We start from the raw sequence: 106,816 nt of genomic DNA, 5'->3' as shown, positions 1-106,816 counted from the left end.
GGAACTGTTACAATTCCTAATTTAGCAGTTACTTCTGGCGCTTCTTATACTTCTAATCTTAATCCGTCAGTTGATAATGCTTATGATTTAGGCACTACAACTGCGAGATGGAAAACACTTCATGTTGGTCCGGGTAGCGTAGTGGTTCACAATGATGCGACAAATACTCTTAAAGCTACTTTAGGCTTTTCTGGCACAACAGCTCAATTAGTTACTGATGCAACCACAGCTTTACAATTAACTACTGGCACTAATACTGGTTTAAATATTAGTACTACTGGCGCGGCAACTTTTGGTGGAGCATTAACTGTTACTGGCGCAACTACTTTGAATGATAATTTAACTATTGCCACAAACAAGAATTTAACAATGACCTCGGGCAGTGGAGTATTTTCTCAAACTTTTAATAATACCTCAGCAACTAGCCCTCATTCTTTAACTTACACTTATTCTGGAACTGGCGGATCTCCAGTTGGAATGCAGATTTCAGCAACCAATTCTCCAATAACTACAGCTGATTCTTTGAGTTTATTTAAAATTACAGCTACTGACACTGGAACTTTAGCTAATACAGTTAAAGGGTTAGATATTGACGTTACCACAGCCAACGCCAATGATACAACTTACGCTGCATTATTTAATGGTGGCAATGTAGGAATAGGTACAACAAGTCCTTCTCAAAAATTAGAAGTTGTATCTACAATTTATGGAGGTGAATCGATACCTATACAAATAACAAATATAAGCAGTAATCTAAATTCTGCTGCTACACTAGGGTTTAGAGTAATCAATGCTGATACTATTACCGGAAAAATTACTAATACTAGGGTTGCTCCCGGTGATTATTCTTTGTATATGGGACCATATGCTTCTTTTCAAGCAATGACAATAAGGACTAGTGGAAAAGTTGGAATAGGAACAACAACCCCTAACGAACAACTTGAAATAACAGGTAATTTTAGATTGCCTGCTACAACAGCAACAACAGGCATAATTAAACAAGGAGCTGATACATTATTACATACAAAAGGTGCTGGTAATGTTTTCCTAGGTATTAACTCTGGAAATCTAACAACAACATCATATAGTAGCACAGGAGTTGGGAAACTTTCTTTAAGTAGTCTTACTTCTGGTTTTGAAAATACTGCTATTGGATATGGTGTATTAGGGGATAATACTACTGGTTATGCTAATACTGGTGTAGGACACTATTCTTTAAAGTATAATGCCACTGGTTATAATAATACTGCTATAGGAAAAAATGCTTTTTATTCTAATACAACAGGAAGTTATAATACTGCTATTGGAGATAATTCTCTCTTTAATAATAAACCTATTAGTAAAGCAATCACAGCATTTGCTAATGCAACAGATGGTATAACAACAGTTACTTCTGAGGATCACACACAAACTAATGGAACAACTATCCAAATAACAGGAACAACAAATTATAATGGCTTTTATACAGTTGCTAATGCTACTGCTGATACTTTTGATATTGAAAAAGTTTTTGCAGGAACAGAAACAGGTTGGTGGAGTATTGCTACACAAGGGAGATATAATACAGCAATAGGACGGACTTCTGGTTATAATATAACAACAGGTTCTAGTAATACTTTTCTAGGTTATGGAGCAGGTTATACAGGACAACAATTAGCAACTGCTGATAATTCAATAGCAATCGGTGCTAGCACATACACAACAGCAAGCAATCAAGCAATGTATGGCAATTCATCAATGACACAACATATATTTCAAGCAGGAAATGTAGGAATAGGCACAACAAATCCAAGTGGATTACTTCATATAGCAAGAAATAATACAGGCAATGATATTCCACAAGGAGAAATAATTTTATCTAGATATTGGGCTAGTCCAACAAATACAAGAGCCAGCGCTATGTTTGATTATTTTAATTCAATAGCGGGAAAAGAAACATTAGCCTTTGGTGTAAGCACTTCCCTTGCTCCTAATCAGTTAAGTCAAATAAAAATGGTAATTCAAGATGATGGAAATGTTGGAATAGGCACAACAACTCCTTCTCAAAAGTTAGATGTTGTAGGAAATATTCAAACACAAACTTTAAAAATAAATTCTGGTAGTAATCAGATATTTACATTAGCAAAAAGTGGAACTAACGAATTAATAATTGCTAATGATAATACAACAGATTCTTATTTAGAAGTTGGTTCAAATAATTTAAACACAAGGGCTTTTAATAGTTATTTTAGATTATGGGGGGCAGAAACAGGCGGTTGGAATAATAAATTAGAATTAGGACAAATTAATAATTCATATGGAATTATACAAGCAACAGGAAATTTAGCATTACAATCAAGTGGTGGAAATGTTGGAATAGGAACGACGACGCCAAATAGTAATTTAGATGTTTATTCAACAGCAGGTGGAAAAATAAGACTTTCTGGTAGTAATGCATATTCATATGGTGAAATAAGATTTTCAAGTAGTAATGGGGGTTATTTGAATTATGGATCATCAATTGAAGGGACAGGAGAAGGGATGGGGATGGATATAGGAGATTTAAGATTTAAAACAGGATATGGAATATTACCACAAGAAAGAATGAGAATAACAGGTGGTGGAAATGTTGGGATAGGAGCAACAGCGCCGGGGGCGAAGTTGACAGTTCAACAAGACGGAACAAGTAACATTGTGGACTTTAAAGATGGAACAACTTCAGTGTTTACAATTGCTGATGGCGGAAATGTAGAAATTACAGGAGATATTATTTCAAAAGGAATAAAATGGACCAGTAGATCTACTGCTGGTATGAATAATGGTTGGAATTCAGTTGCCTATGGTAATGGTTTATTCGTCGCTGTTTCTGAAGATCTTACTAATCGAGTAATGACTTCTCCAGATGGAATTAATTGGACAAACATAGCTACTCCTGTGGCAAATAGTTGGGTTTCAGTTACCTATGGCAATGGTTTATTTGTCGCTGTTTCTTGGGATGGTAATTTTAATCAAATAATGACATCTTCAAATGGAATTAATTGGACAAGCAGGACTACTCCTGTTAATAATATTTGGAATTCTGTCACTTATGGTAATGGTTTATTCGTCGCTGTTTCTGAGGATGGTTCAAGTAATAGAGTAATGACATCCCCAGATGGAATTAATTGGACAATTGGATCTAGTATCCCTGAAAGAAGTTGGCGTTCAGTTACTTATGGCAATGGTAAATTTGTTGCTGTTTCTTTTAGTGGCACTTTAGATCGAGTAATGTATTCTTCAAATGGAATTAATTGGACAATTGGGGTTACTCCTGCTGGTGATTATAATTGGTATTCGGTTACTTATGGCAATGGTTTATTTGTCGCTGTTGCGCAGTCTAGTACAGGCAATCAAGTAATGTATTCTCAAAATGGAATTAATTGGACAAATGCGACTACTCCTGCTGGTATTTATAACTGGAATTCGGTTACTTATGGCAATGGTTTATTTGTCGCTGTTACGCAGTCTAGCTCAAGCAATCAAGTAATGACTTCTCCAAATGGGACTAATTGGACGTTAAGAGCAACCCCTGCTAATAATTTTTGGAGTTCAGTTACCTATGGCAATGGTTTATTTGTTGCTGTTTCTTATAGTGGTACTGATAATAGAGTAATGACTTCTGGAAAAGCAGATTTAAATATTATTGCTACAAACAATATTTATCAAGGAGGTATAGATGTGAGAGGGAGAATTGGGATGAATACTTGGACAGCTGATGGAGATGTCGCAGTTTACAAGGATGATGTTACTGGCAATCTTGGTCTTATTGCTTCTGATAAAAGACTTAAGAAAAATCTTATACCTTTACAAGATAGTCTTTCAAAAATTACTAAACTTCAAGGTTATCTTTATAATTCTATTGATGAGCCTGACGATGCAAAAAAACGGTTGGGTTTAATTGCCCAAGATGTAAAAGAAGTTTTACCTGAAGCTACTTTTAGTTTTAAAAATGAACAACAAGAAGAATATTTTAGTATTCATTATGAAAAATTAACCGCTCTTTTGGTCGAAGGTATTAAAGAACAAGAGAAAAAATTATCTAAATTTGAAATTGACGAAAATGGTAATTTGAAATTTAAAACAATAAAAGCAGATAAAATTATTACTAAAGAATTTGAAATGATCGATCAAGCGACAGGCGATGTTTATTGCACATGGATTGAAAATGGTGAATGGATAAAAAATCCAGGAGAATGTTCTCAGTAATTTAGAAATTTATAGATGAAATAAAAATAAACTAGGCGGGAGTTATCCCGTCTAATTTATTTGACAAGTTTTTTTATTCATATATAATAAATTTATATGAAAAAAAATTTAACAAACACAAAAACAGAATTAGTTAATATGACGACACAAGAGTTTAAAAAAATACTTCAAGAGAGTTTAAAGGGATTTGCCACTAAAGAAGACTTGGATGAAAAAATTTCTTCATTACAAAATGATTTGAATTTTTCAATAAAATATGAAATAAGAGAAATAAAAAAAGAAATAATTAGATTAGAGGATAGGATTGAGAAAATGTACAATTTATTAGATGGATTTATTAATAATGTTTTAAAATTAGATGAAGAATTTACCTTTATAAAAGTTCAGATGGATAGATTAGAAAAAGAAATGAATGATGTAAGGCAACAGATTCGGATGGTTACTTGTCCTGAATGGACAAAGAAAAATGGAAGTATATTTAAAAATTAAATTAATTTAATTTAGAGATCTGTTATGAAAATTTTAACCATTATTCAAGTTATTGTTTCTATTTTTTTAATAATTAGCATCTTACTTCAAAGTAAAGGTAGTGGATTGGGAGCGGTTTTTGGTGGTGGAGAAAATATTTATCAAGTTAAACGGGGAATAGAAAAATATTTATTTATTTTTACTATTGTTCTTTCTATTTTATTTTTGGGACTGGGAATAATAAATATTCTTTTAGCCCAATAAATTTTTATTTTCACCCATAGGGTGGTCAGTCTTTGACTGATATTTTTAATTAAAAAAATATATGGACAAATTAAATAAAAAAATAGTATTAATAGTGATTGCAATTATTGTTTTTGTATTGCTTTTAGCAGGCGCAACGGTCTTTTTATTAAAAGAAAAAAATAATAAACAAGAAATTGCCTCTTCTCAAAGAATAAAAGAAAAAGCGATTAATTATATTAATAAGAATATTTTAGCGGGAAAAGCAGTTGCTTCTATAACAAATATTTCTAAAGAGCATGATCTTTATAAAATAAAGCTTAAAATACAAAACAATGAGTTTGATTCTTATATTAGCAAAGACGGAGTACTTTTATTCCCACAGATTGTTGATTTAGATGTTCCAGTAAAACCTGAGGCAAATATTCCAACATCTCCAACTCCAACTCCAACTCCAACTTCGATTCCAAATAGTACTAAATAAATTATCTTTGTTTTGGAATATGATTTTTTAAACGAAAAATAATATATATTTTTATTTATTTTTTTCGCTTTAAATTTTTAATTTATATTTATTGTGTCTTCTTTTTTTAATAAAAATTTTAAAGAAAAATCTTCTTTCCAATTTTCCAAACAAAAATTTCAAGTTTGGAAATTAATAAAACAATTTCAATCTCATCAATTTCCTAATTTAAAGCAATCTAAATATTTGTTTCGTTTTTTAAATAAAAAAGAAAAATTAATTATTAAAGGATTATTTTTTTTAATTATTTTTTGTTTTCTATTTTTATTCATTAGATTATATTTTTCTCAAACAATTGAAGTTCCTAAAATAGGGGATCAATATATTGAAGGATTAGTAGGGAGTCCCCAATATATTAATCCTATTTTAGCTCCAATAAATGAAGTTGATTTGGATATTTCCCAATTGGTTTTTTCTGGTCTTTTAAAATATAATGAGAAACAAGAAATTGTTTCGGATCTGGCCGAAAAATATGAAATTAGTAAAGATCAAAAAAAATATACTTTTTTTCTTCGAAAAAATATATTATGGCACGATAAAGAAAAATTTAGTGCAGAAGATGTAGTTTTTACTATTAAAAGTATTCAAAACCCTGCTTTTAAAAGTCCTCTTTTAAATAATTTTAAAGGGGTAGAAGTTAAAAAAATAGACGATTATACTGTTCAATTTATATTAGAAAAGCCCTTAACTCCTTTTTTATCTAGTTTGGTTATAGGAATTATTCCTTTGCATCTTTGGAATAATATTTCTCCTAATCAAGCTAATTTAGCTATTTATAATTTAAAACCTATTGGCACTGGACCGTTTCAATTTCATTCTTTAACTAAAGATCAAAGAGGGTTAATTCAGTCATATATTTTAAAAAAGAATCCTTTTTATTATAATAAAAAAAGTTATTTAAATAGAATTGTTTTTAAATTTTATTCAGATTTTAAAGAAGCTTTTTTAGATTTAAAAACAAAAAAAATTAATGGTTTGAATTATTTACCCAAAGATTTTTTATCTAAAAAATTAGACGAAACGATTTCTCAAAAAGATTTTATTTTTCATTTTCTTTATTTGCCTCAATATATGGGTATTTTTTTGAATCAACAAAAAAACCCATTATTAAAAGAAAAATCTATACGTGAAGCATTGGTTTTGTCTTTGGATAGACAAAAAATTATAGACGAAGTATTAGATCAAGGCGGTGAAATTATTAATGCTCCAATTTTGAAAAATCAAATTGGTTATAATTCTAAAATTAAAAAATATAATTATGATCCTGAAAAAGCAAAACAACTTTTAGATAAAGCCGGATGGAAATTAAAAGAAGAAAATCAAGAATTAAAAATAATAAAAAAAATAGACACAAAAATTGAAGTAAAAAAAATTACTGAAAATATTAAAAAATCTTTTCTTTATAGAAAAAATAAAGAATTGAAAATTATTTTAAGTACTGTTGATCAGCCGGAAAATGTAAAAGTTGCGCAAATGGTTCAAAAATTTTGGCAAGATATTGGGATAAAAATTAATTTAAAGATTATTGATTTTAAAAATATTCAAGAAGAAGCAATAAAATCAAGAAATTATGAGGCCTTGTTTTATGGTAAAAATGTAGGATTTGATCCTGATCCATATCCTTTTTGGCATTCTTCTCAAATTAATCATCCTGGACTTAATTTAAGTCTTTATTCTAATAAACAAGCTGATCAGCTTTTAGAAGAAGCGCGAAAAATCAGCGATTTAAAACAACGTGAGGCAAAATATTTTAAATTTCAAGATATTTTAATAGAAGATTTACCAGCTATTTTTCTTTATAATCCTACTTATACTTATATTGTTGATAAAAAAATAAAAGGAATTAATGTCTCAAGGATTATTAATCCATCAGATCGCTTTATTGGTATTGAAAATTGGTATTTAAAAACAAAAAGAAAATTTAAATAATGGGCGAGTGATGGAATTGGTAGACATGCAACGTTCAGAGCGTTGTTCCGTTAAAGGAGTGAGAGTTCAAATCTCTTCTCGCCCATTTTAAGAAACCCTTCTGTTTTAAGCCCCCTTGATAAAGGGGGTTGGGGGATTTCAGAAATTAAGAAACCTCCTTAATCCCCCTTATCCCAATCCCATCCCCCTTATCAGGGGGACTTTATGGAAGAAGGATTTTCAAAATTATTTCTATTTTTTTAATTTTTATTACTCGTTACTGATTACTTGCTACGAGTTACTTACTTTTTTATGTTTGATTTACAAACAAAAAATTCAATTCCTATTCAACAAACAAATACTTCTCATCAAGCTTATTTTAAAAAAGAAATTGATCCTGCTCAACAAAAAGACGAAAAATTAAAAATTATAGCATTGGGAGGGTTGGAAGAAGTTGGGAGAAATATGACTGTTTTTGAATATGGCCAAGATATTATAATTTTGGATATGGGAATGCAATTTCCTGAAGAAAATATGCCGGGCATTGATTATATTATTCCTAATATTGAATATCTTCGAGGAAAAGAAAAAAATATTCGAGGCGTTATTTTTTCTCATGGTCATTTAGATCATATTGGTGCCGCGCCAATTCTTTTAAAAAAATTAGGTAATCCACCTATTATTGGTCGCGATTTAACAATTGCTATGGTTAAACATCGTCAAGAGGATTACGAAAAAAATTCGGCTAAAAATTTAAAAGTTATTATTATTAAAAATATTTATGATCAATTAAAATTAGGTTTGTTTGAAGTAAGTTTTTTTCCAATTGAACATTCTGTTATTGACGCAGTTGGTGTTATTATAAAAACACCTTTGACAACTATTATTCATCCCGGTGATTGGACCTTAGAAAAAAATATAGAAAATAAATCAACGATTGATTATTCTTTTCTTTCACGACTTCCAAAACCAACTATTTTAATGTTGGAAAGTTTGGGCGCTGTTGATGTTAGAGAAAGCGCTACCACTTATGAGATGGAAAAAAATTTAACCAAACTTATTACAGAAGCGCCAGGCCGTCTTATTATTGGTACTTTTTCTTCTCAAATTAAAAGAATTGGTTGGATTATTGAAACAGCGGATAAAATTGGTAAAAAAGTTGTTTTAGATGGCTATGGCATGAAAATAAATGTGGAAATTGCTAAAAAACTGGGTTATATTAAAGAATATAAAAATACTTTAATAAAAATTGAACAAGCTAAAAATTATCCAGATAATAAAATTATTGTTCTTTGCACTGGCGCGCAAGGTGAAGGAAATGCTGTTTTATCTCGCATTATTGAAAATCAACATCGTCATATCAAATTAAAAAAATCAGATACAATTGTTTTTTCTTCTTCCATTATTCCAGGCAATGAGCGAACTATTCAAAGACTTAAAGATAATCTTTATCGTCAATGTGATAATGTTATTCATGGCGATATTATGGATATTCATGTTTCTGGTCATGGTAATCGCGATGATATTATTTATATGCTTCAAACAATTAAACCAACTTATTTTATTCCTGTTTATGCCAATCATTATATGCTTAAAGAAGCGGCTAAATTAGCTAAAAAAGTAGGCATCAAAGAAGATAAAATTTTTGTTCCAGATAATGGGCAGATCGTTGAAGTTGACCATAAAAGCGTTTTATTAACCAATAAAAGAGTCCCAGCCAATTATGTATTTGTAGATGGTTTAGGTATTTCTGATGGTAATAATATTGTTTTGCGTGATAGAAAAATGATGGCGGAAGATGGAATGTTGGTTATAATTTCTACGATTGAGAGTAAAACAGGAAAATTGATTGGTAATCCCGACATAATTTCTCGAGGATTTGTTTATATGAAAGAGAATAAAGAATTAATTGAACAAATTCGTAGTAAGGCAAAAAAAATTCTTAAAGATAATGATCCTAGATCCAGAGCTTTTGATACATATTTAAGAGATAAAATTAGAAATGATTTAGGGCAATTTGTTTATACAAAAACTCAAAAAAGGCCAATGATTTTACCAGTATTAATTGAAGTGTAATTTGTAATTTTGGATTTGTAATTTGAAAAATTTTTTTTAAATTTTTTTGCTTATTTTATGCAGGATTTAATTAATAAAATTAAAGAATTAAAAAAGAAACTTTTCAAAACAGGGAGGTTTCTTTGACTTTACTGAAAAAAAAATAAAAATTAAAAATTTAGAAAATGAAATAAGTCAGCAAAATTTTTGGCAAGATTTAGAAAATGCAAAAAATAAAAGCAAACAACTAAGTGATTTAAAAGAAGAATTATTTAATTTTGAAAAATTAACTGAAGAAATAAATGATTTATTAGAAATTGCTTGTTTAGACAAAGAAGCAAAAGATGTTTCTCTGAGAAATGAAATAGAAACGAAATTATTTTCTTTAAATAAAAAATTCGAATATTTTGAATTTTTTATTTTGTTTGATAAAAAATATGATTCTTACAACGCTATTTTAAATATTCATGCTGGCGCTGGAGGAGTTGATGCGCAAGATTGGGCAGAAATGCTTTTGCGAATGTATTTAAAATTTTGCGAAAAAAGAAAATGGCAAGTAAAAATTATTGAGGAATCCAAAGGTATGGAAGCCGGAATAAAAAAGATTGCTTTAGAAATTCAAGGAAATTACGCTTACGGGTTTTTAAAATCAGAAGCTGGGGTTCATCGTTTGGTTCGCATTTCTCCATTTGATGCAGAAAAAATGCGACATACCTCATTTGCTTTAGTTGAAATTTTACCTGAATTAGAAGTATTGGAAGAAATAAAAATTGATCCAGAAAATTTAAGAATTGATACTTTTTTGGCTTCGGGTCATGGCGGACAAAATGTTCAAAAAAATGAAACTGCTGTGCGCATTACTCATCTGCCAACTAAAATTGCTGTTAGTTGTCAAAATGAACGCTCACAATTACAAAACAAAGAAATGGCAATGAAATATTTACAAACAAAATTATATCAACGATATTTAATTGAAAAACAAAAAGAAAAAAAAGAATTGAAAGGTGAATTTAAGCCGGTTGAATGGGGGAGTCAAATTCGTTCCTATGTTTTACATCCCTATCAAATGGTCAAGGATCATCGAACTAATTGTGAAACAAACGAAATTGAAAAAATATTAAATGGCGAAATAGACGAATTCATTGATGCGTATTTAAAATTAAAATAAAAACAAAAAACACAAAAACAAAAAAATACAAGAACACGAAAATAAAGAAATAATTAACAATTAACAAAATTTGTAGGGGCGATTCTATGTAATCGCCCAATAAATGTGTTTGTAGGTCGTACCCCAAAACATGGGTATGACATTTCTAAATTACTTTGACATGTGGAAAAAAATTTGACAAATTTTAAAAAATAAGTAATAAATAATTTTATTAATTGCTTATGGTTTCTTCTTTTCTCCTCTTTCTCCCTCAGTCATTTTTAAAAGTTTTTAACTTAGAGACCAATAGCTAATTTCTTACTTATTTTTTACTATTCCATTCTAAATCTAAATTCTATTTTTTATTTCATTTTAAATTTTTAAACCATCGCCTTTTAGGTGATTTTTTTATTTCTAATCTCAATGCTTGGATTTTTTATTTTTTGTAGAACATCCTAACCTGGGGTAGACGAGAGCCTCTGCTCTCATCTTTTGTTCTTTTTCTTTTGGTTGGAGCAGAGGCTCCAATCTACCCAAATCTTTTGGGAGAGTGTCAAAGTATTTTAATTTTACATTTTGTTTTTGTATTTTGTAGGGGTGAAACTGTGTTTTCGCCCTGTGGGTGATTACATGGAATCGGCCTACGGGATTTTTCATTGAATTTTTTTTACCATTTTGTAGGGGCGGGTTTTATGCCCGCTCTTTTTTTTGAGACCCTACATAAAATTGTGTCTGGTATAGTAAAAATTATTATTGACGCATCCGTAGGGGCGTACCCTTGCGTACGCCCAGAAATAAAAAACAAATAATTTAATTTAATGGGAAATTCCGTAGGGGCGTATTGCAATACGCCCCTACGGAATGCAAATTGTTATGCAATACAATTCCGAAATTTTTTTTTAGCTAATTTTAGCTAATAGTCCATAGACTGTTCTATGGACTAAGAAATTTCATTCCATTTTAAATTCTATTTTTTATTTTTTGTAGAACATCCCAACCTACCCAAATCTTTTGGGAGAGTGTCAAAGTATTTTAATTTTACATTGTTTATCAATATTTTTTTAATATTAAATTAAGGGTTAAAAAAGACAAAAAATTAAATTTATGTTAAAATAAAAACAATAAATTTTGTTTATTTTAACATTCATAATTTATAATTTCTGTCTTATGTTTTTGCAAAAATTAGAATTAAAAGGATTTAAATCTTTTGTTGATAAAACAATTTTAGAATTTAATTCTTTATCTAAAACAATAAATAAAAAAGGTATTGCTGCGATTGTTGGACCTAATGGTTCTGGGAAATCCAATATTGCCGATGCTGTTCGATGGGTTTTGGGTGAACAAAGCGCTAAATTATTACGCGTTAAAAAAACAGAGGATATTATTTTTGCCGGATCTCATAAAAAATCCCAATTAGGTTTTTGTCAGGTTGATTTATATTTAAACAACAAGGATCATTCTATTCCAATTGATTATTCGGAAGTAGTAATTACGCGTCGTATTTATCGAGATGGTGAAAGCGAATATTTAATCAATAAAAATAAAGTTAAACATCAAGATGTAATTATACTTTTAGCTAAAGCGCATTTTGGTCAAAAAAGTTATAGCGTTATTGGTCAAGGAATGATTGATTCTGTTTTAACGTCTTCTTTTCAAGAAAGAAAAGAATTTTTTGAAGAAGCAACTGGAATAAAACAATATCAAATTAAACGCGAGCAATCTTTGCGTAAATTTAAAAATTCAAAAGAAAATTTAAAACAAGGAACTCTTCTTTTGCAAGAAATTAAACCCAGACTTGAATCTTTAACCAGACAAATAAAAAAATTAGAGTTCAAAGAAACCTTAGAAAAAAAATTAAAAGCATTGCAAGTTCAACATTATTTTTATCATTGGCAAGAATTTGATAAAAAATGGAAAATAGAAAATAAAAAATGGAAAACAGAAAATGAAAAATATCAGGCAATAAAAAATGAATTAGAAAATATTCAAAAAAAATTAGAGCTGTTAGAAAAAGAAAGTTCAAGAGAAGAAATTTTTCAAAAACTGCAAGATGAATATAATTTCATTTTAGAAAAAAGAAATCTTTTATTAAAAGAGCAAGTAATATTGAATGGTAAAATTAATTTAGAATATAAAAAAAATAATCAACAAGATTTAATTTGGTTAAAAAATCAACAATTAAATCTAAATAAACAATTAGTGTCTATTGAAGAGGATTTATTAAAATTAGAAAAAAATATTCAGAATAAAAAAGATTTTTTAGAACAAAAATTAAATGAAGAAAAAAACATTATCTTTGAAATTAATGAAATTGAAAAAAAGATTTTTGAAAACAAAAGCAAATTAGAAGTAGAAATCAGTTTAAGTATTTCTGAAATTTCAAATGAATTGGAAAAAATTTATCAATTGCAACAAGATTTTGTTGATCAAATAAATAAAATTGAAACCGCGGAAGAAATTAAAGAAATAAAAAAACAAGCTCAAATAATAAATCAAAAATTGGCTGATTTTGCTAAAAAATTAAATCCAAAAAATAGCAAAGAAAAAAATGAATTTCAAAAAAAATTATTAGATTATCAAAAGAAATTTAATGAATTTTTAAACAATAAAACAAATTTAATTGATAAAATTAATAATTCTAAAATTGATTTAGAAATAGAAAAACAAAGAAAAAAATTAATAGAAAATAAAAAAAATGAAATAAAAGAAGCTTTAGAAAAAATTAAATTTGAAATTAAAGAAAAAGAAGCCAAGCCATTGGATAAAAAAGAAGCTTTGATTATTTTTGAAAAAGAAAATAAAAAAATAGAAGAAGAAATAGAAAAAATTGATCAAGAATTTAAAAAAATTAGAGAAGAAATAAACAATTTTAATCAAAAAGAACAAGAAAAAAAAGAAAATCTTTTTATTTTGCAAAGAAATTTTCAAGATAAACAAAGAGAATTTAATCAAATTTCTAATTTTATTAATGAAATAAAAATTGAATTAACAAAATATGAAACAAAAGAAGAAGATTTAAAAGAAGAAATTATTAAAGAATTAGGAGAAACAGAATTGGAAAATATTCAAAAAAATAAAATAGATTTAGAAATATTAAATGAAAAATTATCTTCTGATTTATCTAATGATATTTTTCGTCTTAAACATCAATTGGCATTAATTGGTGGAATTGACCCAGAAACAGCCAAGGAATATCAAGAAACAAAACAACGCCATGATTTTCTTTTAGAACAATCTGAAGATTTAGATAAAACAATAAAATCTTTGGAAGAAATAATTGTTGAATTGGATAAAATTATTGAGAAGCAATTTAAAAGTATTTTTGAAAAAATTAATGAAAAATTTGAAAAATATTTTAAAATTCTTTTTAATGGCGGGGAAGCAAAATTAGTTTTAATAAAAGAAAAAGAAGATTTAAAAAATGAATTAAATCAAGAAGAGACAGAAGAAGAAGCGCTGTTGCACTCAAATAAAGCTATTGAAGGAGTAGAAATTTGCGCTACTCCTCCAGGAAAACGTTTAAAAAATATCAATACGCTTTCTGGTGGAGAAAAAGCCTTGACTTCTATTGCTTTAATTTGCGCTATTATTGCTAATAATCCACCTCCTTTTATTATTTTAGATGAAGTGGATGCTGCTTTAGATGAAGCCAATTCAGAACGGTTTATTAAAATTTTAGATGATCTATCTCATAAAACTCAATTTATTGTTATCACTCATAATCGAGCGGTCATGGAAAAAGCTGAAATTATTTATGGTGTCACAATGAATAATGAAAGTGTTTCTAAAATTTTAAGTATTAAATTAAAAGAAAAAATATTTGGAAGTTTGTATTCTAAATATTGAAGATTTTTTTATGGAAATAAATATTGAACCATGGCAAGTTGTGTTAGGATTAATGGCAATTATAATAGTATTGCTAATATTTTTTAAATTTGTTAAAATAATAAAAAGTATTTTTCGCGGGAAAAAACTTTATGGAATAGATAAAAAAGAAATTAAAAAAAGATGGCAGGAAATTGAAGAATTATTAAATAAATCAAGTGAAATGAGTTATAAATTAGCGGTAATGGAAGCGGATAAGCTTTTGGATCATATTTTAAAATCAATGTTTTTTTCTGGTAGCACTTTAGGAGAACGATTAAAAGTTGCTTGCTATAAATATGAAAAATTACGCGCTGTTTGGTGGGCGCATAAAGTGAGAAATCAATTAGTTCACGAAACAAATTATCATCTTAATTATAGCGAAGCTAAAAAAGCTATCAATATTTTTAAAAAAGGATTTGAGGAATTGGGAGTGATGTAATAAAATTTTAAATTTAATTTTAATTAATGGGGTTTAATGGCTTTAATATTTACAAAATCATTTTATGAAAGGATAAAATTATGAAAATAACTCGTGAAAAAAGTCCATACGAACAATTTGAAAAAGAAACTGTATTTTTTTCTACTGGTGCTAAGTGGCATGAAGAATGGGAACAATGGAAAAAAAATGTTCTAAGAGCAATAGAAAATGGAACTATAGACAAAGATTTTGTTATTATTGTCCCTTCAGAAGAATTAAAATGTTTTGTTATAAAAGAATTAGAAGAGGCAAATATAATTGCAGAAGTTAAATTAGAAAAATAATTGGAATTAGAATCAAATAATAAAATATAATTTTTAAGTTAAAAACTTTATGGAAAATCAACAAACAGTTCAGCAACCAGTTCAACAAACTGTAGCGCCATTAGCTCAACCAATTGTAATGCCATTGCTTAGAGCTTCTGTAGTCTTGGGTCAAGCATGGCAAATTTATAAAAAAAGAATAGGTGTGTTTTTAGGTATTATGGGATTATCTATATTAGCAATGGTTGGTTTTGGTGTTTTAATAGGAGGTATAGGAGCGTTAGTGTTTTATTTTATTTATTTAAAATTTACAATAACAGGAATAGCTTTGCTGATTTTTTTAGCAATTTTACTTATTTTAATTATTTGCATAAGTCAGTCATGGCTTTTTACTGCTTTGCTTTATGCAATAAAAGATAAAGAAGACAAAATTGGAATTATAGAATCATATAAGAGGGGATGGAATAAAATACTTTCTTATTTATGGATTTCTTTTTTAGCAGGATTTATTATTCTTGGAGGATGTTATCTTTTTTGTATTCCAGGAATAATGTTTTCAGTTTTGTTTAGTTTAGCAGCTTTTGTTTTAATAGAAGAAAATTTAAAAGGAATGAATGCTTTGTTAAAAAGTTGGGAATATGTAAAAGGTAGATGGTGGAGCGTATTTTGGCGCTTCTTTTTTATTGGTATAGTATGTATGTTAATTATTTTTGGTGTTTTTTGTTTATTTGGAATTTTTGGTTTAATTTTAAATTTTTTAAAAGTTCCTTTCATTTTAGGAATTATTGATGTTGCTTTAAATTTATTTATGGTAGTTTTTGAATTTTTAGCAATTCCATTAATAATGGTTTATTTATTTTTAGTATATAAAAATTTAAAAGACGTAAAGGGTGAATTTGTTTTTACGCCAACTAAGGGTAAAAAAGCTATATTTATATCAATTGGTGTTTTTGGGATTTTAGTTATTTTTGCCATTGCTATTTTTGCTACATTAAATTTTAAATCAATAATGAAACCCTATATTTTAAAATCGCAACAAATAAATACTGGGCAAGATCAATTAAATAATATGGGACAAATTCGAACACAGTTAGATGTATTTTATATCAAAAATCTTAGATACCCGTCTTCGCTAAATGAATTATCATTAGATCCCTCACAAGCCAGTATCCTTATAAACCTATTGACAAATCAACCTTATGATTATAGACTTCAAGCGGAAGGTGAAGATTATTTACTTTGCGATAAAGATCCTGCTATAACATATTCACCTGAAGATCAACAACCAGTATGTGTTGCTTCAGAAACTGATTTTGATAATTTAGGAGACGAAGATTTAGATTATTCAGTGCCAAAGGAATAATAATTTAGGTTCTTTCTGTTATTTAGACTGTCTGATGACCATGATTTCGCTCTAAGAATCACGGATTTATCCCGAGTCATGTCATGGATAGGAATGAATTATGCGAAATTTGTTTTAATATTTATTTATTTTATTTTCCACTTAAAATGTGGACAATTCGTTAATTAGCGGATTGATAATTTATTTTTATTTTTATGTCTGAAGAAAAAAAACAGGTTGATGAAAACATTACCTTAAAAAATGTTTCTAAAGAAAAAGCTCTTTTTGAAAGCGCTTCACCTAAATTGACTTTTATTTTAGGTTTAGCTATTGGAATAGCTATTTGTAGTTTAGTTGGTTTTGTTTTTTTATTTTCTAATGGAATACAAAAATCTGAAAAAAATGTTGCAGAAAATAAAGAATTTGTTCCAAATATTCAACCGCCAACAACACCACCACCTTCTGATAAATCCGAAGAAATCAAAACAGCTACTTTTGAAATAAATAAAGATAATCATATTATGGGTGATTTTAATGCGCCAGTAACTTTAGTTGTTTTTACTGATTTTCAATGTCCATATTGTTCACGATTTAAAGCAACAATAGATGAAACTTTAAAAAATTATAAAGACAAAGTAAGAGTTATTTTTAAACATTATCCATTAGAATTTCATCAAAATGCGCAAAAAGCAGCTGAAGCTTCAGAATGCGCTAGTGAACAAGGAAAATTTTGGGAAATGCATGATAAATTATTTACAAATCAAGAGCAATTAGGAATTGATAATTTTAAAAAATGGGGAGCAGAGCTAAAATTAGATGGTAAAAAATTTGATGATTGTGTTAATTCTGGGAAATATACAGAAAAAGTTAAAAAAGATTTAGCCGAAGGTCTAAGCAAAGGAGTTGAAGGGACGCCAGCCACTTTTGTTAATGGAAAATTAGTTTCTGGTGCTTTGCCTTTTGAAAATTTTAAAGCAATAATTGATTCAGAATTATCAAATAAATAATTTTAAAATTAGACGAAAAATAAAAAAACGTTCCGATGGTCATTGGAACGTTTTTTTATTTTTTTTATTAATTATATTTATTCATTGCATTATTTATTCCTTCTTTCAAAGTCATTTTAATAGCTAGAGTAATTTTTTCTAAATTTTCAGAAATATTTTTCTCTTGTTCTTTAGTAAATTCCTGTAAAACAAATTCTTTTGTGTTGTATATATGAATTGGTTTTATTCCGATTCTAAATCTAATAAAAGCCTTTGTTTCTAAATAATCAATAATAGATTGAACACCCTTATGACCAGCGGAATTAATATTTTTACTAATTTTAATTTTTATTATAGGTAAATCAATATCATCGTTAATAATAAATAAATCTGAAGAATTTAATTTATAATAATTCATTAAAGCGCTGACTGATTTTCCAGAATTATTCATAAAAGTTTGAGGCATAGCTAAAACAATTTTTTCTTTATTAAAATCTCCTTGTGAAATTAAAGCGTCAAATTTTTTATTAAATTTAAAATTATCAAAATTTTCATTTAAGGTTTTTTGCAAATTATAAATTGCCATAAATCCACAATTATGACGAGTTTTTTCATATTCTTTTCCCGGATTTCCTAAACCAACAATTATTTTCATAATAATGGAATTTTAATTTTTTAAAAAATCATCCAAACTTTTATTTTTAGAAAGTTTTTCATAATCAGGGAGATTTTTAATATCATTAATTCCTAAATAACGCATAAAATCAAAAGTAATTATATATGAAATTTGATTTAATTTCGTATTTTCGCGAGTTTCAATTAATCCTTTAATTAATAAATTTCTTAAAATTAAACTGCAATTAATTCCTCTAATTTGTTCTAATTCTGGTTTAGTAATAGGTCCTCGATAAGCAATAATAGCTAATGTTTCTAATGATGGTTTAGTTAATTCTCCCATTGTTTCTTCTTTTAAAAAATTTTGAATTATTGTGGTATTTTGAGGATTGGTTGCCATTTGATATTCCGATTCTTTTTTAATAATAGTAATTCCTTTATCAGGATTATCATATTCTTTTATTAATTCTTGAATTTTTTCTTTAATCTTTTCTTCTTCTATTTTTAAAATTTGAGAGAGTTTTTTTATAGAAAAAGGTTTATTAGAAACAAAAAAAAGACTTTCAATAATAGATTTTAAAGACATAATATAAATTATAAATAATTAGAGAGTTAATAAATTTCCAATATATTTTGCCATTTCTACAAATCGGCAACTATATCCCCATTCATTGTCATACCAAGCAACAACTTTGATTAGATCGTCTTTAACCATTAACATTGGTAAATCCACAATAGCTGAATTAGAATTTTTTTTATAATCAACTGAAACCAAGGGTTCATCACAAACAGCAAGAATATTTTTCATTTTTTCTTTAGACGCTTTTTTAAATGCTTCTATCACTTCTGATGAATTTGTTTTTTTTGAGACATTACAAACAAAATCAACAATTGAAACGTTTGATGTTGGAACACGCATGGCAATGCCGTCAATTTTCCCATTTAATTCTGGAATTATTTTTGTTACTGTTTTAGCTGCTCCAGTGGTTGTGGGAATAATTGACATTGCTGCGGCTCGGCTACGTCGTAAATCTTCATGTGGTAAATCTAAAATTCGTTGATCATTGGTATAAGAATGAACAGTGGTCATAAATCCATTTTTGATTTCAAAATTATCATTTAAAACCTTAACAATTGGTGCTAAACAGTTTGTTGTACAGGAAGCATTAGAAATAATATGATCTGTTTCTGAATTATATTTTTCTTCATTTACTCCCAAAACAAAAGTTGGAATTTCTAAACTTTTTGAAGGAGCGCTAATAACTACTTTTTTTGCCCCGGCTTTTAAATGTTTTTCTGCGCCTTCTTTTTCTGTAAAAAATCCTGTGCATTCTAAAACAACGTCGATTTCTAATTGCTTCCATGGTAATTTTTCTGGATCTTTTTCAGCAAAAATAAGAATTTCTTTATTATCTATAATTAAACTGCCGACACTTTTTTCTTTGTCTAACTCTTGAAAACCAACATTTTTTTCATAAATTCCATAAATAGAATCATATTTCAAAAGATGAGCCAATGTTTTTACATCAGTTAAATCATTAATGGCGACAATTTCCAATTCTGGATGATCTAAAATAATTTTTAGACTGGGCCGACCAATCCGACCAAATCCATTTATTGCAATTCGTATTTTTTTCATAAAATAAATATAATAAAATTAAAATTTAATTATATTTTACACTATCAAACCTTTCTGTCAAGCAATTTTAATTGCTTTCCTGATTCAAATTTGACTGATTTAATTGATGATAAAAAGTGTCTATTTGTAATAAATTATTATTCATTGGAAATAATTTTAGAGCTGTTTGTAAAAATTCGCCAGCCATTTTTTGATCTTTCCCATAAAAAACTAACAGCTTTGCCAAATTTTCATAAGCCAAAAAATATTGACCATTATCAATTGCTTTTTGATAACAATCAGCCGCTTTTGAATAATTTTTTTCATCCTCAAAGCTGACTCCCAAATTATTCCAATTGGTCCACCAAAAAGGTGCAATTTCTGTTGATTTTTGAAAATGAATTTTTGCATCTTTGTAATTTTTGTTTCGATAAAGTTCCACTCCTAAATTATTTTCCAAATCAAAACTTCCTGTGACTATTTTTATATCTTTTGAATAAAGAGTCAAACCATTTTTCCAATCTAAAGTTCTAATAAAACTTCTGATTGAAAATAAAAGAAGAATAATAATTCCAACAATTAAAATTATTTTTTTATTTTTTTTAATTTTTGACAGCATCACTCCAATCATCCCTAATAATCCAATAATTGAAAAATAAAACCAACGATCAGCCACTGTCATATCCAAAGAAACTATTTGAGAATGCATTCCTAATCCGATTAGAAACCACAAAAAGAAAAAACTATAAATCATTGTCATTGGATCTTTTTTCTTTAATAAATAGACAAATCCCATTATTAGTAATAAAAAAAATCCGGCTATCATCAATAATGGTCTCCAGAAATTTTGAAAATCAAATGTTTGCACTGCCCAATGCTGGCTAATCCCTAAATAGACAGGATAGAAAAAAGTTTTAATATAAAAAAATATTATTTTTGGAATAGAAATTAATCGTTCAAAAAAATCCATTCTTGAAATGGGTGATAAATCATGTTTTTGAAATAAAACTTCCGCTAATTTAATCCGTAAAAATAAATAGATTGCCAAAGAAAATAAAAGATAAAATATTGTTTTATTATTAAAAGATTTCCATTTTTCACACATTATAAAATACAATGGAATTAAGAGAAAAAATCCAATTGCTGTTTCTTTTGAAAATAATGCCAATAAAAAAAAGATCCCGATTAAAATAGGCATCTTTTTTTTAAAAACAAAATAAAAACTCAATAATCCAAAAAATAAAAACATTACCTCTTGAAGACTAGAAATATAGACAACAGCCTCAACATTTATCGGATGAATTAAAAATATTAATGAACAAAAAAGAGCGATTGGGTTTGAAAAAAATCGAGAAAAAATTAAAAAAATAAGAATGGCGTTACTAATATGAAAAAGTAAAGACAGCAAATGAAAAAAGAATGGATTGGGTCCAAATAATGAATAAACTGCCGAAAAACCCGAGGTCATTAAGGGTTTATAATAAAGTCCATTTAAACCATTTGCACCACCGGCATTAAAAGTGCTACCTTGAAAAAATTTTGGAAAATTAGCAAAACTGTGAATCACTTGATTATTAACCACTTGTTCTTCATCGTCCCAAACAAAATTATTTGATAATGAAAAACCATAAACCAAAAAACCAAAAATAATAATGATTAAAATATTTCTCATAATATTTAATTATATCACTTTTAATTAAATAAAAAAATACGAAAATGTAATTTCGTATTTTTTTATTTTGAGTTTTGCGTTTTGAGTTTATAATTTGTATCTCACAAATTCTGCTATTTGAATATTTTCACCTAATTTAGAAATGGTTTGATTAATTAATTCCTCAACTGTTATTTTTTCTTCTTTAAAAAAAGATTGTTTTGTCAAACAAATTTCTTTATACATTTTTTGTAATTTTCCTTGCAAAATTTTTTCTATAATCGCTTCTGGCTTCCCTTCTTTTTTTAATTGTTCTTTATAAATTTCTTTTTCTTTTTCTTTTATTTCTTCAGATACATCTTCAGGTTTTAAATATTGAGGATCGTTGGCTGCTATTTGAATAGCAATATCATGAACCAAAGTTTTAAATTCTTCATTACGCGCGACAAAATCTGTCTCGCAATTTACTTTAACCAAAACGCCAATTCTTCCACCTGGATGAATGTAAGAATCAATTAAACCTTCTTTTGTTTCTCTTTCTGCTTTTTTGGCCGCTTTTATTGTTCCGGCTTTTCTTAAAAATTCAATGGCTTTTTCTATAGCTCCTTTACTTTCTTCAATGGCTTTTTTACAATCCATTATTCCCAGCCCAGTCCGCTCTCTTAATTGTTTAATTAAATTTAACATAAAAATAAATAAAAAATTTTAAATTAAAACCTATTTTACACTTTTTCATTGTTTGCTTTTAAATTTTCACTGCTATTTGTTGATTGTTCATTTTTAGTCACGCTTTTTCCCTCTTTAATCGCTTCAACGACTAAATTAACCATCATTTTAATTGATTTAATTCCATCGTCATTGGCTGGGATTGGATAAGCCACATTTTGAGGTTTAGTATTAGTGTCTATAATGGCAACAATAGGAACATTTTTCTTTTTAGCTTCTTTTTCCGCTGTTTCTTCTTCATTAATTCCAATAATAAAAATTGCTTCTGGCAATTTATTTAATTCTCTTAATCCATCAAATAATCTTTTTAATTTTTCAATTTCTTTTTCAAATTTTAATTGTTCTTTTTTTGTATATTTTTTAAATTCTCCTTTTTCTTTTTCTTCTTCCATTTTTTTCATTTTTTTTATATTTTTTATAATAGTATCTAAATTAGTAAAAGTTCCACCTAACCATCTTTCTGTTATATATGGCATATTAACTTCTAACGCTGCTTTTTTAACAATATCTTTAGCTTGTTTTTTGGTTCCTAAAAAAAGAATTGTTCCGTTTTTTGCAGAAATTTCTTTTATAAAATCTAAAGCTTCTTTTAATTTTTCAACAGTTTTTTCCAAATTAATAATATGTATTCCGCTACGGATTCCAAAAATATAAGGCTTTGTTTTAGGATATCTTTTAGAAGTTTGATGTCCAAAATGAACTCCTGCTTCTAATAATTCCAATAAAGTTGGTAATTTAAGCATAAAAAAATAAACAAATAAATTAAGTAAAATTATTATAACAATAATAAATATTTAAAGCAATTTTTTTTCCACATTTGATATTTAATTTTGACAAATTTTTTAAATTCTCTATAATAAAAATTATAGAAAATAAAATTAAATTAAGAAAAAAATAAATGGCGAAACTGGTTTATTTTAACAAAGGTCGACAGTTAGCGTAGCTGTTTATTGATTAAATGTAAAATTATCTAAACTTATTAAATAAGTTTAGATTTTTAAGGAAAAATATGACAACACAAGCAGACCAAGCATTTATAGAAATGATTGTTAAGTCTTTAGTAAATAAGCCGGAAGCGGTCACAGTAGAAAGAACAGTTGATGAAATGGGTGTTTTACTTACCTTAAAAGTTGATGTTGAAGATACCGGACAAATTATTGGACGCTCTGGTCAAACAATTCAAGCTATTCGTACTTTATTAAGAATTGTTGGAGCTAAAAATAATGCCCGTGTTAATTTAAAACTTTATCAACCAGAAGGTACAGAACGTCCTTTTAGAAGAGACACAAGAAGCGATGCAAAAGTAACTACTGCTGATGCAATAGATGATTTTAAAATATAAAAATCATTTATTATTCTATTGTTTATTTTGTTAAATATTTGCATTTAACATGGTTTACATAAAACAAAAGTCGCGATATAATTAATCGCGACTTTTGTTTTATGATTTTCCTAAAAGCTAACATCCGTCAGCTGTCGGATAAAAACTATTTTTTATGATTTTCAACATTCTTACAATTTTTCCTCAAATATTTAATTCTTATTTTAATGAAAGTATTATTAAACGCGCTCAAAAAGAAAAAATAATAGAAATTAATTTTTTAAATATTCGTGATTGCACTATTGATAAACACAAAACAGTTGATGACACTCCTTATGGCGGTGGAATAGGAATGTTGATGAAAATAGAACCGATTTATCAAACATTAAAAAATTTTAAATTAAAACATAAAACACCAAAACAAAAAATTATTTTATTAACTCCAAAAGGGAAAAAATTTAATCAAAGAATGGCTGAACGATTATCACAATTAAATCAAATAACTTTTATTTGTGGTCGATATGAAGGAATTGATGAAAGAGTAAATAAATTAATTGATGAAAAAATTTCTATTGGCGATTATATATTAACTGGTGGAGAAATTCCTGCAATGGCTATTGTTGATGCGATTACTCGTTTATTGCCGGGAGTTTTAGGGAAGGATGAATCAAGCAAAGTTGAAACTTTTTCAAAGGAAGGATTTTTGGAATATCCTCAATATACACGGCCAGAAATATTTGAAATAAATGGTAAAAAAGCGCGTGTTCCTAAAATTCTTTTATCTGGAAATCACAAGAAAATTCAGGAATGGCAAGAGAAAAAAACAATTAAAATTTAAATATTTATTTAAAATTTAAAATTATTAAAACTATGTTTATTTTTTTATATGGAGAAGATTCTTTTCGATCAAAGGAAAAATTAAAAGAATTGATAAAAAAATTTCAAAAAGAAATTGATTTTTCTAATTCAAATATTTTAATTTTTGAAGGAGAAAAAATAGATATAAATAAATTAGAGCAAGCCATTTTAACAGATGGGTTTTTGGCTAAAAAAAGAATGATTATTATAAAAAATTTATTTAGCCAATGTCAAAATGATAAATTTTTAGAAAAAATTTTAAATATATTAAATCAAGAAAATGAAAATATTTTAATTTTTTGGGAAAAAGAAAAAATAGATATAAAAAATAATATTAAGAAAAAAATATTTGAAAAATTAAAAAAAGAAAAATTCACATGGGAATTTTCTATATTAATTGGAATAAAATTAAAAGATTGGGTAAAAAAAAGAATAGAAAATCAAGGAGCTAAAATTGAAAATCAAGCCTTAGAAAATTTAATTATTATGGTAAGTAGCGATTTATGGCGAATGTCAAATGAAATTAATAAACTTTGTACTTATAAATTAGGGGAAGTTATTTATAAAGAAGATGTAGATTTATTGGTTGCAAAAAAAATAAATGAAAATATTTTTAATTTAGTTGATGCGCTAGGAAATAAAAATAAAATATTAGCTTTAAAATTGATTAATGATCAATTAAAAACAAATAATTCAGTGTATTATTTATTAGCGATGATTATTAGACAGTTTAGAATTTTATTACAGATTAAGGATTTATCTTTAAAAAATGAATCCGCCAACTGGCGGACGCAACTTAAATTACATCCTTTTGTTATTCAAAAAGCGTCTATTCAAGCGAATAAATATTCTTTTGATCAATTAAAAAATATTTATCAGCAATTATTAGAAATAGATATACAATTAAAAACGAGTCAAATCAATTCAAAAATTTTACTCAATTTGTTTATTCAAAATCTTTAATAATTATGGAAAATGTTAAATTGCTTTGTGAAAAATATGGGCTTCATCCGCAACGACAAGCTGGACAAAATTTTTTAATTGACAAGAATATTTTAAATAAAATTATTCAAGTGGCTGAATTAAAAAAAGACGATGTAATTTTGGAAATTGGCGCTGGTTTTGGAGTGCTTACTCGAGAATTAGCTGGACGAGTTAAAAAAGTCATTGCTGTGGAATTAGATAAAAGATTGGTTGTAGCTTTAAAAGAAGAATTAAAAAATTTTAAAAATATAGTCCTTATTAATAAAGACATTTTAAAAATTCAAAATTTAGAATTAAAAATTATAAATAATAAATATAAAATTGTGGCAAATGTTCCTTATAATATTACTTCTGCGATTTTGCGAAAATTTTTAAGCGAAGAATTAATAAGACCCAGTGAAATGATTTTATTAATTCAAAAAGAAGTAGCTGAAAGAATTATTGCTAAACCGGGACAAATGAGTTTATTGTCAATTTCTGTTCAATTTTACAGTCAGCCTAAAATCATTAGCGTTGTTTCTAAAAATAGTTTTTGGCCTGCGCCAAAGGTAAATTCGGCGATAATAAAATTAAATCTTAATAAACAATTTAATATAGAAATAGAAAAAGATTTTTTTGATTTAGTTCGAGCTGGATTTTCTAGTCGCAGAAAACAATTAAAAAATAATTTAAAAAAAATAAAAATTCGTAGCAAAAAAACAATGGAAAAAATTTTTGAAGAATTGAATTTTAATCCAATGATTCGTGCTCAAGAACTTTCAGTAAAGGATTGGGTTGAACTTTATAAAAAAATCCACTATACTTTAAAAGCTAAAAGTTAATTTTATGAGCGAAACGAATACAATAACTTTTAACTTTACACTTTTAACTTTTTAGGAGAGATGCCAGAGTGGTTGAATGGGACAGTCTTGAAAACTGTTAGGCCTTAACGGGTCTCTAGGGTTCGAATCCCTATCTCTCCGCCAGTTGGTAAAAGAAGAGTTTGGCTCGGCCTTTGCAAGGGTTCGCCAGCCGATTTTAATCGCAAATTGGAATTTTTTAGAATTTTGAAGCCCGGTGGTAAAATTGCTCTTTTTGAATACACTCTTGCACCTAACGAAAAATTTTCGAAATTGGAAATGAAAATGCTTGATCTTGTTATAGAAGGTTCGGCAATGATGGGGCTAAAAGATTTTCGGCATGACCAATTTACGGGACCGTTCATAAAAGTGTGTCTAGCTTTTTTTATCTTTTTGGGTTTAAGGTACGGTTGGGATGTTCTAAAATAATGGCATCATAAATTTTACATTATTTGTATATTTTTCAATTGTTTCTTGTATTTTGTTTAAATTATTTTTTAGAAAAATATTAATTACCAAATTTCTAATTAAAGAATAATTTGCAGGAGCATTTCCTTATGGTTAGGGAAATTAATTAGCCCCCTTGATAAAGGGGGTTGGGGGATTTCAGAAATTAAGAAACCCTCTAAATCTCCCTTATCAGGGAGACTTTATGAAAGAAGGATTTTCAAAATTATTTTTATTTTTTGTAGAACAGCCCAACCGTGGGGTTTAAGGTGCCCCGAAGCAAAGCAAGTTTGCTATGAGGTAAAAATTCCGCCCGCCTTACAAATTTTGGGCGAAATCTGTTCGAATTTTTTCGAACGCACATTGTTAGTTGTTTTGGGAAAAATAAAAAATTTTGCTATTATATAAATATAATCTTTAAATATAAAATTATGTCAAAAATTATAATTGATGAAAAAAAAATTGACGAAGTTTTAACCAAAGGCGTGGAGGAAGTTTTAATAAAGGATAGTTTGAAAAAAAAGTTAATGTCTGGTAAAAAATTAAGAATTAAGTTTGGCATTGATCCAACAGGTTCGGTTTTGCATTTAGGTCATGCTGTAATTTTGCGGAAATTAAGAGAATTTCAAAATTTGGGTCATCAAGTAATTTTTTTAATTGGCGATTTTACCGCTCGCATTGGAGATCCAACAGGTCGTTCCATAACCAGAAAAGCCTTAGCTAATAAAGAAATAGTTGTTAATATGAAAAGTTATGTTAAACAAGCCGGTTTGTTATTGGATATGTCTAAAGTAGAGGTAAAATATAATTCAAAATGGCTGTCTAAATTAAGTCTTGATGATTTAGTAGCGCTAATGTCAAAAGTCACCTATGCGCAGGTAGCGCAAAGGGCTGATTTTAAAGAAAGAATAAAAAATGATATTGATTTAAGTTTGCAGGAATTTATGTATCCTGTGTTGCAGAGTTATGATTCTGTTATTCTTAAAGCAGATGTAGAAATTGGCGGAACCGATCAAAAATTTAACCTGTTGATGGGTAGGCAGTTGCAAAAAAGATACAATCAAGAGTTGCAGGATATTATTACTTGTCCATTATTAGAAGGACTATCTGGTGGAGATAAAATGAGTAAAAGTCTTAATAATTATATTGCTCTTATGGAAAAAAGCGAAGAGATGTATGGCAAAATTATGTCTTTGACTGATAATTTAATTATAAAATATTTTACACTTTGTACTGATATATCATTAAATAAAATAGCCGAAATCAAGCAAGAAATTGATATTGATAAAATTAATCCGCGCGATTTAAAAATGCGTTTGGCTTTTGAAATTACAAAAATTTATCACAATGAAAATGAAGCAAAAAAGGCAGAAAAACATTTTATAAAAGTAATCCAACAAAAAGAAATACCTGATGAAATTACGAATTACGAATTACGTCCGTCAGCCGACGGAACGAATTGGAAAATAATAGATTTGTTAGTTAAGGTAAAAATGGCAGGCAGTAAAAATGAGGCAAAAAGATTAATTAAACAAAATGGGATTAAAGTGGACAACACCGTAATAAAAGATATAAATAAAATAATTGAGATTACTGAAAATGGCGTATTATTGCAAAAGGGCAAAAGGCAGTTTGTAAAAATAATTAAGAAATTATAAATTATAAATTATAAATTTAAATTAAAGGTTTTAGTGTTTAAAAGTTATTTTTATGATTCAAGAAAATAAAGGGAAAGCTTTGATTGTTTGGAGTTTCCCTGAATTTATAAAACACAAAAGAACTCAAGAATGGTATTTTTTAATGTTTGCAACAGTATTAGGATTATTACTTTTTTCAATTTTTACCAAAAATTTTCTTTTTGCTATTATCATTATTTTATTTAGTATAATTTTAATTTTATTTGATTTTAAAAAACCAATTCTAATAAAATTTCAGATTACTGAAAAAGGAATCCAAGCATCAGAAAATTTTTATTATTGGAGAGAATTGGAAAATTTTTGGATTATTTATCAACTTCCAGAAGTAAAAAATCTTTATTTTAGCTTTAAAAATTTTATTAAACCCAATTTTATAATTTCTTTGGAGGATCAAAATCCACTTAAAATTAGAGAAATTTTATTAAAATATTTAAAAGAAGATTTAGAACAAGAAGAAGAATCATTTTCTGATCAATTTGGGAGGATAATAAAAATTTAAGAAATTATAAATTTTAAATTCTAACCCAAAAAATCTAAAACCTAATTTTGTCTTCATAGCTCAACGGATAGAGCGTGAGCTTGCGGAGCTTAAGATGGAGGTTCGATTCCTCCTGAGGACATAAAAAAGAAATTTTAAATTTTAAATTAAAGGATCTAGTGCCTAACACCTAGCGCCTAAAAGGTATTTTTATGATTACTCAAAATTTTGAAGGAAAAGATATAATTATTAATTTAGTTAATGATTATCTTATTAAGGCTATTGAAATGGGAGCGAGCGATATTCATATTGAACCGGAAAAAGATTTTGTTCGTTTTCGTTTTAGAATTGACGGGATTTTAAAAGAAATTGCCAAAGAACCCACACATTTACTTTCTGCTTTAATTGCTCGAATAAAAATTTTATCTCAATTAGATATTACTGAAACGAGAATGCCTCAAGATGGACGTTTTCAAATTAGAATAAAAGATCAAGATTTGGATTTACGAGTTTCAATATTTCCCACTCTTTATGGAGAATGTTCGGTAATTAGAGTATTAAATGTTAATAAGATTTTTCTAAATTTAGAAGAATTGGGAATGAATTTTACTCAATTAAAACAAGTAGAGGCAATGATTAAAAAACCCAATGGATTAATTTTAGTCACAGGACCAACTGGTAGCGGGAAAACAACTACCTTATACTCAATCCTTAATGTTTTGAATACAGTAGAAAAAAATATTGTTACTTTAGAAGATCCGATTGAATATCATTTGCCTTTAATTAGACAAACTCAAATTACTGAAAATTTAACCTTTGTTAAAGGATTGAAATTTTTATTGCGTCAAGATCCGGATATTATTATGGTGGGAGAAATTCGTGATTTAGAAACAGCTGAAATGGCTGTGCATACCGCCATAACAGGACATTTGGTTTTAAGCACTATTCATACAAATGATACGGCAAGCGCCTTGGTTCGTTTAGTAGATATGAAGGTAGAGCCTTTTTTAATTTCTTCATCTGTTTTAATAATCATCGCTCAAGAATTAATTCGAAAAAATTGTTCGCATTGCACAGAAGAATATCAACCTTCCAAAGAAATTATTGAAACTCTTGAATTAGAAAATCAAAAAGAAATTAAATTTAAAAGAGGGAAAAAATGTGTTCATTGTAATTTTACTGGATATAAAGGGCAAATGGGAATTTTTGAAATTTTGGTTATTAATGATGATATTAGATCGCTTATTCTTTCTCGTACTTCAGCAATTGAAATTCAAAAAAAAGCCAGAGAAAAAGGAATGGTTTCTTTGAGGCAACATGGAATAGAAAAAATTATTGAAGGTGTTACCACTCCTGAAGAAGTTTTACGAGCGACAAGGAAATAAAATTTAAATTTTAAATTTTTCTTCTTTAAAAATTTTAAAAAGATTATGTTAGTCGCACTATATAAAGAGGAACAAGTAATCAGTAACGAGTAATTTATTATCCCGCATCTGCGGATTGTACTTGTTACTTGTTATGAGTTATTGGTTACTTATTCTCCATTGCTTTTTTAAATAATGCTACATATTTTTTTGCCGGCAATTCCCATGAATAAGATTGTCGCATTCCTTTTTCTATTAAATATTCCCATGTTTTTTGATGTTTATAATTTTCTAAAGCTCTAGTGATAGCAATCAATAAATCTTCTTTCCAGTGTCTTTTAAAAACAAAACCATTTCCTTCTTTGGTTTGAGGATTAAAATCTAAAACAGTATCTGAAAGGCCTCCTATTTTATGAACAATTGGAATAGAGCCATAGCGCAGGCTTTTTAATTGAGTCGTGCCACAGGGTTCAAATTTTGATGGCATTAAATGTACATCTGAACCAGCATGAATTTTACTTTCCATTTTTTCAGAAAATTTTGAATAATAAACAAATTTATGCGGATATTTTTTTGCAGTTTTTTCTAAAAATTTACGATAATTTTTATCTCCTTCTCCTAATATTATAAATTGCGCATTTAAATGAAGCAAATGAATTAAATTTTCTTTGATTAAATTAAATCCTTTTTGTTCAGTTACTCGACTAGCCATTCCAATTAACGGAATGGCTATATTTTTTTCTAAACCAGTTTCTTTTTGTAAAGCTAATTTATTTCGTTTTTTTCCTTCTTTAAAAGTTTTCCAGTCATAATTAAAATAAATATTTTTATCAACAGCTGGATTGAAAATTATAGAATCAATTCCATTAACAATGCCATATAAATCTTTTTTTCTTGAATTTAAAATTTTTTGCATTCCTTGTCCAAATTGAGGGGTTAAAATTTCTTCTGCATAACGCTCGCTAACCGTATTAATAATATTAGAATGTAAAATTCCTCTTTTAGCAAAATTAATATTTTCAAATTTAGGTTCATTGAAAAATGGCAAATTATTTTTGCCATTATCTTTTTCTTTTAAAGGAATTTCCCACCAATTTTGTCCCATTTGAAATGCAAGATTGTGAATTGTATAAACAGTATTTGTGTTTTTAAAAAATGGATCACTTTTAAATCTTAATTTTTTCTTTAAAAAATATGGAATTAATCCGGTTTGCCAATCATTGCATTGAACAATATCTGGTTTAAAATTAATTAATTTTAATAATTGAAGCGCTGCCAAATCAAAAAGTGCAAAACGAGCATTCTCGCGTTTTGAACCATAAAGCTGTTGAATTGATTTTTTTTCTTGATGTTTCCAATAAAAAAACTGTTTATTTCCTATAAAATAAACAGTCAATCCTTTCATTAATTCTCCTTTCCATAGATCAATATTTAAAGTATTTTGTTCGTCTATTTTTAAGGGAATATTTTTTTGAAAACATTTAAGTTTGAATTTTTTTTCATCTATTAATTTTTCATAAAAAGGCGTAATAATAATTACAGAATGACCTAAACGAAATAAAGCCTTTGAAAGAGAACGAGTCACATCAGCCATTCCTCCTGTTTTAGAAAAAGGATCTGTTTCTGAAGAAACCACGGCTATTTTAAGTAAGTTTTTCATAAATGATTTTTTAATTTTTTTCTCCTATTTACTCCATGAAATAAGAAATTGGCTAATAAATTCTTGTGGCGAATGATTTTCTTCAATAAAATGCGACAAAGTCCAAGCAATAGAAAGAAAAATATGATATGGTTCTAAATTTTCTTGTTTGGCTTTTTGATAAGCTGGATGATTAGTATTAATCCAAATAGTATTTTCAATCATTCGAGCTAAACTAATTTTTGAAGGATTTTCTTCAAAACCAATTGTTAATGTTGGCGCTTTTTTCTTTTTATCTTTATTTTCTTGTTTCAATGTTTTAGTGTTTTTTTGTTTTTTTGTTTCTGTATTTTTTGTTTCTTCTGTTTCTTTTTCAATAAAACCTACTAAAGGACCTTCTAATTTTAAATGGGTTCCTTTTTTATTTTTTTTAATTCCAACAAGAGGTGTTAATTCCGGAAAATTTTCTAAAACATCTTCCAACATTTTCTCAATTTCTTTTTCTAAAGGTTTTAGTTTTTTGAAATTTTTTTCAAAGGAAATTATTTCTTCTCCAAATTCAGAAAGAATTGGTAAAATTGCTTCTTGAATTGCTTTGCGATAACAATAATATTTTTTTAAACTTGTGGCATCTTTTAAAAAATCATTTTTGTTTGTTGTTAAAATTTCAGAAAGAGCTGGAATTTCTATTAATCCATAAATTTGAAAAGCAAGCCTTGGGAAAATTCCTAACCAATCCCAACCTTGTTTAATTACTTTGCCGTAAGTGGAAATACTGATTCCAAAATTTTTTAAAGAAAAATTTTCATTTGATTTAATTAAAAAACCAAAACCAGCTAATTTTTTTTCTTCTTTGCCAAGAGTAACTTTGAAAGTTTTTAAAGCTTCTTTTAAATTAGAGTTTTTTATTTCAATTTTTTCATTATTTATAAAAAATTCTATTTCTTTTTTATAAACATATTTCAAGATAGAATCAAAAAATACGGAATGCAATAAAGGATAAAAATGTTTTTTAATATTTTTATAAATAAAATCAGAATTTAAAAGAAAGGATTGAAAGTCAGAAAATTCAATAGTAATTGCAGTCCCTCGTGAAGTTTTTACTTTTCCTTGAGAAGGAATAAATTTCCAAGGAGCTCTATCAGCATTCATTAAATGCCATGTTGTAGCACAATGAGAACCATAACCGCCTTTAGTTTCAGTGATTACCGATTTAGCAATTAAGAGAGATAATTTAGCGCCAATGCCAGCAAAACCAATTCCTTTTCCACGAATTTTAGTTGTAGCTGCAATATTATGATAATTTTTTAAAGCTTGTCGTTTCATTCCGTTACCATTGTCGCAAATAGTAAAACTATTTTTTCTGGTTCTGTAAAAAGTTCAATTCTAGAAGCTTTTGAATCAAGACTATTAGCTATTAATTCAGTTAAAATAATTTCTTCAACTGTAAGAGAATAACCATCCCTAATATCTTCTAATAAATGTTTAAGATTAACCCTAGTTTCTTGCATAAAAAATTATAAAATTAAAAATTTTAATCTTAATTTTACACTTTAAACTTTCTTGGTGGGCGCACATGGACTCGAACCATGGACCTTTTCCTTATCAGAGAAATGCTCTACCAGCTGAGCTATGCGCCCGGAATAAAAAAACAAGAAACACAAAAATAAAAAAACAAGAAAATTAAAAAACAATCAGTTTTGATATTATAAAAAAAAAGAAAAAATAATGCAAATTTTTATAACATATAAAAAGAAGTAAGGGCAATAAAAAAAAGAGTTACCCTTTTGTGCACGGTTCCTTTATGAACGGTCCCGAACGGAACGGTCCCTTTTATGTAGGGTCTCGACTAAGAAATAAAAAATAGAAAAAAAATAAATTTACAAAAAATAAAAAACCCGTCCCAAGAAGGACAGGTTTTTTATTTTGAATGTTAAAACTTATTTTCTATGGTAAGAAAATAAAAGATAAGTGAGTAAAACTAGACCAAGTTTTTTTTATAATTCACTGATTATTTTTTATTTTTGAATTTTTATTACTCGTTACTGATTATATGTTACTTGTTACGTTTTTATTTTTGACATTTAAAAAGTGATAGGAATTTTTTGATTTTCTTTTTTATTTCTAATTAAAGAAATAATCGACTGTATCACTAATTAATAAATTAATTAGTGAAATTTTCTCCTTGAAAGGAGGTGATCCATCCACAGCTTCCGCTACGGATGCCTTGTTACGACTTCACCCTTATTATTGGCCTTACTCTCCCCCGACATAACATCGGGGTTCAAATATTGCCAACTCTCTTGGCGTGACGGGCGGTGTGTACAAGATCCGAGAACGTATTCAATGTTGTATGCTGACCAACATTTACTAGCGATTCCAACTTCATGAGGGCGAATTTCAGCCCTCAATCCGAACTGAGGCCAATTTTATAAGATTTGCTCCACCTTACGGTATTGCGACTTTTTGTATTGGCCATTGTAGCACGTGTGTGGCCCAAGGCGTAAGAGCCATGCTGATTTGACGTCATCCCCACCTTCCTCCCCCGCCTAAATTTTTGATAAAAATATATCAAAAACTTGGGCGGGGGCAGTTTAATGTGAAAATATAACACATTATAAGGGTTGCGCTCGTTACCGGACTTAACCGTACACCTCAAGGCACGAGCTGACGACAACCATGCAGCACCTGTCTCCTCGCTCTTTTGCAAGCACTCCCGAGTTTCTCCGGGATTCGAGGGATGTCAAACCTTGGTAAGGTTTTTCGCGTATCGTCGAATTAAACCACATGCTCCACCGCTTGTGCGGATCCCCGTCAATTCCTTTGAGTTTTAATCTTGCGATCGTACTCTCCAGGCGGGATACTTAAGGAGTTATCTTAAATATAGCGACACTGAAAGGGTCGATACTTCCAATGTCTAGTATCCATCGTTTACGGCGTGGACTACTGGGGTATCTAATCCCATTCGCTACCCACGCTTTAGTCCTTGAACGTCAGAATTGTTCTAGTAAGCTGCCTTCGCTATTGGTGTTCTAGCCGATATTAACGCATTTAACTACTACACCGGCTATTCCGCTTACCTCTCCCAACCTCTATTCTATTGGTTTTTTTGGCGGTTTTGATGTTAAGCATCAAGATTTAACCAAAAACCTAATAAAACGTCTGCGGACGCTTTACGCCCAATGATTCCGGATAACGCTTGTCACTCACGTATTACCGCTGCTGCTGGCACGTGATTAGCAGTGACTTATTCACAAAGTACCCTCAACCACCGCACCTCGCTACGTTCGGGCGGAATTTCCAATTTTTAATTTCCAATTTCCAATAAATTTCTAATTTCAAAATTTCTAAACATTTTTTTGTTTTGTTTAAAAATTAAGTCATTAAAAATTAATTTAAAATTTAAAATTTAAAATTTAAAATTCCGTACCAAACACAGTGAGGTACGGTAGCTTGTTCCTCTATAAAAGATCTTTACACCCCGAGGGGCTTCATCGATCACGCGGCGTCGCTTCGTCACCCTTTCGGGCATTGCGAAATATTCTTGACTGCAGCCTCCCGTAGGAGTCTGGGCAGTGTCTCAGTCCCAGTGAGACGGGTCATGCTCTCACACCCGTTACTCATCATAGCTTTGGTAAGCCATTACCTTACCAACAGGCTAATGAGCCATAGGCCACTCCAAAAGCAATTTAGATTGCTCTAAATCTTTAATGCGATAAAATTATTATCGCACCTTATAAGGAATTAGCCTCGATTTCTCGAAGTTATGCCTTTCTTTTGGGTATGTTACCAATGTGTTACTCACCCGTTTGCCACTAACCTTATATTTTGCGCGAGAAAATCTAAATAATTTTTTAAAATAAAAAAATTAAATCAATTGAATTGGTTTAATTTTATATTTTAAAATTTAAATTTCCTTGTGCAAAACATAAAGTTCGTTCGACTTGCATGCCTTAAACACGCCGCTAGCGTTCATCCTGAGCCAGGATCAAACTCTAAGTAAATTTCAATGTTTTTTCAAACATGAAACAAATAGTAAATTCCTATCACATTTCAAATGTCAAAGAACGTTATTATTTAACTAGTTTGTATAGTAAACAATTTTTTAAAATTTGTCAATTTTTTTCCACAGTTTGTAAAAAATAATAATTATTATTATATATATATTATATTAATTTAAGCAAATTTTTTTAAGCAAATTTTTTAAAAAAATTATTTAAAAGAATTAAAATTAATAAAAATGATTATAAATATTTTTAGCTAAAATAAGCTAAAATTTTAAAATTTGCTTAAATTTTAGAATATGTTAAAATAATTTTTATTAAATATATTAAAAAGTATTTATTAAAATAAAAAAATAATGTAATTTTATAAGTTGATTTTTTATGAAACAAATAAAAAAATTTAAAATACAAAAAATTCGGAAGCGGAATGGAAGAATGGTTGAATTTGATCAAGAAAAAATTACTCAAGCCATTTATAAGGCCATTGTTGCTATTGAAGGAAAAGATGGAAAAAAGTCAAAAAAATTATCTGATAAGGTATTAACCATTCTTGAATATCAATTTGATTCAAAAAATATTCCCACTGTTGAAGAAATCCAAGACATTGTTGAAAAGGTTTTAATTAAAGCTGGTTTGGTTGAAGTGGCAAAGGCTTATATTTTATATAGAAAACAGCAAGAAAAAGTGCGTGAAATGGGCGGAGTAATGATGGATATTGAAAAAATTATGGATGGTTATTTAAAACAAGAAGATTGGAGAGTAAAAGAAAATGCCAATATTGGTTATTCGTTTGGAGGATTGATGCTTCATATTTCTGGGTCCGTTATTGCTAATTATCTTTTAGAAAATGTTTATCCAGCAAAAATTGCTCAAGCTCATAAAGAGGGAGATATACATCTTCATGATTTATCAATGGGTTTAAATGCTTATTGTGCTGGTTGGAGTTTACGACAATTACTTTTGCAAGGATTGGGAGGTGTTGAAAATCGAATTGAATGCGCGCCACCCAAACATTTAGAAACAGTTTTGGGACAAATGGTAAATTTTTGGGGAATTTTACAAAATGAATGGGCTGGGGCTCAAGCCTTTAGTTCTTTTGATACTTATTTAGCTCCATTTGTGCGAGCGGATCATTTAACTTATAAAGAAGTAAAACAAAATATTCAAAAATTTATGTTTAATATTGCCGCACCTTCTAGATGGGGGACTCAATGTGTTAGTGAAGACACAGAAGCATTAACAGATAATGGATGGAAAAAATATTTAGAGATTAAAAAAGAAGATAAGATAGCAACTTTTAATTTAGAAAAAAAAATAATTGAATATTTAAAACCAGAAAGAGTTTGTTCTTATGATTATAATGGTTATTTATTTAATTTAAAAAATAGAACACAAGATCAATTAATAACACCTGGTCACAAAATTGTCAGAAAAATATTTAATAATGGCGAGTTTGAATTATTAGAAATTGAAAAAGCTTTAAAATTTAAAACGCCAATTTTAATACCCAATTCATCTATAACTGTTTCAAAAAAAGAAATAGACGAAAATTTATTAAAAATAATTGCTTGGTTTGTTTCTGAAGGAAGTTTTTCAGATGGTGATAGAGATCGAGTTTATATATTTCAATCAGAAAAAAATATAGCTAATTGTAATGAAATAAGAACCTGTTTAAAAAAATTGAATTTTAAATGGGATGAAATGAAAAAAAATGGTGGATTTTTAAATAGTGGAATAATTTTAAGATTTAGATTAAATCAAGAATCTTCAAAAAAAATTCGAAAAATAATAAATAAAAAAGAAATACCTTCTTTAATTAAAACACTTTCCGCTGATCAAATCCAACTTTTTATTCATACTTATATTAAAGGTGATGGTCATCGAGAGTTTAAAGGTAGGATAAGAATATTTACAAAAGATGAAAAAAATAAAAATGATTTACAAGAATTATGCGTTTTGTCTAATTATGGAACAACCATTAAACAAAGAGAAAATGGCGTTTACGTTATAAATATTATTAGAAATAATATAACTTCAATAACTCAAATTTCAAAGAAAAAATACAAAGGAAAAGTTTGGTGTCCAACTACTTTAAATGGCACTTTTATTGCAAGAAGAAATGGAAAAACTTTTATAACAGGGAATACGCCATTTACTAATTTAACCTTTGATTGGACTGTGCCGGAAGATTTAAAAAACGATCCAGTAATTATTGGTGGCAAATTACAAGAAACTACTTATGAGGATTATCAAAAAGAAATGGATATGATAAATAGGGCTTTTATAGAAGTAGCCACAGAAGGGGATAATAAAGGGAGGGTTTTTACATTTCCAATTCCTACATATAATATTACTAAAGATTTTAATTGGGATACTTCAAATACAAATTTACTTTTTGAAATGACAGCCAAATATGGAATACCATATTTCCAAAATTTTATAAATAGTGAATTAAAACCAACCGATGTTCGATCAATGTGTTGTAGATTACAAATGAATCTTAATCAATTAAGAGCAAAGACAGGTGGACTTTTTGGTTCTGGCGAATCAACTGGTTCGGTGGGAGTTGTGACTATTAATATGCCTCGCATTGGTTATTTAGCAAAAGATAAAAAAGATTTTTTTGATCGATTAGCCAAACAAATGGATTTAGCAAAAGAATCTTTAGAAATTAAAAGAAAAGTAGTTACTCATAATTTAAATAATGGATTATTTCCTTATACTAAAAGATATTTAGGAAATTTAGATCATCATTTTTCTACCATTGGACCTTTGGGAATTAATGAGGCTTGTTTAAATTTTTTAGGCAAAAATAAAGACATAGCCAGTAAAGAGGGGAGAGAATTTGCTTTAGAAATTTTAGATTTTATGCGAGAAAAATTGAAAGAAATTCAAAATGAAACAGGAAATATTTACAATTTAGAAGCAGTCCCTGCTGAAGGAACTTCTTATCGTTTGGCTAAAATTGACAAAAAAAAATATCCAAAAATAATTACTGCAGGAGAAAAAGCTTTTTATTATACCAATTCTAGCCATTTGCCAGTAAATTATACAGATGATATTTTTGAAGCTTTAGATTTTCAAGATGAATTACAATGTAAATATTCAGGAGGAACGGTTTTTCATGGATTTATTGGAGAAAAAATGCCATCAGTTGAAGCAACTAAGCAATTAGTTAAACGAATTGCTGAAAATTATCATTTGCCATATTTTACCATTACTCCAACTTTCAGTGTTTGTCCTGACCATGGTTATATTGCAGGAGAACATTTTAAGTGTCCGCAATGTAATAAAAATTGTGAAGTATATTCCCGAGTTACTGGTTATATTAGACCAATACAACAATGGCATGAAGGTAAACAAGAAGAATTTTATGATAGAAAAGAATATAAAATAAAATAATTTTAAGTTTTAATTTTTAATTTACTATAGGTCAATATAGTACTCATAGAAATTTATAAAATTTTATGGAAGAAAAAAATGATTTAATAAAAAAAGAAAGCAATTCAGCAAAATTTACTTTTTTTATATGTTGTCTTTAGTGGCTTTAGGTTTTACGGCTACATCAATCGGAATAATTATTTTTCAAATTATTAATAAAAATATTGTTGATATAACTGAAAGTTTTAATAGCGAATACGATATAGATGCTCTTAAACTTGCCATTTCAGCAATTATTGTCTGCGTGCCAATTTTTTTTATTATGACTTGGCAAATTAATAAAAATTTATTTTTAGGTTTGTTAGATAAAAATTCTGGCATTAGAAAATGGTTAACCTATTTTATTTTGTTTGCTTCTTCGGTGGTAATAATTGGTTATTTAATTTCATTGATTTTTAATTTTTTAAATGGTGAATTATCTATTAAATTTATTTTGAAAACCATAACAGCCATTATTATTTCAGGAATTGTTTTTTCTTATTATTTTTATGATATTAAACGGAAAATCGTTGAAAAAACGAAAAGTAAAATTTCTCAAATTTATTTTTATGGCGCATTGTTAATTATTATAGCAACGCTAATTAGTAGCATTTTTTTTGTTGAATCGCCACAAGAAACTAGAAATAAAAAACAAGATTATATGGTTGCAGAAAAAATTTTTAATATTAAAAGAGCGATAAATTCTTATTATTTTTCTAAAAAGAAATTGCCAGAAAATTTTGAAGAATTATTATTAGGTGGATTTATTCAAAGCGAGAATGAAATACGAAATCCAAAAACAAAAGAAAAAGTTGAATATAAAATAATTTCAGAAGATACATATGAATTATGCGCTAATTTTAAAACTTCAAATAAAAATAATCATGATGAACATTATAATTATCCAAATGATCAATGGTTTCATGATGCAGGTTATCAATGCATCAAAAAACCAGTGGAAAATAATGATGTTGTCGCACCAATATTATTAAATCATTAGAAAGAATAGATTAAAACTAGGTTAATAATTAGAATATGTTTAAAAAAACAATTTTAAAAAATGGTTTGAGAATTATTACTAGTGAAATGCCAGAAATGAAATCTGTCGCTTCTATTATTTTAATTGGCGCTGGATCAAGATATGAAAATAAAAATAATAATGGCATTTCACATTTTTTAGAGCATATGTTTTTTAAGGGAACAAAAAAAAGGCCAAATGCAAAACAAATTTCAGAAACAATTGAAAAAGTTGGTGGACAAATTAACGCTTTTACTTCTATTGATCACACGGGTTTTTGGACCAAAGTGCCAAAAAAGCATTTCAAATTAGGTATTGAATTTCTTTCAGATTTAGTTTTAAATTCTCTGATTAAATCAGAAGAAATTGAAAAAGAAAAAGGAGTAATTCTTGAGGAAATTAATATGTATTTAGATAATCCTCAGTCTTATATTTCCACTTTGATTCAACAATTAATGTGGAAAGAACAGAATTTAGGGTTTGATCCTTTAGGAGAAAAAAAGATTATAGAAAAAATTAAAAGAGAAGATTTTATAAATTATATAAAGGATTTATATCAACCTTCAAATATGGTAATTAGTGTGGCAGGGGATATAAAACATGAACAAGTAATTATAGAAGTAGAGAAAATATTTAATAAAATTAAAAATAAATCTATAAAAAAATTTAAAAAAGTAGAAGATCAACAAAAAAAACCGCAGATTTTATTATATAAAAAAGAAACTGATCAAGCGCATTTATGTTTAAGTTTAAAATCAGATTATCTTTCATATAATAATCCACAAAAGACAGTCTATCAAGTTTTAAGCGTTATTTTAGGTGGGACAATGAGTTCAAGGCTTTTTATGGAAATTAGAGAAAAAAGGGGATTGGCTTATTATATTTATTCTTCCATTGATTATTATAATGAAACAGGAGCTTTGGTTGTGAGTGCTGGATTAAATATTAATAAAATTAATCAAGCAATAAAAATAATTTTGCGTGAATTTAAGAAATTAAAAAATATTAAAGTGTCAAAAGTAGAATTAAATAAAATTAAAGAATACTTAAAAGGAAATTTACTTTTAGAAACAGATGATACGGATTTTATTTGTAAGGCAAAAGAAATTTTTCAAACCAATAAATTAAATTTAGCCATAATAAGCCCCTTTGAAAACACAAAACTCTTTTTGCCTTTATTAAAAATTTGATGTAATAATAAATATTATGCAAGAAAAAAATCAGCTTACAATTAATATTTCCTCTTTGACAATTATTAAAATAATATGCAAAAAATAAAAATAGAAATCGCGCTTATTCCTTTGTGTGAAGAGATATATGTTAGCCACGACATAGCAAATTTTATTATTAAACCGATTTTTAATAACTCGTCTGAAAGTCTGTGCGAAAACCTTGGCAGGTTCGAATCCCTCTTGTTTTAACGGTGCAGGTCGACTAATCATCGACCTGCACCGCCCCCTAACTTTTTTTTGATAACTTAAAATTAATATCAACTATTCGAATAATTTTATAAAAAGAAAATATATTTGTAAAATTTTTTTAGCCTTAAAACATTAAAAACTTCTACAATTTATATGATTAAATATATACAAATCGGTTTGGTGATTTTAAAGATTGATATTAAAAAAGAATCAAAAGTCATTAATAATATATTGAAGTCTTTTAAAATTGTGCCAGTTGAAAAAAGTGATGGAGTAATTATTTTTAAGAGGGCAAAAGAAAAGTCCATAATAATTAATGTAAAAAGTCGATCTGTTGTGGTGGCTGGACCAGCACTCGATAATTGTTCCGACCATCTTTTGCCTATTATGATAATGCAAATCATATTTAGATTTGCAGATTTCTTATCTGTTGATAAACCTCAACTTCTTTTGCATGCCTCAACGGCCATATGGTGTGAGAGTAAAGCTATATTATTTGGTGATGATGGAACAAATGTTGGCAAGACAACGGCCTCTATAGAACTGGGTTTAAAAAGTAATGAGTATGTAAGTGATGAGTTTAGTGTATATGATGTTGCCAGTAATGCCATACTTGATTTCTCGACTCTTTCGATACATATACGTGATGAATATTTAGTAGATCTTAACAACCGTGGGATTTTAATTAATAGTAATCCTAAATGTCGCGGACTTTATTCTTTGGGTGATTTTGGTATAAAATCAAGTTTAGAGGCACAACTTTCAATGATTGTTTATCCCAGATTCAGCCTAAAGGCAGAACCAAAAGTAGTTCGTTTATCAGAAAATAAGGCAAGAGCAAATCTTGATATTTTGGCCTTTTCACATATGGCAAAATTTCTTTATCCTAAATATGATCGTGCTAGTTGGATCAAAAGAACAGATAGTACGGAAATTTTTAATATAGAGAAGGATTGTAAGCGATTGGCTTTGAGCAGGAGAGCCTGTACAGACCAAATTTTGCAAAAGGTATCATCTTACTTCATTACATTTCAAACTCCCTCGCAAATAGTTGAGTTAGTTAAACATGCTGTTGCGGTGGAACAAAAGAGGGTTATTAACCATTTATCAGCTAGTGCTGTTGTTTATTTTAAAAATAAAGAGGGTGCAAAAATTCTTTTAATTAAAAAAACTAATGGACGTATTTTTTTACCCAAAGGTCATGTTAATTATGGAGAAAAATCTAGCGACGCTGCTTTGCGAGAAGTTAAAGAGGAAGCAGGACTTAAAAGTGGAATTGTAAAAGGAAAAATCGGTGAATATTCTTACACCTTTACTCCCGAATATGGTTTTGCAACTCACAACAAAACGGTTAGCACATATCTTATAGAAGGTAAGAAAATTAAACTTAAGGCGCTGATAGCCGAAGGCTTTATCGATGCTTTTCTTGTCTCTCCAAATGAAGCAATAAAACTGTGTTCATTTGAAGATGAGAAAAAAATGATTGCCAAAATTTTTAAGTAAATAAATTATGTTTGATGGAAATTTTGCGGAGCTATCTGCTCGCATTAAAAAAAATTAGGTGAAAATTTTGCGTATACTATAGGTGCTGGCAGTTATGGTGTCGGAAAAGATATTTCTATTGATAGTGATATAGACTTCGTGCTTGTTGTTTACAATATTAATTATGGCGAGAAACATAAAATAAACAGCTGTTTTAATGAGCTTATAAATAATTACGCCTTGAAGATTAGTGGCGTCGTTATTAGTAAAAATTTTTTGAATGCAGAAAATCCTAATTTATTAACCATTGATGGCAAAATTATTCAGTCAATTATAGAGGTAAATTTGGGATATCAGCAAATTTTTGGATGTGACGATCACAATAATCTCTTGCCAAAATTTTCAGAATCGCAAATCAAGGAATTTAGCCTTAAAGAGGTAGGAAATCTTTACAATATATATATGAGAATAATGACAAGAGAAAATTTAAACGCTGATGTTTTGGAAAGAGTTTTACATCTCGCAATTATTATTACAAAGCTAACTGTTCAAGCTCTCTATAAAACTTGTGTGACAGGTCAAGATATTTTGGATGAGATTAAAAATAGAATGCCTAATGATGTTGTGACTAGATTTAGCGATATAGTGCGTTTAAAAAATAATCGAGATGAATATAAAACAACAACTACAGATATATTAATTGTTTTTTTTAATTTAATAGATGATCATATAGAATATATATTAGGATTATACACCATAACATATCGTTAGTCACAATAAACATTAAAGTGTCAAAAGTAGAATTAAATAAAATTAAAGAATACTTAAAAGGAAATTTACTTTTAGAAACAGATGATACGGATTTTATTTGGCAAAAGAAATTTTTCAAACCAATAAATTAAATTTAGCCATAATAAGCCCCTTTGAAAACACAAAACTCTTTTTGCCTTTATTAAAAATTTGATGTAAAATAATCAATATAGAAGTTTTTAACTATAAAAAACAATCATATGAAAAACGAAAGAGATACAGAAAATATTGTTAGAGACCATTTTAAAAAATATTCGGATGATATTATTTTGGAAGAACAATCTTCTAAAAATTTGAAAATTCAAAAATTATTAAATACTGCCTCTAAAAGTGGAAACGGAAAAGGTTTTCCGGAATTTATTATTCAGTACAAAAATAATTCAGATCTTTTAATTGTTGTTGAATGTAAATTTGATATTTTAAAACATCAAAGTGAAACAAAAAAAGAAGCAAAAGATTATGCTGTTGATGGAGTTTTGTTATATTCATCTTATTTAGCAAAAGATTATGATGTGATTTCAATTGCGGTTAGTGGTGCTGATATTAAAGAATTAAAAGTCTCACATTTTTTACAAATGAAAGGAGAAAAAAATTCTGTTGAAATTTTTTCAAATAAATTATTATTAGCGAAAGATTATTTAGAAGGTTATATAAAAAGTCCTGAAAAGTTTCGGCAAGATTTTAATAATCTTTTAGATTTTTCAAAAAAACTTAATGATAATTTACATTTGCATAAAGTTAAAGAAAGCGATCGAGCATTATTACTTTCTTGTGTTTTAATTGCTCTGGAAAATAAATCTTTTGAAGATGGATATAAAACTTATACTAACCCAAAACAATTATCAGAATTTTTATTAACCACTGTTAGAAATGAATTTGAAAACGGAAAAATTGGAGAAAAAAAACTTGCTATTTTAGATCAAAAATTTTCTTTTATAAAAACAGATACAAGTCTTTCAAATAAGCACAATGTTTTGCTTGAAATAATTACAGACATAAATGAAAATATAAAAGATTTTATAAAAAATCATAAATATCTTGATGTGCTTGGGCAACTTTATGTAGAATTTTTACGATATGCAAATAGTGATAAAGGTTTAGGAATAGTTTTGACTCCACCGCATATCACAGAATTTATGACAGAAATTGTTGAAGTAAATAAAGATAGTATTGTTTATGATAATTGCACTGGAACTGGTGGTTTTCTTGTGTCATCTATGAATTTAATGATTAAAGATGCAAAAGGTGATAAAGAAAAAGAAAAAGAAATAAAAACAAAACAATTAATTGGTGTTGAATATCAAGCAGATATTTTTGCTCTTGCTTGTTCAAATATGTTTATACATCAAGATGGAAAAACAAATATTTTTCACGGAAGTTGTTTTGATGAAAAAATTATTAAACAAGTTAAAAATTCTAAACCAACAGTCGGCTTGCTCAATCCTCCTTATAAATCAGATAAAAAAAATGATATAGATGAATTTGAATTTATTTTAAATAATTTGGATTGTTTAGAACAAGGAGGAAAATGTGTTGCAATTGTTCCGATGCAAAGTGCATTAGCTCAAACAGGAAAAGTTTATGAATGGAAAGAAAAAGTTTTAGAGAAGCATACTCTGGAAGCAGTTTTTTCAATGCCAGATGAATTATTTTTTAATTCAAAAGTAAATGTTGTTTCTTGTATTATGGTTTTTACAGCAAAGAGACCTCATCCTGCAGAAAAGAAAACTTATTTTGGATATTATAAAAACGATGGTTTTGTAAAAAGAAAAAATAAAGGAAGAATTGATTTATTTGAAAATTTTAAAAATAAAATAAAAAAAGAATGGATAGTAAATTTTCAAAATCACGAAAATATTGCAGGGCTTAGTGTAAATAAAGTCGTAAAAGCAAACGACGAATGGTGTGCCGAAGCTTATATGGAGACGGATTATTCAAATATTTCAAAAGAGGATTTTGAGAAAGATGTTCGTAATTATTTAGCCTTTGAAATAGCAAATAATATTTTTATTAATAAAAATATTTTAAAATCTAGTATTTCAAAAAATGAAAATATTAAATTAAATATAAAAAATTGGAAAAATTTTAATTTAATAGATTTGTTTGAAATTACTGGAAGTAAAACAACTTCCATTTTAGATTTAGAAGAATATGGAAAAGGAGAATATCCTTTTATTACTACACAAGCAACTAATAATGGAGTGAGAGGTTTTTATGATTTTTTTACAGAAGAAGGGAACATTTTAACTATTGATAGTGCTGTTATAGGATATTGTTCATTTCAAGAAAAAAGATTTTCAGCAAGTGATCATGTAGAAAAATTAATACCAAAATTTGAGTTGAATAAATATATTGGTTTATTTTTAACAACAATTTTAAATATGGAACAATATCGATATAATTATGGAATAAAAGCTAGTCAAACAAGATTAAAAGAAAGGATTATAAAACTCCCATCAAAAAATGAAAAACCTGATTGGGAATTTATGGAAAATTATATAAAATCTTTATCTTATTCATCTAATTTATAATTTTTATTTATATTTATGCAAGAAAAAAATCAGCTTACAATTAATATTTCCTCTTTGACAATTATTAAGGTAATTGGAATTTTTTTAATTTTTGGATTTTTGTATTTAATTCGCGATGTAATACTTGTTGTCGTTGTTTCTATTATTTTGGCAGCAGCTCTTAATCCGTTAGTTAATTATTTTCAAAGAAAAAAAATTCCGCGAATTATATCAATTTCTGTTATTTATCTTGTAATATTTTGTGTTATATTTTTTATTATTGTTTTAATTGTTCCAGTAATATTTGATCAAATTAATCAAGCAGTAGAAAATTTTCCTCAATGGAAAGGGAAAGTAGCAGAAATGTTTGCTATTGTTCAACAATATTCTAATATAGATAACTTTACTTCAACTTCTAAAGAATTTTTATCTCAGGATTTAAATAAAAACATAGTTCAAATAGGACAAAATATATTTTTCAGAGTTATAGATATTTTTGGAGGTTTAGTTACTTTTATTTTTGTTTTAATTATGATTTTTTATTTATTGCTTGAAGTAAAAGCAATGAAAAAAATTATTCAATCCATTGTGCCTGACAAATTTCAATCTTATACTTTGCAGCTTTTTTCTCAAGTGCAAAATAAAATAAGTCTTTGGTCGCGCGGGCAATTAATTTTATGTTTATCAATAGGTCTTTTTAGCTATATTGGGCTTTTAATTTTGGGTGTTAAATATGCCTTATTATTAGCTTTAATTGCTGGAATTAGTGAATGTATCCCATATTTCGGTCCTATCATAGGAGCTATTCCTGCTATATTTTTAGCTTTTACTCAATCTCCTGTTACAGCTTTATTGGTAATTGCTTTGTATTTTATTATTCAACAATTAGAAAATCATATCCTGGTTCCTAAAATAATGGGTAAAATTGTGGGATTAAACCCAGTATTGGTTATTATTGTTGTTTTAATTGGCGGGAAATTATATGGTCCTATTGGAATGTTATTAGCCATTCCTATTGCTACCACTTTATTTATTTTGATAAAAGATTTTTTTGAATTAAAAAAAGAAGAGGATAAAAAACAGCAGATTATTAATTAAGAGTATAAAAATTCTATTTTATTTTATTAATTTTGGTATTTTTAAAAACCTGATCATTTTAAAGGTTTAAAGTTATAATTTAAAATTTATAATTTATATTGTGTTAACACAGTGGAGTGAAAGAGAGAATAAAGATGAGATAATAGGAAGAGAACAAGTATTTGTTTTTTAATAACATTCTGATTTCTTGTAATTACCAATAATGCTGTCGCGAATTGGAACTTCATCTTTTATAAATCCTTCTTCCCAAAAAATTACGCAATCTTTATTTTCATTATGACAGTTTCTACCTAAAAAAAGTTCGTTATTTTTCATATACACCCATCCACAATTATAATCTTTAGAAACTGCTTTTATTGTTTTTTCCCCTGTATATTTTTGAGGATTACTTATCTTAATCAGAGAAACTTCTTTTACACCAATTACTTTTTTGTCCTTAGCAATACAAATTTTTTCACTTAATTCTTCTGCTCTTATTGTTACTCCGGTACAATTTTTATAAGGTTCACCACATGCACAATAAATAGTTGCGAGAGGTCCTCCATAATTTCCACAATCTCTTCTACAAAAAGTAATATCTCCCCAATCAGGTACTTCCCTTTGTTGCATCTTCAACGGTTCCGTTCGGATCATTGCAATTCCTTTCATTTCATTTTTTACAAGAGCGGGGTTGATTGAATTAAGGATAAACCAAGAACCAAGAGCTAAAACTAAACCGATTAAAGAATTTGTAATCATTGTTTTTGCGGAATCTAATTGACCTTGATTACCCATGGCAGTCATCCATCTGACTCCGGCAATCATAATCATTATTACCGCCAATATCGTCGCTAAAATAATAATAAATTTATAAATTGCAGAAATATATTGTGAAATATTTGTTTGCCCTTTTTCATCATAACCGGGAATTTCTACTTGTAAAGTAGATCCTTTTGGAGTCATATAACATTTTCCATATGGAGACTGGCATGGTGATGAATTTTCTTTAAAAACATTAGGTGAAATACACTCACTTTTTTGCCAACAAATAGTAGGAATTTTAGCTAATTTTTTTGCTTCTGCTTTTATCATTGTTTCTTTTCTAATTTTTTCTTGTTCTATTCGAGCTTCTGATTGTGGGCTTGGTGTTACTGGTTGAGTATTTATTTTTTCCATCATTGAGATATTGAAACAATCAGGAACTCCTATACAAATTTTTCCTTTTTCAAAAGATTGATTTTCAATGTTTGGACACAAATTTAATGCATTAACTAATTCACATTGAAAACTTCCATTAGACAAGGTTTTTACACAACAACCATTTTCTGGATTTGTTGTCTTAAATGTTGGTAAAGGCGATGAAGAAACATTATCAGTCCATTGACATGATGTAATAGTAGCAGTACTACCTTTACCACTAAGACCTAATTTAGCTTTTATGTCTTCCGTAGCATTTTTTTGAATGTAGTCTTTAGTACAATTATTTTCAGTCTTTATCGTGGATATTGGAACATTTATTATTCCAAGACAATCATAATTTTGGAAATTTCCTTTGTAATTTTCACATAAATTTTCAAAATTTGTTTTTTGTTCTGTTGTAAAAAATAATCCCATAGTACCTTTCGCAAAAATAGTAGTAGTTATATTTCCATTACATTGACAATTACCTCCTTCTGCTTTAACAGATAAAACAGAAAAAGAAGAAAATAAAAAAACCATTACGAATATTTGGCAGAAAATTATTACCATAGGGGCGTATTGCAATACGCCTTTGCATAATTTTATTTTTTTATTTTGTTTTGTCATAAAAAGTTTTAATATAAAATGTTTTCTTTGATGAATTTTGTAATATTTTCTGCTGCTTCAAAAGCTTTTTTGGTGTTTTCTTTTTTTACTTCTATCCAATGAACTGGGTAACGACTTGGTATATAATATTTATTTATTTCTTTACATTCTAATTCAAATTCTTTAAATTTTAAATTAATTTTTTTACATTCTTCTATTAAAAAAGCTAAATCATGAGTTTTTTGAGGAATTTTTCCTTTAGCAATTAAGTAGCCTTTTAAATATTTCTCAATAGCTTGATGAAACAAAAAACATATTTGAGCATAATATTCATCCTTATCTTCAAAGCTGGATTTAGCAAACCCAAAATCATTATCAGCAATTTTAAACCATTCTTTTGCCTTAATTAAATTTTTATTATTCATAAATAATTTTTCCTTTTTGAATTATTTCTTTAAAAAAGAAATCTTCTAAAGCAAGGCGTTTTTTTATTTCTTTAGGAGTAAAAACAAGAATATCTATTGGCGTTTTATGATTAATTAATTTATTTACATCGTCAAGTCTGTCGAAAAAATTTTTTTTTGTTTTTTTGATAATAAATAAATCAATATCACTATTTTTTTTAAAATCACCTTTAGCACAAGAACCATAAAGAATTATTTTTTCTGATTTATATGGTTCGAGATCTTTGATAATTTGTTTTAAATTTTTTTGAAGTTTTTGTTTTGTCATAAATTGTATTTCGTATGGGCGTATTGTAATACGCCCCCTACATAATTTTATTTGTTTTTTATTTCTTGGGCGTACGCAAGGGTACGCCCCTACAAATCCCTAACCTCTAAAACCTAAAACCTAATTCATGGTACGCCCCTACGGAATTTAATTATAAATTTTTTGGATTATTTCTGTCAAATTCCCATTTCAAAAAATTGTTAAAAATATATTCGTGAATTTTATTTAATGATTTTTCATCACGAATAATATGTTCAAAATAATTCCGTTGCTATAATTTCCCCATATATTTATTTTTTGATTTATAAATATTTAAACACCTATTTGCAACTAATGATTTATAATTTTGAAAATCCTTCTTCCATAAAGTCTCCCTGATAAGGGAGATTTAGAGGGTTTCTTAATTTCTGAAATCCCCCAACCCCCTTTATCAAGGGGGCTTTTAAGAGGTTTGCTTCTCTCTTTGTCCCCTGATAAGGGGGATTTAGAGGGTTTCTTTCTTATGAAATCCCCCAACCCCCTTTATCAAGGGGGCTTAATTAATTTCCCTAACCGTGAGGAAATGCTTCTGCAAATTATTCTTTAATCAGAAATTTAGTAATTAATATTTTCAGAAAAAATAATTTAAACAAAATACAAGAAACAATTGAAAAATGTACAAATAATGTAAACTTTATGATGTCATTATTTTAGAACAGCCCAACCGTGGGGCTTGCCCCTGCCCTAATTACAGGGCGACCGCAAGGGTACGCCCCTACGGATGCGTCAATAATTATTATTCCGTGAATATGGTTGGGCATTACAATAAATTTGTCTAATATTATATTTGGAAAATGATTTGGGATTTCCAACCAATCTTTTTTTACAATTTTGCCGTATTCATTTAAAATCATTTTTTCATTTTCAATTTTTCCAAACAAACATTCATGATTTTGCGTACAAATTGTGATGAAATATACGCCATTTTGCGAATAATCATATTCTTTTAATCTAATTGATCGACGATGATGGATTTCGGAATTGTATTGCATAACAATTTGCGTTTCGTAGGGGCGAAACCACGTTTTCGCCCTGTGGGCGATTACATAGAATCGGCCTACGGGATTTCCCAAGGTTCGATTTCTGCATTTAAACAATCTTCCAAAATTTATAATTTAAAATTTCTTATGTTTTCGTGTTTTCGTGTTTATTTTGTTTTGTCATAATATTAATTTCCAAAAGATTTAATCCATTTTTTAATGCTAGAAACCATTTGTTTAATATTTAAAAGATTTGAAAAAGAAAATTTATTATGTTTTTGTTGGGCTTGGCTTCCCCATAAAACCAAACCCAAGGCAGTAGAAAATTCTGGATCATTAATTTTATCTACAGAAGTAAAAATATTTTCTTGTGAAGTATCTATAGATGCTGGTAAACGAAATTCTTTTTTTGCTAATTCAACTATTCCTGGTAATTTTGCTCCACCTCCAGTTAAAATAACTCCTGCTGGTAATTTTCCATCTCTATTAATTTTTTTAAATTCTGCATTAATCATTCTAAAAATTTCTTCTACTCTTGCTTCAATAATATTGGCAATATATTTTTTTGAAACTGCTTCTTTTTCATTATCATCAAATTCGTTTAAATTAATTTTTTCTTCTTTTTTAAATTGATCTGGCAAGGCAGTGCCATAAGTTAATTTAATTTTTTCCGCAAGATCAATTGATATTCTTAATCCAATAGCAATATCAGAGGTAATATGATCGCTACCTATTGGTAAAACTCCACAAGTAATTAAATCTCCTTCTTCAAAAATAATAAAACTAGTGGTTGCTCCGCCTAAATTTATTACAGCCACACCCAATTCTTTTTGTCTTTTATTTAATACGGCTTCGCTGGTAGCTAAAATAGAAAAAACCAAATCATTAACATTAATGCCAGTTCTATTTATGCATTTGGTTAAATTTTTAATTGGTGAACTAAGTCCTTCAATAATTTGCGCGTCAACTTCTAATCTTATACCACTCATTCCAATAGGATCTTTAATTCCAGTTTGGCGATCAATGGTAAAAGTTTGAGGGATAATATGTAAAATTTCATAATTCGGTGGAGTAATTACTGTTTGAGCAGCATTAATTACTCTTTCTATATCATTTTCCTCAACTTCTCCATTGGCTTTAGCAATTGCCACGACTCCATGACTAGGCTGAGAGATTATATGACTGCCAGAAATTCCTACAAAAGCATGTTCAATAGGCGTTCCTGTTATTCTTTCTGTTTTTTCTAAAACAGAAGAAATACTAGAAACAGCATCCTCAATGTTAGTGATTACCCCTCGGTTCATTCCATTATTTGGGCCTTCAATAGCGCAGATAATTTGAATTTGTTCATTAATATCAAATTGTCCAATAACTATGCGGATACTAGATGAGCCAATATCAATTCCTGTAATAATTTTTTGTTGCATAAATTTAATAGCTGTTAGCTTTAAAAATTAATTTTTAGATTTTGTAATTATTATACTCTTGTTTTAAAGAAACACAATATTTAAAATCTTTAATTTAAAATCTTTAATTTATAATTTATAATTTATAATTTCATAAAGTATGGTCCTAAAATAAGTAATCCAATAATTATGGCACAGATGGAAGCAATTAAAACTGTTGCAGCCATAATATCTTTGATGTCTTTTATATAATCATGAATACGCGGTTTTAAAATATCAGAAAGTCTTTCAAAAATAGTATTAATTAATTCTAAAATTAAAACAGCGGCTATAACTAAAATTAAAGCGACTTTTTCTAAATTTCTAGTTGGGAAATAAAACATTAAAAAAATAACAATAAAAGAAACACATAATTGAATTTTAAGATTTTGTTCCCAAATCAATGCATTTTTTAATCCTCTAAAAGAATGTTCAAAACTTTTTAAAAATTTTTTAAAATAAAAAACCATAAGATGAGTAATCAGTAATATGAAAAATATTTTTTTTGATTTTTACTTGTTACTGATTACGGATTACTTGTTACTATTAAAATTTTCTTTTCCATTTTTCTCATTTTTCCCCAGTCTTTTTCTGTTTCATGATCATATCCTAATAGATGTAATATACTATGAATTAAAATTATTTTCAATTCTTGAGAAATGCTATGTTTAAATATTTTTGCTTGTTTTTTTATTTTTTGATAATAAATAAAAATTTCTCCAAAATTAGTTTGTGTTTTTTCTAATTTCCAAAATCCAAAACTTAAAACATCTGTTGCTTTATTTATTTTTCGATATTGTTTATTTAATTGTTTAATTTTTTTTTCTCCAACAAAAATAATAGAGACTTCTATTTTTTCTTTAAACTTTATTTTTTGAACAATTTTTTGAACAATTTTTTCAATCGCTTTTTTATTTATTTTTTGTTTGGTTTGATTATAAATTTCTATCATAAATTAGCTTTCTAGCTTTTAGTTTCTTAGAATTTTCTAAAAGCTAAAAGTTAATTTTCTGGTGGGATTTGATAATAATTTAAAATAAATTCTGCTATTTTACTAAAAATAGGAGCCACAGAAACCGAAGCATCTACTGCATGTGGTTTGTCTAATTTAACTATAATAGCAAAACGAGGATTATCTACTGGCCCGAAGCCAATAAAAGTTTGAATTGTTTCATTAGAATAACCTTTTTTGTCTTTGGCTGAAACTTGAGCCGTGCCTGTTTTGCCAGCTAAATAATAATTTTTTACTCCAGCGTTTTTTCCGCATCCTTTTTTTACCACAGAAGTTAACATACCACTTAAAAGTATAGCTGTTTTTGGAGAAATAACTTGTTTTATTATTTGTGGATTTGTTTTAAATTCTTCATTGTCATTTTTTATAATTTTATCCACGAGATAAGGTTTCATTAATTGTCCTTGATTGGCAATAGCTGAAAAAGCGGTGACTAATTGGATAGGAGTAGTAGAAATTCCTTGTCCAAAAGAAGCCGTGGCAGTATAAAGTTTACCTTTTTTATTTAATGAATTAATATTTCCAGAATTTTCGCTGGGCAAAGTAATTCCAGTTAATTTTCCAAAACCAAAATCTTCAATATATTTTTTAAATATATTATTTTCTATTTTATGAGCAACAAAAATAGCTCCTGTATTAAGAGATTTTTCTAAAATTCCAGTCATTGTTTGTTTTCCATATGTTTTATCGTTATAATTTTTAATAGTGTACCCCCCAATTTTTACTTGTCCGGTATCTATATAAGTTGTTTCAGGTGTAATTTTATTTGTGTCTAATCCAATTGCCATAGTGATAGCTTTAAAAACAGAACCGGGTTCATATTGATCAAAAACAGCTAAATTATTAAAAGTATTAACATCTTTATTTTCATTATATTTATTAGAATCAAAATCCGGTAAATTACATAGAGCTAAAATTTTTCCTGTTTGTGGTTCCATAACAATGGCGGTTCCTTTTTCGGCTTTATATTTTTCAAAGCCATTTTTTAATTCTTGGCAAGTGGTAAATTGAATCGCTTCATCTAAAGTTAAAACAATTGATTCTCCGTCTTTTGGTTTTTGAGTTATTGATTCTGAGGTAGCAATAAGACTACCTTCAGCTCCTTTTTTTGCTTTTAAAAATCCCTTTTCTCCTTTTAATTGTTTTTCAAAATATTCTTCAATTCCATATTGTCCAATTTGTTCATTTTTTTTAAAACCCACAAATCCCAAAATATGGCTAAAAAGATTATTATGAGGATAAAAACGAACAGTTTCGGTGGTAAATTTAATGCCTTTTAAATTAAATTCTTTAATTTTTTTCATTTCTTCTTCACTTAAATAATGCTTAATGGGTTCATATAAATCGTTTTTTTTAGAAAGACGTAAAAGAATTTTTTCTTTTTCTTTTTTAATTTCAATTATTGAAGATAATTTTTCAAATGTTTCTTCTGGGTTTTCTATATTTTTAGGAATAGCGTAAATTAAATATAGGTCACGATTAGTTGCGATTGGATATAGTTCATTTGTTGTTTTTTTTTGAATTAATATTTCTCCTCTTTTTGGATAGGTTTCTTGATAAATTTGGTGAATATCTGCAGAGAGTTCTTTATAAAAATTATGTTGTAAAATTTGTAAAATAAATAAACGAATAATAATTAATCCAGCAAAAATAAAAAAAATTACCATTAAAAAGGTAATTCTATTGAATTTTTTTAAATTTTTCCTTTGTAAATTCATAACATAAAAAAAATAAGTTCGTTAGAATTTCCTAAAAGCTATTTTGCTACAGCTATTTCACCAGTTTCTTTTAAATATTTTGCATTATTAGTTTTTACCATTTTTAATTCTTCGCTGGCTTGTTCAATTTTTGAAACAGCTTGTAATTGCAAAAATTCTATTTCTAATTGTTTATTATCTTTTTTTAATTCTTCTATTTGTTTTTTAAAATCAGTAATTTTTAATCCGCTTATAGCTAAGCTATTAGTTTGTATTAAATAAAAAAATCCCATAAAAATAATTGAAACTAAAATAATTTTTCTTGTTATTTTAGATGTAGATTTTATTGTTTTTTGTTTTGTGGGTTTTAAAACAGACATAAAAGAAGTTTAAAATTTAAAGTGCAAAGTTTAAAGTTAATGTCTTAATTTTATTAATTTTGTTTTAAATTTTCTAAAAACTAAAAGTTAAAAAGCTAATTTTTCTGCTACTCTCATTTTTGCGCTACGGCTACGCGGATTTTTTTTTATTTCTTCAAAAGTTGGGACAATTATTTTCTTAGTGATAATTTTTAAAGTTGTTTTGTGATTACAAATACATTGAGGAAATTCAGAAGGACAAATACAATTTTTTGATTCTTGTTTAAAGAATTGTTTAACAATTCTGTCTTCTAAAGAATGAAATGAAATTACGCAAATTTTTCCTTTTGGTTCTAAAATTTTTATTGCTTGCGGTAAAACTTGTTTTAAATTTTCTAGTTCATTATTAACGATAATTCTTAATGCTTGAAAAACTTTTGTTGCTGGATGAATATAATGTTTAGCGTTAAATTTTGAATTTTTAGTTTTTAGTTTTGAAATTTTATAAATTAAATCTGCTAATTGTTTTGTTGTGTAGATTTTTTGTTTTTTTCTTTCTTGTATTATTATTTTAGCAATGTAACGAGAATATTTTTCTTCCCCATATTTCCAAAAAATATTTGCCAATTCTTTTTCTGGATAAGTATTAATAATTTTTTCTGCTGTTAAATCTGTATCTAATTTATTAAATCGCATATCAAGAAATTCATCTTTTTGAAAACTAAATCCACGTTCATCTTCTTCGAGTTGACGACTTGAAAATCCAAGATCTAAAAGAATTCCATGAAATTTTATTTGCCAGAAGGCGGATTGAAATTTAGCATCAGAACGTAATTGATCAATAATTTTTCCCAAATTAGCAAAATTATCATTGATTAAAATTAATCTTTCCTTGGCTTCGAATTTTTTTATATTTAAATCAATTCCGACAACTATTCCATTTGGTTTATTTTTTTTCAATATTGCCATTGTGTGTCCGCCATCACCAAAAGTGCAATCAATAAAATTTTGATTGGGTTGAATATTTAGATTTTCTATAACTTCATTTAAAAGAACAGGAATATGCATAAAGACAAAAGTAATAAGCAACACGTAATAAGTAATAAGTAAAAAGAATTATAAATTAATACGGGTAAATTCAAAATAATTTTTTGTCTGATTACTCGTTATGGAGTACTTGTTACTGGTTACTTTTTTTAAAGTTCTTCCATAGCTTCGGCAATGCTTTCGCTAGTTTTTTCTGTATTGGTTTTATATTTTTCCCATTTTTCTTCATCCCAAATTTCTAAACGATTGAATAATCCAGCTATAACCGCTTTCTTTTTAATTCCCGCATATTTTCTTAAATAATCAGGAAGGATTATTCTTCCTTGTTTATCTAGTTGAACATCCATTGCTCCAGCTAACATTAATCTTGAAAAAGCTCTAGTGTTTGCTTTAGAAATAGAAAGTTTAGAAAGTTTATGAGCCAAGCTTTTCCATTCTTCTAATGTATATAAAAATAAACAATCATCTAACCCTCGAGTAATTACAATACCTTCAGTTAGTTCAGAACGAAATTTAGTTGGAATAGCCATTCGTCCTTTTTCATCAATTGTATGAAAATATTCTCCAATGAACATAAAATAGAAATTAGTTTTTTAGGTTGCACTTTGCAGAATTTTTTACAAACTAATTAAAGTTATCCACTGTTTTTGGGGTTATCCCCACTTTTATCCACAATATTCCATTACACATACATTGTACTCCATTTTTTTCCATAGTTCAACATAATAAGCTGTGGAAAAAGTAAAAAGGAATAAAATTGGATTAAAAGAGATAATTAATTGGTTATTTTATTGCTTTTATGGGATAAAAAATTTGACATTTTATTTTTTTTATTTAATTATTGTTTTAATAGAGTCTATATATTAAGGAGTTTAGTTTTTTTATTTTTCGTTTATTATGCAATTTGTAAAAGTTTTAATAATTTTAATTATTGTTATTTTATTGATAATAGGCATTGGATTAGGAAATTATTATTATCAAATTTCCACATCAGTAGCTATAAAAGCGCTTCCAAAAGAATTTGTTATTAAAAAAGGAGAAGGAGTCAATGAAATTAGCCAAAATTTAAAAGATCAAAAATTAATTAGAAGTATGTGGGATTTTGAGGTTTATATTTGGCAAAAAAAATTAGGAAAAAAATTTCAAGCTGGAAATTATCTTTTGTCTTCTCAGATGAACATAAAAAAAATTGTTCAAATTTTAATTTCTGGACAAATTATTCCTAATCAAACAACAATCAAAATTATCGAGGGCTGGAATTATAAAGAAATTGCAAAATATTTAAAAAATATTTTTTCTACAGATAAAAATACAGATTCATTAATTTGGGAAGAATTTTTTTTTACAGAAATATATGATTCTTCATGGCTAAAAAAATATTCGTTTTTAGCTGATAATCCTTTTTTAAATGAAAATAATAGAAATTTTTCTAAATTAATCGAATTAAGAACGCTTAAAAATTATCCTTTTGCGGTTATTCCATTAGAAGGTTATCTTTTTCCTGACACGTATCAAATTTATAAAGACGCTTCTGAATATGATATTATAAAAAAAATGTTGGATAATTTTGATAAAAAATTATCTAGTCAAATGAGAGAAGATATTAAAAAACAAAATAAAACAATTTTTGAAATTATTACATTAGCCAGTATTATTGAGAAAGAAGTGCCCAATAACAATGACAGAAAAATTGTCGCAGGAATTTTTTATAAAAGACTAAAAGAAGGAATGCGTTTAGAATCTTGCGCCACAATAAATTATATTTTGGGCAATGATAAAAAACAATTGAGTTTTGAGGATACACGCGTGGAATCTCCATACAATACTTATCTTAATAAAGGTTTACCTTCAGGACCTATTAGCAATCCGGGACTATCAGCGATTAATGCGGCAATATATCCGCAAGAAACAGATTATTTATTTTTTCTATCAAAACCAACAGGCGAGACGGTTTTTAGTAAAACGCTTAAAGAGCACAATCAAAATAAAAGAAAATGGCTTAAGAAATTATAAATTTTGAATTATAAATTTTAAATTAATTAAGAAATTATAAATTTTGAATTATAAATTTTGAATTATGCAAAAAGAAATTTCAGAAAATAAAAATTGGAAATCTATTTTTATAGAATTTATTCAAATGGCCTTGATTGCTTTAGCCATTGTTATTCCTATTAGATATTTTTTGATTCAACCATTTTATGTTAAAGGCGCTTCAATGGAACCAAATTTTCACAATCACGAATATTTAATTGTGAATAAAATTATTTACCGATTGGGTAATCCGCAAAAAGGCGATGTAATTGTATTTAAATATCCAAAAAGTCTCAATGATTATTATATTAAAAGAGTTATTGGTTTACCCGAAGAAAGAGTAAAAATTATTAATAAAGAAATTACTATTTATAATAAAGAAAATCCTAATGGAAAAATTTTTGATGAAAATAAATTTCTTCCTGAAAAATATAAGGTTGAAAAAAGTATTGATATTACTTTAGGAAAAGATGAATATTTTGTTATGGGCGATAATCGAGGGCATAGTTTTGATTCTAGCGCCGAAGGTTTTGGCTCATTAGAACGAAAATTTATTGTAGGAAAAACATGGATTAGGGCTTGGCCGTTTAATAAATTTACAATTTTTGGAAATTAGTTTATAATATTTTTACTTTTTACTTTTTACTTTTTACTTTTTACTTTTGATTTATAATTTAAAATTTATAAATCAAAATTTCTTTTTTTGTGTCTATACGAAAAAAAACTTGGTTAACATTTTGCGGTATTTTAATTCTAACTGGTTTAGCTGGGGTTGTTGTTTGGCCAGGAGGACCAGATATTAAAATTGGAAAATATTTTAAAGAATTAAAATATCACCTTGGCTTAGATTTACAAGGCGGGGCTCATTTAGTTTATGAAACTGATGTTTCGAAAATTCCTTTACAAGAACGAGAAGCAGCGGTTTTGGCGGCTCGTGATGTAATTGAAAAAAGAATTAATGTGTTTGGAATTTCCGAACCAATTGTTCAGGTGACCAAAGTAAAAGAAAATAAAAGAATCATTGTTGAATTGCCGGGAATTAAAGATGTAAATCAGGCAATTGGAATGATTGGTCAAACTCCTATTTTAGAATTTAAAGAACAAGACAATACACCAGCGCCTGTATTAACTGAAGAGCAAAAAAAAGAAATAGAAGTATATAATGCGATTGCTCAAAAAAAAGCTGAAGATGTTTTGCAAAAAGTTTTAAAGCATGAGGATTTTTCAAATTTAGCGAAAGAATTTTCTGATTGTCCAAGCAAAGAAAAGGGAGGGGACTTGGGATGGTTTAGTAAAGGGATGATGGTGCCTGAATTTGAAGAAGCAGTTTTTGCTTTAAAAAAAGATGAGATAACCCAAAAATTAGTAAAAACAGATTTTGGTTATCATATTATCAAAAAGACTGACGAAAGAGAAACAATAAAAAATAAAGAAAAAATTCAAGAAATAAAAACTAGTCATATTTTAATTAAAACTAAATCAGAAAGAGATTATATTCCTTATAAAGATCCTTGGAAATATACAGGCTTGACTGGAAAACAATTAAAAAAATCATATTTAGAATTTAACAATAATACTAATGAACCTCAGGTGGGCATAGAATTTAATAATGAAGGGAAAAAATTATTTGGAGAAATTACAAAAAGAAATATTAAAAAACCAGTGGCAATATTTTTAGATGGAGTGCCTATTAGTACGCCGGTTGTTAATGAAGCAATTACTTCAGGACAAGCAATAATTTCAGGAAATTTTTCCTTACCAGAAGCGCAAGAATTAATTAAACGTCTCAATGCAGGCGCTTTGCCTGTACCCATTAAATTAATTAGTCAACAAACTATTGGTCCTAGTTTGGGAAAAATTTCTATTGATGAAAGTTGCAAAGCCGGAAAAATTGGATTAATTTTAGTTGCTTTGTATATGATTTTATTTTATCGTTCCAAAGGATTTTTGGCCGTTTTAGCATTAGGAATTTATACGATAATTGTTTTAGCGATATTTAAATTAATTCCAGTTACTTTAACTTTAGCTGGCATTGCTGGTTTTATTTTATCTATTGGAATGGCGGTGGATGCCAATATTTTAATTTTTTCAAGAATCAGAGAAGAATTAAAAGCGGGCAAACCGCGCGATTTAGCAATTGAAGAAGGATTTAAACGCGCCTGGCTTTCAATTCGCGATAGCAATGTTTCAACATTAATTACTTGTTTTATTCTTTTTTGGTTTGGAACAAGTATGATTCGAGGGTTTGGAATTACTTTAAGCATCGGTGTTTTAGTGAGTATGTTTTCAGCTATTACAATCACAAGAACATTATTAAAATTAACAACCCTAATAAAATTAAAACCGCAAAAAATAAAAACATAGAAACATTTGACAAACTAAAATAATTTTAAATTTTATTTATTATTATCCAATGTGCTAATGTCGGAAGTTCAACTCTTGACACTCAGTGCGCGATGACGTTTTTTTTAAAAAAATACACAGGTTGAACCCGTGTAATAGCTATAAACTAAAAATTTATTTTTATGAATATAATAAAACATCAAAAAATTTATTTTTTCATTTCAAGCGCGTTGGTAATTATTAGTATTGCTAGTTTAATTTTTTGGCAATTAAAGCCTAATATTGATTTTACTGGTGGAACTTTAATGGAAATAGAATTTAAAAATAGTAGACCGACCGTAGAACAAATTAAAGAAAAAATTAATACTTTAAATCTTGGAGAGGCAAGTGTTCAACTAACAAACACAAAAGGTGTAATTATTAAAACAAAAAGCATTGAGGAGGAAATGCATCAACAAATAATTACAAAGTTGCAAGAAATTTCGCCAGAAAATAAAATTGAAGAAAAAAAATTTGAATCAATTGGACCGACAATTGGTAAAGAAACAAAAGAAAAAGCGATACATGCCACAATAATAGCGCTTATTATTATTATTATTTATATTGCTTGGGCGTTTAGAAAAATTTCCAAACCAATTAGTTCGTGGAAATATGGTTTAATTGCCATTATTGTTTTGGTTCATGATATTATTATTACTTTGGGTGCTTTTTCATTAATGGGACATTTTTTAGGGATTGAAATAGGAGCTACTTTTATTATTGCGCTATTAACTATTTTAGGATATTCAAACCATGATACAATTATTATTTTTGATCGTTTAAGAGAAAATCTTTTAAAATCAAAAGGCAAGGATTTTGAAGACACAGTAAATATTAGCATAAATGAAACCATTGTTCGCTCTATAAATACTTCTTTAACTGTTTTATTATCATTATTTGCTGTTTTCTTTTTTGGTGGCGCTTCAGTTAGAGATTTTATTTTGGCTTTGATTATTGGAATTACTGCAGGGACTTATTCTTCTATTTTTGTCGCTTGTCCGACATTGGTTGTTTGGGAAAGGATTAGAATGAGTAATAAAATAAAATAGTTTATTTAAAATCAAAATTTTATGAGATTTTCTCGTTATTTTTTAAAAACTTCAAAAACCGTATCTAATGATGATAAAATTATCTCATCAAAATTACTCAAACAAGGCGGGTTTATTTCTGAATCCGTTGCTGGTCGTTATTATTTTTTACCAATTGGACATTTAGTTCAACAAAAAATAATGCAAATTATTAAAGAAGAAATGGATAATACTGATTATCAAGAAATGATCACACCTATTTTACATCCATTAGAATTATGGGAAGAAACTAATCGAACAAGCTCAGCTGGTTTTGAATTAATGAAAGTAAAAGATCGTCGAGGCGCAGAATTTGCGTTAGGCGGAACAGCAGAGGAAATGTTTGTGGACTTAATTCGTCAATTTAAATTAAGTTATCGTGATTTGCCAATTCGTCTTTACCAATTTTCTCCAAAATTTCGTGATGAATTGCGAGCTCGTGGAGGATTATTACGCGTTCGTGAATTTATAATGAAAGATGGATATTCTTTTCATCGCGATGAAGAGGATTTTAAGATTGAATATGAAAAAATGAAAAAAGTTTATTTTAGAATTTTTGAACATTTGGGATTAAAAACTGAAATTGTAGAATCTGATAATGGTTATATTGGTGGAGAATATTGTCATGAATTTGTTGTTGAATCAGAAATTGGCGAGGATAAATATTTTATTTCTGAAAATAAAAATTATGTTAGCCAAGAAGACACTGCTCTTTTTAAAAAAGAAGATAAGAATAGCAATGAAAAATTATTAGCGCTCATAGAAGTTAGAGCTGAACGAGGTTTAACAATGGAACATGGTGTTAAATTCCATAATTTACCGCTTTGGCAACAAATCAAAGATGTGGTTTTTGTGGATGAAAATGGCCAATTTATTTTAGCTATTATTAGAGGTGATTTTGATGTGAATGAAATTAAATTAAAAAAAATTTTAAAAATTGTAACTTTGCGTCATGCTACAGACGAGGAAATTAGAGAAAAATTATATTCAGAACCTGGTTTTATTTCGCCGGTTAAAATAAAAGATTTATTAGAAAAAAATGTAAAATTAATTATTATTGCTGATAATTCTTTGCGAACAATTACTAATGCTTATGGCGGAAGCAATAAAAAAAATAAAGATTTAATGAATATTAATATTGATCGCGATTATCAGCCAGACATTGAAGGCGATATTGCTTTGGTTAAAAATGGATATGAAAGTTTAAATGAAAATGGAAAATTAATTGAAAAACGTGGGATTGAAGTAGGAAATATTTTTCAATTGGGTTATCATTATACAAATTTAATGAAAGGCGCGGTTTATATGGATGTTGATGGTAAAGAAAAACCATTTTATATGGGTTGTTATGGCATTGGCATTGGACGAACAATGGCGACAATTGTGGAAAAATTTCACGATGAAAAAGGAATAATTTGGCCAGAAGCAGTTGCACCATTTCAAGTTTATTTAATTGCTTTAGTTGGCGCGGAAAAAGAAGCTGATAAATTATATGATGCGATGATTAAAAAGGGGATTGAGGTTCTTTATGATGATCGGGAAAATATGCGTGCTGGTGAAAAATTTGCTGATGCAGATTTAATTGGAATTCCTTTGCGTATTGTGATTAGTGAAAAAACTTTAAAAGAAAACTGTGTGGAATTAAAAAGACGAGGACAAGAAAAATTTGAGTTAATTAAAATAAAAGATTTATTGAAGACAGTCTTCAACAACTTCAACAAAGGAATTTGACAATAAAAAAGTTTTATGTATACTTAAAACTTATGAAATAATTTAAAAAATTTTAAGTATGATTAAAACATATATTAAACGTCCAATTTATCTTGATAGAGTTGAACCATTTATTGATAAGGATATTATTAAGGTTATTATTGGTCAACGTAGAGTTGGTAAGAGTTATTTACTTTTTCAAATAATGGATTTAATTAAGCAAAAACATAAAAAAGCAAATATTATTTATATTAATAAAGAATTAAATGAGTTTGATAATATAAAAAATTATCAAGATCTTTTAAATTACATTAAAGAAAAAACTAAAACAAAAAAAAATTATGTTTTTATTGATGAAATTCAGGACATTGAAAAATTTGAAAAAGCATTAAGAAGTTTAAAGGCTAAAAAAGGATATGATATATATTGCACTGGTAGTAACGCAAGATTATTGTCTGGCGAATTAGCTACTTTTTTAAGTGGTCGTTATATAGAAATTAAGGTTTTTGGATTATCTTATTTTGAATTTTTAACATTTCATAAATTAGAAGAAAATCAAGATTCTTTTTTAAAATTTATTAAGTATGGAGGTTTGCCATATTTAATAAATTTAAAATTAAACGATGAGATTGTTTTTGATTATTTAAAAAGTATTTATAATACTATTCTCTTAAAAGATGTTGTTGAAAGATATAAAATTCGTAATATTTATTTTTTAGAAAGTTTAATTAGTTATCTCGCAGATAATGTTGGCAGTTTGGTTTCATCTAAAAAAATTAGCGATTTTTTAAAATCACAAAAAATTAATATTTCGCCCAATATTGTTTTGGATTATTTATTATTTTTAATTAATGCCTTTTTTGTGTTTAAGGTTTTAAGAACAGATATTCAAGGTAAAAAAATTTTTGAAATCAATGATAAATATTATTTTGAAGATTTGGGATTAAGGCATTCTATTACTGGTTATAAACAAATAGATATAAATAAAATTATGGAAAATTTGGTATTTTTGCATTTACAGATATTGGGTTATAAAGTGACTATTGGGCAATTAAAAAACAAGGAAGTGGATTTTGTTTGTGAAAAACAAAATAAAAAAATTTATATTCAAGTGGCTTATTTAATTACAGATGAAAATAAAAAGAGAGAGTTCGGTAATTTATTAGCGATTCAAGATAATTATCCAAAAATTGTTATTTCATCTGATGAGATGATAGATAAAAGTGATTATAAAGGTATAAAACATATTAATATAAGAGATTTTTTAAATAAAAAAAATTTAATTTAAATCTATTATGAAAAAAATAATTCTTACTGGCGATAGACCAACAGGGCAACTTCATATTGGTCATTTTTGCGGATCATTAAAAAATCGAGTTGCTTTGCAAGATAAATATGACACATATATTATGATTGCGGACGTTCAAGCGTTAACTGACAATTTTAATAATCCTCAAAAAGTAAGACAAAATGTTTATGAAGTTGCGATGGATAATCTTGCTGTTGGCATTGATCCAAAAAAATCAACTATTTTTATTCAATCATTGATTCCCGAAATTGCGGAATTAACTATTTTTTATTCAAATCTTGTGACAGTCAATCGTCTTAAACGCAATCCAACCGTTAAGGAAGAAATTCAACAACGAAAAGATTTATTCAAAGATGATGTGACTTTTGGATTTTTAGGATATCCAATTAGTCAAGCGGCTGATATCACTGCGTTTCAAGCTGATTTAGTTCCGGTTGGCGAAGATCAACTTCCAGTAATAGAACAAGCGCGAGAAATTGTTAGAAAGTTTAATCGTATTTATGGAGAAACACTCAAGGAACCAAAAGCAAAATTAAGTAATTTCCCACGCGTTTTGGGGATGGATGGTCGAAAAATGAGTAAAAGCCTTGGAAATGTAATTATGCTTACTGATTCAGAAGGCGAAATTAAATCTAAAATTAAAAGCGCTTTGACTAATAAAATAGGCGGAAAAAATTTAATTAATTTATTAGAACAATTTTCAGATGATCAAGACGCGATTAAAAAATTTAATGAGCAATTTAAAAATGATTCAATTCAATATTCTGAATTAAAACCTTTGTTAGCAATGGCGATTATTAAAAAACTAAAACCAATTCAAGAACGAAGAGTAGAGTATGAACGAAATCCAAAACTTGTTGAAGAAATACTTTTTAATGGCGCAAAAAAAGCAAGAGCAGTGACAATGGAAACATTAAAGAAAGTTAAAGAAAAAATGTTTTTAAATTATTTTTAATTTATAATAAAACAGCAATATTAAACGCTGTTTTAATGAAAGGATAAATTATGACAGAAGAAACAAAAATTAATGGAATTCAATCAGAGATTCCAATAATTGAAGAGCCAGAAAAAATAGCAATACTTGAGCAACCAAAAGAAATAGCAATGATTGAAGAGCCAAAACTAAAAAAATGGAGCTTAATAGAAAAAGATAAAAAAATTAGTTTGAGAAAAGTTTTATTGGCTGGATTAGTAGTCGCCATTGTTAGTAGTGCTTGGGGAATGTTAACTTGCGGATGGTTATTTAATTGGGTATATTTATTAGAGCCAACACAAACTTGGAGAAATGTTAATTTTCAAGATCCAATATTTATGAGTATATATTATGTAGGAATTTTTATTTTGAATTTTTTATTTACTTGGGGTTTTGCCTTACTTTATCATGGTATTCCTGGAGAAAAAATAGAGAAGGGGATTTGGTATGGATTTTTAATCTGGTTGGTGGGAATATTGCCAGGATTATTTACTACCTATATGTTTATAAATATTGCGGAAATTGTTATAATGTATTGGATTGTTAATTTATTAATTGAACGTGTAATTGTTGGGATAATTATATCCTTAATCTATAAACCGCGTGAAATTAAGCAATAAATTTATTAGAAAAACAATAGTGTCTAAAATTAATTTTTAGAGCTAGTTTTGTATTTTGTTTATTTTATGTCTATTTTTATTGCCAATTGGAAAATGAATCCCGTAACTCTACAAGAAGCTAAACAGCTTTTTAATTTAATGGAAAAAAAAATAAAAAGTAAAAATACTGAAATAATAATTTGTCCACCATTTATTTATTTAGAACCATTATCAAAACTCCTACAAGTTACAAGTTACAAACCACAAGCCAAACTAGGGGCGCAAGATGTTTTTTGGGAAGAAAAAGGAGCTTTTACAGGTGAAATTTCAGTAACTATGTTGAAAGAAATAGGATGTCAGTATGTAATTATTGGACATTCTGAGCGTCGTCAATATTTAAAAGAAACAGACGAAATGGTAAATAAAAAAGTAAAAGCCACTTTGAAAAAAAACTTAATTCCAATTATTTGTATAGGTGAAAGCTTAAAACAAAAACAAAATAATAAAAGAGATTTTATTATTTTTAATCAAATAAACAAAGCATTAGAAGGTGTAAGTGTTAAAAAAAATCAAAAAATTATTATTGCTTATGAGCCCATTTGGGCTATTGGGACTGGACATTCAATTAATTCACAAGAAGCGGAAGATTCTATTAAAAAAATTAAGTATGCTATTATTAATTTATATTCTTTAAATTTAGTACAAAATAATTTTCAAATCATTTATGGTGGTAGCGTCGATTCTACTAATATTAAATCATTTATAGATCAGTCAACAATAGATGGGGTATTAGTTGGTGGAGCGAGTTTAAAAATAGATGAAGTTGTAAAGATGATCGAATAAATTAATGGATAATTTTCTATAAATTTTATTTTAATTTTATGTTTATAAATATTCTTTTTATTTTTATAATTTTAATTAGTTTTGGGATTATTTTAAAAATTATAATTCCAAAATTTCCCAGACTTTCTTTAATTGAAATAGAAAATTTACCTAAAGAACAGCAAGTAGAAACAAAAAAAGAAATTATTAAAAATAGATTAGAAAGAAAATTAGAAGAAAAATATAAAAAAATTTTACATTTTTTACGTTTTTTAAAACCATTTAATGAAAAAATAAAAAAGTTTTTTTCTAAACTTAGAGAGAAATTTTTAATTTTAGAACAAAAATATATTTTAAAATATAAACATTTAATAAAAAAAGAACCAGAATTAGTTCAAGATAAAATTAAAAATTTATTTATTCAAGGAAAGGAATTAATAGAAAAGAAAGAGTTTAAAAAAGCAGAAAGTTTTTTTATTGAAATCATTAGTTTTGATTCTAAAAATATTGAAGCATATAAGCAATTAGCTGAAATTTATTTTCAGCAAAATGATTATGATCATACAAAAGAAATTTTGTATTTTATCCAAAAATTAGACATTAACAATGAAACGGTTTCTGCTCAATTAGGGATTATTCATAAAACATTAGGAGAACATGAAAGTGCAATAAATAATTTTAAGAAAGCATTACTTTTAACACCTAATAATCCTAGAAACCTTGATTTATTAATTGAAGAATATATAATTATAAAAAATCAATTCTTAGCAGAAAAAGTTTTAAAAAAATTAAAAGAAGTTAATCCAGAAAATCAAAAAATAAAAGAATTTGAAGAAAGAATTAAAAAAATGTAAAAGAAATTTTAAATGGTTCGGCTTTACTTCGCCACAGCGTAGCAAGCTTTACACAAGTTTTGAATTTTGAGTTATAAATTAATTTTGAATTTTTAACTTTATACTTTGAACTTTAAACTTTTTTGCCGACGTAGCTCAGTGGTAGAGCAACTCCATGGTAAGGAGTAGGAATTAGAAATTAGAAATTAGAAATTAGAAATTAGAAATTTTATTTTTGTGCCGTCCTAGCTCAGCTGGTAGAGCAACAGTTTTGTAAACTGTAGGTCATCGGTTCGAATCCGATGGACGGCTCCAGAAAAATAAAATTTTTTTAAATAAAAGAAATGAATATTTTTGAAAAATTATATCAAGAATTAAGAAAAAAATATAAAGCACCCAATGAGCAATGGAATCTTTGGTTAAAAAGACCAAAAACTGAACAAGAGAAAGAAAAAGTAATGATAAGCGCAATTTTAACTCAAAGAACAAGTTGGAAAAATGTAGAATTAGCTTTAGAAAATTTAAAGAATAAAAAAATTATTTCTTTAAAAGATATTTATTGTTTAGGCTCAAAAAAAATAGCGTATTTAATTAAATCAGTTGGATTTTATGAAATAAAAGCGCAATATCTTTTTAATTTATCTAAATTTATAATTGAGAATTATGGAAATTTGGAAAAATTAGAAAAATATGACTTAAAAGAATTAAGAGAAAAATTATTAAAAGTAAAAGGCATAGGGCCAGAGACAGCAGATAGTATTTTGCTTTATGCTTTAGATAAACCAATTTTTGTTATTGATGAGTATACAAAAAGATTGGTTAAAAAACGTAATTTGTCAGATAAAATAGATTATCAATTTTTACAAAAATTATTTGAGGAAAATTTAAAAAAAGATTTTTGTTTATATCAAGATTTCCATGCCTTGATTGTAATTAATGGTAAAAATAAAAATTAGGAGAAAAATGTTTATTAAATTTCATTGTGTTAACACAGTGGAAGGAAAGAAAAAAATAAGAAAAATAAGAAAAGAAAAATTTGGCATATTTTTACTTAATTAATTATTTTTTACACCACTCATATGCATTTTGAAACATTTTTAACCAAGGCGAAGCTTTTAATTCTTTTTTCATTTTCTCTGACATCCATGGCCATTGTGATTTTAAAAATGCTCTTTCTGGATGAGGCATCATTGCTAAATGACGACCATTTTCAGAACAAAGAGAAGTAATGCCATTGATAGAACCGTTTGGATTGAATGGATATTTTTCTGTTGCTTCGCCTTTATCGTCAACAAAAAATATTGGCGCTAAATTTTTATTTATAATTTCTTGATAAATTAATTTATCTGGAAAATTAAAACATCCTTCGCCATGTGCGACCCAAACACCGAGAATTGAATTTTCCATTCCTTTCAACATTATTGAAGGACTTTTTTTTATTTTTATATTACTCCAACGTGATTCAAATCGTTTTGATTTATTTTTAATAAGCATTGGCTGATTTTCAACTTTAATATTTTTAAATGGAACCCAGCCAATTGAAGTCATTAATTGACAACCATTACAAACTCCTAAAGAAAAAGTATCTGGACGATTATAAAAATTAGAAAACATTTCACTTATTTTTGGATTAAATTTTATATTACTTGCCCAGCCTTTTGCTGAAGCAAAAACATCTGCGTAAGAAAATCCACCAACAAAAGCAATTCCTCTAAATTTATCTAATTTAATTTTTTCTGTGTGCAAATCAGACATTGTAACATCCCAAACTTCAAAACCAGCAGAATAAAATGCACTAGCCATTTCACGATCTCCATTGCTTCCTTCTTCGCGAATAATTGCAATTTTAGGTTTATTAATACTGTTTAATATTTTTTGTGTTGTTAATTGTGGTTTAAAAGAAATTTTATATTCTAATACTTGTTGATTAAAAATATTATTTTTTTCTTCTTGAGCGCATTTTGGATCAGTTTGAAGTAAATTAATTTGATGACTTGTTTCTTCCCAAATATCTCTTAATTTTTGCATTGAATTTTTTAAAATTAATTCATTATTATGGTTAATAATAATTTCTTTTTCAATAATAGTTTTTGCAATAGATTCTGTTAAATTATTTAAGTTATATTTATTTATAATTTTTAAAAATTCTTTTTTTAGATTATTTTTTACTTCAATTATATAACCTAATTCTTCATTAAAATAATAAGCAAATTTATCAGCATTATTTTCTGTTTTAATTTTTAAACCACAATTTCCAGCAAAAGCCATTTCAAGTAATGTTGTTATTAAACCGCCGTCTGAACGATCGTGTCCTGAAATAATTAAATCTTTTTCAATTAATTCTTGTATTGCTAAAAAAGATTGTTTTAATATTTCTGCATCATCAACATCTGGCGATTGATTTCCAATTTGTTTAACAGTTTGAGCTAAAGCTGATCCTCCTAAACGACATTTTGATTTTCCTAAATCAATAATCCAAAGCTCACTTTCTCCAGCATATTTAATATCTGGCGTAATTACTTTATTAATATCTGGCATTGAAGAATATGCTGAAATAACTAATTCTTCTGGTGATTTAATAATTTCATTTTTCATTTTTGTTGCCATTGATAAACTATCTTTTCCTCCATCAATTGCAATTCCTAATTTAATCATTAAATCACGCATTGCTGAAGCTGATTGATAAATTCTTGAAGCTTCACCTGGTAATTTTGCTGGCCACATCCAATTTCCAGAACATTTAATATTTTCTAATTTACTTATTTTTGCCCAAACAATATTTGTTAATGCTTCGCCAACTGACATCCGCGCGCCTGCTTCTGGGTTAACTAAAATTTTTATTGGTTGTTCCCCAATTGAAATAGCTGCGCCAGTTTTATTAAAATGACTTTGTGCGATTACTGCAACATCAGATAATGGAAGTTGCAAAGGACCAACACATTGTTGACGAGCAATTAAACCTGTTACACTGCGATCTACTTTTGTTGTTAAAAATCTTTTTGAACAAACTGATGGCAAATGTAAAACATTTTCTAAAGCTTTTTCAAAAGATAAATTATTTGGAAATATTAATGGAGTTAATTTCATTTTTAAACTTGTGTCTTTAAATATTTTTTTAGGCATTTTGCCAAGAATTTTAGAAAGTTCTAAATTAACTGGTGTTGATTTATTTTCATTATCATAAACAATAATTTTTCCATCGCCAGTAATTGTTCCTAATATTTCACAATCACTATGTTCTCTTTTACAAATATTTAAAAATAATTTTAATTTATTTGGTTTAATTAATAAAGCTTGTCTTTCTTGATATTCACATCCCCAAATTTCTAAAACTGACATTGTTTTATCACCTAAATTAATTTTTCTAATTTCTATTTTGCCACCGATTGGTTCTACTAATTCTGTTAAAACATTACAAGGTCCTCCAGCTCCTTGATCATGAATACTAATAATTGGATTATTATTTCCCATTTCTACACAAGCGCGAATAACTCGATTTATTTTTTGTTCAATTTCAGCATCACCACGTTGAACAGCATTAAAATCTAATTCTGTTTTATTTTCACCTTGAATCATACTTGAAGCTGCTCCACCACCCATTCCAATACGATAAGCTGGACCGCCGATTTGAATTATACACATTTTAATTTCTACTTTATATTTTTTAATATGAATATTATCAATTTGTCCAACACCGCCAGAAAATAATATTGGTTTTATCCATTCTTGTCGTGTTTTATCAGGAAGTATTTGACCAAAAGAACGATTAAATCCTTGAATTAATGGTTCACCAAATTTATTTCCATAATCAGAAACTCCATTTGAAGCATCTATTTGAATTTTTAAAGCACTTGCTAAATTATCTGGATATTTAAAATTTTTATTTTCATTAACTAAATTATATTTAGGAATATTAAGATTACCAATTGCATAACCAGCAGTTCCTGCCACAACTAAAGATCCTTTTCCTGTTGCTTGAACATCTCTAATTCGTCCTCCTGATCCTGTTTCAGCACCAGAAAAAGGAGCAATTCCTGTTGGAAAATTATGTGTTTCAGCTGTAAAAATAAAATTATATTTTTTCTTTGTTTTTATAAAATACGAAACTTTTCCAGGTGTTTTTGGAATAATTGTTTCAATAGCATAACCTTTTATAGCGCTTGAATTATCAGTAAAAGCAATTAAACTATTTGCAATATTAGCTTTTAAAGTTGATTGAACTATTTCTAACAAAGTTTCTTCTTTTTCTTTTCCATCTATTATCATTCTGCCTTTAAAAAACCAATGTCTAGAATGTTCACTATTAGCTTGACCTAATTGAAAACATTCAACATTGGTAGGATTTCTTTTTATGTCATTAATAAAAAGATTGAAATAAAATTGTTCGTCCCAATCATCCATTCCCAAGCCCATTTCTTTATTTATTTTTTTCAAAGCATCAATTCCTTGTTCTAAAATTTTTACTTCATAGACTGGTTTTGGAATTAAATTTGTTTTAAAATTTTCTAACTTTTTTTCATAAACAATTTCAGTCATTTTATCATGATTTGTTTTAATGAAATTATTTCTATCATCATTTTTATTTAAATCATATCTTTTTGCTTTTTCAATTCGTATAATTATTTTTAATCCGCAATTATGACAAACTGATACAGCATTACTAGAAAAAGCAGTAGCAAAATTAAGTCTAGGTCCAATTTCAATTACTTTTTCATCATTTAATTTTGAAACTAAACTAATATTTTTTTCAATAAAACCATTAGCCAAAATTTTGGTCAAAATTTTAATTTCTTTTTTATTCAAAGATGAATTTGTGTCAATGTAATAACAATTTTCTTGTTTATCATCAACTAAACTGTAAAATTGATACATAGTTTTATAAAATATTGAATAAATATGGCATTCGGCAACAAATCTATAATGAAAATATAAAATTAGTAAAATAAAATATTATTTTTTAGGTTTATAGTATAGCGATAATGTATTACACAAAAAATTAGCTTATATCTAAAAATTGTTTTTTAAAAACTTCTTCAAATTTTTCACGCAAAGCACTATTTACTTGACCCTCATTAAAAAATGGCAATCCGATCAAGCGAAAATTTTTATTTTCTAGTTTTAAATCAATAGTGTAATTTTTTTCTATCTTAAGTAAAAATTCCTGTTTCCATTCGTCATATAATACAAGATGATCTCCTTTTGGCTCAACAAAAATTTGATATATAATTTCTTGTTTTGTTTCCTTTTCAGTTAAAAACAAAACGAAATCTGGATAAAATGGCTCTCCATTATCAAAATTATAAATTTTGAAAAATTGTTCATTGCGAAGTAATGCAATGTCTTGATATTTTTTCTTTAACTTTGTTATTGACTCATCAATAAAACGCAAAAATGATTCTTCCTCGCTTGTTCCCCAGATTTCGTTTTGAGCAAACCAATCCCGAGAAGAAAAATCAAAATCTCGCATATTTTGCGCTCGTGAACTTTCGCTATCCAATTGCAATACCTTGTCATTTTCAAATATTTTTTGGATCAAATGAGCTTTAAATTCCTTTGTTCCGTAGTATTCCTTTTTTTCTTTGCCGGCGATTTCTAACACTTTATCTATCACAAATCCGGCAATACTTAATTTTTCAATCTGCAAAAGATCTTCTACTTGCTCGCTCTTACCTCTCACTTTAATTTTTATTCCTCCAAGATATTTTTCATTTAAAATAAAATCTTTTATGGATTCTATATTGCCAAATATTTTTTTTAATTTATCAAATCGTCCGGCTGGTATTTTCGCCAAAGCGGTGCGGACAATATGTGTTCCCAAATCAGCGATTTTATAATCCAGAATTTCTATTTTTGCATTTACTCCGGCGCCAGCACCCGCAACAAATAAATCTTTTTCTATCGCTTCTCGCGTTGATAGTTGAAAGATGTTTATTTCAGCGTTGTGGTCAAATTCTGCTTTAGCGTCCGAGAGTGCGAAAACATTCTTGCCTAAATTTTCTTTGCGAGCATTTAAGAAAATAAAACCTTTATTCCAAAAATCGCTGTTTTTAAAATCACTTTTGATCTTAATCTCTTTTTGCACTGTGCGTGACGGCATAATACCTTCACGAACCAGAACACTTTCCAATTCTTGAATATAACGGGGATTCGTTACGCTGTGATAATAAAGCTGTTCCAAAATCCGAAGTTCGTTTTGTGTGTCGGTATCAAATTTTCGCCTGTATGCGTCTGTAAAGTCGCCGAGTGTGAATGGATAATATCTTGCACCTCGCCCGATAAGTTGCGCCTCTTGCACAGTTGTTTTACCCGGTTTATTGTTTTTGACGTCACGGCTATTATAGAGCCTGACAATATCAAAAAGATTTAAAACATCCCAGCCCTCATTCAATTTTTCTGTTGCGAAAATAGCGCGGATTTCATTGTTTTGATCTTCCAACGAATTAAGTAAAATTTGTTTTTGCTCTAAATCTTTATATTCATCAACTGTCAAACATTTTTCCGGCGCAAAATCGCTTTTAATTTCTGCCACTAAATCTGCCAAAGAAATTTTTTGCTCATTGAAAAATTGAAATGCTTTTTGTAATGTCGCATCTTTAATTGCTGTTTGTTGTGTTAGGTGTTTTTCGCCGAGTTTAGAAATAAGTTTATGAAAAGATTCTTTAAAAATGTTTGAAACGACAATCTGTGGATTGTGTTCTTTTGATATTCCTTCTTTTGGAATACTGACTCTATTTGCTTTAAACATTACCACTGGTTTCAAAGCGATTTTATACTTTTCTGCTACTTTTCGGCGATATTGAGAAATTATCACTGCCGAGAGAGCGCGTTCAATAGTTGGCGCGTTGATTTGCAAAGTTCGTACATCTTTTGAAAATCCGTCCAAGCGATATTCTTTCAGATCATAACGATAAATCGCTTTATCTTTATATTTTTCTAAAATTTCCGGATATTCCTGTTCTAAACGAGCCGTTGCTGTAAATTCCAAAAGGACATTTTCTTTTTGGCTGTTGGCGTTCAAAATCCGCACTACTGTATTCTCCCAGTTTCGACGGTCTTCTTCTTCGGTTTTACTTATTTTATTATTTGTTTCCGCAGATAGGTTGTGCGCTTCATCCGCAATCAAAACAATTTTTTTATCTGTAAAATCTTCATAAGTTAAAACATTTTCGCGAGCGAAATTAAAGCGAGAATGCAAAAGAGCGGTTGTAGAAAAAATAATGTTTATATCGTCATCATTTACTCCTTCAAAATTATTATATTCTTTGATTTTTATTTCCTGTCCGCCTAGCATAATTTTGTCGGCAAACAGATATTTTTTTGAATTTGGATCAAGAAAATTGGCTTTAGTTTTTTGAATAATATTGCCAAGACGAGTAAAGAAAATAAAATTGCGATAACCTTTTTGATAAAAATACAAAAGATTAGCGGCCATTATGAGCGTCTTGCCCGAGCCGGTCGCCATATTAAACATCAAGTGAATTGGTTTGAGTTTTTGATGATATTCTTCGCAATAATAATAAAATCGCCCCAACGCTTCTTTTTGATATTCGCGCGCTGGAAAAGCCGGATTGAGATTTTTCAAAATATCCGTTTTTTCAGTCGCTTTGTTTTTGAAAACATCAGCGCCGGCAAAGTTTTTATATGAGTTAAATTCGTCGTATAACATAATTATTTGCCGTTATAGAAGTTTTTATTGAGTGCTTTATCTTCCTTGCTCACTTCGTACTCTTTATCCTCAATTTCGCTTAAATTGATATAGAGCTGGTTTTTATCTAAGCACTCAATTAAAAACTTCTTTTGATCAGCGGCACTCAAATCCGCAAAATCTTTGGCGTTTGCGTCAATCGTTTTCGGATCTACCTTGTAGCTCAAAAAGGCGGTTTCTTTCATCTCACCCCAAAGTTTGGAAAGCTCTTCGCCTGTTTTTGCTTTTTCAATTTTTTCTATCCATTTTTCGTTCCATTTAGCAAGTTCCATATAGCCAAAATCCCCGCCGCCTTTCCAGCCGATGGCTTCGGAAATTCCACCCTGCTCGCCGGCAATCACTTTCTTGAGCCGCGTTTCCGGCAAATCGTGGATATAATCCATTTGCTCAATACCAATATATTGTCGTCCGGTTTTGTGTGCCACCGCTAAAGTCGTACCCGAGCCAGCAAAAAAATCTAAAACAAGATCATTCTGTCTTGTCGCCATCTCAATAATTCTGTGTAGTGTTTCCTCTGGTTTTGGATAATCAAATAACTTACTCCCAAACATTTCTTTGAGATGTAGCGTTCCTCTTTCAGAATTTACATTTTTATCCCACCAAACAGACCTCGCCATTGTTGTTTTTTCGCGATATTTTTCAACAATTTGCCAACCACCATTTTGCATTTGTTTACCACAAATATTTATATTTAATTCTTTTGCTGACTTTTCTCTGCCCCACCGCCAAACAGTTTGAATACCTTGTGATTTAGCCGGCATAACCTTTACCCACCCAGTCTTTTGTTCTAAACCAATATCAAAAAACCCATTTTTATCTTCTTTTTTAGAATTAACAAAAAATGGATAAACTAGGTTTGGACGATTTGTATCGTTAAATTTAACATTTCTATTTCTTAATTCCCTTATTTCAAAACCGCTAATATTATCAGCAAAAGGAAATTCTTTATTTGGCTCTTCTAATCTATATAATTTATAATCAGATGATTTTGCATATACATTTATAAATTCGTGCATTTTAGCAATGCCACCATAATCTCGTCCCCTTGGATTATTAACAACCGTTATTATGTCAATAAAATTATCCCTATCAAAAATTTCATCCATCATTACTTTTAGGTATGCCTGCTCGTTATTATCGCAATGTATAAAAATAACACCATCATTAGATAACAATATTTTTGCTATCTCTAATCTATTCTTTATAAAAACAAGCCACGAGGAATGATTGAATGAATCATTGTATTTAAATCCATCATTGCCGGTATTGTATGGCGGATCAATGTAAATAAGTTTCACTTTTCCGGCGAATTCTTTTTTGAGCGAGGCAAGGGCGAGCAGGTTATTGCCTTTGATAATTAAATTGTCTTTAATTGTGCCTTTTTCATCGCGATTGAAGCCGTTCAGTTTGTGTTCGCCTTTTTTATCTATTCGTTTGAAATTGGTAAAAACTTTGGCATCCAATAAGCGATTAATGTCGTCCGGCGCAAGTGTTTCGTTATAAAAAATCTCGTCGCGCTTTTGGTCTTCTTTAGTCATTCCGCCTTCCAAAACACAATCTTTATAAGGCCACGCCAAAACCACTTCTTTGTTTTCACTCACATATTCATCGTTAGCAGTTAAACCGATTTTGTTTTTGAAAGCGGTATAAGAATCCGGCAAAAATTGTTTGTTGGAAACAAAACGGATAAATTTTTCTTTATCAAAAATCAGCGTTTTTTCTATTTCAAAAAAGAAGTGTTGTTTTATCGTTTTATCGGAAAGCAAAAGTTTTAAGAGCGTCGGATCATTCTTGCGCGCCAATTCCTGTGTTTGATTTTTCAAAAGAATACCGTCTTGCGAAACAAGTCGCTCGTCTTTTTTTAATAAATCTATAAGTTGTTCAAATATATTTTTCATTATTTTAAATTTTATCTTTTAAATATAAATTTTTATTCATCTTGTTCTTCAATTGTTAATTGTCTTTTTTGATAAATTATTGGATTTTTTTGCGCTAAGATTTCTGATGCTAATAGTATTCCGTTTGATTCTGGCCAAACAGTAGCTAAAGGAACATTTGATGGCATTCTAATACTACTCCAAATATCTTCTTGAAATGTTTCTAATGTTGCAGGAATAGTAATTACTGGCCAAGAAGTTCGTGATGCGATAATTGGACCAAGCCCATTACTTCTACCAACTTTAGCTAAAATTACACCTGCATCAGGAAATTTTCCAATAATTTCATTTAATTTATTAAGACACATTTGTGTAGATTTATGTCCTGATAAAGTTATTTCTTCAATATTTAAACCAGCAATATTTTTTAAAATAGATAATTCTGGAAAAGTATCACTGTCTGATCCGCGCCATAAAACTAAAACTTGTTTAGGAATTCTAAAATTTTGTGTTAAAGTTGCGACATAACTATAATTTTTTTCAACTTCATCTAATGTTTCGCCTTGTCTAAAAGCTTCTTTGCTTAATTCTTTCCAATCAGCATCTCTAAGTCTCCAACTATCATTATCAATCACATCAGATACTAATAAATTTCCATCAACATCTAAACCAAATTCAATTTTCATATCAATCAATCTAAAACCTAAAGTATTCCAAGCACCTTCTAAAACTAAAAAAGTTTTTCTTGAAAGCTCATCAATTTTTTTTTATAATTTCTTGAGAATATTCAGAAAAAGCATCACTAGCTTTAATTATTTTTTTAAAATCTGCTTCTTCTGTCCAATTTGGTTTTTTAGAATGAAAAAGTTTCCATTCATCATCAAATGGATTAATAATAAAAGGATCTTCTTCTCCTTTTAAAGCATCTAATCCTTCTAATATTTTTTCTCCTTTAGAATTAATTAAACCACCTTTTGTTGTTTTTAGAAAAAATTCAATAAGCAATTTATGAAATCTGTGTGGCAAAATATTATCATTTTTAATAAATTCTGGGTGTCTTTTTAAATAACTTCCAACAGCAAATCGTCTTTCAACAACTTCCAAAGGAATCATTACGCATTTTGGTGAGGAAAATTCATTAGCAGAACATTGTTCATTGTAGGCAACAGGAATTCCTGCTTGTTTTAATAATTCAAATATTTTGCAAGTTACTGTTGTGGCATTTTCAGCTTTGGTTTTAAATTGTTTAGTAAAAGATGGATCATCAAAAGCAGTAATATCATTTTTGTTTTCAATAAGCACATTTTTAGAATCATTTTTAATTTCCCAAATAATTTTAGTTTTACCTTCAATAATTTTTTGCCCTTTTTCGTAAGTCATATTTTTTTAAATTAAAAAATAAATTATTTTTTTATTCTTATTTCTTTTATTTCTCTATTTTATCTAAAAAACTTTTTGCATATTTTACAACTTCTAATGATTTTTCTTTGGCATCGCCAATATATTTTTCAGGTGATTTTAATAATTCCCAAACTTCAATAGGAATATTTTTAACAACATTTTTTAATATTTTATCATTTATCATTAATTTTTCCAATGCTTCAATTAGAGAAATATTTTTTTCTTGAGAAATTGGAACTAATTTTCTATTAACTAATTCGTGAGCGTCTTCTTTATAGCCTGCCATTTGTAAAGCAATATACATTGGTTCAGCTAAAATTATATTAGCATTTTTTTTAAAATTAATCTCGCAAGCTTTTTTATTTATAGACAATCTTTCTAAAAACGCCACGTTATTTTTATTTTTTTTAAGCAAAGTATTTAATTGTTGTTGAAGATTTATAAGAATAATTGGATAATCTCTGGCTACAGAACTTCCAACTAAATCTCTTTGATGTTCGCTAATTAAAGTATCTAAAACTTTTCCAAATTCATTTTTTGTTCGAAGCCACATACCTTCCAAATTTTCAAAATTAATTGGATTTCTTTTATGAGCCATTGTTGAAGATCCAACTTGACCTGCTTCAAATGATTCTGTTATTTCAGCTATTTCACTTCTCATTAATTGTCTTGAGTCTCGTCCAAATTGTCCAAAAGTTGCTGACATATTTATTATTGAAAAAAGAAAATATGCTAAAGGCTCGGGTGGTAAAATTTGTGTGCTAATTTGAGCTGGTTTTAAATCTAATTTTTTAAGTACTTTTTCTTCAAAAGTTTCATTATTTTTTAAGTTTGATAATTTTAAACCAATTTGCCCGTTATGCGCGCCAACTGCTCCAGAAATTTTTCCAGATAAATTATTATAAAAATAATCCATTTTTTCCCAATTATTAATAATGCGATTTAAAATAGTTGCTAACCAAAAACCAACAGTGATTGGTAAAGCATGTTGACCATGAGTTCTTCCAATTTGAATTTGTTGAGAATTATTTTTAATTAATTTAATAAAAATTTGTGTGATGCTGATTAAAGCAGGCTTAAGAGCTACTTGATAAGCTTCTTTAAATTGTAAAATTCTAGCAGTATCAATTACATCATAACTTGTTAAAGGAATGTGCACCCAGCGAGCGATTTTTTTATCTAAAATTTCCTGAGCGCATCTTACAAATGCTCTGATATCATGATGCGTTATTTCTTGTTCAACTTTATCCACAGCTGTTGTTCTAATTGAAAGAATTTCTTGTCTTGTTTTTTTATTTAATTTTTTCCAATCTGTTTTTGGAATAATTCCTAAATCATAAAGTGTATCCAAAGTTGCTAATTCTACTTCAGCAATTTTTTTATATAAATTATCATACCCAAAAACAGACGCCATTTCTTTAGGTTGATAACGAGGATTGCCCGGCATAATTAAATTTAAATCAGGCATATATTTTAAATAATAAAAATCTTTTTTTGATAATTAATAATAATTTTATTTTTATTAATTACTTTGCCAATTACTTCCACTTTCTCTTTTTGGTATAAATGTAAAATATTGTTCGCATCTTTTTCTTTAACAATAATAGCAAATCCCCAACCCATATTAAAAGTTTGAAACATTTCCTTATTATTAATTTTTCCTGTTTTTTGAATTAAATTAAAAATTGGTTGAGGTTTAAAATTAAAAAATTCAAAACCAAGATTTAACTTTTTAAATTTTAAATAAGCATCGCCAGTAATATGAACCGCGCCTAAAATTTCAAATTTTTTGGCAATTTTAAAAAATAATTTAACATAAATTTTTGTTGGCTCTAAACATTCATAAATTAATGATTTATTTAATTCAGCTGGCTTTTCAAAAAAATTAAATTTTCCGCCCCATTTTTTAAAAAGAACTTTTCTAACTAAAGTTAAACCATTAGAATGAATTCCTGAACTAGGGAAGCCAATAATCACGTCGTTTTCTTTTATTTTTTCGCCAGTAATTATATTTTTCTTTTTTATTTCTCCAACGCAATCGCAATTAATATGATAAGTTGTGTTTAAAAGTTCAGGCACATCAGCTGTTTCACCTCCTACTAAAGGGCAATCTGCTTCTTTTATCCCTTGAATTAATCCTTTTTCAATTTCCTTTAATAATTTTGGTTCTGATTTTTTAATATCAATAATATCAGTGATAGCAATTGGTTTTGCACCACAACGAATACAATCATTAACTACCATTGCCACAGCATCAATTCCAATAGTATCGTGTTTTTGAGCCAATTCAGCCAAAAGAACTTTTGTTCCAACGCCATCACAGGTTTTTACTTGATAAAGATTTTTATTAATCGGATAAAGAACATTAAAAGGAGTTTTTATTATTTTGCCATGGTTGCTTAAATTAAAAGTTTCTTCAAAATCATTAAGAGATTTTTTTGCTTTTTCTCTTAATTTTCTATTTACTCCTGCTTTAGTATAAGTTTGCATAAATTTTAATTTTTTATCTCACTTAAAATTTTTTGAACTCTTTTTTCTATAGACATTATAGGGATATTTATAATTTCATATCCTAAATCTTTATAACTTTTTTTTAAAAGGTTATTTAATTTTTTAATAGTTTTGCTATCTTCAATTCGGGCATAATCATTTTCAAATGGAAGTTGTTCTAAAAAAAATATCTTTCTGTAAATTTTTTTTTATAAAATTTTAAAACTTCTTTTGGATTTAATCCACAGGTTTGATAATAAGCAATGCTATCGGGAATTGCTCTATCAAAAAAAACTATTTTATTTTTTGGAGCTATTTTTTCTGTTTTTATTTTTATTTTTAAAATTTTTTTTTGAAATTCAGTCTCATTGTTTCTGATTTCTTTTAATATTTTACCCTTGGCTATTTCTTTGTCAATAAAAACTCGGGCTGCTTCTAGAAAAACAATATAGCCCAATTTTTTTAATTCTTTAATTAAAGTGGTTTTACCAGAAGAAGGTCCGCCAGTTAAAACATACCAGTTTAATTTATTTGATTTATTCATTTTTTTATTATAGCAAAAAATTTAAATTTGACAAATTAATTTAAAACCCGTAATCAAATAAATTGATTACGGGTTTTATTTTTTTAAAATCACCTCCTTTAATTCTCGCCAATCAGAAATTGATTTTCCCTTAAAATCTGATTCATTGGGGTTGAACAAAATAAATGAGATTTTACAATTTCTTGCAAAATCATCATCCATTTTTGCGCTGTCCCCAATATACAGCACTTGGTCCTTATTTAAATTTTTTGCATAAAGTTTTTTATATTCTTCGCAAAAAATTTTAAATGGACCAACCCCAGGCTTTACTCTTTCCGCCTGGGAAAAATTGTCGCATCGACGACTTCGCATCAAGTCGTCAGTGACCACAATTTTTGGAATTTCAATACCCCATACTTCAAAACACTTTTCAATAAATAAATCGTGTCCTGAAGAAATAATCCCAAATTCCAAGGGATTATTTAATGCTCGGTAAAATTCTAAAAATCCCGAGCATGCTTGGGGCCAGACGGTTCCGCCTGGAAATCGCGTTCCGATTTCATTCCAAAAAATTCTCATCTTTACTCGGACGAGAATTTCCGAAATAATCGGAATGGGGAATTTTTCATCCCATTTAAAATTTGCCCCCTTCCCCTCAGGAACAAATTTTTTAAATTTTTTTATTCTTTTACTTATTTTAATTCTGCTTTGCCACCAGCTTCTTCTATTTTTTTCTTTATTTGTTCGGCCTCTTCTTTAGATACTCCTTCTTTTATCATTTTAGGAGCTGCATCTACTAAATCTTTACATTCTTTTAATCCTAATTGTGTTATTTCTCTAATTACCTTAATTACTCCTATTTTATTATCTCCAGATGCTGTTAATTCTATATTAAAACTGGTTTTTTCTTCAGCTTTTTCTCCTTCAGTCGCTCCTGTGGCTATTGCTGCCATAACTATTGGAGCTGCTGTAGCAGAAACTCCAAATTTTTTCTCTAAAACTTTAACCAATTCCGCTAAATCTAAAACGGATAATTTTTCTATTTGTTCCACTAAATCTTTAAATTTAGCTGGAATTTCAACTTGCATTTCTTCTTCCATAAAATTAATCCTTATAATCCATACGCTTAAATGTTATGGATTTATTAATAAATAAAATTAAATATTTTTTTCTTTAATTGCTTGCAATACACAAACAAAATTTCGTAAATTACCAGCCAAAACATTAACAAACCCAGAAATTGGCGCATTTATTCCTTTTACTACCATAGCTATTAATTCTTGTTTAGATGGTAATTGAGCTAATTTTAATATCTCATTTGGTTCAATAAAATTTCTTTCTAAAATTCCACCACTTATTTTTAAAATTTTATGTTCTTTTTGAAAATCTTTTAAAATTTTAGCTGGTGCAATTTCATCTTCATAACTAAAAATTATTCCCAATTCTTTTTCTAATTTTTTAGAAGCAATATTGTTTAAGTTATTTTTTTCTAAACACAATTTAAATAACTTTTTTTTAGTAACCAAAAAATCAATTTTTTGTTCTTTGCAAAGTTTTCTTAATTTTTGAAGCTCAATAACTTTTAAACCATAATAATTTATAAAAACCATTGATTTCATTTGAGAAAGTTTGTCAGATAATTGTTTAATTGTTTCTTGTTTTTGTTCTTTAGTTTTAGCCATATAAAACAATTTTTAGAAAATAAAAAAATCTACATTTGTAGATATTAAATATAAAATTTATTTTCCGCCTTTTATTTTGCGTTTTAAATTTTGTATTTTTGGCCTCGATAGGTTTTATTCTCTTTTTTTAAAAAGATACCTATTATCTACGGTTATCCACAATATAACATATATAAAAAATATGTCAAATTTAATTTAAAAAATTAATTATTCCAATCTTGTCTTACTAATAATTCTTTAGCGCGTAAAGGTTCGGCCATTATTTCTTTAACTATTTTTTCCATTCTCATTCCTTGTGAACCTTTGATTAAAAGAATATCTCCTTGCTCCATTCTATTTTGAATAAATTTTCCCGCTTCATCAGGAAAATCAAAAGAAAATATTTTATCATTTGACATTCCATTTTCTTTAGCGCTAATTGCAATTTCTCGCGCTTGTTCTCCCAAAGTGATTAAAATATCAATTTTATTATCAATAATTTTTTTACCAATTTTTTTATGTTCTTCTTTACTAAATTTTCCCAATTCTAACATATTGCCCAATATTGCCCATTTTTGCCCAACACAAGGAAGTCGAGACAAAATTTCTAAACTTATTTCAATTGTTTTAGGCGAGGCATTATAAGTTCCATCAATTAATAAAGTTTCTTTTATTCCTTTAATTAAATTCATTCGGCCGGGTGGTGATTTATATTCTCTTAAAGCCTCAGAAATTTCTATTAAATTCATTTTATAAATTATTCCTACTGCTGTTGCTGATAAAGCGGCATAAACACTTACTTCGCCAATAACATCCATTAAAAATACAGGCACTACATTGCCTTGATAATTTATTTTAAAATTAATTCCTTTAATTTTAGCTATTTGATCTTTTAAGTTAAGGCTTTCATTATTTTCTAATTTATAATTTAAAATTAATTCAGACGATCTTAAATCAGCTTCTTCGGAAAATCCAAAACTTAAAATTTGAGCTTCTGTTTTCTTTTTTATTTTTTTAATTATTTTACTATCCGCATTTAAAATTGCCCAACCATTAGGAGGAAGTTGTTTAATAATGCTTTGTTTCTCTTTTATTATATTTTCTAAAGAACCAAAAGTTTCAAGATGAGTTAATCCAATATCAGTTATTATTCCAATTTTACAAGGAGCAATTTTAATTAAATATCCAATGTCGTTTGGTTTGTTAGCGCCCATTTCTAAAATTAAAATTTGAGGGTAATTCTCATCTTTAAAAAAAATTAATTTTAATCCTTTTATAAAAATATTAAACCATTTTAATGGCGATTTTCCTGCAGAAGAACATCCTAAAATAGTCAAAGGAACACCCAATTCATTATTATAACTCCCGATGCTTTTTCTTACTTTAAATTGATTTTTTAAAACACAAAATACCGCTTCTTTTGTTGAAGTTTTTCCAAAACTACCTGTAATTCCAATAATTTCAGGTTTATATTTTGCTAATATTTTTTTAGCAAGAATTTTTAAAATTTTTTGAACAAGATATTTCATGATAAATAAAAATAAATTAAATAAAATTTTTCTTATTTAATTCTATCTTCTTATTTAATTTTGTCAAATTTTTAAATTTTTTTATTTTTTTGTTAATCTATATATTAATATAAAAGAAATAGTTTTTTAAAATTGACTTTTTGATATTTTAAATTAAAATAATAATCATGAAGCAAATTCAAGAAAATAAAACAATTATTATTCATTCCCCGCAAGAATTACCAGATTATAGTCGAATTGAACGGATTGAAGAACCTTGGATGGAAGTAGATATTATTATGCCAACAGAATTTTTAGGTTTAGTAATGCAATTATGTCAAGAAAAAAGAGGGGTTTATAAAAATATAGAATATTTATCAAATAGAGTAATTTTGCGTTATGAAATACCTTTAACCTCGCTTTTAACTGATTTTTATGATAAATTAAAAAGCGTAAGTAAAGGCTACGCTTCTTTAAATTATGATTTTTTAGAATATAGATATTGTGAAGTTGAGAAATTAAATATTATAATTGCCGAAGAGGTAGTTGAGGCTTTAACTGTAATTGTTTATAAAGATGAAATATATCAAATTGGAAGAAAAATAGTAGAATCTTTAAAAAAAGTTCTTCCTCGACAAATGTTTGATGTGAAAATTCAAGCCGCTGTTGGAGGAAAAGTTGTTGCTGCGGAAAAAATTTCAGCTTTTCGTAAAGATGTAACTGCTGGGCTATATGGCGGTGATGTAACAAGAAAAAGAAAATTATTAGAAAAGCAAAAGAAAGGGAAAAAGAAAATGAAAACATGCGGAAAAATTGATATTCCACCAGAAGTTTTTATTGCCGCGCTTAAAAAATAAAGTTATTTAAAAGTGTATCATGGAAATAATCATAGAAAGAATAACAATAGAACCAGTAATAATCCAAAATAATTTATGCAAAGTTTTTCTTTTCATATAAAAAAATAAAATATAAAAAAATAAGTTATTTTATAATAACAAAAATTTAATAAAAAGTGAAGGAATTAAAAAAAAATAAAATTTTGTTAAAAAAAATAATCGCTGAAAAAATTTGGCAAGTATTAAAAAAAGAAAAAATATGATTGTAGCTATTATTTTAGGCACTCCGTCGTTTATAGTGGGTAAATTTTAAGATTTTTTGGATTTTGGGTATAACTAGTGTTATCAAACCAATACCAATTAATTCTAGCGCTAATTTTGATATTTTTATTTGTTTAACAGCAACTTTATTTTTATTTTCAGCTATATTTATTGGAAAAAAATATAAACTTGAAAGATGGCAGGGAGTGTTTTTCCTTTTAGCTTATATTATTTATGTTATTTTTTTAATAAAACGTGGGTAGTTTCTTTTATTAAATTAGTTTATGCGAAAGAAATATTTTTTTTTAATTTTAATTTTATTTTTTTCTTTTTGTTTTCCGTTAAAAACGGAAGCGCAAGAAAAATTAAAAGGCGTAGGATTTTTAACTAAAAATATTTGGTATTCAAAAGAACCTTTTTTTGATGGAGATACTATAAGAATTTATACAATTATAAATAATAATACAGACGAAGATATTATTGGAAAAATTTTATTTTATAATGATAAAAAATTAATTGGTAGTAGTAACTTTTCTGCGATTAGCAGAGGATATGGAATAATAATTTGGATAGATTGGAAAGCCATTAATGGAAAACATTTAATTTCTGCTGAAATTAATGAGGCAAAAATTGCTAAAAAAGATGGAACCTTTATTGATATTGTTTCAGAATATTTTAAATCTTTTACTGATCTCATTGATGTTGATTTTGATACTGATAAAGATAAAATAGGAAATAAGGAAGATAAGGATGATGATAATGATGGATTATTAGATAAAGATGAATTGTTTATGGCTTTAAATCCATTAAATCCTGATACTGATCAAGATGGGGTAATAGATTCTATTGATACAAAACCAAAAGATCCAAGTATTTCTAAAGAAATTTCTTCTTTTCAAGAATCACCAAACTTTACTTTAGGCATTAAAGAATCGCAAGAAAAAATAATTCCATTAATAATGGAGGTGCCTGAAAAAATTAATCAATTTTTTGAAAAGAAAGAGGAAAAATTAAAATTTAAAAAAGAAGAAATCGAAAAAAATCCAGAAATAAAAAATTTTAAAGAAATAAAAAAGGAAATTTTTTCTATAAATAAAGAAAAAAGAGATAAAGGAGTTGCTCAATTTAAAGAGCAATTTAAAGCAAAAGAAGAAAAAAAGAAAATTACTAATTGGATATTTTTAGATTTTTTAAATTTTTTTTTAGAAAAAAGAATAATCATTTTTTATTTTCTTTTAATTTTATTTTTTATCGTTTGTTTAAAATGCTTTAAACGACGTAAATAATTTTTTATGAAATGTAAAATTTTTACTGATGGGGGAGCGAGAGGAAATCCAGGACCAGGTGGGATTGGAGTAGTAATAAAATACAATGACAAGGTTTTAGAATTTGCAGAATATATTGGACATGCAACAAATAATCAGGCGGAATATAAAGCAGTAATTTTAGCCTTAAAAGAAGCCGAAAAATTAAACATCAAAGAAATTGATTTTTATTTAGATAGTGAATTAGTGGTAAATCAATTGAATCGGAAATATAAAATTAAAAATCAAGATTTGAGTTTATTATTTATTCAAATTTGGAATTTGAGTTCAAATTTTAATAAAATTACTTATACGCATATTCCTCGTGAGCAAAACAAAGAAGCTGATCGATTGGTTAATCAAGCGTTAGATGAAAAATATAAAAACATTTAATTAAAAAAATATTTTAATTCTAATTTTCAATTTTGAAATTTTCAAACATTTTTTATTTGAAAATTATGTTTAAAATTTATGCAAAAAAATTTGTTCAAACTTTTTTCCCCTAAATCAATTGTTATTATTGGTGCGTCTCATGAACCAGGCAAGGTGGGTTATGAAATTATTAATAATATTATAAATGGAAAATATAAAGGAGAAATTTTTTTAATTAATCCAAAAGCAGGAAAAATTTTAGGAAAAAAAGTTTTTAAAAATCTTTTAGAAATTAAAAAAAATATTGATTTAGCGATTATTGTTGTTCCAGCAAAAATTTGCCCAGTAGTTTTAGAAGAAGTTGGTCAAAAAGGAATAAAATGTGCAATTATTGTTTCTGCTGGATTTAAAGAAACAGGAAAAAAGGGGATTGAGTTGGAAAATGAAATTAAAAAAATTGCTAAAAAATATCAAATTTCTTTTTTGGGACCCAATTGTTTGGGATTAATTAATCCCAAACAGGTCTTAAATGCTACTTTTGGTATAGATTTTTTGCCTTCAAAAGGAAATATTTTTTTTCTTTCTCAATCAGGCGCGATTCTTTGCGGATTTTTAGATTTGGCTGATCAAAATAATTTAGGTTTTAGCAAGATCATTAGTCTAGGGAACAAAGCCAATCTTTCAGAAAATGATTTTTTAGAATTTGCATTAAATGATTCTCAAACGAAAATAATTTTGCTTTATTTGGAAAGTTTTGCTGACGGAAAAAAAACAATTGAGATTTTAAAAAAGAATTCAAAGAAACCAGTAATTCTTTTAAAGGCTGGTTTAAGCGAAAAAGGGCAAAAAGCCGCATCTTTGCATACTGGCAGTTTAGCTGGTTCAAATGAAGCGTTTGAAGCGTTTATTAAAAAAACAAACATTATTAAAGCAGATTCTTTGCGAGATTTATTTGATTTAGCCAAGGGATTTAGTTTTCAAAATTTATTGCAAGAAAATAAAATTACAATTTTAACCAATGCTGGTGGCTTAGGAGTTTTAGGCGCTGATGCCGTAGAGAAGTTTAAAGTTAAAAGTTTAAAGTTAAAAGTTAAAGATAATTTAGAATTAGTAGATTTGAGTAAAGAGACAAAAGATTTTTTGAAAAAAAATTTGCCATTAGCATGTAGTGTAGAAAATCCTGTTGATGTTATTGGCGATGCTAAAGCTGATCGATATAAAATTGCTTTAGAGTCTATTTTAAAAGATAAAAATGTCTCAGTTGTTTTGGTTTTTTTGACGCCTCAAAAAATGACTGAGCCAGAAAAAATAGCCGAGGCAATTGTTTTGCTTTTTAAAAAATATAAGAAGCCAATTTTTACTTGTTTTTTTGGTCAAAAAAGTGTAAAAAAAGCAATTGAAATTTTAGAAAAAAATAAAATTCCTAATTTTGATTCACCAGAGAAAGCAGTTGAAGTAATTCAAAAAATGCAAAAAAATAATCAGATTTTTAAAGAAATAAAAAACGTTGGGCAATTTAAAATTTTAGAAAAAAATAAAATTAAAAAAATTTTAAATGAAGCAGGCGAACAAAAAAATTTAAAACCAGAAAAAGTAGCGGAAATTTTAAAGATTTGCAAAATTATGTGTCCAAAATTTAAAATTGCTTTTTCAGAAGAAGAAGCAATAAAAAAAGCTCAAGAACTTTCTTATCCATTAGTAATGAAAACTGCTTGTCTAGATATTTTGCATAAAAAAGATATTGGCGGAGTAAAATTAAATTTAAAAAATATACAAGAAGTAAAAAAAGCTTATCAAGAAATTGTTAAAAATATTAAAAACAATAAAGTAATTATTCAAGAAATGGTTCAAAATGGAGAGGAAATAATTATTGGAATGAAAAGAGATGAAGAATTTGGACCATTAATTATGTTTGGTTTGGGAGGAATTTTTGTTGAAATTTTAAAAGATGTTTCTTTTGGCATTGCTCCTTTGGGTTATAATGAAGCAAAAGAAATGATTTTTTCTACAAAAGGTTATCAAATTCTTAAAGGCGCTCGAGGAGAAAAAGAAAAAGATATTAATTCAATTATTGAAATTCTTTTAAAAATTTCTGAATTAAGTTTAAATTTTCCTCAAATTAAAGAAATCGATTTGAATCCGGTTAAGGTTTTTGAAGCTTCTCGAGTTTCATTAAAAAAAGGTTATTCTGTGCTTGATTTTAAAATTATTTTATCTTAAAGAAATAATAAAAAATGTCATAGGTTTAATATGACATTTTTTATTATTTCGACGATTTTTTTTTCTGCGTTTTGTTTATTTAATTTACCAATATTTTCACTCAAACTTTGCAATTCTTTTTTATTTGGAAGTAATTTTCTTATTTCTTTAATAATTAAATTTGGATCTTTTATTAATTCATTTTGATCCAACACAATTGTCGCTTGATTATTTTTAAAAAATTGAGCGTTTTCTTCCTGATGTGTTTGAGGCATCGGGATTAAAATGCTAGGTTTTTTAAAATAACTTAGTTCAGTTAGAGTTCCAATACCCGCACGGGAAATAACTAAATCTGCCACAAGATAAGCATCTTTTATTTTTTTTATTAAAAAATCATATGCATGATAATTTTGAATTGATAAATTTTTATCAATCTTTCCTCCAGTTAAATGAATAATCTGACAAAATTCTGTTAATTTAGGCAAGGTCTGAATAATAATTTTATTTAAATCTAATGCGCCAGTTCCACCACCAATTATTAAAATGGTTGGCAAATTTTCTTTTAAAGAAAAAAATTCTCTTGCTTTTTTAATTTCTAAATCATAATTTATAATTTGTAATTCCTGTCGTATTGGATTTCCTGTCCAAATTGTTTTTTTCTTTGGAAAATCTTTAAGTGATTTTTCAAATGTTGTTGTGATTTTTTTAACAAATGAGCTAGTTAATTTATTTGCCAAAGTGGGCCGAATATCTAATTGATGAATTAAACAAGGGATATGCAATAACCAACCAGCCCAAATTACGGGTACAGCAACAAAACTACCGGCTGATAAAATAATATTTGGTTTGAATTTTAAAATAATAAAAAAAGACTGGAAAAAAGCTATTTTTATTTTAAAAATATCAATAAAATTTTGCCAGCTAAAGTATCGTCGTAATTTTCCAAAAAAAATTTCTTTAAAAGGAATTTTATAATTTTCAATTACTTTTTTTTCTGGTCCATTTTTGGTTCCTAGCCATAAAAATTGAACTTCATTATTTTGTTTTTTTATCTCTTCCGCAATTGCTAATAACGGGCTGACCGATCCCATTGTTCCTCCGCCACACAATAAAATTTTCATAAAATTTGTTAATTGTTTTTTTATTTTTATGATTTATCACATCCACTTTTTTATTTTAAAATATCCAAGCATGCTTACAGACAAAGAAAGCATTAAAAACATAATGAGCCAAAAACTATATGAACTTTCTTCTACAAAAGGCATTTTTACATTCATTCCAAAAATAGCGGCCATTAAAGTAATTGGGAATATAACAACAGAAATAATTGTTAAAAGTTTCATAATTTCATTAAGACGAAATGAAATTAAAGTTTCATTCGTTGCATGCAGGGCGTTAATTGATTCTTTATAATTTTCTAAACTATCCCAAATTTCTTTTGTATATTCAATTAAATTATTAAAATAAATATTTAATTTAATAATAGAAAAAAATTGAGGCGCTTTAATAATCAATTTTCTAATTACGGTTTTGTGAGCCTGCATCACTTTTCTGAAATTAACAATATTTTGTTTAACATTTAAAATTTCGCCGACCATTTTTCTTTCATGTCCGGCAAAAATTCGTTTTTCAATATTATCAATATCAATGCTGATATGATTAAGGATTGGAAAACAATAAAATAAAAGCGAGTTTAAAATTTCATAAAGCAAAGTGGCTGGATTGCCACTTAGATATTCTTCTTGAGAATCCTTATTATTTTCAATAGATTTAAGCAAGTCAATTAAGGGCGTTAATTCATTATTATGGACAATTACCAATAAATCTTTTTGAATAAAAAAATCCACTTCAGAAGAAAAAATTTCTTTTGTTTGATGATCATAAATTGGGAAAATCAAAACCATAAACAAATAATCGGCTCTTTCAACTATTTTTGTTCTTTGAGGAGGAAGTAAACAATCTTTTACATCTAAAGGATAAAATTTACATTCTTTTTCTAAATAGTCTAATTCTTTTTCTCCTGGTTTGTTTATATTAATTAAGGTTAAATTTTTCCCTTTTGTTTCATGAAAATACATAATTAATTTATTAAAATATAATTTTAATTAATTATATTTTAACATAATAAAAAAATAAGTAAATAATTTTACATAATTTTGTATAATATTACCTATAAATGATTTATTTATATAAATTGTACGGGGTTGAACCCCGTATAATTTAACGCATAAAGCTGTGCTGTTTGTAAAAAATTCGTTTTACTATTTCCACTAAAATTAAATAAAAAATTACTAATCCAATGATAACAAATAAAATATTTAAAGGTAATGGAGAAAATTTAAAAAACTTTCCCAATAAAGTATATGGTATCGCCCATCCAATAGCAATCGCCATAAAGGTACTAAAAATAAGCCATTTACTAGCTCTGCTTTGTAAAAAAGGAATTTGTTTTGTTCTAATAATATGAATTACCAAAATCTGAGTTGTTAATGATTCCAAAAACCAACCAGTTTGAAAAGCTGATTCGCCTAATTTAAAAACAAAAAATAATAGAAAAAAAGTCAAAAAATCAAAAATAGAACTAATCGGTCCAAAAGCATACATAAACTTTTTAATAAAACTTAAATCCCATTTTCTGGGCTTTTCTACCCATTCATTATCAACCTTGTCTGTTGGAATTGTCACCTGCGAAATATCATAAATAAAATTATTTAATAAAATTTGAATTGGCAACATTGGTAAAAATGGAATAAAAAAAATCGCACCTAAAACACTAAACATATTTCCAAAATTAGAACTCAAACCCATCATAATATATTTCATTGTATTTCCAAAAGAACGTCTGCCCTCAATAACTCCCTCAATAATCGGTTGAAGATGTTTTTTTGTTAAAATAATATCAGCTGATTCCTTGGCAATATCAACAGCATTATTAACTGAAATGCCAACATCAGCTGCTTTGAGCGATGGCGCGTCATTAATACCGTCGCCCAAATATCCAATCACATCGCCATTTTTTCTTAAAATATTAATTACCCGACTTTTTTGATCTGGAGAAAATCGAGCAAAAATTGTTGTATTTTTTATTTTAGCAAGCAGAGCGCCATTTGAAAAACCATCAATGTCACTGCCCAAAAGTATTCCCTTAATTTTCAACTCAACATCATTGCAAATTTTTTGCGTGACCAATTCATTGTCGCCGGTGATTACTTTTACTTCTATGCCATATTTTTTTATCTGCTCCAAAACCGGCGCTAAATCCTTTTTGGCTGGATCAAGAAAAGACACAAAACCCAATAACTCTAATTTTTCTTCATCTAAATGCGTATATTTATCTTTTGGAGATAATTGAGATTTGGTCGCAACAGCTAACACTCGATATCCTTCAGCGCTCAATTTATGATAATAATCAACAGCAATATTTTTATATTTTTCTGTTAATAAACTTTTTTCATTATTTTCAAAATAATAATCGCATTTTTTTATTATTTCTTCTGGCGCGCCTTTTGTGATTAAAGTTCTTCCTTCCGGACCAACAACCGCTATGCTCAACATTTTTCGTGTAAAATCAAACGGAATTTCTTCAACCTTTTGATAATTATTAATATTCGTATTTTTGTATTCCATTACTGCTTTATCTAAAGGATTTTTTACTCCAGTTTGATGAAAACTATTTAAATAAGTGTATAAAAATACCTGCTCATTGTGAACGCCAAAAATATCAGTGTAAGTAACTAATTCAATTTTGTCTTCAGTCAAAGTGCCAGTCTTATCAGCGCACAAAATATTCATACTGCCAAAATCTGGAATCGCTGATAATCGTTTTACAATAACGCCAATTTTAGCCATTTTTTGCGAACCACGCGCCATTGCGATAGACATAATCATTGGCAACAATTCTGGCGTAACACCCACGGCAATAGCAACAGCAAAAATAAATGAACCCAAAATATCTTGCCTAATCAACGAATTAAACAACATAATCAATAAAACCAAAAAAAATATCACCTTCATTATCAAAAAACCAAACTTTGTAACGCCTAATTCAAAATCACTTTTTTCGTCTTTTTTTAAAACATTTTTTGCAATTTTGCCAAATTCAGTATTTTGTCCAATATTAAAAACAATTGCCAACGCTGTGCCACTAATTACATTTGAACTGGAAAAAACCAAATTATTTTGCAAATTAGTTTGATCAATTGGCACAGCATCAGGCATTTTTTCACAAGGAAATGATTCACCTGTTAAAGATGATTGATTAACAAAAAAATCATCAGCCTCAATAATTCTTGCGTCAGCAGGTACTAAATCGCCAGAACTCAAAAAAATAATATCGCCCAAACAAACCTCGCTAGTTTTAATTTCTTTTTTATTCCCAAAACGAATAACAGTCGCAGTAGCACTCACTTTTTCTTTGAGTTTTTTAGCAGCATTATTAGCGCTGTGTTCTTCAAAAAAATCCAAAATAACACTCGCCAACACCATTATAAAAATAATAACTGCATTAGTAGTTTCTTTAAAATAAGCTGAAATTGTTGCGGCAATTAATAAAATAATAATTAAAGGACTTTTAAAATGCGACAAAAATTCCAATGCAATGTTTATTTCTTTATTTTCTGAAATTTTATTCAATCCATATTTTGTCAATCTTAATTTTGCCTCATCTTCGGTCAATCCATTTTTTGAGGTTTGTAATTTTTGAAAAATATCTGCAAGCGACGAAACAGAAAAATATTCTGCATTATTATTAATATTATTTTTTTGAGAATTATTTTGCATGTATTTTATATATGTTTATAGTTTTTTATTTTAATTTTTTACTTTATTTATATATATTTCTTTTTCTTTTTGGCTGTAAGAAAACAAATTAAAGATTCTGATAAAAGTATAAATTATTTAGCTAAAAAATTCAATCTTTTTTGGAATACTTGTAAAAAGAAGTTTTAAGGATTTTATCCTTACAAAATAAATTACATTTTAACTGAATGGATTTGAATTTTCTTACAAAGCTCTTTTAAAAAACAAAAGAACAAAAAAATCATCCATTTGACAAAATTTGTTTAAAGAATAAAATTGAGCATAGAACAATTAAATTTAAGTATTCTTGGGCCAATAGAATAATTGAAAATTTTAATTTATAAATATGAAAGATAGAACAAAAATTATAAATTTTATAAAAAAAAGACCGCATTTGATTTGGTATGTTAAAAATTATGAAAGGTTAAACGATGAATCAATTGTTGAACATACTTTGAATTACGGTGATTGGGATGATGTGCAAACATTGATTAAAATTATGGGCATTAAAGAAATGGCAAAGATTTTTTATAAAAAATCAAAACCATCAAAAATGGGAAGGCAAAATTATGATAAAAAAGTAATAAATTATTTTAATTTATATTTTAAAAAATATGCAAGATAAATTTCATAAAGAAATTTTAACAAAAGAACAAATTGAATTATTGCCACTTGTAAAAGAATTTATTAAAGATTTTGGTTTAGTCGGTGGAACAGCAATTGCTTTACAGATTGGACATAGAGAATCAATTGATTTTGATTTATTCTCTAATAAAGAATTTAATAATGTTAAAATTAAAAAAATAACAGTAAAAAATAAATATAAAATTAGTAAAGTGTATAAAGATGAATTAGGACAATTTACTTTTTTTATAAAGAATGTTCAATTTACTTTTTTTCATTATCCATTTGAAATTAATTATTCAGAACGATTTGATAAAATAATTAAAATGTCAGATCTTTTAACTCTTGCTGCAATGAAAGCATATGCCTTAGGCAGGAGAGCAAAATGGAAAGATTATGTTGATTTATATTTTATAATTAGAGATTTTCATTCAGTTAAAGAAATAGTTAAAAAGGCTGGTGAAATTTTTGGACCAGAATTTAATGAAAAACTTTTTAAGATTCATCTTTCTTATTTTAATGACATTAATTATCAAGAAGAAGTAATCTTTAAAAAAGGATTTGAAGTTGATGATAAAATAATAAAAAAAGCACTTATTAATTTTAGCCTTGAAAAATAATAATAAAATTTTTAAAATATCTTAATTTAGGGCTTGTAGATGGACTATGTGCTGTGTAAGACAGTTAACGGTTATTGACAGAGTGAAAGTATAGAACCCTTTTTAAATATTTTTGGACAAATTGTAAATTGGATTGACAATTTGTCCAAAGGTGCTAATATGTGAATATATGATTAATCGTATTATTGGTAATAAATTAATAAAATTAGCTTCAAAATTTCCTGTTGTTTCTGTGATTGGACCAAGACAATCTGGAAAAACTACGCTTGTACGTAATATTTTTCCAAAGTTAGATTATGTGTCTTTGGAAGATTTAGATACGCGTGATTTTGCTTTACGTGATCCAAGAGGATTTTTAGCTTCTTATAAAAAAGGAGTTATTATAGATGAAGTTCAAAGATGTCCAAATATTTTTTCTTACATTCAAACTATTGTTGATGAAAAAAATATTTCTGGTCAATTTATTCTTACAGGATCTCAAAATATATTATTGCAAGAAAATTTATCTCAAAGTTTATCAGGTAGAGTGGCAATATTAAAATTATTACCATTAAGTTTTGAAGAATTAAAAAATAGTCAGAAAAAAATAGGTAATATTGAACAATATTTATTTAATGGATTTTATCCAAGAATATATGATAAAAAAATTGCCGCAGTTGATTGGTATCCTAATTATATTCAAACTTATATAGAACGTGATGTGCGGTTAATAAAAAATATTGGTAATTTAAGTGTGTTTCAGAAATTTGTTAAAATGTGCGCTGGAAGAATTGGTCAAATACTTAATTTATCATCTTTAGGAAATGAATGTGGTATAAGTCATAATACTGCAAAATCTTGGCTTTCTATTTTAGAATCAAGTTATATTATTTTTTTATTAAAACCTTATTATAATAATTTTAATAAAAGATTAATAAAAATGCCTAAATTATATTTTTATGACACTGGATTGGCTTGTTCTTTATTAGGTATACAAAATGAAAAACAATTATCAACACATTATATAAAAGGAGGGTTATTTGAATCTTTTGTAATTTCAGAAATTTTTAAAAAAAGATTCAATCTTGGTGTAGAGCCAAATTGTTACTATTGGAGAGATAAAAGTGGTAATGAAATAGATTGTTTGATAGATGAAGGTGGCAAGCTTATTCAAATTGAGATTAAGAGCGGAAAAACAATTTCCAGTGATTTTTTTATAGATTTGCAATATTGGAAAAAAATTGTTGGAGAAAATAATACTAATTTTAATGTAATTTATGGAGGTGATGTAGAACAAAAAAGAACAGATATAAAAATAATTAATTGGAAAAATATGTTCAATAATTTAATTTAAAAAAATTATATGGGATTAAAATTAATAACAAAAGAAGTTATTAATAAAGAAATTATTGATAAATTTTCATATGATTTTATTTTAGAGGATGATGGAGTTTATTTAATAGAAATAATCGCCAGTGCTAAAAATTGGCGACAGAATGTTAAAAATTTAAGATCTTTTTTTAAAGATGATGATTTAGCTTTAGCTTTGGATATAATGGAAATTACTACTTCAAATAGTAATAAAACTGATGCAAGAGCTATTTGGAATGGCAATGAATTAAAAGGATTTTTAAAAACAGTTGTGATTACAGTTAAATTAAAAAAAGGAAAACATATTTTATTTTTTACTCCAGATCAAAAACCATATTTAAAAAGTATTATAATTTCTAAATTAGAAGAAACAGATAAAATAACCTATATCCTTGTAGATAATAATCCGGCGCAAAAAGGAGACAACAGACCATGGCTAAGCTTTATTTTGATTAATTTATCAATCAAAAATATAACTATTTTAGCTAAAGCTGATAAAATAGGCAGAGACGATGATGATATTAAATTAATTATTAATAGTGAAATACAAAAAAATGAAGATAAAAAATCCCATCAAAATTGGTATTGGTGCGGTAAAATTTTAAAAGGCAAGGAAAAAGAGTTTAAAAAAATAGTAGATTTTGATCAAGGCTTTTATTGTGTTGATTTATGGGCGGATGAAAGTCCTTTTTTGGAAAAAATTGAAATAGTTTTTGGGGAAAATGAAGAAAATAATATTAGAAAATATATTTATAAGAGTATAAACGGTAAAGAGGATTATAATAGATTTAATGAGGTCATTGTGGCTAATACAGATTTTTGGAACAATCAATTTTTAAATGACACTGACCCGCCAGAAGAAATTTTAGATCCTAATTTGGTAAAAGCAATAATTTTTCAAGAAAGCAGAATGGGCTATGATGAAAATGCTGGAAAAAATATTATGCAAGTTGGAAATGTTGGCGACCCATCTTTAAAAACATTAAGAGGAGAATTAAAAGAATATTGGATACATAATGGAAAAGAAATTCTTTTAAAGTATGATAATGCGCAAATTAATAATGAAAATGATAGTATTTATTGGGGAATTCGGTGGTTATATCATAAAGCTCAAGGAATAACTAAGGATAATAAAAGATATTGGTTATCGTGGCGAGAAGCTGTTAAAAAGTATGGTCCAAATAATGATAAGTATGTTAATAATGTTTGGGATATTTATACTAAAGGGGTTGATAAAAGAAGTAAGCCGTTGTTAAAATTATGGTTTATTTTTGTGCCATTTATAATTATTTTATTGTCAGGAGCTTTTTGGATTTATAATAATCAAGGAAAAATGTTTTTTAGTTATAATGATGGGGAAGGTGAATGGTTATGCGGAAATAAAGCATGGCTTAATGTTGCTGTTTTAGATGGATTTAAACTAAAAAAAGTTAGAATTAATGAAATTCAAGAAATGAAAGGAGATTGTGTTGGTCTTAAAAAAGGTAGTTTAGAATATTTTTATATTGATTTAGATAATGATGGACAAAAAGAAATTGTGCTTGATAGCCAATGGGATAATGGCAATGTTGTAAAATATTTTTTGAAAATAAAAAAAGATAAATTGGTTTTAATACCGATTAATGGTTTGTACATGTATGGTTATTCAGAGAGTTTAAATAATAAAACAGTATATTTGGATTGGCAATATGAACAAGATAAATATACTTTTGTTACTGAGAGCGTTGTGCATTATTCAAACGCGCCAAATACGATTTTTCGCGACCTTTATCATTTTAACGATAAGGGTGAAATTGAACTTTATAAGCGTGAGACAGAAGAGTTGACTGATCATGTTTCTACTATTGGACGTATTACAGAAATGCCTTTGTGATTTTATTTTAGCGGATGATGGAATTATTTTTTTAAAAATAATATAATATGCAAAAAAACAAAAAGATAAACGTAAAAGGAATGGAAATAATAATTTTTCAACAAAAAAATGAGGATTATATTTCTTTAACAGATATTGCTAAATACAAAAATTCAGAAGCAGGGTTGGTTATATCGCACTGGTTAAGCACCCGGTTTGCTATTGAATTTATGGGAATATGGGAACAAATAAATAATCCAAATTTTAAAGTAACTGAATTCTATTCGCGATTATGCTTTAATTGAACAACTTATAGTATTATCAAATCTTGAAAGCATCAACGCTGTGTTAATTCATCAAGGATTAGCCCAAAATAAACGAATCCAACAACTTAACAATATTGCTATAATACAAATAAAATCGCTTTTAGGAAATAAAGAAATAAAAAAATTAAAATAAGTTTATGTTAAATAATTTTTTAATTTTTAAATTTAGTAAATAAAGATTAAAGCATCGTTTAAAAGTTAGAAAAATTAAACTATTATTTAGAAATTAGAAATTATAATTTAGAAATTATTTTTTATGTATTTATCTTTAAATTGGCTAAAAGAATTTGTTAATATTCCAAAATCCATCACTCCGGAAGAATTGGGTTTGAAAATATAATTTAATAAAATTATGGCAAAAAATCAAAAAATAATTGTAAAAGGAATTGAGATTACAATTATTAAACAAAATAATATTGATTATATTTCTTTAACAGATATGCTTAAGGCAAAAGATGGTGATTTTTTTATTTCTGATTGGCTTAGAAATAGAAATACGGTTGAATTTATTGGTATTTGGGAAAGTATTTATAATCCAAATTTTAATTATGGCGAATTTGCCATAATTAAAAGCAAAGCAGGATTGAATAATTATAAAATAAGCGCAAAAGAATGGGTAGAAAAAACAAATGCAATAGGATTGAAAGCCACAACAGGAAGATACGGTGGTACTTATGCCCATAAAGATATTGCTTTTGAATTTGGAATGTGGATTAGCGCCGAATTTAAAATATATTTAATTAAAGAATTTCAAAGATTAAAACAAGAAGAAAATAATAGATTAAAACTTGAGTGGAATTTACAAAGGACTTTGGCAAAAATTAATTACAAAATTCATACAGACGCGATAAAAGAAAAATTAATTCCAATATTCGCGATTATGCTTTAATTGAACAACTTATAGTATTATCAAATCTTGAAAGCATCAACGCTGTGTTAATTCATCAAGGATTAGCCCAAAATAAACGGATCCAGCAACTTAACAATATTGCTATAATTCAAATAAAATCGCTTTTAGGAAATAAAGAAATAAAAAAATTAAAATAAGTTTATGTTAAATAATTTTTAATTTTTAAATTCAGTAAATAAAAATTAAAGCATTGTTTAAAAGTTAGAAAAATTAAACTATTATTTAGAAATTAGAAATTATAATTTAGAAATTATTTTTTATGTATTTATCTTTAAATTGGTTAAAAGAATTTGTTGATATTCCAAAATCAATAACACCAGAAGAGTTGGGTTTGAAATTAACGACTCATACTGTTGAAATTGATGGAATAAAAAAACAAGCTGAAAATCTTGATGGTGTTGTTGTTGGGGAAATTTTGGAAATTAAAAAACATCCTAATGCTGATAAACTACAATTAGTAAAAGTTGCTATTGGAAAAGAAAAATTAGAAATAGTTTGTGGTGCGTCTAATATTGAAGTTGGTCAATTAGTCCCAGTTGCTTTAATTGGAGCAATTTTACCAAATGGAATGGAAATAAAAGAAGCTGAAATTAGAGGGGAAAAGTCTAATGGTATGTTGTGTGCTGAAGATGAATTGGGATTAGGAAAAGGTCATGATGGTATTTTAATTTTAAATAAAACTGAAGTTGGTCAAAAATTTAATGAATATTTAGGGCTAGATGATGTTGTTTTTGAAGTTGATAATAAAAGTATTACTAATCGGCCAGATTTATGGGGGCATTATGGAATGGCAAGGGAGATCGGAGCTTTTTTAAATATAAAATTAAAGAAATATAATGTGAATACTGTGAATAAGAATGTGAATTCTGCGAATATGCGAATTAAAGTTAAAGTTGAGGATCAAAAATTATGTCCGCGATATATGGCAATTGCTATGGATGGAATAAAAATAAAACAATCTCCTGAGTGGATGCAAAAAAGATTAATTGCTGTTGGAATGCGACCGATAAATAATATTGTTGATATTACTAATTATGTTATGTTGGAATTGGGGCAACCAACACACATTTTTGATTTTGATAAAATTAAAAGTGTAATTTCTAAACAAATCCCATCCGCCAGCTGGCGGACCAAATCAAAAATAAATATAATAATAAGAAATGCGAAAAATAACGAAACAATAAAAACATTAGATAACAAAGATCAAAAATTAGATGAGAGTATGTTGGTGATTGCGGATAATAAAAAATCAATTGCAATTGCAGGTGTAATGGGTGGCGCGAATAGTGAGGTTGATGAAAATACTACTTCTATCTTAATTGAATCAGCTAATTTTGATCCTGTTTCAATTAGAAAAACATCTCAAAAATTGGGTTTGCGTTCTGAGGCGTCAATGCGTTTTGAAAAATCTTTGGATCCGAATTTATGCGAAATAGCAATGGCGCGTATTATGGAATTGATCAAAGAATTTTGTCCGCAAGCTGAAATTATTAGTGAATTAAGCGATGAAAAAAAATATTCTTTAAATCAGGGACCAATTGAATTAGATTTAGAATGGGTTGAAAAAAGAATTGGTAAAAAAATTGAAGAGAAAAAAATTATAGAAATTTTAGAAAATTTGGGATTTGAAATTAGAAAAAATAATAATATTTTAATAATAACAATTCCAACTTGGCGAGCAACTAAAGATATTTCTATTTCAGAGGACTTAATTGAAGAAATAATAAGAATTTATGGTTATGATAATTTAGAATCAGAAATGCCAATTATTATGATGGAGGCGCCAGAAATTAACAATAAACGTTTATTGGAAAGAAAAATAAAAAATATTTTATCAATAGGCGCAAAATTAACAGAAGTTTATAATTATTCTTTTATTGGCGAAGAGCAATTAAAAAAAATTAAAATAAATAATTTTTCATCATTTATAAAATTAGCCAATCCGATTGCTAGTAATCAAACAATGTTGCAACAAAGTTTAGTTTTTAATTTATTGGAAAATATTAAATTAAATCAGGCAAAATATGAAAACATTGGTTTATTTGAAATTGGAAATATTTTTTTAAATTCATCTGGAAATATTAACAAAGATAATAAAACCAAAGACATATTACCTTATCAAGAAAAAAATATAGGGATTATATTGGCTAGTAAAAACGATAATCTTTTTAATAAAGCCAAAGGAGTTGTTGAATATCTAGTGAATGATTTTAATTTAGAAATTAATTTTAATCCAATTAAAGATTGTCCAGAATGGGCGAACAAAAAAACAGTTGCTGAAATAATTATTGCGAATAAAAATATTGGAATAGTAGCGCAATTAGATGAGAAAATTGCCAGTAATGTTGGAATTAAAAAACAAGTTGTTGTTGTTGAAATAAATTTTCAAAAATTTTGCGATTTAATTTTAAATAATCAAAATAAAAAATATCAAGAAATTCCTCAACATCCACCAGTCATAAGAGATTTGGCATTTGTAATTGACGAAGAAATTTTATATAGCGACATTAAAAATGAAATAGAAAATTTTAATTATTTAATTAGTTTAGTTGAATTATTTGATGTTTTTCAAGGAGGCAGATTGGGTCATGGCAAAAAAAGTTTAGCGTTTCATATTATTTATCAGGCTATAGATAGAACATTAACCATTGAAGAAATAGATCAAATGCAAGAAAAATTAATAAAAACTTTAGAAAAAAAATTTAACGCTCAGATACGAGATTTTTGAGAAATTATAAATTTTAAATTAAAAACATCTATGTCTTTAAAGGTTTACATTTTTTTAATATCAATCTGCACAATTCTTTGCTGGGTTTCATTTGGAATTGTTTTGTGGAATATTAATCCTTTTGAAGCGGAAATAGGAGGGTTTATTTTGTTTTATTTTAGTTTGTTTTTATCCTTAATGGGCGTAATCGCATTAGGAGGATCCTTAATTAGAATGAAATTGCATCGTAATAAATTAATTCCTAAGCAAGCAATAATTGCTTTTCGCCAAGCTATTTGGTTTTCTGGTTTGATTATTTTCTTTTTAATTTTACAAGGTTTTAATTTATTGTATTGGTGGAATATTAGTTTATTTATTTTATTTTTGGCGGTTTTAGAATTTTTCTTTATTTCATTAGACAAGAAATAATATTGAAAAATATCTGGAGTGTCTAGAGTTGAACTCTTGACATTAAAAAATAACAAAAAAATGAATATAAAATTAGAAAAATATAATGACAAAGTAATTAGGCGAATTATTATAGGTCTAATTATTTTTTTACCCATAATTTTTAATCCTTTTGGGTTTTGTGTTTTTCCTTTACCTCGAATAGCGTTACTTTATTTAACAACAACTTTTTTAGTAATAATTTTTCTTTATAGTTGTATTAAAAATCAAACATTTATTTATAAAAAATCCTTGTTCTATTTATTGATTGGGGTTTTTTTATTTTTTATAATTTTGTCTGCATTATTTTCTCAAGATAAATACACTGCTTTTTTTGGGTATTCTTTGACATATGAAGGTGTTTTTTCTTGGTTGTGTTATTTTGTTTTATTTTTTCTTGCTAATCTTTATTTTAATTCAGAAAAAGAAATTAAAAAATTGTTTTTAATTTTAAGTATTCCTTTATTTTTTGTTTCTCTTTTTGCGATTGGCGAATATTTTTTCCATTGGCAAATAATGGAATGGCATCAAAATAAAGGAGAAAGAGTTATTTCTTTTTTGGGAAGTCCATCTTTTCTGGGAGTTTATCTTGTTTTACTTTTGCCAATTTATATTAATTTTATCCGTCTAAAAGAATTTAATTGGAAATGGCGAGGTTATTTAATTGTATTGAATTTAATGGCGATTTTGTCTTTGCTAATGACTTTTTCGCGTGGCGCATGGTTGGGATTTAGCATTGCTATGATTTTTTTAATTTTAATTAATCTTAAAAATAGAAATCTTCTAAATCTTCCTTATCAGGGAGACTTAAAGAAAAAGAAATTTTCTGAAAGTCCTCTTGATGGACATCGGAGGGGTTGGGGGATTTTCAAAAAAGAAACCCCCTTAATCCCCCTTATCAGGGGGACAAAATTAATTAGCCCTCTAATAATTTTTACAGCGTTAATTATTAGTGGTTGGCTGTTGATTAATAATACCTATTTTGGACAACAAATTATTGATCGAATTAAATTTAGCTTTGTTCAAAATCCTGCGACCACAGTTAATACTTCTAGTGGCAGGCTTTTGCTTTGGCAACAAACAATAAATATGATTAAAGATCATATTTGGTTTGGCGTTGGACCGGATAATTTTGCGCCAAGCATTCCTAAATATTTTTTGCCAGAATGGCATCTCTATTTTGGACTTCAAGCCGAGAAAGCGCATAATGAATTTTTAAACCTTTGGGCGACAATGGGAATTGGCGCGTTATTGAGCTATCTGATTATTTTAATTTATTTTTTTTATATTTTGTTATCCCGACCGAAGCGACTTATAGAAGCGGAGTGGAGGGATCCCTTAATTCCATTTAAGGGTATTAGTGTTGGTAAAAATTTACAAAATAATTCGCAAACAATTTTAATTCAAGGAATTTTGGCGAGTATGATTGCATATCTTGTGGCGATGCAATTCCATTATTCTAGTATTGATTTGGCACCATTGTTTTGGATTTTTATGGGTATTGCGCTTTCTTTAATTCAGCAAGACGGTAATATTAAAAGTAGAGATGCAAAATTTTGCGTTTTTGCTTTTGTTAAATATGTTTTTGGCGCAATAGCTATTTTTTTAATTTTATTAATTGTACTTTTTTCTTATAAAATAATTCGAGCGGATTATTTTTTTGTTCAAGGATTAAAAAATAACCAAATAGATTTGGCAATAGAAAATTTAGAAAAAGCGATTGAAAAAAATAAAAGATCAATTGATTATTATGTAACATTGAGTGATTTTTATTTTCAAAAAGGAGCGCGAATTAGAGAATTTAATAATTTTGATAAATCCATAGAAATTCTTGAAAGAGTAATAAAGCTTTATCCTAATAATTATCGTTCTTATTTTATTTTGGGAGAAACTTATTTAAAAATGGTTTCATTTGCTCAAAATAAAAATTTGGTTTTTCAAAAAGCGGAACAGGCTTTTAAAAATTCATTAAAGTTTTTTCCTAATTCAGTTGATACTCATTTAAATTTGGGAATTGTTTTTATTCAACAGCAAAAATTCGAGCAGGCCTTGACAGAATTTAAAAAATGTGTTTTAATTAACCCTAAGAAAGTTGAATGTTTATTTAATCAAGGAAAAATTTACGAGCAGCAAAAGGATTTCAAACAAGCGAAAGAATTTTATCAAAAAGTATTAAAAATTGATCCTAATTTAAAAGTTGTTCAAGAGGCGTTAGAGAAATTTAAATAATAAATGGTTTGACAAGGCTCTACATAAGTTTAAATTTTGAATTATTTTTTTGAAATTCTTTGAAGTTTGACTTCGATGACCATTGAAGTCGGTTTCTCAAATTGAATTTATCTTTTATCTTTTTTAATTTTTAAAATCCCCCCAACCCCCTTTATCAAGGGGGCTTTGAAGAGGTTTATTTCTTTCCTTGTCCCCCTGACAAGGGGGATTAAGGGGGTTTTTCTTTTAATTTTAATTTTAATTTTTTAATTTATTTTTTTATGAAAAAAATTATGCAAAGTCTTAAAAAAAGAATGAGCATCCTCTTAATGGTCGCCATTCTTGCGTCAGTCAGTGTTTTTGTTTTTGGCGATGTTTCTAAAGTTCAAGCCCAAGAGCCACCTTCTATCGCTGTTCTTTCACCAAATGGCGGAGAAAAATTAGAAGCAGGTAAAACTTATACAATTACTTGGGAACAAGTGGGTATTAAAAAGATAGACATTCAACTTATAAGTAAATCTCTAAATAATAGT

87 protein-coding genes, 5 tRNA genes, 1 rRNA gene and 2 pseudogenes are annotated in these 106,816 nt (G+C 27.5%); 57 read left to right on the top strand and 38 right to left on the bottom strand.

Annotated features, from left to right (window positions below; all coding sequences use genetic code 11):
• The 8 genes from CVV26_01220 to CVV26_01185 form a co-directional block, all read left to right on the top strand.
• The coding region (locus CVV26_01220) for a hypothetical protein (protein ID PKL72613.1) at window positions 1-4,224 on the top strand (4,224 nt) is incomplete at its 5' end.
• A 96-nt stretch (window positions 4,225-4,320) separates the two neighbouring features.
• Window positions 4,321-4,713, top strand: coding sequence for a hypothetical protein (locus CVV26_01215; protein ID PKL72612.1), 393 nt, complete (start codon window positions 4,321-4,323; stop codon window positions 4,711-4,713).
• Between the two features lie 24 nt (window positions 4,714-4,737).
• Window positions 4,738-4,956, top strand: a complete 219-nt coding sequence (gene secG, locus CVV26_01210) for a preprotein translocase subunit SecG (GenBank protein PKL72611.1) — start codon at window positions 4,738-4,740, stop codon at window positions 4,954-4,956.
• 61 nt (window positions 4,957-5,017) lie between these two features.
• Window positions 5,018-5,419: a hypothetical protein gene (locus tag CVV26_01205; GenBank protein ID PKL72610.1), complete on the top strand. Its 402-nt coding sequence runs from the start codon at window positions 5,018-5,020 to the stop codon at window positions 5,417-5,419.
• A gap of 84 nt (window positions 5,420-5,503) precedes the next feature.
• Window positions 5,504-7,387, top strand: a complete 1,884-nt coding sequence (locus tag CVV26_01200; GenBank protein PKL72609.1) for a hypothetical protein — start codon at window positions 5,504-5,506, stop codon at window positions 7,385-7,387.
• 1 nt (window position 7,388) lies between these two features.
• Window positions 7,389-7,472, top strand: a tRNA-Leu gene (locus CVV26_01195).
• Window positions 7,473-7,678: 206 nt separating this feature from the next.
• A complete protein-coding gene (locus tag CVV26_01190) occupies window positions 7,679-9,442 on the top strand; it encodes a hypothetical protein (protein PKL72608.1) in 1,764 nt (587 codons plus the stop codon).
• A gap of 57 nt (window positions 9,443-9,499) precedes the next feature.
• A protein-coding gene (locus CVV26_01185; protein ID PKL72607.1) for a peptide chain release factor 2 occupies window positions 9,500-10,589 on the top strand; the annotation gives its coding sequence in 2 pieces (ribosomal slippage) (window positions 9,500-9,565 and window positions 9,567-10,589; 1,089 coding nt in all).
• A gap of 399 nt (window positions 10,590-10,988) precedes the next feature.
• Here CVV26_01185 and CVV26_01180 read toward each other — a convergent pair.
• Window positions 10,989-11,225 (bottom strand): hypothetical protein, encoded by a 237-nt coding sequence (locus CVV26_01180; GenBank protein ID PKL72606.1) that lies wholly within the window; start codon window positions 11,223-11,225, stop codon window positions 10,989-10,991.
• A gap of 510 nt (window positions 11,226-11,735) precedes the next feature.
• On the opposite strand from CVV26_01180, the gene CVV26_01175 reads away from it, so the two are divergent.
• From CVV26_01175 to CVV26_01155, 5 genes are all read left to right on the top strand, one after another.
• Window positions 11,736-14,414 carry a hypothetical protein gene (locus CVV26_01175; GenBank protein PKL72605.1) on the top strand — a complete coding sequence of 893 codons (2,679 nt, stop codon included), beginning with the start codon at window positions 11,736-11,738 and terminating at the stop codon, window positions 14,412-14,414.
• On the top strand, window positions 14,389-14,874 hold the full coding sequence (locus CVV26_01170) for a hypothetical protein (GenBank protein ID PKL72604.1): 486 nt from the start codon (window positions 14,389-14,391) through the stop codon (window positions 14,872-14,874). The genes CVV26_01175 and CVV26_01170 overlap by 26 nt, the downstream gene beginning before the upstream one ends.
• A gap of 80 nt (window positions 14,875-14,954) precedes the next feature.
• Window positions 14,955-15,197 carry a hypothetical protein gene (locus tag CVV26_01165; GenBank protein ID PKL72603.1) on the top strand — a complete coding sequence of 81 codons (243 nt, stop codon included), beginning with the start codon at window positions 14,955-14,957 and terminating at the stop codon, window positions 15,195-15,197.
• Between the two features lie 49 nt (window positions 15,198-15,246).
• On the top strand, window positions 15,247-16,539 hold the full coding sequence (locus CVV26_01160) for a hypothetical protein (GenBank protein PKL72602.1): 1,293 nt from the start codon (window positions 15,247-15,249) through the stop codon (window positions 16,537-16,539).
• 194 nt (window positions 16,540-16,733) lie between these two features.
• Window positions 16,734-17,525: a hypothetical protein gene (locus CVV26_01155; GenBank protein ID PKL72601.1), complete on the top strand. Its 792-nt coding sequence runs from the start codon at window positions 16,734-16,736 to the stop codon at window positions 17,523-17,525.
• A gap of 67 nt (window positions 17,526-17,592) precedes the next feature.
• On the opposite strand, the gene CVV26_01150 is transcribed toward CVV26_01155, so the two are convergent.
• From CVV26_01150 to rpsB, 6 genes are all read right to left on the bottom strand, one after another.
• Window positions 17,593-18,159, bottom strand: a complete 567-nt coding sequence (locus tag CVV26_01150) for an aminoacyl-tRNA hydrolase (protein ID PKL72600.1) — start codon at window positions 18,157-18,159, stop codon at window positions 17,593-17,595.
• Window positions 18,160-18,171: 12 nt separating this feature from the next.
• Window positions 18,172-18,705, bottom strand: coding sequence for an SMC-Scp complex subunit ScpB (scpB, locus tag CVV26_01145; GenBank protein ID PKL72599.1), 534 nt, complete (start codon window positions 18,703-18,705; stop codon window positions 18,172-18,174).
• Between the two features lie 18 nt (window positions 18,706-18,723).
• The gene (gap, locus tag CVV26_01140; GenBank protein PKL72598.1) at window positions 18,724-19,758 is read right to left on the bottom strand and encodes a type I glyceraldehyde-3-phosphate dehydrogenase; all 1,035 of its coding nucleotides are present in this window, start codon (window positions 19,756-19,758) and stop codon (window positions 18,724-18,726) included.
• Window positions 19,759-19,825: 67 nt separating this feature from the next.
• Complete coding sequence (locus CVV26_01135) at window positions 19,826-21,409, bottom strand: hypothetical protein (GenBank protein ID PKL72597.1); 1,584 nt, start codon at window positions 21,407-21,409, stop codon at window positions 19,826-19,828.
• An 87-nt stretch (window positions 21,410-21,496) separates the two neighbouring features.
• Complete coding sequence (gene tsf, locus CVV26_01130; GenBank protein ID PKL72596.1) at window positions 21,497-22,075, bottom strand: translation elongation factor Ts; 579 nt, start codon at window positions 22,073-22,075, stop codon at window positions 21,497-21,499.
• A gap of 35 nt (window positions 22,076-22,110) precedes the next feature.
• Window positions 22,111-22,857: a 30S ribosomal protein S2 gene (rpsB, locus tag CVV26_01125; GenBank protein ID PKL72595.1), complete on the bottom strand. Its 747-nt coding sequence runs from the start codon at window positions 22,855-22,857 to the stop codon at window positions 22,111-22,113.
• Between the two features lie 266 nt (window positions 22,858-23,123).
• Between rpsB and CVV26_01120 the strand changes: the two genes are divergently transcribed.
• From CVV26_01120 to CVV26_01075, 10 genes are all read left to right on the top strand, one after another.
• On the top strand, window positions 23,124-23,456 hold the full coding sequence (locus CVV26_01120) for an RNA-binding protein (protein ID PKL72594.1): 333 nt from the start codon (window positions 23,124-23,126) through the stop codon (window positions 23,454-23,456).
• 154 nt (window positions 23,457-23,610) lie between these two features.
• On the top strand, window positions 23,611-24,273 hold the full coding sequence (locus tag CVV26_01115; GenBank protein ID PKL72593.1) for a tRNA (guanosine(37)-N1)-methyltransferase TrmD: 663 nt from the start codon (window positions 23,611-23,613) through the stop codon (window positions 24,271-24,273).
• Between the two features lie 32 nt (window positions 24,274-24,305).
• On the top strand, window positions 24,306-25,256 hold the full coding sequence (holA, locus tag CVV26_01110; GenBank protein PKL72592.1) for a DNA polymerase III subunit delta: 951 nt from the start codon (window positions 24,306-24,308) through the stop codon (window positions 25,254-25,256).
• Window positions 25,257-25,261: 5 nt separating this feature from the next.
• Entirely contained in the window at window positions 25,262-26,098 is an 837-nt protein-coding gene (gene rsmA, locus CVV26_01105) for a ribosomal RNA small subunit methyltransferase A (protein PKL72591.1), read from the top strand.
• Window positions 26,099-26,152: 54 nt separating this feature from the next.
• Window positions 26,153-26,242 (top strand) — tRNA-Ser (locus CVV26_01100).
• 81 nt (window positions 26,243-26,323) lie between these two features.
• Complete coding sequence (locus tag CVV26_01095) at window positions 26,324-26,545, top strand: hypothetical protein (protein PKL72590.1); 222 nt, start codon at window positions 26,324-26,326, stop codon at window positions 26,543-26,545.
• 449 nt (window positions 26,546-26,994) lie between these two features.
• Window positions 26,995-28,221 carry a tyrosine--tRNA ligase gene (locus CVV26_01090; protein PKL72589.1) on the top strand — a complete coding sequence of 409 codons (1,227 nt, stop codon included), beginning with the start codon at window positions 26,995-26,997 and terminating at the stop codon, window positions 28,219-28,221.
• 52 nt (window positions 28,222-28,273) lie between these two features.
• Window positions 28,274-28,759 (top strand): hypothetical protein, encoded by a 486-nt coding sequence (locus tag CVV26_01085; GenBank protein ID PKL72588.1) that lies wholly within the window; start codon window positions 28,274-28,276, stop codon window positions 28,757-28,759.
• 49 nt (window positions 28,760-28,808) lie between these two features.
• Window positions 28,809-28,880 (top strand) — tRNA-Arg (locus CVV26_01080).
• A 70-nt stretch (window positions 28,881-28,950) separates the two neighbouring features.
• Window positions 28,951-30,123, top strand: coding sequence for a hypothetical protein (locus CVV26_01075; protein PKL72587.1), 1,173 nt, complete (start codon window positions 28,951-28,953; stop codon window positions 30,121-30,123).
• A 145-nt stretch (window positions 30,124-30,268) separates the two neighbouring features.
• Here CVV26_01075 and CVV26_01070 read toward each other — a convergent pair whose 3' ends face one another.
• From CVV26_01070 to CVV26_01050, 5 genes are all read right to left on the bottom strand, one after another.
• Entirely contained in the window at window positions 30,269-31,762 is a 1,494-nt protein-coding gene (locus CVV26_01070) for a starch synthase (protein ID PKL72586.1), read from the bottom strand.
• A 24-nt stretch (window positions 31,763-31,786) separates the two neighbouring features.
• Window positions 31,787-33,067 (bottom strand): hypothetical protein, encoded by a 1,281-nt coding sequence (locus CVV26_01065; GenBank protein PKL72585.1) that lies wholly within the window; start codon window positions 33,065-33,067, stop codon window positions 31,787-31,789.
• Complete coding sequence (locus CVV26_01060) at window positions 33,064-33,252, bottom strand: hypothetical protein (protein PKL72584.1); 189 nt, start codon at window positions 33,250-33,252, stop codon at window positions 33,064-33,066. Before CVV26_01060 ends, CVV26_01065 begins: the two co-directional genes overlap by 4 nt.
• A gap of 53 nt (window positions 33,253-33,305) precedes the next feature.
• Window positions 33,306-33,381 (bottom strand) — tRNA-Ile (locus CVV26_01055).
• A 547-nt stretch (window positions 33,382-33,928) separates the two neighbouring features.
• A 16S ribosomal RNA gene (locus tag CVV26_01050) occupies window positions 33,929-35,741 on the bottom strand.
• 385 nt (window positions 35,742-36,126) lie between these two features.
• On the opposite strand from CVV26_01050, the gene CVV26_01045 reads away from it, so the two are divergent.
• The 7 genes from CVV26_01045 (at window position 36,127) to CVV26_01015 (ending at window position 47,504) form a co-directional block, all read left to right on the top strand.
• A complete protein-coding gene (locus CVV26_01045) occupies window positions 36,127-39,147 on the top strand; it encodes a ribonucleoside triphosphate reductase (GenBank protein ID PKL72583.1) in 3,021 nt (1,006 codons plus the stop codon).
• Window positions 39,148-39,274: 127 nt separating this feature from the next.
• Window positions 39,275-40,165 carry a hypothetical protein gene (locus CVV26_01040; protein ID PKL72582.1) on the top strand — a complete coding sequence of 297 codons (891 nt, stop codon included), beginning with the start codon at window positions 39,275-39,277 and terminating at the stop codon, window positions 40,163-40,165.
• A 35-nt stretch (window positions 40,166-40,200) separates the two neighbouring features.
• On the top strand, window positions 40,201-41,373 hold the full coding sequence (locus CVV26_01035) for a hypothetical protein (protein PKL72581.1): 1,173 nt from the start codon (window positions 40,201-40,203) through the stop codon (window positions 41,371-41,373).
• A gap of 384 nt (window positions 41,374-41,757) precedes the next feature.
• Window positions 41,758-43,107, top strand: coding sequence for a hypothetical protein (locus CVV26_01030; protein PKL72580.1), 1,350 nt, complete (start codon window positions 41,758-41,760; stop codon window positions 43,105-43,107).
• Window positions 43,108-43,362: 255 nt separating this feature from the next.
• Window positions 43,363-43,857, top strand: a complete 495-nt coding sequence (locus tag CVV26_01025; GenBank protein PKL72579.1) for a hypothetical protein — start codon at window positions 43,363-43,365, stop codon at window positions 43,855-43,857.
• 239 nt (window positions 43,858-44,096) lie between these two features.
• Window positions 44,097-46,427, top strand: coding sequence for a methyltransferase (locus tag CVV26_01020; protein PKL72578.1), 2,331 nt, complete (start codon window positions 44,097-44,099; stop codon window positions 46,425-46,427).
• Between the two features lie 15 nt (window positions 46,428-46,442).
• The gene (locus tag CVV26_01015; protein PKL72577.1) at window positions 46,443-47,504 is read left to right on the top strand and encodes a hypothetical protein; all 1,062 of its coding nucleotides are present in this window, start codon (window positions 46,443-46,445) and stop codon (window positions 47,502-47,504) included.
• Window positions 47,505-47,672: 168 nt separating this feature from the next.
• On the opposite strand, the gene CVV26_01010 is transcribed toward CVV26_01015, so the two are convergent.
• The 11 genes from CVV26_01010 to CVV26_00960 form a co-directional block, all read right to left on the bottom strand.
• Window positions 47,673-49,289, bottom strand: coding sequence for a hypothetical protein (locus CVV26_01010; GenBank protein PKL72576.1), 1,617 nt, complete (start codon window positions 49,287-49,289; stop codon window positions 47,673-47,675).
• Window positions 49,290-49,297: 8 nt separating this feature from the next.
• On the bottom strand, window positions 49,298-49,693 hold the full coding sequence (locus tag CVV26_01005; GenBank protein ID PKL72575.1) for a DNA-binding protein: 396 nt from the start codon (window positions 49,691-49,693) through the stop codon (window positions 49,298-49,300).
• A complete protein-coding gene (locus tag CVV26_01000) occupies window positions 49,686-50,000 on the bottom strand; it encodes a hypothetical protein (GenBank protein ID PKL72574.1) in 315 nt (104 codons plus the stop codon). The genes CVV26_01005 and CVV26_01000 overlap by 8 nt, the downstream gene beginning before the upstream one ends.
• Window positions 50,001-50,689: 689 nt before the next feature.
• Complete coding sequence (locus CVV26_00995) at window positions 50,690-51,031, bottom strand: hypothetical protein (GenBank protein ID PKL72573.1); 342 nt, start codon at window positions 51,029-51,031, stop codon at window positions 50,690-50,692.
• A gap of 176 nt (window positions 51,032-51,207) precedes the next feature.
• On the bottom strand, window positions 51,208-52,446 hold the full coding sequence (ftsA, locus tag CVV26_00990; GenBank protein PKL72572.1) for a cell division protein FtsA: 1,239 nt from the start codon (window positions 52,444-52,446) through the stop codon (window positions 51,208-51,210).
• Between the two features lie 122 nt (window positions 52,447-52,568).
• Window positions 52,569-52,934, bottom strand: a complete 366-nt coding sequence (locus CVV26_00985) for a diacylglycerol kinase (protein PKL72571.1) — start codon at window positions 52,932-52,934, stop codon at window positions 52,569-52,571.
• A gap of 56 nt (window positions 52,935-52,990) precedes the next feature.
• Complete coding sequence (gene ybeY, locus CVV26_00980) at window positions 52,991-53,416, bottom strand: rRNA maturation RNase YbeY (protein PKL72570.1); 426 nt, start codon at window positions 53,414-53,416, stop codon at window positions 52,991-52,993.
• Window positions 53,417-53,466: 50 nt separating this feature from the next.
• The gene (locus CVV26_00975; protein ID PKL72569.1) at window positions 53,467-55,194 is read right to left on the bottom strand and encodes a hypothetical protein; all 1,728 of its coding nucleotides are present in this window, start codon (window positions 55,192-55,194) and stop codon (window positions 53,467-53,469) included.
• 38 nt (window positions 55,195-55,232) lie between these two features.
• Window positions 55,233-55,553 carry a hypothetical protein gene (locus CVV26_00970; GenBank protein PKL72568.1) on the bottom strand — a complete coding sequence of 107 codons (321 nt, stop codon included), beginning with the start codon at window positions 55,551-55,553 and terminating at the stop codon, window positions 55,233-55,235.
• Between the two features lie 87 nt (window positions 55,554-55,640).
• On the bottom strand, window positions 55,641-56,600 hold the full coding sequence (locus CVV26_00965; GenBank protein ID PKL72567.1) for a 16S rRNA (cytosine(1402)-N(4))-methyltransferase: 960 nt from the start codon (window positions 56,598-56,600) through the stop codon (window positions 55,641-55,643).
• 128 nt (window positions 56,601-56,728) lie between these two features.
• A complete protein-coding gene (locus CVV26_00960) occupies window positions 56,729-57,154 on the bottom strand; it encodes a cell division/cell wall cluster transcriptional repressor MraZ (GenBank protein PKL72566.1) in 426 nt (141 codons plus the stop codon).
• Window positions 57,155-57,476: 322 nt separating this feature from the next.
• Here CVV26_00960 and CVV26_00955 point away from each other — a divergent pair, with 322 nt between their 5' ends.
• The 12 genes from CVV26_00955 to CVV26_00900 all read left to right on the top strand — a co-directional run bounded on the left by CVV26_00955 (window position 57,477) and on the right by CVV26_00900 (window position 69,261).
• Entirely contained in the window at window positions 57,477-58,592 is a 1,116-nt protein-coding gene (locus tag CVV26_00955; GenBank protein ID PKL72565.1) for an endolytic transglycosylase MltG, read from the top strand.
• Window positions 58,593-58,656: 64 nt separating this feature from the next.
• On the top strand, window positions 58,657-59,226 hold the full coding sequence (gene lepB / locus CVV26_00950) for a signal peptidase I (protein PKL72564.1): 570 nt from the start codon (window positions 58,657-58,659) through the stop codon (window positions 59,224-59,226).
• Window positions 59,227-59,297: 71 nt separating this feature from the next.
• A complete protein-coding gene (gene secD, locus CVV26_00945) occupies window positions 59,298-60,974 on the top strand; it encodes a protein translocase subunit SecD (protein ID PKL72563.1) in 1,677 nt (558 codons plus the stop codon).
• A 161-nt stretch (window positions 60,975-61,135) separates the two neighbouring features.
• Window positions 61,136-62,041 (top strand): protein translocase subunit SecF, encoded by a 906-nt coding sequence (gene secF, locus CVV26_00940; protein ID PKL72562.1) that lies wholly within the window; start codon window positions 61,136-61,138, stop codon window positions 62,039-62,041.
• A gap of 21 nt (window positions 62,042-62,062) precedes the next feature.
• Window positions 62,063-63,790: a proline--tRNA ligase gene (locus CVV26_00935; GenBank protein ID PKL72561.1), complete on the top strand. Its 1,728-nt coding sequence runs from the start codon at window positions 62,063-62,065 to the stop codon at window positions 63,788-63,790.
• Between the two features lie 49 nt (window positions 63,791-63,839).
• Complete coding sequence (locus tag CVV26_00930) at window positions 63,840-65,057, top strand: ATPase (GenBank protein ID PKL72560.1); 1,218 nt, start codon at window positions 63,840-63,842, stop codon at window positions 65,055-65,057.
• 7 nt (window positions 65,058-65,064) lie between these two features.
• Window positions 65,065-66,033 (top strand): tryptophan--tRNA ligase, encoded by a 969-nt coding sequence (gene trpS, locus CVV26_00925; GenBank protein ID PKL72559.1) that lies wholly within the window; start codon window positions 65,065-65,067, stop codon window positions 66,031-66,033.
• Between the two features lie 50 nt (window positions 66,034-66,083).
• A complete protein-coding gene (locus CVV26_00920; GenBank protein PKL72558.1) occupies window positions 66,084-66,671 on the top strand; it encodes a hypothetical protein in 588 nt (195 codons plus the stop codon).
• 66 nt (window positions 66,672-66,737) lie between these two features.
• Window positions 66,738-67,493, top strand: a complete 756-nt coding sequence (locus CVV26_00915) for a triose-phosphate isomerase (GenBank protein ID PKL72557.1) — start codon at window positions 66,738-66,740, stop codon at window positions 67,491-67,493.
• Between the two features lie 38 nt (window positions 67,494-67,531).
• Entirely contained in the window at window positions 67,532-68,326 is a 795-nt protein-coding gene (locus tag CVV26_00910; protein ID PKL72556.1) for a hypothetical protein, read from the top strand.
• 218 nt (window positions 68,327-68,544) lie between these two features.
• Window positions 68,545-68,620 (top strand) — tRNA-Thr (locus tag CVV26_00905).
• A gap of 29 nt (window positions 68,621-68,649) precedes the next feature.
• On the top strand, window positions 68,650-69,261 hold the full coding sequence (locus tag CVV26_00900; protein ID PKL72555.1) for an endonuclease: 612 nt from the start codon (window positions 68,650-68,652) through the stop codon (window positions 69,259-69,261).
• 103 nt (window positions 69,262-69,364) lie between these two features.
• Here CVV26_00900 and purL read toward each other — a convergent pair whose 3' ends face one another.
• The 12 genes from purL to CVV26_00840 all read right to left on the bottom strand — a co-directional run bounded on the left by purL (window position 69,365) and on the right by CVV26_00840 (window position 85,491).
• Window positions 69,365-73,177 carry a phosphoribosylformylglycinamidine synthase gene (purL, locus tag CVV26_00895; protein ID PKL72554.1) on the bottom strand — a complete coding sequence of 1,271 codons (3,813 nt, stop codon included), beginning with the start codon at window positions 73,175-73,177 and terminating at the stop codon, window positions 69,365-69,367.
• Window positions 73,178-73,301: 124 nt separating this feature from the next.
• A complete protein-coding gene (locus CVV26_00890; protein ID PKL72553.1) occupies window positions 73,302-75,971 on the bottom strand; it encodes a type III deoxyribonuclease in 2,670 nt (889 codons plus the stop codon).
• Between the two features lie 2 nt (window positions 75,972-75,973).
• Window positions 75,974-77,908 (bottom strand): restriction endonuclease subunit M, encoded by a 1,935-nt coding sequence (locus CVV26_00885; GenBank protein PKL72552.1) that lies wholly within the window; start codon window positions 77,906-77,908, stop codon window positions 75,974-75,976.
• A 32-nt stretch (window positions 77,909-77,940) separates the two neighbouring features.
• Window positions 77,941-78,582, bottom strand: a complete 642-nt coding sequence (locus CVV26_00880) for a hypothetical protein (protein PKL72551.1) — start codon at window positions 78,580-78,582, stop codon at window positions 77,941-77,943.
• A gap of 61 nt (window positions 78,583-78,643) precedes the next feature.
• Window positions 78,644-79,267 carry a hypothetical protein gene (locus tag CVV26_00875; protein ID PKL72550.1) on the bottom strand — a complete coding sequence of 208 codons (624 nt, stop codon included), beginning with the start codon at window positions 79,265-79,267 and terminating at the stop codon, window positions 78,644-78,646.
• Between the two features lie 46 nt (window positions 79,268-79,313).
• Window positions 79,314-80,756, bottom strand: coding sequence for a hypothetical protein (locus CVV26_00870; protein ID PKL72549.1), 1,443 nt, complete (start codon window positions 80,754-80,756; stop codon window positions 79,314-79,316).
• A 5-nt stretch (window positions 80,757-80,761) separates the two neighbouring features.
• Complete coding sequence (gene purM / locus CVV26_00865) at window positions 80,762-81,778, bottom strand: phosphoribosylformylglycinamidine cyclo-ligase (protein PKL72548.1); 1,017 nt, start codon at window positions 81,776-81,778, stop codon at window positions 80,762-80,764.
• 178 nt (window positions 81,779-81,956) lie between these two features.
• On the bottom strand, window positions 81,957-82,322 hold the full coding sequence (locus tag CVV26_00860) for a hypothetical protein (protein ID PKL72547.1): 366 nt from the start codon (window positions 82,320-82,322) through the stop codon (window positions 81,957-81,959).
• A gap of 75 nt (window positions 82,323-82,397) precedes the next feature.
• A complete protein-coding gene (locus tag CVV26_00855; protein PKL72546.1) occupies window positions 82,398-82,880 on the bottom strand; it encodes a hypothetical protein in 483 nt (160 codons plus the stop codon).
• Between the two features lie 113 nt (window positions 82,881-82,993).
• Window positions 82,994-83,401 carry a 50S ribosomal protein L7/L12 gene (locus CVV26_00850; protein ID PKL72545.1) on the bottom strand — a complete coding sequence of 136 codons (408 nt, stop codon included), beginning with the start codon at window positions 83,399-83,401 and terminating at the stop codon, window positions 82,994-82,996.
• A gap of 57 nt (window positions 83,402-83,458) precedes the next feature.
• Window positions 83,459-83,983 carry a 50S ribosomal protein L10 gene (gene rplJ / locus CVV26_00845; protein ID PKL72544.1) on the bottom strand — a complete coding sequence of 175 codons (525 nt, stop codon included), beginning with the start codon at window positions 83,981-83,983 and terminating at the stop codon, window positions 83,459-83,461.
• 203 nt (window positions 83,984-84,186) lie between these two features.
• Window positions 84,187-85,491 carry a hypothetical protein gene (locus CVV26_00840; protein ID PKL72543.1) on the bottom strand — a complete coding sequence of 435 codons (1,305 nt, stop codon included), beginning with the start codon at window positions 85,489-85,491 and terminating at the stop codon, window positions 84,187-84,189.
• Window positions 85,492-85,658: 167 nt separating this feature from the next.
• Between CVV26_00840 and CVV26_00835 the strand changes: the two genes are divergently transcribed.
• The 5 genes from CVV26_00835 to CVV26_00815 all read left to right on the top strand — a co-directional run bounded on the left by CVV26_00835 (window position 85,659) and on the right by CVV26_00815 (window position 90,463).
• Window positions 85,659-86,327, top strand: a complete 669-nt coding sequence (locus CVV26_00835; GenBank protein PKL72542.1) for a hypothetical protein — start codon at window positions 85,659-85,661, stop codon at window positions 86,325-86,327.
• A gap of 293 nt (window positions 86,328-86,620) precedes the next feature.
• Window positions 86,621-86,830 carry a hypothetical protein gene (locus CVV26_00830; GenBank protein ID PKL72541.1) on the top strand — a complete coding sequence of 70 codons (210 nt, stop codon included), beginning with the start codon at window positions 86,621-86,623 and terminating at the stop codon, window positions 86,828-86,830.
• A gap of 21 nt (window positions 86,831-86,851) precedes the next feature.
• On the top strand, window positions 86,852-87,853 hold the full coding sequence (locus tag CVV26_00825; protein ID PKL72540.1) for a hypothetical protein: 1,002 nt from the start codon (window positions 86,852-86,854) through the stop codon (window positions 87,851-87,853).
• Between the two features lie 6 nt (window positions 87,854-87,859).
• Complete coding sequence (locus CVV26_00820) at window positions 87,860-88,264, top strand: ribonuclease H (GenBank protein ID PKL72539.1); 405 nt, start codon at window positions 87,860-87,862, stop codon at window positions 88,262-88,264.
• 78 nt (window positions 88,265-88,342) lie between these two features.
• A complete protein-coding gene (locus CVV26_00815) occupies window positions 88,343-90,463 on the top strand; it encodes an acyl-CoA synthetase (protein ID PKL72538.1) in 2,121 nt (706 codons plus the stop codon).
• Between the two features lie 17 nt (window positions 90,464-90,480).
• Here CVV26_00815 and murG read toward each other — a convergent pair whose 3' ends face one another.
• The 3 genes from murG to mgtA form a co-directional block, all read right to left on the bottom strand.
• Window positions 90,481-91,563, bottom strand: coding sequence for an undecaprenyldiphospho-muramoylpentapeptide beta-N-acetylglucosaminyltransferase (gene murG, locus CVV26_00810; protein PKL72537.1), 1,083 nt, complete (start codon window positions 91,561-91,563; stop codon window positions 90,481-90,483).
• A 36-nt stretch (window positions 91,564-91,599) separates the two neighbouring features.
• Window positions 91,600-92,520 (bottom strand): hypothetical protein, encoded by a 921-nt coding sequence (locus CVV26_00805; GenBank protein ID PKL72536.1) that lies wholly within the window; start codon window positions 92,518-92,520, stop codon window positions 91,600-91,602.
• A gap of 142 nt (window positions 92,521-92,662) precedes the next feature.
• A complete protein-coding gene (gene mgtA / locus CVV26_00800; GenBank protein PKL72535.1) occupies window positions 92,663-95,221 on the bottom strand; it encodes a magnesium-translocating P-type ATPase in 2,559 nt (852 codons plus the stop codon).
• A gap of 364 nt (window positions 95,222-95,585) precedes the next feature.
• Here mgtA and CVV26_00795 point away from each other — a divergent pair, with 364 nt between their 5' ends.
• The 10 genes and pseudogenes from CVV26_00795 to CVV26_00750 all read left to right on the top strand — a co-directional run.
• A complete protein-coding gene (locus CVV26_00795; protein ID PKL72534.1) occupies window positions 95,586-95,864 on the top strand; it encodes a hypothetical protein in 279 nt (92 codons plus the stop codon).
• A complete protein-coding gene (locus CVV26_00790; protein PKL72533.1) occupies window positions 95,854-96,483 on the top strand; it encodes a hypothetical protein in 630 nt (209 codons plus the stop codon). Before CVV26_00795 ends, CVV26_00790 begins: the two co-directional genes overlap by 11 nt.
• 169 nt (window positions 96,484-96,652) lie before the next feature.
• The gene (locus CVV26_00785) at window positions 96,653-97,816 is read left to right on the top strand and encodes an AAA family ATPase (protein PKL72532.1); all 1,164 of its coding nucleotides are present in this window, start codon (window positions 96,653-96,655) and stop codon (window positions 97,814-97,816) included.
• A 9-nt stretch (window positions 97,817-97,825) separates the two neighbouring features.
• Window positions 97,826-99,706 carry a hypothetical protein gene (locus CVV26_00780; GenBank protein ID PKL72531.1) on the top strand — a complete coding sequence of 627 codons (1,881 nt, stop codon included), beginning with the start codon at window positions 97,826-97,828 and terminating at the stop codon, window positions 99,704-99,706.
• 47 nt (window positions 99,707-99,753) lie between these two features.
• Window positions 99,754-100,144, top strand: a pseudogene (locus tag CVV26_00775) (hypothetical protein).
• A 219-nt stretch (window positions 100,145-100,363) separates the two neighbouring features.
• Window positions 100,364-101,058, top strand: a pseudogene (locus tag CVV26_00770) (DNA-binding protein).
• A gap of 122 nt (window positions 101,059-101,180) precedes the next feature.
• Window positions 101,181-103,649, top strand: a complete 2,469-nt coding sequence (locus CVV26_00765; GenBank protein ID PKL72530.1) for a phenylalanine--tRNA ligase subunit beta — start codon at window positions 101,181-101,183, stop codon at window positions 103,647-103,649.
• Between the two features lie 30 nt (window positions 103,650-103,679).
• Window positions 103,680-104,057, top strand: coding sequence for a hypothetical protein (locus tag CVV26_00760; GenBank protein PKL72529.1), 378 nt, complete (start codon window positions 103,680-103,682; stop codon window positions 104,055-104,057).
• Between the two features lie 60 nt (window positions 104,058-104,117).
• Window positions 104,118-106,304, top strand: a complete 2,187-nt coding sequence (locus CVV26_00755; protein PKL72528.1) for a hypothetical protein — start codon at window positions 104,118-104,120, stop codon at window positions 106,302-106,304.
• Between the two features lie 272 nt (window positions 106,305-106,576).
• The coding region (locus CVV26_00750; protein ID PKL72527.1) for a hypothetical protein at window positions 106,577-106,816 on the top strand (240 nt) is incomplete at its 3' end.

The sequence above is a fragment of the Candidatus Kuenenbacteria bacterium HGW-Kuenenbacteria-1 genome (assembly GCA_002839745.1).
GTDB lineage: Bacteria > Patescibacteriota > Patescibacteriia > UBA2591 > PGYQ01 > PGYQ01.
The sequence above is the reverse complement of the archived record's forward strand: the minus strand, read 5'-3'. Positions and strand labels throughout refer to the sequence as shown.

Excerpts from the sequence above, each read along its gene's own strand:
- lepB (PKL72564.1), top strand. The coding sequence starts at position 58,657 with ATGCAAAAAGAAATTTCAGAAAATAAAAATTGGAAATCTATTTTTATA.
- CVV26_01150 (PKL72600.1), bottom strand. The coding sequence starts at position 18,159 with ATGAAAATAATTGTTGGTTTAGGAAATCCGGGAAAAGAATATGAAAAA.
- CVV26_00875 (PKL72550.1), bottom strand. The coding sequence starts at position 79,267 with ATGACTTACGAAAAAGGGCAAAAAATTATTGAAGGTAAAACTAAAATT.
- CVV26_00815 (PKL72538.1), top strand. The coding sequence starts at position 88,343 with ATGCAAAAAAATTTGTTCAAACTTTTTTCCCCTAAATCAATTGTTATT.
- CVV26_00860 (PKL72547.1), bottom strand. The coding sequence starts at position 82,322 with ATGAATAAATCAAATAAATTAAACTGGTATGTTTTAACTGGCGGACCT.
- secG (PKL72611.1), top strand. The coding sequence starts at position 4,738 with ATGAAAATTTTAACCATTATTCAAGTTATTGTTTCTATTTTTTTAATA.
- CVV26_00835 (PKL72542.1), top strand. The coding sequence starts at position 85,659 with ATGAAGCAAATTCAAGAAAATAAAACAATTATTATTCATTCCCCGCAA.
- purL (PKL72554.1), bottom strand. The coding sequence starts at position 73,177 with ATGTATCAATTTTACAGTTTAGTTGATGATAAACAAGAAAATTGTTAT.
- CVV26_00970 (PKL72568.1), bottom strand. The coding sequence starts at position 55,553 with ATGTCTGTTTTAAAACCCACAAAACAAAAAACAATAAAATCTACATCT.
- CVV26_00900 (PKL72555.1), top strand. The coding sequence starts at position 68,650 with ATGAATATTTTTGAAAAATTATATCAAGAATTAAGAAAAAAATATAAA.
- CVV26_01085 (PKL72588.1), top strand. The coding sequence starts at position 28,274 with ATGATTCAAGAAAATAAAGGGAAAGCTTTGATTGTTTGGAGTTTCCCT.
- CVV26_00920 (PKL72558.1), top strand. The coding sequence starts at position 66,084 with ATGACAGAAGAAACAAAAATTAATGGAATTCAATCAGAGATTCCAATA.
- CVV26_01035 (PKL72581.1), top strand. The coding sequence starts at position 40,201 with ATGTTTAAAAAAACAATTTTAAAAAATGGTTTGAGAATTATTACTAGT.
- CVV26_00825 (PKL72540.1), top strand. The coding sequence starts at position 86,852 with ATGCGAAAGAAATATTTTTTTTTAATTTTAATTTTATTTTTTTCTTTT.
- CVV26_00765 (PKL72530.1), top strand. The coding sequence starts at position 101,181 with ATGTATTTATCTTTAAATTGGTTAAAAGAATTTGTTGATATTCCAAAA.
- CVV26_01090 (PKL72589.1), top strand. The coding sequence starts at position 26,995 with ATGTCAAAAATTATAATTGATGAAAAAAAAATTGACGAAGTTTTAACC.
- CVV26_01165 (PKL72603.1), top strand. The coding sequence starts at position 14,955 with ATGAAAATAACTCGTGAAAAAAGTCCATACGAACAATTTGAAAAAGAA.
- mgtA (PKL72535.1), bottom strand. The coding sequence starts at position 95,221 with ATGCAAAATAATTCTCAAAAAAATAATATTAATAATAATGCAGAATAT.
- CVV26_01160 (PKL72602.1), top strand. The coding sequence starts at position 15,247 with ATGGAAAATCAACAAACAGTTCAGCAACCAGTTCAACAAACTGTAGCG.
- CVV26_00960 (PKL72566.1), bottom strand. The coding sequence starts at position 57,154 with ATGTTCATTGGAGAATATTTTCATACAATTGATGAAAAAGGACGAATG.
- rplJ (PKL72544.1), bottom strand. The coding sequence starts at position 83,983 with ATGGCTAAAACTAAAGAACAAAAACAAGAAACAATTAAACAATTATCT.
- CVV26_01175 (PKL72605.1), top strand. The coding sequence starts at position 11,736 with ATGTTTTTGCAAAAATTAGAATTAAAAGGATTTAAATCTTTTGTTGAT.
- CVV26_01000 (PKL72574.1), bottom strand. The coding sequence starts at position 50,000 with ATGACAAAACAAAAACTTCAAAAAAATTTAAAACAAATTATCAAAGAT.
- CVV26_00805 (PKL72536.1), bottom strand. The coding sequence starts at position 92,520 with ATGTATTTTCATGAAACAAAAGGGAAAAATTTAACCTTAATTAATATA.
- CVV26_00985 (PKL72571.1), bottom strand. The coding sequence starts at position 52,934 with ATGGTTTTTTATTTTAAAAAATTTTTAAAAAGTTTTGAACATTCTTTT.
- CVV26_00870 (PKL72549.1), bottom strand. The coding sequence starts at position 80,756 with ATGCCTGATTTAAATTTAATTATGCCGGGCAATCCTCGTTATCAACCT.
- CVV26_00910 (PKL72556.1), top strand. The coding sequence starts at position 67,532 with ATGTTTATAAATATTCTTTTTATTTTTATAATTTTAATTAGTTTTGGG.
- CVV26_01015 (PKL72577.1), top strand. The coding sequence starts at position 46,443 with ATGCAAGAAAAAAATCAGCTTACAATTAATATTTCCTCTTTGACAATT.
- scpB (PKL72599.1), bottom strand. The coding sequence starts at position 18,705 with ATGTCTTTAAAATCTATTATTGAAAGTCTTTTTTTTGTTTCTAATAAA.
- ftsA (PKL72572.1), bottom strand. The coding sequence starts at position 52,446 with ATGCAACAAAAAATTATTACAGGAATTGATATTGGCTCATCTAGTATC.
- CVV26_00820 (PKL72539.1), top strand. The coding sequence starts at position 87,860 with ATGAAATGTAAAATTTTTACTGATGGGGGAGCGAGAGGAAATCCAGGA.
- CVV26_00785 (PKL72532.1), top strand. The coding sequence starts at position 96,653 with ATGATTAATCGTATTATTGGTAATAAATTAATAAAATTAGCTTCAAAA.
- CVV26_00795 (PKL72534.1), top strand. The coding sequence starts at position 95,586 with ATGAAAGATAGAACAAAAATTATAAATTTTATAAAAAAAAGACCGCAT.
- CVV26_00890 (PKL72553.1), bottom strand. The coding sequence starts at position 75,971 with ATGTTATACGACGAATTTAACTCATATAAAAACTTTGCCGGCGCTGAT.
- CVV26_01010 (PKL72576.1), bottom strand. The coding sequence starts at position 49,289 with ATGACAAAACAAAATAAAAAAATAAAATTATGCAAAGGCGTATTGCAA.
- CVV26_01030 (PKL72580.1), top strand. The coding sequence starts at position 41,758 with ATGATTAAATATATACAAATCGGTTTGGTGATTTTAAAGATTGATATT.
- CVV26_01020 (PKL72578.1), top strand. The coding sequence starts at position 44,097 with ATGAAAAACGAAAGAGATACAGAAAATATTGTTAGAGACCATTTTAAA.
- purM (PKL72548.1), bottom strand. The coding sequence starts at position 81,778 with ATGCAAACTTATACTAAAGCAGGAGTAAATAGAAAATTAAGAGAAAAA.
- CVV26_01060 (PKL72584.1), bottom strand. The coding sequence starts at position 33,252 with ATGCAAGAAACTAGGGTTAATCTTAAACATTTATTAGAAGATATTAGG.
- CVV26_00755 (PKL72528.1), top strand. The coding sequence starts at position 104,118 with ATGAATATAAAATTAGAAAAATATAATGACAAAGTAATTAGGCGAATT.
- rpsB (PKL72595.1), bottom strand. The coding sequence starts at position 22,857 with ATGCTTAAATTACCAACTTTATTGGAATTATTAGAAGCAGGAGTTCAT.
- CVV26_01045 (PKL72583.1), top strand. The coding sequence starts at position 36,127 with ATGAAACAAATAAAAAAATTTAAAATACAAAAAATTCGGAAGCGGAAT.
- CVV26_01040 (PKL72582.1), top strand. The coding sequence starts at position 39,275 with ATGTTGTCTTTAGTGGCTTTAGGTTTTACGGCTACATCAATCGGAATA.
- CVV26_01135 (PKL72597.1), bottom strand. The coding sequence starts at position 21,409 with ATGAGAAATATTTTAATCATTATTATTTTTGGTTTTTTGGTTTATGGT.
- CVV26_01205 (PKL72610.1), top strand. The coding sequence starts at position 5,018 with ATGGACAAATTAAATAAAAAAATAGTATTAATAGTGATTGCAATTATT.
- CVV26_01065 (PKL72585.1), bottom strand. The coding sequence starts at position 33,067 with ATGAAACGACAAGCTTTAAAAAATTATCATAATATTGCAGCTACAACT.
- holA (PKL72592.1), top strand. The coding sequence starts at position 24,306 with ATGTTTATTTTTTTATATGGAGAAGATTCTTTTCGATCAAAGGAAAAA.
- CVV26_00935 (PKL72561.1), top strand. The coding sequence starts at position 62,063 with ATGAGATTTTCTCGTTATTTTTTAAAAACTTCAAAAACCGTATCTAAT.
- CVV26_00885 (PKL72552.1), bottom strand. The coding sequence starts at position 77,908 with ATGAAAAATATATTTGAACAACTTATAGATTTATTAAAAAAAGACGAG.
- CVV26_01070 (PKL72586.1), bottom strand. The coding sequence starts at position 31,762 with ATGAAAAACTTACTTAAAATAGCCGTGGTTTCTTCAGAAACAGATCCT.
- rsmA (PKL72591.1), top strand. The coding sequence starts at position 25,262 with ATGGAAAATGTTAAATTGCTTTGTGAAAAATATGGGCTTCATCCGCAA.
- CVV26_01005 (PKL72575.1), bottom strand. The coding sequence starts at position 49,693 with ATGAATAATAAAAATTTAATTAAGGCAAAAGAATGGTTTAAAATTGCT.
- CVV26_00840 (PKL72543.1), bottom strand. The coding sequence starts at position 85,491 with ATGAAATATCTTGTTCAAAAAATTTTAAAAATTCTTGCTAAAAAAATA.
- CVV26_00965 (PKL72567.1), bottom strand. The coding sequence starts at position 56,600 with ATGCATATTCCTGTTCTTTTAAATGAAGTTATAGAAAATCTAAATATT.
- tsf (PKL72596.1), bottom strand. The coding sequence starts at position 22,075 with ATGTTAAATTTAATTAAACAATTAAGAGAGCGGACTGGGCTGGGAATA.
- CVV26_00850 (PKL72545.1), bottom strand. The coding sequence starts at position 83,401 with ATGGAAGAAGAAATGCAAGTTGAAATTCCAGCTAAATTTAAAGATTTA.
- CVV26_00855 (PKL72546.1), bottom strand. The coding sequence starts at position 82,880 with ATGAGAATTTTTTGGAATGAAATCGGAACGCGATTTCCAGGCGGAACC.
- CVV26_01215 (PKL72612.1), top strand. The coding sequence starts at position 4,321 with ATGAAAAAAAATTTAACAAACACAAAAACAGAATTAGTTAATATGACG.
- CVV26_01190 (PKL72608.1), top strand. The coding sequence starts at position 7,679 with ATGTTTGATTTACAAACAAAAAATTCAATTCCTATTCAACAAACAAAT.
- CVV26_01075 (PKL72587.1), top strand. The coding sequence starts at position 28,951 with ATGATTACTCAAAATTTTGAAGGAAAAGATATAATTATTAATTTAGTT.
- secF (PKL72562.1), top strand. The coding sequence starts at position 61,136 with ATGAATATAATAAAACATCAAAAAATTTATTTTTTCATTTCAAGCGCG.
- CVV26_01120 (PKL72594.1), top strand. The coding sequence starts at position 23,124 with ATGACAACACAAGCAGACCAAGCATTTATAGAAATGATTGTTAAGTCT.
- CVV26_00995 (PKL72573.1), bottom strand. The coding sequence starts at position 51,031 with ATGCAATACAATTCCGAAATCCATCATCGTCGATCAATTAGATTAAAA.
- CVV26_00955 (PKL72565.1), top strand. The coding sequence starts at position 57,477 with ATGCAATTTGTAAAAGTTTTAATAATTTTAATTATTGTTATTTTATTG.
- CVV26_01155 (PKL72601.1), top strand. The coding sequence starts at position 16,734 with ATGTCTGAAGAAAAAAAACAGGTTGATGAAAACATTACCTTAAAAAAT.
- CVV26_00975 (PKL72569.1), bottom strand. The coding sequence starts at position 55,194 with ATGAATTTACAAAGGAAAAATTTAAAAAAATTCAATAGAATTACCTTT.
- murG (PKL72537.1), bottom strand. The coding sequence starts at position 91,563 with ATGAAAATTTTATTGTGTGGCGGAGGAACAATGGGATCGGTCAGCCCG.
- ybeY (PKL72570.1), bottom strand. The coding sequence starts at position 53,416 with ATGATAGAAATTTATAATCAAACCAAACAAAAAATAAATAAAAAAGCG.
- CVV26_01180 (PKL72606.1), bottom strand. The coding sequence starts at position 11,225 with ATGAAAAATCCCGTAGGCCGATTCCATGTAATCACCCACAGGGCGAAA.
- gap (PKL72598.1), bottom strand. The coding sequence starts at position 19,758 with ATGAAAAAAATACGAATTGCAATAAATGGATTTGGTCGGATTGGTCGG.
- trpS (PKL72559.1), top strand. The coding sequence starts at position 65,065 with ATGAAAAAAATAATTCTTACTGGCGATAGACCAACAGGGCAACTTCAT.
- CVV26_00780 (PKL72531.1), top strand. The coding sequence starts at position 97,826 with ATGGGATTAAAATTAATAACAAAAGAAGTTATTAATAAAGAAATTATT.
- CVV26_00790 (PKL72533.1), top strand. The coding sequence starts at position 95,854 with ATGCAAGATAAATTTCATAAAGAAATTTTAACAAAAGAACAAATTGAA.
- CVV26_01115 (PKL72593.1), top strand. The coding sequence starts at position 23,611 with ATGATTTTCAACATTCTTACAATTTTTCCTCAAATATTTAATTCTTAT.
- CVV26_00915 (PKL72557.1), top strand. The coding sequence starts at position 66,738 with ATGTCTATTTTTATTGCCAATTGGAAAATGAATCCCGTAACTCTACAA.
- CVV26_00760 (PKL72529.1), top strand. The coding sequence starts at position 103,680 with ATGTCTTTAAAGGTTTACATTTTTTTAATATCAATCTGCACAATTCTT.